Annotated in this window: 108 protein-coding genes and 3 tRNA genes (2 of these 111 cut by a window edge); 44 read left to right on the top strand and 67 right to left on the bottom strand. The window is 40.7% G+C overall.

Annotated features, from left to right (window positions below; genetic code table 11):
- Window positions 1-1,028 carry the end of a DNA mismatch repair protein MutS gene (gene mutS / locus QQK06_RS15145; RefSeq protein WP_284245600.1) on the top strand. Its footprint begins 1,540 nt before the window's first position, so only the last 1,028 of its 2,568 coding nucleotides appear in the window; the start codon falls outside the window, past its left edge; it ends in the stop codon at window positions 1,026-1,028.
- A gap of 78 nt (window positions 1,029-1,106) precedes the next feature.
- On the opposite strand, the gene rpoS is transcribed toward mutS, so the two are convergent.
- From rpoS to QQK06_RS15095, 10 genes are all read right to left on the bottom strand, one after another.
- Window positions 1,107-2,027, bottom strand: a complete 921-nt coding sequence (rpoS, locus tag QQK06_RS15140) for an RNA polymerase sigma factor RpoS (protein ID WP_284245599.1) — start codon at window positions 2,025-2,027, stop codon at window positions 1,107-1,109.
- Between the two features lie 77 nt (window positions 2,028-2,104).
- Window positions 2,105-2,812 (bottom strand): peptidoglycan DD-metalloendopeptidase family protein, encoded by a 708-nt coding sequence (locus tag QQK06_RS15135; RefSeq protein WP_284245598.1) that lies wholly within the window; start codon window positions 2,810-2,812, stop codon window positions 2,105-2,107.
- A 163-nt stretch (window positions 2,813-2,975) separates the two neighbouring features.
- Window positions 2,976-3,557 (bottom strand): YqaA family protein, encoded by a 582-nt coding sequence (locus QQK06_RS15130; protein WP_284245597.1) that lies wholly within the window; start codon window positions 3,555-3,557, stop codon window positions 2,976-2,978.
- Entirely contained in the window at window positions 3,554-4,216 is a 663-nt protein-coding gene (locus tag QQK06_RS15125) for a protein-L-isoaspartate(D-aspartate) O-methyltransferase (protein ID WP_284245596.1), read from the bottom strand. The genes QQK06_RS15130 and QQK06_RS15125 overlap by 4 nt, the downstream gene beginning before the upstream one ends.
- 10 nt (window positions 4,217-4,226) lie before the next feature.
- On the bottom strand, window positions 4,227-4,979 hold the full coding sequence (surE, locus tag QQK06_RS15120) for a 5'/3'-nucleotidase SurE (RefSeq protein WP_284245594.1): 753 nt from the start codon (window positions 4,977-4,979) through the stop codon (window positions 4,227-4,229).
- A 10-nt stretch (window positions 4,980-4,989) separates the two neighbouring features.
- Window positions 4,990-6,042, bottom strand: coding sequence for a tRNA pseudouridine(13) synthase TruD (gene truD / locus QQK06_RS15115; RefSeq protein ID WP_284245591.1), 1,053 nt, complete (start codon window positions 6,040-6,042; stop codon window positions 4,990-4,992).
- Window positions 6,032-6,514, bottom strand: a complete 483-nt coding sequence (ispF, locus tag QQK06_RS15110) for a 2-C-methyl-D-erythritol 2,4-cyclodiphosphate synthase (RefSeq protein ID WP_284245589.1) — start codon at window positions 6,512-6,514, stop codon at window positions 6,032-6,034. Before ispF ends, truD begins: the two co-directional genes overlap by 11 nt.
- Window positions 6,511-7,242 (bottom strand): 2-C-methyl-D-erythritol 4-phosphate cytidylyltransferase, encoded by a 732-nt coding sequence (gene ispD / locus QQK06_RS15105; RefSeq protein ID WP_284245587.1) that lies wholly within the window; start codon window positions 7,240-7,242, stop codon window positions 6,511-6,513. Before ispD ends, ispF begins: the two co-directional genes overlap by 4 nt.
- A gap of 9 nt (window positions 7,243-7,251) precedes the next feature.
- Window positions 7,252-7,542 carry a cell division protein FtsB gene (gene ftsB / locus QQK06_RS15100; RefSeq protein WP_284245585.1) on the bottom strand — a complete coding sequence of 97 codons (291 nt, stop codon included), beginning with the start codon at window positions 7,540-7,542 and terminating at the stop codon, window positions 7,252-7,254.
- A gap of 82 nt (window positions 7,543-7,624) precedes the next feature.
- The gene (locus QQK06_RS15095; protein WP_284245584.1) at window positions 7,625-8,254 is read right to left on the bottom strand and encodes a hypothetical protein; all 630 of its coding nucleotides are present in this window, start codon (window positions 8,252-8,254) and stop codon (window positions 7,625-7,627) included.
- A gap of 239 nt (window positions 8,255-8,493) precedes the next feature.
- On the opposite strand from QQK06_RS15095, the gene QQK06_RS15090 reads away from it, so the two are divergent.
- Window positions 8,494-9,006: a DUF6680 family protein gene (locus QQK06_RS15090; RefSeq protein ID WP_284245583.1), complete on the top strand. Its 513-nt coding sequence runs from the start codon at window positions 8,494-8,496 to the stop codon at window positions 9,004-9,006.
- 241 nt (window positions 9,007-9,247) lie between these two features.
- Here the strand turns inward: QQK06_RS15090 and eno are convergent, their stop codons facing one another.
- A complete protein-coding gene (eno, locus tag QQK06_RS15085; protein ID WP_284245582.1) occupies window positions 9,248-10,546 on the bottom strand; it encodes a phosphopyruvate hydratase in 1,299 nt (432 codons plus the stop codon).
- A gap of 132 nt (window positions 10,547-10,678) precedes the next feature.
- Window positions 10,679-12,316 (bottom strand): CTP synthase, encoded by a 1,638-nt coding sequence (gene pyrG, locus QQK06_RS15080; RefSeq protein ID WP_284245581.1) that lies wholly within the window; start codon window positions 12,314-12,316, stop codon window positions 10,679-10,681.
- Window positions 12,317-12,576: 260 nt separating this feature from the next.
- Here pyrG and QQK06_RS15075 point away from each other — a divergent pair, with 260 nt between their 5' ends.
- Both QQK06_RS15075 and QQK06_RS15070 read left to right on the top strand, forming a co-directional pair.
- Window positions 12,577-13,152 carry a DUF4202 domain-containing protein gene (locus tag QQK06_RS15075; protein ID WP_284245580.1) on the top strand — a complete coding sequence of 192 codons (576 nt, stop codon included), beginning with the start codon at window positions 12,577-12,579 and terminating at the stop codon, window positions 13,150-13,152.
- A gap of 447 nt (window positions 13,153-13,599) precedes the next feature.
- On the top strand, window positions 13,600-14,604 hold the full coding sequence (locus tag QQK06_RS15070) for a branched-chain amino acid aminotransferase (protein WP_284245579.1): 1,005 nt from the start codon (window positions 13,600-13,602) through the stop codon (window positions 14,602-14,604).
- Between the two features lie 91 nt (window positions 14,605-14,695).
- On the opposite strand, the gene QQK06_RS15065 is transcribed toward QQK06_RS15070, so the two are convergent.
- Together QQK06_RS15065 and QQK06_RS15060 are read right to left on the bottom strand one after the other, a co-directional pair.
- The gene (locus QQK06_RS15065; RefSeq protein WP_284245578.1) at window positions 14,696-15,700 is read right to left on the bottom strand and encodes an ABC transporter permease; all 1,005 of its coding nucleotides are present in this window, start codon (window positions 15,698-15,700) and stop codon (window positions 14,696-14,698) included.
- Window position 15,701: 1 nt separating this feature from the next.
- A complete protein-coding gene (locus QQK06_RS15060; RefSeq protein ID WP_284245577.1) occupies window positions 15,702-16,586 on the bottom strand; it encodes an ABC transporter ATP-binding protein in 885 nt (294 codons plus the stop codon).
- Between the two features lie 209 nt (window positions 16,587-16,795).
- Here QQK06_RS15060 and QQK06_RS15055 point away from each other — a divergent pair, with 209 nt between their 5' ends.
- Window positions 16,796-16,981: a hypothetical protein gene (locus tag QQK06_RS15055; protein ID WP_284245576.1), complete on the top strand. Its 186-nt coding sequence runs from the start codon at window positions 16,796-16,798 to the stop codon at window positions 16,979-16,981.
- Window positions 16,981-17,202 carry a hypothetical protein gene (locus tag QQK06_RS15050; protein WP_284245575.1) on the top strand — a complete coding sequence of 74 codons (222 nt, stop codon included), beginning with the start codon at window positions 16,981-16,983 and terminating at the stop codon, window positions 17,200-17,202. Before QQK06_RS15055 ends, QQK06_RS15050 begins: the two co-directional genes overlap by 1 nt.
- Window positions 17,203-17,264: 62 nt before the next feature.
- Here QQK06_RS15050 and QQK06_RS15045 read toward each other — a convergent pair whose 3' ends face one another.
- Complete coding sequence (locus QQK06_RS15045) at window positions 17,265-19,394, bottom strand: tRNA(Met) cytidine acetyltransferase TmcA domain-containing protein (protein ID WP_284245574.1); 2,130 nt, start codon at window positions 19,392-19,394, stop codon at window positions 17,265-17,267.
- Window positions 19,395-19,597: 203 nt separating this feature from the next.
- Between QQK06_RS15045 and napE the strand changes: the two genes are divergently transcribed.
- From napE to QQK06_RS15000, 9 genes are all read left to right on the top strand, one after another.
- Window positions 19,598-19,759 (top strand): periplasmic nitrate reductase, NapE protein, encoded by a 162-nt coding sequence (napE, locus tag QQK06_RS15040; RefSeq protein ID WP_284245573.1) that lies wholly within the window; start codon window positions 19,598-19,600, stop codon window positions 19,757-19,759.
- Window positions 19,760-19,791: 32 nt separating this feature from the next.
- On the top strand, window positions 19,792-20,325 hold the full coding sequence (napF, locus tag QQK06_RS15035) for a ferredoxin-type protein NapF (RefSeq protein WP_284245572.1): 534 nt from the start codon (window positions 19,792-19,794) through the stop codon (window positions 20,323-20,325).
- Complete coding sequence (locus QQK06_RS15030) at window positions 20,318-20,620, top strand: chaperone NapD (protein ID WP_284245570.1); 303 nt, start codon at window positions 20,318-20,320, stop codon at window positions 20,618-20,620. The genes napF and QQK06_RS15030 overlap by 8 nt, the downstream gene beginning before the upstream one ends.
- Window positions 20,617-23,115, top strand: coding sequence for a nitrate reductase catalytic subunit NapA (gene napA / locus QQK06_RS15025; protein ID WP_284245569.1), 2,499 nt, complete (start codon window positions 20,617-20,619; stop codon window positions 23,113-23,115). Before QQK06_RS15030 ends, napA begins: the two co-directional genes overlap by 4 nt.
- A 10-nt stretch (window positions 23,116-23,125) precedes the next feature.
- On the top strand, window positions 23,126-23,599 hold the full coding sequence (locus tag QQK06_RS15020; RefSeq protein ID WP_284245568.1) for a nitrate reductase cytochrome c-type subunit: 474 nt from the start codon (window positions 23,126-23,128) through the stop codon (window positions 23,597-23,599).
- 9 nt (window positions 23,600-23,608) lie between these two features.
- Window positions 23,609-24,199 (top strand): cytochrome c3 family protein, encoded by a 591-nt coding sequence (locus tag QQK06_RS15015; protein WP_284245567.1) that lies wholly within the window; start codon window positions 23,609-23,611, stop codon window positions 24,197-24,199.
- A 177-nt stretch (window positions 24,200-24,376) separates the two neighbouring features.
- Entirely contained in the window at window positions 24,377-24,550 is a 174-nt protein-coding gene (locus QQK06_RS15010; RefSeq protein WP_284245566.1) for a PA3496 family putative envelope integrity protein, read from the top strand.
- 106 nt (window positions 24,551-24,656) lie between these two features.
- The gene (gene pdxH, locus QQK06_RS15005) at window positions 24,657-25,310 is read left to right on the top strand and encodes a pyridoxamine 5'-phosphate oxidase (protein ID WP_284245565.1); all 654 of its coding nucleotides are present in this window, start codon (window positions 24,657-24,659) and stop codon (window positions 25,308-25,310) included.
- 85 nt (window positions 25,311-25,395) lie between these two features.
- A complete protein-coding gene (locus QQK06_RS15000; RefSeq protein ID WP_284245564.1) occupies window positions 25,396-26,142 on the top strand; it encodes a type 2 periplasmic-binding domain-containing protein in 747 nt (248 codons plus the stop codon).
- A 57-nt stretch (window positions 26,143-26,199) separates the two neighbouring features.
- On the opposite strand, the gene QQK06_RS14995 is transcribed toward QQK06_RS15000, so the two are convergent.
- The 9 genes from QQK06_RS14995 to QQK06_RS14955 all read right to left on the bottom strand — a co-directional run bounded on the left by QQK06_RS14995 (window position 26,200) and on the right by QQK06_RS14955 (window position 34,344).
- Window positions 26,200-27,330 (bottom strand): sodium ion-translocating decarboxylase subunit beta, encoded by a 1,131-nt coding sequence (locus tag QQK06_RS14995; RefSeq protein WP_284245563.1) that lies wholly within the window; start codon window positions 27,328-27,330, stop codon window positions 26,200-26,202.
- 8 nt (window positions 27,331-27,338) lie between these two features.
- The gene (gene oadA / locus QQK06_RS14990) at window positions 27,339-29,105 is read right to left on the bottom strand and encodes a sodium-extruding oxaloacetate decarboxylase subunit alpha (RefSeq protein ID WP_284245562.1); all 1,767 of its coding nucleotides are present in this window, start codon (window positions 29,103-29,105) and stop codon (window positions 27,339-27,341) included.
- 15 nt (window positions 29,106-29,120) lie between these two features.
- On the bottom strand, window positions 29,121-29,390 hold the full coding sequence (locus tag QQK06_RS14985; protein ID WP_284245561.1) for an OadG family protein: 270 nt from the start codon (window positions 29,388-29,390) through the stop codon (window positions 29,121-29,123).
- A gap of 617 nt (window positions 29,391-30,007) precedes the next feature.
- Window positions 30,008-30,084, bottom strand: a tRNA-Arg gene (locus tag QQK06_RS14980).
- A 70-nt stretch (window positions 30,085-30,154) separates the two neighbouring features.
- Window positions 30,155-30,231: transfer RNA gene (locus QQK06_RS14975), tRNA-Arg, on the bottom strand.
- A gap of 84 nt (window positions 30,232-30,315) precedes the next feature.
- Window positions 30,316-30,407, bottom strand: a tRNA-Ser gene (locus tag QQK06_RS14970).
- Between the two features lie 197 nt (window positions 30,408-30,604).
- Window positions 30,605-30,802, bottom strand: a complete 198-nt coding sequence (csrA, locus tag QQK06_RS14965) for a carbon storage regulator CsrA (protein WP_284245560.1) — start codon at window positions 30,800-30,802, stop codon at window positions 30,605-30,607.
- A gap of 411 nt (window positions 30,803-31,213) precedes the next feature.
- The gene (alaS, locus tag QQK06_RS14960) at window positions 31,214-33,838 is read right to left on the bottom strand and encodes an alanine--tRNA ligase (protein ID WP_284245559.1); all 2,625 of its coding nucleotides are present in this window, start codon (window positions 33,836-33,838) and stop codon (window positions 31,214-31,216) included.
- Between the two features lie 56 nt (window positions 33,839-33,894).
- Entirely contained in the window at window positions 33,895-34,344 is a 450-nt protein-coding gene (locus QQK06_RS14955; RefSeq protein WP_284245558.1) for a regulatory protein RecX, read from the bottom strand.
- Window positions 34,345-34,520: 176 nt separating this feature from the next.
- Between QQK06_RS14955 and QQK06_RS14950 the strand changes: the two genes are divergently transcribed.
- A complete protein-coding gene (locus tag QQK06_RS14950; protein ID WP_284245557.1) occupies window positions 34,521-38,063 on the top strand; it encodes a BACON domain-containing protein in 3,543 nt (1,180 codons plus the stop codon).
- 160 nt (window positions 38,064-38,223) lie between these two features.
- On the top strand, window positions 38,224-38,772 hold the full coding sequence (locus QQK06_RS14945; RefSeq protein WP_284245556.1) for a hypothetical protein: 549 nt from the start codon (window positions 38,224-38,226) through the stop codon (window positions 38,770-38,772).
- A 50-nt stretch (window positions 38,773-38,822) separates the two neighbouring features.
- Here QQK06_RS14945 and QQK06_RS14940 read toward each other — a convergent pair whose 3' ends face one another.
- Both QQK06_RS14940 and QQK06_RS14935 read right to left on the bottom strand, forming a co-directional pair.
- Window positions 38,823-40,124 (bottom strand): alpha/beta hydrolase-fold protein, encoded by a 1,302-nt coding sequence (locus QQK06_RS14940; RefSeq protein ID WP_284245555.1) that lies wholly within the window; start codon window positions 40,122-40,124, stop codon window positions 38,823-38,825.
- On the bottom strand, window positions 40,124-40,588 hold the full coding sequence (locus tag QQK06_RS14935; protein ID WP_284245554.1) for a hypothetical protein: 465 nt from the start codon (window positions 40,586-40,588) through the stop codon (window positions 40,124-40,126). The genes QQK06_RS14940 and QQK06_RS14935 overlap by 1 nt, the downstream gene beginning before the upstream one ends.
- 215 nt (window positions 40,589-40,803) lie before the next feature.
- Between QQK06_RS14935 and QQK06_RS14930 the strand changes: the two genes are divergently transcribed.
- Window positions 40,804-43,146: a winged helix-turn-helix domain-containing protein gene (locus QQK06_RS14930; RefSeq protein WP_284245553.1), complete on the top strand. Its 2,343-nt coding sequence runs from the start codon at window positions 40,804-40,806 to the stop codon at window positions 43,144-43,146.
- Between the two features lie 125 nt (window positions 43,147-43,271).
- Here QQK06_RS14930 and QQK06_RS14925 read toward each other — a convergent pair whose 3' ends face one another.
- Together QQK06_RS14925 and dinB are read right to left on the bottom strand one after the other, a co-directional pair.
- The gene (locus QQK06_RS14925; protein WP_284245552.1) at window positions 43,272-44,126 is read right to left on the bottom strand and encodes an MBL fold metallo-hydrolase; all 855 of its coding nucleotides are present in this window, start codon (window positions 44,124-44,126) and stop codon (window positions 43,272-43,274) included.
- A gap of 14 nt (window positions 44,127-44,140) precedes the next feature.
- The gene (gene dinB / locus QQK06_RS14920) at window positions 44,141-45,202 is read right to left on the bottom strand and encodes a DNA polymerase IV (RefSeq protein ID WP_284245551.1); all 1,062 of its coding nucleotides are present in this window, start codon (window positions 45,200-45,202) and stop codon (window positions 44,141-44,143) included.
- Between the two features lie 173 nt (window positions 45,203-45,375).
- On the opposite strand from dinB, the gene QQK06_RS14915 reads away from it, so the two are divergent.
- The 4 genes from QQK06_RS14915 to QQK06_RS14900 are packed head-to-tail and all read left to right on the top strand — an operon-like array spanning window position 45,376 to window position 47,953.
- Window positions 45,376-46,002, top strand: a complete 627-nt coding sequence (locus tag QQK06_RS14915) for a Crp/Fnr family transcriptional regulator (RefSeq protein ID WP_284245550.1) — start codon at window positions 45,376-45,378, stop codon at window positions 46,000-46,002.
- 59 nt (window positions 46,003-46,061) lie between these two features.
- The gene (locus QQK06_RS14910) at window positions 46,062-46,688 is read left to right on the top strand and encodes an NAD(P)H-dependent oxidoreductase (RefSeq protein ID WP_284245549.1); all 627 of its coding nucleotides are present in this window, start codon (window positions 46,062-46,064) and stop codon (window positions 46,686-46,688) included.
- Between the two features lies 1 nt (window position 46,689).
- Window positions 46,690-47,151 carry a DMT family transporter gene (locus QQK06_RS14905; protein ID WP_284245548.1) on the top strand — a complete coding sequence of 154 codons (462 nt, stop codon included), beginning with the start codon at window positions 46,690-46,692 and terminating at the stop codon, window positions 47,149-47,151.
- Entirely contained in the window at window positions 47,138-47,953 is an 816-nt protein-coding gene (locus QQK06_RS14900; RefSeq protein WP_284245547.1) for a GNAT family N-acetyltransferase, read from the top strand. The genes QQK06_RS14905 and QQK06_RS14900 overlap by 14 nt, the downstream gene beginning before the upstream one ends.
- Window positions 47,954-48,039: 86 nt before the next feature.
- Here the strand turns inward: QQK06_RS14900 and QQK06_RS14895 are convergent, their stop codons facing one another.
- The 17 genes from QQK06_RS14895 to QQK06_RS14815 form a co-directional block, all read right to left on the bottom strand.
- Window positions 48,040-49,656 (bottom strand): methyl-accepting chemotaxis protein, encoded by a 1,617-nt coding sequence (locus QQK06_RS14895; protein ID WP_284245546.1) that lies wholly within the window; start codon window positions 49,654-49,656, stop codon window positions 48,040-48,042.
- Window positions 49,657-49,749: 93 nt separating this feature from the next.
- A complete protein-coding gene (locus QQK06_RS14890; protein ID WP_284245545.1) occupies window positions 49,750-50,166 on the bottom strand; it encodes a type 2 periplasmic-binding domain-containing protein in 417 nt (138 codons plus the stop codon).
- A 12-nt stretch (window positions 50,167-50,178) separates the two neighbouring features.
- Window positions 50,179-51,231 carry a porin gene (locus tag QQK06_RS14885; RefSeq protein ID WP_431313663.1) on the bottom strand — a complete coding sequence of 351 codons (1,053 nt, stop codon included), beginning with the start codon at window positions 51,229-51,231 and terminating at the stop codon, window positions 50,179-50,181.
- 565 nt (window positions 51,232-51,796) lie between these two features.
- Complete coding sequence (nqrM, locus tag QQK06_RS14880) at window positions 51,797-52,015, bottom strand: (Na+)-NQR maturation NqrM (protein WP_284245544.1); 219 nt, start codon at window positions 52,013-52,015, stop codon at window positions 51,797-51,799.
- A 27-nt stretch (window positions 52,016-52,042) separates the two neighbouring features.
- The gene (locus tag QQK06_RS14875) at window positions 52,043-53,080 is read right to left on the bottom strand and encodes an FAD:protein FMN transferase (protein WP_284245543.1); all 1,038 of its coding nucleotides are present in this window, start codon (window positions 53,078-53,080) and stop codon (window positions 52,043-52,045) included.
- A 235-nt stretch (window positions 53,081-53,315) separates the two neighbouring features.
- Complete coding sequence (gene nqrF / locus QQK06_RS14870) at window positions 53,316-54,539, bottom strand: NADH:ubiquinone reductase (Na(+)-transporting) subunit F (protein ID WP_284245542.1); 1,224 nt, start codon at window positions 54,537-54,539, stop codon at window positions 53,316-53,318.
- Between the two features lie 61 nt (window positions 54,540-54,600).
- On the bottom strand, window positions 54,601-55,224 hold the full coding sequence (nqrE, locus tag QQK06_RS14865) for an NADH:ubiquinone reductase (Na(+)-transporting) subunit E (protein ID WP_284245541.1): 624 nt from the start codon (window positions 55,222-55,224) through the stop codon (window positions 54,601-54,603).
- Window positions 55,225-55,227: 3 nt separating this feature from the next.
- Window positions 55,228-55,851 carry an NADH:ubiquinone reductase (Na(+)-transporting) subunit D gene (locus tag QQK06_RS14860; protein WP_284245540.1) on the bottom strand — a complete coding sequence of 208 codons (624 nt, stop codon included), beginning with the start codon at window positions 55,849-55,851 and terminating at the stop codon, window positions 55,228-55,230.
- The gene (locus tag QQK06_RS14855; protein ID WP_284245539.1) at window positions 55,851-56,633 is read right to left on the bottom strand and encodes a Na(+)-translocating NADH-quinone reductase subunit C; all 783 of its coding nucleotides are present in this window, start codon (window positions 56,631-56,633) and stop codon (window positions 55,851-55,853) included. The genes QQK06_RS14860 and QQK06_RS14855 overlap by 1 nt, the downstream gene beginning before the upstream one ends.
- On the bottom strand, window positions 56,626-57,840 hold the full coding sequence (locus QQK06_RS14850; RefSeq protein ID WP_284245538.1) for an NADH:ubiquinone reductase (Na(+)-transporting) subunit B: 1,215 nt from the start codon (window positions 57,838-57,840) through the stop codon (window positions 56,626-56,628). The genes QQK06_RS14855 and QQK06_RS14850 overlap by 8 nt, the downstream gene beginning before the upstream one ends.
- 2 nt (window positions 57,841-57,842) lie before the next feature.
- The gene (locus QQK06_RS14845; protein WP_284245537.1) at window positions 57,843-59,183 is read right to left on the bottom strand and encodes a Na(+)-translocating NADH-quinone reductase subunit A; all 1,341 of its coding nucleotides are present in this window, start codon (window positions 59,181-59,183) and stop codon (window positions 57,843-57,845) included.
- 365 nt (window positions 59,184-59,548) lie between these two features.
- Window positions 59,549-60,742 (bottom strand): enoyl-ACP reductase FabV, encoded by a 1,194-nt coding sequence (gene fabV, locus QQK06_RS14840; RefSeq protein WP_284245536.1) that lies wholly within the window; start codon window positions 60,740-60,742, stop codon window positions 59,549-59,551.
- 160 nt (window positions 60,743-60,902) lie between these two features.
- On the bottom strand, window positions 60,903-61,997 hold the full coding sequence (locus tag QQK06_RS14835) for a TRAP transporter substrate-binding protein (RefSeq protein ID WP_284245535.1): 1,095 nt from the start codon (window positions 61,995-61,997) through the stop codon (window positions 60,903-60,905).
- Window positions 61,998-62,045: 48 nt separating this feature from the next.
- Window positions 62,046-63,431, bottom strand: a complete 1,386-nt coding sequence (locus QQK06_RS14830; protein ID WP_284245533.1) for a TRAP transporter large permease — start codon at window positions 63,429-63,431, stop codon at window positions 62,046-62,048.
- Window positions 63,431-63,973 (bottom strand): TRAP transporter small permease subunit, encoded by a 543-nt coding sequence (locus QQK06_RS14825; protein WP_284245531.1) that lies wholly within the window; start codon window positions 63,971-63,973, stop codon window positions 63,431-63,433. The genes QQK06_RS14830 and QQK06_RS14825 overlap by 1 nt, the downstream gene beginning before the upstream one ends.
- A gap of 152 nt (window positions 63,974-64,125) precedes the next feature.
- Window positions 64,126-64,449 carry a BolA family protein gene (locus QQK06_RS14820; RefSeq protein ID WP_284245530.1) on the bottom strand — a complete coding sequence of 108 codons (324 nt, stop codon included), beginning with the start codon at window positions 64,447-64,449 and terminating at the stop codon, window positions 64,126-64,128.
- A 305-nt stretch (window positions 64,450-64,754) separates the two neighbouring features.
- Window positions 64,755-65,300, bottom strand: a complete 546-nt coding sequence (locus QQK06_RS14815) for an alpha-ketoglutarate-dependent dioxygenase AlkB family protein (RefSeq protein ID WP_284245529.1) — start codon at window positions 65,298-65,300, stop codon at window positions 64,755-64,757.
- 114 nt (window positions 65,301-65,414) lie between these two features.
- Between QQK06_RS14815 and QQK06_RS14810 the strand changes: the two genes are divergently transcribed.
- The 5 genes from QQK06_RS14810 to QQK06_RS14790 all read left to right on the top strand — a co-directional run bounded on the left by QQK06_RS14810 (window position 65,415) and on the right by QQK06_RS14790 (window position 70,021).
- Entirely contained in the window at window positions 65,415-66,572 is a 1,158-nt protein-coding gene (locus QQK06_RS14810; protein WP_284245527.1) for a methyltransferase, read from the top strand.
- Window positions 66,569-67,162: a YajG family lipoprotein gene (locus QQK06_RS14805; protein ID WP_284245526.1), complete on the top strand. Its 594-nt coding sequence runs from the start codon at window positions 66,569-66,571 to the stop codon at window positions 67,160-67,162. Before QQK06_RS14810 ends, QQK06_RS14805 begins: the two co-directional genes overlap by 4 nt.
- A 22-nt stretch (window positions 67,163-67,184) precedes the next feature.
- Entirely contained in the window at window positions 67,185-67,769 is a 585-nt protein-coding gene (locus QQK06_RS14800; protein ID WP_284245525.1) for a peptidylprolyl isomerase, read from the top strand.
- Between the two features lie 227 nt (window positions 67,770-67,996).
- Window positions 67,997-68,326, top strand: coding sequence for a hypothetical protein (locus tag QQK06_RS14795; RefSeq protein WP_284245524.1), 330 nt, complete (start codon window positions 67,997-67,999; stop codon window positions 68,324-68,326).
- Between the two features lie 102 nt (window positions 68,327-68,428).
- Entirely contained in the window at window positions 68,429-70,021 is a 1,593-nt protein-coding gene (locus QQK06_RS14790; RefSeq protein ID WP_284245523.1) for an AmpG family muropeptide MFS transporter, read from the top strand.
- Between the two features lie 577 nt (window positions 70,022-70,598).
- On the opposite strand, the gene QQK06_RS14785 is transcribed toward QQK06_RS14790, so the two are convergent.
- The gene (locus QQK06_RS14785) at window positions 70,599-71,144 is read right to left on the bottom strand and encodes a YkvA family protein (RefSeq protein WP_284245522.1); all 546 of its coding nucleotides are present in this window, start codon (window positions 71,142-71,144) and stop codon (window positions 70,599-70,601) included.
- Window positions 71,145-71,323: 179 nt separating this feature from the next.
- Here QQK06_RS14785 and QQK06_RS14780 point away from each other — a divergent pair, with 179 nt between their 5' ends.
- Together QQK06_RS14780 and QQK06_RS14775 are read left to right on the top strand one after the other, a co-directional pair.
- A complete protein-coding gene (locus QQK06_RS14780) occupies window positions 71,324-72,541 on the top strand; it encodes a DUF3667 domain-containing protein (protein WP_284245521.1) in 1,218 nt (405 codons plus the stop codon).
- A 6-nt stretch (window positions 72,542-72,547) separates the two neighbouring features.
- Window positions 72,548-73,120 (top strand): hypothetical protein, encoded by a 573-nt coding sequence (locus tag QQK06_RS14775; protein ID WP_284245520.1) that lies wholly within the window; start codon window positions 72,548-72,550, stop codon window positions 73,118-73,120.
- A gap of 58 nt (window positions 73,121-73,178) precedes the next feature.
- Here QQK06_RS14775 and lysS read toward each other — a convergent pair whose 3' ends face one another.
- From lysS to dsbC, 4 genes are all read right to left on the bottom strand, one after another.
- Window positions 73,179-74,717, bottom strand: coding sequence for a lysine--tRNA ligase (gene lysS, locus QQK06_RS14770; RefSeq protein ID WP_284245519.1), 1,539 nt, complete (start codon window positions 74,715-74,717; stop codon window positions 73,179-73,181).
- A gap of 92 nt (window positions 74,718-74,809) precedes the next feature.
- A protein-coding gene (gene prfB / locus QQK06_RS14765; protein WP_284245518.1) for a peptide chain release factor 2 occupies window positions 74,810-75,908 on the bottom strand; the annotation gives its coding sequence in 2 pieces (ribosomal slippage) (window positions 74,810-75,832 and window positions 75,834-75,908; 1,098 coding nt in all).
- A 128-nt stretch (window positions 75,909-76,036) separates the two neighbouring features.
- Window positions 76,037-77,761 (bottom strand): single-stranded-DNA-specific exonuclease RecJ, encoded by a 1,725-nt coding sequence (recJ, locus tag QQK06_RS14760; protein WP_284245517.1) that lies wholly within the window; start codon window positions 77,759-77,761, stop codon window positions 76,037-76,039.
- A 36-nt stretch (window positions 77,762-77,797) separates the two neighbouring features.
- Window positions 77,798-78,562: a bifunctional protein-disulfide isomerase/oxidoreductase DsbC gene (dsbC, locus tag QQK06_RS14755; RefSeq protein ID WP_284245516.1), complete on the bottom strand. Its 765-nt coding sequence runs from the start codon at window positions 78,560-78,562 to the stop codon at window positions 77,798-77,800.
- Window positions 78,563-78,947: 385 nt separating this feature from the next.
- Between dsbC and fldB the strand changes: the two genes are divergently transcribed.
- From fldB to QQK06_RS14735, 4 genes are all read left to right on the top strand, one after another.
- A complete protein-coding gene (gene fldB, locus QQK06_RS14750; protein ID WP_284245515.1) occupies window positions 78,948-79,472 on the top strand; it encodes a flavodoxin FldB in 525 nt (174 codons plus the stop codon).
- Window positions 79,473-79,578: 106 nt separating this feature from the next.
- Entirely contained in the window at window positions 79,579-80,814 is a 1,236-nt protein-coding gene (gene srmB / locus QQK06_RS14745; protein WP_284245514.1) for an ATP-dependent RNA helicase SrmB, read from the top strand.
- A gap of 281 nt (window positions 80,815-81,095) precedes the next feature.
- The gene (locus QQK06_RS14740) at window positions 81,096-82,139 is read left to right on the top strand and encodes a FecR family protein (RefSeq protein WP_284245513.1); all 1,044 of its coding nucleotides are present in this window, start codon (window positions 81,096-81,098) and stop codon (window positions 82,137-82,139) included.
- 99 nt (window positions 82,140-82,238) lie between these two features.
- Window positions 82,239-85,118, top strand: a complete 2,880-nt coding sequence (locus QQK06_RS14735) for a TonB-dependent receptor plug domain-containing protein (RefSeq protein WP_284245512.1) — start codon at window positions 82,239-82,241, stop codon at window positions 85,116-85,118.
- A 15-nt stretch (window positions 85,119-85,133) separates the two neighbouring features.
- Here the strand turns inward: QQK06_RS14735 and yaaA are convergent, their stop codons facing one another.
- Window positions 85,134-85,910 (bottom strand): peroxide stress protein YaaA, encoded by a 777-nt coding sequence (gene yaaA / locus QQK06_RS14730; RefSeq protein WP_284245510.1) that lies wholly within the window; start codon window positions 85,908-85,910, stop codon window positions 85,134-85,136.
- Between the two features lie 287 nt (window positions 85,911-86,197).
- On the opposite strand from yaaA, the gene tal reads away from it, so the two are divergent.
- The 3 genes from tal to QQK06_RS14715 all read left to right on the top strand — a co-directional run bounded on the left by tal (window position 86,198) and on the right by QQK06_RS14715 (window position 88,081).
- On the top strand, window positions 86,198-87,151 hold the full coding sequence (gene tal / locus QQK06_RS14725) for a transaldolase (protein WP_284245508.1): 954 nt from the start codon (window positions 86,198-86,200) through the stop codon (window positions 87,149-87,151).
- Window positions 87,152-87,294: 143 nt separating this feature from the next.
- Window positions 87,295-87,468, top strand: coding sequence for a DUF3545 family protein (locus tag QQK06_RS14720; RefSeq protein ID WP_284245506.1), 174 nt, complete (start codon window positions 87,295-87,297; stop codon window positions 87,466-87,468).
- Window positions 87,469-87,556: 88 nt separating this feature from the next.
- Window positions 87,557-88,081: a DUF6942 family protein gene (locus QQK06_RS14715; RefSeq protein WP_284245505.1), complete on the top strand. Its 525-nt coding sequence runs from the start codon at window positions 87,557-87,559 to the stop codon at window positions 88,079-88,081.
- On the opposite strand, the gene QQK06_RS14710 is transcribed toward QQK06_RS14715, so the two are convergent.
- The 8 genes from QQK06_RS14710 to QQK06_RS14675 form a co-directional block, all read right to left on the bottom strand.
- Window positions 88,066-88,842, bottom strand: a complete 777-nt coding sequence (locus QQK06_RS14710; protein ID WP_284245504.1) for an EAL domain-containing protein — start codon at window positions 88,840-88,842, stop codon at window positions 88,066-88,068. The two genes, QQK06_RS14715 and QQK06_RS14710, sit on opposite strands and share 16 nt — an antisense overlap.
- Before the next feature lie 115 nt (window positions 88,843-88,957).
- Complete coding sequence (gene parC / locus QQK06_RS14705; protein WP_284245503.1) at window positions 88,958-91,261, bottom strand: DNA topoisomerase IV subunit A; 2,304 nt, start codon at window positions 91,259-91,261, stop codon at window positions 88,958-88,960.
- A 180-nt stretch (window positions 91,262-91,441) separates the two neighbouring features.
- Window positions 91,442-92,677, bottom strand: coding sequence for a GGDEF domain-containing protein (locus tag QQK06_RS14700; RefSeq protein WP_284245502.1), 1,236 nt, complete (start codon window positions 92,675-92,677; stop codon window positions 91,442-91,444).
- Complete coding sequence (locus tag QQK06_RS14695; RefSeq protein ID WP_284245501.1) at window positions 92,670-94,550, bottom strand: GGDEF domain-containing protein; 1,881 nt, start codon at window positions 94,548-94,550, stop codon at window positions 92,670-92,672. Before QQK06_RS14695 ends, QQK06_RS14700 begins: the two co-directional genes overlap by 8 nt.
- Before the next feature lie 194 nt (window positions 94,551-94,744).
- Window positions 94,745-95,152 (bottom strand): VOC family protein, encoded by a 408-nt coding sequence (locus tag QQK06_RS14690; protein ID WP_284245499.1) that lies wholly within the window; start codon window positions 95,150-95,152, stop codon window positions 94,745-94,747.
- A 33-nt stretch (window positions 95,153-95,185) separates the two neighbouring features.
- Window positions 95,186-96,397: an organoarsenical effux MFS transporter ArsJ gene (arsJ, locus tag QQK06_RS14685; protein WP_284245498.1), complete on the bottom strand. Its 1,212-nt coding sequence runs from the start codon at window positions 96,395-96,397 to the stop codon at window positions 95,186-95,188.
- 13 nt (window positions 96,398-96,410) lie between these two features.
- Complete coding sequence (locus tag QQK06_RS14680; protein ID WP_284245497.1) at window positions 96,411-97,418, bottom strand: ArsJ-associated glyceraldehyde-3-phosphate dehydrogenase; 1,008 nt, start codon at window positions 97,416-97,418, stop codon at window positions 96,411-96,413.
- Between the two features lie 13 nt (window positions 97,419-97,431).
- A complete protein-coding gene (locus tag QQK06_RS14675; RefSeq protein ID WP_284245494.1) occupies window positions 97,432-97,800 on the bottom strand; it encodes a metalloregulator ArsR/SmtB family transcription factor in 369 nt (122 codons plus the stop codon).
- Window positions 97,801-97,953: 153 nt separating this feature from the next.
- On the opposite strand from QQK06_RS14675, the gene QQK06_RS14670 reads away from it, so the two are divergent.
- Entirely contained in the window at window positions 97,954-98,364 is a 411-nt protein-coding gene (locus QQK06_RS14670) for a cupin domain-containing protein (RefSeq protein ID WP_284245493.1), read from the top strand.
- 62 nt (window positions 98,365-98,426) lie between these two features.
- Here the strand turns inward: QQK06_RS14670 and QQK06_RS14665 are convergent, their stop codons facing one another.
- The 6 genes from QQK06_RS14665 to QQK06_RS14640 form a co-directional block, all read right to left on the bottom strand.
- The gene (locus QQK06_RS14665) at window positions 98,427-98,897 is read right to left on the bottom strand and encodes a hypothetical protein (RefSeq protein ID WP_284245491.1); all 471 of its coding nucleotides are present in this window, start codon (window positions 98,895-98,897) and stop codon (window positions 98,427-98,429) included.
- Window positions 98,898-98,912: 15 nt separating this feature from the next.
- Window positions 98,913-100,802, bottom strand: a complete 1,890-nt coding sequence (gene parE / locus QQK06_RS14660; protein ID WP_284245490.1) for a DNA topoisomerase IV subunit B — start codon at window positions 100,800-100,802, stop codon at window positions 98,913-98,915.
- Between the two features lie 39 nt (window positions 100,803-100,841).
- Entirely contained in the window at window positions 100,842-101,429 is a 588-nt protein-coding gene (locus QQK06_RS14655) for a YqiA/YcfP family alpha/beta fold hydrolase (protein WP_284245489.1), read from the bottom strand.
- Between the two features lie 24 nt (window positions 101,430-101,453).
- Window positions 101,454-102,254, bottom strand: coding sequence for a metallophosphoesterase (locus tag QQK06_RS14650; RefSeq protein WP_284245488.1), 801 nt, complete (start codon window positions 102,252-102,254; stop codon window positions 101,454-101,456).
- Window positions 102,255-102,257: 3 nt separating this feature from the next.
- The gene (locus tag QQK06_RS14645) at window positions 102,258-102,638 is read right to left on the bottom strand and encodes a DUF1249 domain-containing protein (RefSeq protein ID WP_284245487.1); all 381 of its coding nucleotides are present in this window, start codon (window positions 102,636-102,638) and stop codon (window positions 102,258-102,260) included.
- Window positions 102,639-102,738: 100 nt separating this feature from the next.
- Window positions 102,739-103,362: an NUDIX domain-containing protein gene (locus tag QQK06_RS14640; protein ID WP_284245486.1), complete on the bottom strand. Its 624-nt coding sequence runs from the start codon at window positions 103,360-103,362 to the stop codon at window positions 102,739-102,741.
- A 211-nt stretch (window positions 103,363-103,573) separates the two neighbouring features.
- On the opposite strand from QQK06_RS14640, the gene tolC reads away from it, so the two are divergent.
- Window positions 103,574-104,911: an outer membrane channel protein TolC gene (tolC, locus tag QQK06_RS14635; RefSeq protein WP_284245485.1), complete on the top strand. Its 1,338-nt coding sequence runs from the start codon at window positions 103,574-103,576 to the stop codon at window positions 104,909-104,911.
- A gap of 87 nt (window positions 104,912-104,998) precedes the next feature.
- On the opposite strand, the gene hldE is transcribed toward tolC, so the two are convergent.
- Window positions 104,999-106,426, bottom strand: a complete 1,428-nt coding sequence (gene hldE / locus QQK06_RS14630) for a bifunctional D-glycero-beta-D-manno-heptose-7-phosphate kinase/D-glycero-beta-D-manno-heptose 1-phosphate adenylyltransferase HldE (protein ID WP_284245484.1) — start codon at window positions 106,424-106,426, stop codon at window positions 104,999-105,001.
- 68 nt (window positions 106,427-106,494) lie between these two features.
- Here hldE and lpxL point away from each other — a divergent pair, with 68 nt between their 5' ends.
- Both lpxL and QQK06_RS14620 read left to right on the top strand, forming a co-directional pair.
- Entirely contained in the window at window positions 106,495-107,433 is a 939-nt protein-coding gene (gene lpxL / locus QQK06_RS14625; protein WP_284245483.1) for an LpxL/LpxP family Kdo(2)-lipid IV(A) lauroyl/palmitoleoyl acyltransferase, read from the top strand.
- Window positions 107,434-107,494: 61 nt separating this feature from the next.
- A complete protein-coding gene (locus QQK06_RS14620) occupies window positions 107,495-108,160 on the top strand; it encodes a TcpQ domain-containing protein (RefSeq protein WP_284245482.1) in 666 nt (221 codons plus the stop codon).
- Here QQK06_RS14620 and glnE read toward each other — a convergent pair.
- Window positions 108,157-111,039, bottom strand: a complete 2,883-nt coding sequence (gene glnE, locus QQK06_RS14615) for a bifunctional [glutamate--ammonia ligase]-adenylyl-L-tyrosine phosphorylase/[glutamate--ammonia-ligase] adenylyltransferase (RefSeq protein WP_284245481.1) — start codon at window positions 111,037-111,039, stop codon at window positions 108,157-108,159. The two genes, QQK06_RS14620 and glnE, sit on opposite strands and share 4 nt — an antisense overlap.
- A 181-nt stretch (window positions 111,040-111,220) precedes the next feature.
- Between glnE and QQK06_RS14610 the strand changes: the two genes are divergently transcribed.
- From QQK06_RS14610 to QQK06_RS14595, 4 genes are all read left to right on the top strand, one after another.
- Complete coding sequence (locus tag QQK06_RS14610; protein WP_284246631.1) at window positions 111,221-112,201, top strand: hypothetical protein; 981 nt, start codon at window positions 111,221-111,223, stop codon at window positions 112,199-112,201.
- A gap of 23 nt (window positions 112,202-112,224) precedes the next feature.
- Window positions 112,225-113,127, top strand: coding sequence for a DUF350 domain-containing protein (locus QQK06_RS14605; protein ID WP_284245480.1), 903 nt, complete (start codon window positions 112,225-112,227; stop codon window positions 113,125-113,127).
- Window positions 113,128-113,161: 34 nt separating this feature from the next.
- Window positions 113,162-114,874 carry a polyamine aminopropyltransferase gene (locus tag QQK06_RS14600; RefSeq protein WP_284245479.1) on the top strand — a complete coding sequence of 571 codons (1,713 nt, stop codon included), beginning with the start codon at window positions 113,162-113,164 and terminating at the stop codon, window positions 114,872-114,874.
- A gap of 151 nt (window positions 114,875-115,025) precedes the next feature.
- Window positions 115,026-115,343, top strand: the 5' portion of a protein-coding gene (locus QQK06_RS14595; protein ID WP_284245478.1) for a YjfI family protein. It continues 96 nt past the right edge of the window; 318 of the gene's 414 nt are visible here — the first part of the coding sequence; its start codon is at window positions 115,026-115,028; its stop codon lies off the right edge, out of view.

The following is a 115,343-nucleotide window of genomic DNA, read 5'->3' as shown; positions in this document are numbered from 1 at the left end:
AAAAAGTGTTAAGTGCACAAAGCCGTTTTCTCGCATTGGAAAAGCGTCTTTATGAAGAGCTATTTGAGCTGATTTTACCCGATATCGAACAGTTACAGCAGCTATCTCAAGCTCTTGCCGAGCTAGACGTACTGACTACCTTTGCCGAACGGGCCGAAACACTCAATTATGTAAAACCGGAATTAGTGAAAACGCCGGGCATACATATTGAAGCAGGTCGTCACCCTGTAGTTGAGCAGATGACCGACGAGGCATTTATCGCCAATCCAGTTTTGCTTAATGAACAACGTAAAATGTTAATCATTACTGGTCCTAATATGGGGGGAAAATCCACCTATATGCGGCAAACGGCTTTAATTGTGCTATTAGCTCATATTGGCTGCTATGTACCCGCCGATGGAGCAAAAATAGGATTAGTCGATCGAATTTTCACTCGTATTGGCGCATCCGACGATTTAGCCAGCGGACGTTCAACCTTTATGGTTGAAATGACAGAAACTGCCAACATTTTACACAATGCAACTAACAGAAGTTTAGTACTATTAGATGAAATCGGCCGTGGCACCAGTACCTATGACGGGCTTTCGCTTGCCTGGGCTTGCGCTGAAATGTTGGCGGTGAAAACTAAGGCATTTACCCTGTTTGCAAGCCATTACTTTGAATTAACCTTGTTGGCCGAGCAAATAGACAGCCTAGCAAATGTTCATCTCGATGCGATGGAACACGGCGATGATATCATTTTCATGCATGCTGTACAGGAAGGAGCAGCAAGTAAAAGTTTTGGGTTACAGGTTGCGCAATTAGCTGGTGTACCTAAAGCAGTGATCCAGCGCGCTAAGCAACGATTAACTGAACTGGAAAACCAACAAGCCCCGTCGGTTATTGAAAACAGTCAACAGGTCTTTGAGCAACTTTCTCTGGTAGATTCCGAACATCCAGTAGTCAGCCAACTAAAAGCGCTGGACGCCAATGAACTCAACCCGAAACAAGCACTGGATTTATTGTTTCAATTAAAAAATCAGCTTTAACAGTGAATACTAATTAGCTTCAATTCAGCAAAAAACCAGCCGATTGGCTGGTTTTTTATGGTTAAGCTAAACGGAATATTAAGCTTGGAATAATGCTTCTATCGATAGATCCTGAGCACTTAAAATATCGCGTAAGCGTTTTAATGCTTCTACTTGAATTTGACGAACTCGCTCGCGAGTTAAACCAATTTCGACACCAACATCTTCTAATGTGGCTGCTTCATAGCCTAACAGACCGAAACGACGTGCTAACACTTCTCGCTGTTTAGAGTTAAGTTCATTCAGCCAGTGGACGATATTATCTTTAATATCATCATTTTGTAAATTTCCTTCAGGACCACGGGCTTTTTCATCGGGAATAACATCAAGTAAAACTTTATCAGACTCACCACCAAAAGGGGTGTCGACCGAGGCTATACGTTCATTAAGACGTAGCATTTTACTGACATCTTTAACTGGCACATCCAGTTCTTGGGCAATATCTTCGGCAGTAGGTTCATGATCTAGTTTTTGCACCAGCTCACGTGCAGTACGGAGATAAATATTAAGTTCTTTGACCACATGAATAGGTAAACGAATGGTACGGGTTTGATTCATGATGGCACGTTCTATTGTTTGACGTATCCACCAAGTCGCATAAGTAGAGAATCTAAAACCACGCTCAGGATCAAACTTTTCTACCGCTCGGATCAAGCCCAAATTACCTTCTTCGATCAGGTCTAATAAAGGTAAACCGCGGTTATTATATCGACGTGCAATTTTAACGACTAAACGTAAGTTGCTTTCAATCATACGTTTACGGGAAGGTTCATCGCCCTTAAGGGCCAGACGAGAAAAATAAACTTCTTCTTCTGCGGTTAATAGTGGAGAAAAACCAATCTCACCCAGATACAACTGAGTTGCATCTAAATTACTCGGTGCTTCATCCTGAACTTTGCTTAGAACTTCCTGTTCCTTACTATTAGATTCAATATTTTTTAATTCTTTTTCTATGCCCATGCCATTTCTCCCGTCACTAGCAAAGCTGAAATTACTGACTAAATATTCACATTAACTCCAATATTATTTCTCTATTATTATCTTCTCGGTAGGTATTTTAATGGATTTACAGATTTACCACGAAAGCGAACTTCAAAATGAAGCATGACTCTTTCCGCGTCAGTATCACCCATTTTTGCAATAACGTCTCCGGCTTTTACAACCTGCTGTTCCTTGACCAAAATGCGATCGTTATGAGCATAGGCACTTAAGTAATCATCGTTGTGTTTAACAATGATCAACTGACCGTATCCTCGTAACACATCACCAGCGTAAACTACCCTGCCATCAGCAGCTGCTTGTACCGAATCATTACGGTTACCCGCGATGTCAATTCCTTTATTACCTTGTTTTCTATTGGAAAACTTAGCTAAAAGCTTTCCTTTTGCCGGCCAGACCCAACGTCTGATTTTTTGTGAAAATGACCGGTTAGTACTCGAAGGCTTTTTGCTTATTTTTTGCCCTCTTACACTTTCACCATACTCCTGCTTTTTATTCGATGCAATAGCTTTTTTGACAACTTTTTGTTGCTTAACTGGTAAGCTTTCACTAGAGGGTTTATTTTTACTAGCCTTGGAAGAATTTTTCGCTAAAAAAATTTTTTGACCGGGAAATATTTGATATGGTGCAGAAATTTTATTCAATCGAGCCAGGGTATTAACGTCTAACCCCGCTCGCCATGAGATCGAATATAGTGTTTCACCTTTTTTAACTATATATTCACTTCCCCTGATACTGCTTTTCACTCGTTTACTTAATGGTACTTGTCCCTGAACATCGACCACAGGCGCTGGTGTCTGCCTTGATGAACAGCCAATAACTAGCAATAACACAAATGCAAAACTATATCTGAATAACACTCTTTACCTTAACTTTCTCTTACTCTGTGAGCAAACCTTCTCGATCTGCTTATTTTTGCAACATAAGATAAACGATAACAATTAGCACTACAATTAGCCAACCTATTACGTCAATCCACTTACGTAACCCTTGCTCCATTTTTTCACCACCCCAGTAAATAATGCCGGCAACTAAAAAGAAACGCATCCCTCTTCCTATTGCAGAGGCAAGCAAATAAGGTAAAAACGCCATTTGTAAAAAACCAGCACTTACGGTAAAAATTTTATAAGGTATAGGGGAAAAACCAGCAATAAATACGACCCACACTCCCCACTGATTAAACCAGGAAACCGCTTGATCAAATGTCTGCTGCTTGCCCCATTCTGTGATCAATGGCTGGATCCAGGGTTCAAACATATAGTAACCTAAGGCGTAACCAGCAATACCACCGATCACCGAAGCACAAGTCGTTAAGGTCGCGTAATGCCAAGCACGCTCGGGCTTAGCAAGTACCATAGGCGCGAGCAGCACATCAGGAGGAATAGGGAAAAACACTGATTCTGCAAAGGTTAATAAGGCGAGTACTTTCGGTGCTAATTTATGCTCTGACCATTTGAGCGTCCATTGATAAAGAGCAGAAAACAATTTCACTGAACAGCTCCTGGTACTAAAGGTACAAAGCGCACAGCTTCTACTTGTTGCTCGCTAAAATCATCGCCATGACGGGTGATCACTTTTAAAATTTGAGTGTCTTCACCTACCGGGATCACTAAACGTCCGCCATCGGCCAGTTGAGCCAATAATGCCTGTGGCACTTCTGATGGCGCAGCGGTGACAATTATCGCCTGAAACGGCGCTTTTGACTGCCAGCCTTTCCAGCCATCACCATGTTTCATCGAAATGTTGTGTAAATCCATTGATTGCAATTTTCGCTTCGCCTGAAACTGTAAGGATTTGATACGCTCAACCGAATACACTTTAGCCGTTAACTGTGCGAGAATCGACGTTTGATAACCTGAGCCTGTGCCTATTTCTAAAATGCTGTCCGGCATACCATCTTTTAGCAAGAGCTCTGACATTTTCGCTACGATATAGGGCTGCGAAATCGTTTGCCCCTGACCAATCGGCAGAGCGGTATTGTCATAAGCCTTATGAGCTAAAATTTCCGGAACAAAAATATGCCGTGGGCTGCGAGCAATAGCTTGTAAAACTCTCGGGTTAGTAATGCCCTCTTGTTGAAGCTTTTGTGCCAGTAATTCTCCACTTCGGCCTGATTTTCCGCCAATACGACTTCCTACTCTGACATTCATTTCATCTTTCTCATAACTTAAAATCACATATCCATTCTTGCATATTGGCCATACTCTTATAGGCCGTCATATCAACAGTTAACGGGGTAATCGACGCATAACCTTCACTAATCGCGTGAAAATCTGTGCCTTCCCCGGCATCTAACTCCGCCCCTAATGAACCATACCAATAGATATCTCTGTGCCAAGGATCTTTAGATGACTTCATCGTTTCCGCTTTATGGCGGTGACCAAGCCGGGTTACCTTAACACCTTTTAATTCACTTAACGGTACATTAGGGACATTAATATTAATAATTTGATCGGCGGGTAGTGGGTGTTGTTGCAAACGTTTAATAAACTTAGCGGCAACTTTAGCCGCCGTTATATAATGAGTTTCATCTTTACCAACTAAAGAGACCGCAACGGCAGGCATCCCCATATGACGCCCTTCAGTTGCTGCCGCAACCGTGCCTGAATACAAGGTATCATCTCCAAGATTAGCACCGTGATTAATGCCTGCGACCACAAGATCAGGCAAAGGCTTCATCAACTGACTGATACCAAGGTGCACGGAATCAGTTGGCGTGCCGTTAACCGAAATAAAACCATTATCCAAAGCCTGTGCCCTGAGCGGATTTAACAGCGTTAATGAATTGCTGGCACCGCTACAATTTCGATCCGGAGCAACCACCGTCACTTCAGCAAACTTTGCCAGTTCCTGGTATAACACTTTAATGCCTAATGCATGCACACCGTCATCATTACTTAATAAAATTCTCATGCTAGTTACCTTAATCAAATCGGGTCAAACTGAGATCGCGATAATCAAGCAGCTCTCGCAGCACTGAGGTTGCAAAGCACCCGGCCGGCAAAGAAAAGTGGAGTGTCACCATTTGCTGCTTTGCATCAATATCTATCTTGGCATCCGTTATCGACAAACGAATGCGCCGGCGCTCCTGCTTTAATCCAAACTTAGCCAGTCCCTGACAAATATCGGCATATTGCTCAGCAACCGCTTGCTCCAATGCTTGCGGCTGCTCCTGAGTCATAAGCTGACCAGCTCCCCACATTGAAGCTGTTATATCGAGATCTTTTTCAACAAAGCGCTGTTTAATATCGTCACTAAGTTTATCTAAGACAAACACCGACTGACTACCCGCAAGCATTAACACATCACCCACTTGCAATTGCTCGAACAGTTGCTGTTCAAGACGAGTAGAAATAATTTGATTAAACACTAATGAGCGCGCCGCCGATAAATAGATACTACGTTTTTTCTTATCTTTTACCTTTTGTCCAGCAAATAACGCTTTTGCCCGATCGATATTACCACCATCGCGGCCAAAGCGCTGCTCACCAAAGTAGTTCGGCACCCCATGTTGCGTTACCCCATGCCAGCGACGGTGTAAAGCATCAACATCTGACACATTTCTTAAGGTAATGGTAAAGTGATTACCGCTTAAGCTACCAATGCGCAATTTTTTGTGGTGACGCTGATAAGACAAAATATCAACGCCTGGTAAGGTAAAACTGGATAAATCGTATGATTGTTTACCAGGCAAATGAATGCCAAACCATTGCTCAGTAACAGCAAAACGATCTTTTAACCCGGCATAACTCACTAAGGCATCTTTAACGCCAAAATACTTTGCTAATTGCCGGGCAACCATCACCGTATTAGCATCCGCTTTTCTTATTTTGATCAGTAAGTGTTCACCTTCACCACTAGGCTCGAATGGCAACAACTCTTTAACTACAAAATCTTGAAGCTCACTTCTTAAATCACCGGTAATTTCGGGTTTTCCGTACAAATACGCCCCATCTGCTAACATGCTATGCTTCATCCTTTGCCATTAATAACACCACGGCATGCACGGCAATGCCCTCTTTTCGCCCGGCATAACCAAGCTTTTCAGTGGTCGTTGCTTTAACATTGACTTGATCAAGCTGACAATTTAGATCTTGTGCCAAGCATTCTCGCATCGCCAGTAAATGAGGGGAAATTTTCGGTGCCTGAGCAACGATAGTGATATCGGCATTACCGAGCTGATAACCCGCTTGTTCCATTAAGCCCACCACATGGCGTAACAAAATACGGCTCGAAATATTTTCATACTGGCCGTCGGTATCCGGAAAGTGATTACCGATGTCGGCCAAGCATAATGCCCCTAGTATTGCGTCACATAAGGCATGAATCGCGACATCGCCGTCAGAATGAGCAATAAAGCCATGCTCAAAAGGAATTTCAATTCCCGCTAAAACAATGGGTCCCTGGCCACCAAATTTATGGACATCAAAACCATGACCTATTCTCATATTTGCTCCTGCTGCTCACTACTGTCATTTATGCTTTGCTGCTTCGTTAAAATAAATTCCGCCAGCGCCAAATCATCCGGACGGGTGATCTTAATATTCTCACTGCTACCTTCTACCAGCTGACATTGTCCGCCAGCAAATTCTATTGCCGATGCTTCATCTGTGATCATAGCGCCGCTTGAGATCGCCTGTTCAATTGCCTGAATAAGTAGCTCACTTGGAAACATTTGCGGGGTTAAGGCATGCCATAAATTATCCCGCTCTACGGTTTCAGTTACCATACTATCTTCACTACGCTTCATGGTATCTCTTACTGGCAGTGCTAAAATTCCCCCTTGCTGTGCGTTTAAACAAGCATCAATAAGCTTTTCGATATCGCTTAAGGTGACACAAGGCCTGGCAGCATCATGCACTAACACCCAAGGGAAACGGCTGCTATCTATCGCCTTTAAACCCGCTAAAACAGAATCAACTCGCTCCTGGCCACCAGTTACAATACGTACATCAGTATGATTGGCTAATTGAGTATCAGGAAAATATTCATCCGCCTCTCCTAAAGCAATAATCACCTGAGTAATTCGCGGGTGCGATAATAATTTTAAAACGGTATGTTCTAAAATTGTCGACTGAGCTATTTTTAAATATTGTTTAGGACATGAGGTCTTCATGCGCTTACCCACTCCAGCTGCCGGTACAACCACAGCTAAAGGATTATTCACCTGCTTCATATAAGCACATTAACCTTTCGTTTGTTTATCGTTAGGAATAATACGAAAAAAGGTTTCCCCTTGTTTGATCATCCCCAACTCTTTGCGGGCACGCTCTTCAATCGCTTCCAATCCTGATTTTAAATCATCAGTATCAGCATAGAGTAACTTATTCCGCTGCCTGAGCTTGTCATTATCCAGTTGCTGGCGTACCACTTCATCTTTCAATGCAATATAGTCAGGCACACTATTTTTACCGAACCATAGTCGGTATTGCAGCAGCACCAAAAACACCAGCAAAATGCCGGACACTATTCGCATATTAGATTGATCAGTAAAATGAATATTATTAGCGTATTATAAGTGCGCATACAGCGCTGTAAACCTTTAGCGGCAATATCAGCTAAAAGATCACCGGTTGTTTAAAATTACGCCAATTTATTGCGCACGACAGTAAAAGTTCACGCAGAGAAGGGATCACCGGGTTCGTTTTATGATCATTCACCCAGCAATGTCCGGTACAGGCTGCCGTCATCACCCGCTTGTTCGGCTTCAATAAACGATAATTTGCGTTTACTTTCTTATCTTTTTGCTCGGTATCATTTAGATAAAACCAGCCATGAACATTGGTTCTAAATCTGTGATTTTGTTGATCAATGCGATCAATGGAGTCCAATACGATATGAGTAGTGGTAGCAACTGGCACCACTAAACCATGCGTTAACGTCTGTGCTAGATACCATTTATTAACCTCAGCAATTTCCTGTCCAGATAACGGCATGTGTGCCGCCTGTTTCGCCGACCAGCTAGCATTTTGCACATCTAAATCTAACGGCGTCTGTGTTTGCAACATTAAGTGCGCAGTGCGCTTAATATAATAAGGCAGACTTTTTAACCGCCCCTGAATTACCTGAGGCGACTGAATATCAGCGTTAGCCAGCTGAGCAATTTCCCGTTCATAAAGCGCACTACAAAGCTCAGCAAAATCTGCTGATTGAGTTTCGTCTTGCCACAGGGAGGTTTGCTCGGTCATGAATTGCTTGGTTACTTTTTACTACAACTTAGTTCAAGTAATAAGCATACGGCATTATTTAGTAAAATTCATTAGGGAAATTAATTATCTACATCTAGATGAAATAACGCATTACTCGCAATAAGTTACTTGGTGTGATAAAAATTCATATTATTTAATAATTCCCTAGTCCTCAGTTAAAAAGCACATAGTAGGCGATATTGAATTATTAGTTTTACAATCACACGCGGAGAGTATTTTTGACTATTTCAGATTGGGTAATGATTTTATCTGTATTTTCTGGGCCTATTGTTGCAGTTCAGTTAACTAAGTATTTAGATGCTAAAAAAGAAAAACGTCAGCGTAAATTGGATATATTTAAAACTTTAATGGCTACTAGATCTTACTCAACATCATGGGATCACGTAATGACATTGAACCGTATCGATTTAGAGTTTGAACTTTCACAACCTAAAGAAAAAGCTGTTATTGAAGCTTGGAAACAATACTTAGATTTACTAAATGATAAGACGATCAGCAGTGAGCAATGGGGCACAAAACGTATTGAGTTATTCGTTGATTTACTCCATAAAATGGCTTTAGTTTTGGGCTATGATTTTGATAAAACGCATATCAAAAATTCATCATATTCACCTATGGCGCATGGTAACATTGACAATCAACAAGCAAAAATACGTGAAGGTATTATAGAAATACTTGAAGGTAAACGTTTTGTGCCAATGAAAATAACTAACAGGCCAGAGCAAAGTTAATTCAAGACTCAATTGTCAATAACCATTTGTTCAAGGTGATAGAAACAACACTTTTAATGAAACGTATTTTCAAAATAAAAAAACCACTCAAGCGAGTGGTTTTTTATTAATCATCAAATGAAAAATAATCATTAATTTTGCAGCTAGTTACTTTTAGGACAAAGAAGTTGCGCGGAGTTGACGCTAGTCAATGAGCACAACTGATGCCGACATAAAAGCTAAATAGCAATAAAATTGCTGATTATTGGCCTTTCACTTCTGATAAGCCTTTGAAGATGGCTTTGTCGCCTAAGAACTCTTCAATACGTAACAATTGGTTGTACTTAGCAACACGGTCTGAACGACATAAAGAACCAGTTTTGATTTGACCAGCCGCGGTACCTACCGCTAAATCAGCAATAGTCGCGTCTTCTGTTTCACCTGAACGATGAGAGATAACCGCGGTGTAACCTGCTTCTTTCGCCATACGAATCGCCGCTAACGTTTCAGTTAATGAACCGATTTGGTTGAATTTGATCAAAATAGAGTTAGCGATGCCATTTTCAATACCGCGCTGTAAAATCTTAGTATTAGTGACAAATAAATCATCACCAACAATTTGTACTTTATCGCCAATTAATTTGGTTTGATAAGCAAAACCGTCCCAGTCAGACTCATCTAAACCGTCTTCAATTGACACGATTGGGTATTGGTCACATAAGCTTGCTAAGAAATCTGAAAATTCATTAGCTGTAAATTGCTTGCCTTCACCTTTAAGATCGTAAATACCTTTATCTGCGTCGTAAAATTCAGAAGCAGCACAGTCCATCGCTAACGTCACATCTTTACCTAAGACATAACCGGCAGCTTCTGTGGCTTCTTTAATCACCGCTAATGCATCAGCGTTTGATTCCAAATTCGGTGCAAAACCACCTTCATCACCAACCGCCGTATTCATGCCTTTGGCAGACAATACTTTTTTCAAAGAATGGAAGATTTCAGCGCCCATACGTAACGCTTCACTAAAATTAGCGGCACTGACTGGCTGGATCATAAACTCTTGAATATCGACGTTGTTATCCGCGTGTTCACCACCATTTAAGATATTCATCATCGGCAATGGTAAAGAGTACTGGCCTGATGTACCGTTTAAGTCGGCGATATGTTCAAACAATTGTACTTTCTTTTCCATCGCAGCCGCTTTAGCGTTAGCCAAAGACACAGCCAAAATGGCGTTAGCACCAAATTTTTCTTTATTTTCTGTACCATCTAAGTCGATCATTACCTGATCAATTTCTGCTTGTGCTAACGCATCTTTACCGATAAGCGCCGCTGCAATCTCGTTATTTACTGCTGCAACCGCTTTTAATACCCCTTTACCTAAATAACGGGCTTTATCACCGTCACGTAATTCCAATGCTTCACGTGAACCTGTTGATGCTCCAGATGGCGCAGCGGCACGTCCCCATGCGCCAGTTTCTAAATAAACATCCGCTTCAACGGTTGGGTTGCCACGTGAGTCCATGATTTCACGAGCGATAACTTTACTAATTTTAGCCATTATTTTTCCTCTGAAATACTCTCGATAAACGATGAGCCATTATTAAATTAACCACACACCTTGCTATTAAAACAAGGTAGTTAAAAACAGAAAACCGCAGCACTGGGCTACGGTTTATTTATCATGATTTGTTTAACTTGATTGCTGTTTTTGATGCTCAAATGTCGCAGCAATAAAGCTTTCAAATAGTGGGTGTCCATCTCTTGGCGTTGAGTTAAACTCAGGATGGAACTGCCCGGCAATAAACCATGGATGATCTGGAATTTCAATCACCTCAACTAATGTTTTGTCCGTAGAAAGTCCCGAAAACACTAAACCAGCCTTGCTGATTTGTTCACGGTAGTTATTATTTACCTCATAACGGTGACGGTGTCTTTCATAAATTGTTTCACTACCATATACGTCACAGACCTTGGTACCTTTCACCAAGTGGCACAATTGTGACCCTAAACGCATAGTACCACCAAGATCTGAATCTTCGTGTCGGTATTCCACTTGACCTGCTTCGTCTAGCCATTCATTGATTAAACCAACCACAGGATACGGCGTTTCTGGATTAAATTCAGTGCTGTGTGCGTCTGTCAAGCCAGCAACATTTCGGGCGTATTCAATTAACGCTACCTGCATCCCTAAACAAATGCCTAAATACGGTATTTTGTTTTCTCTAGCATATTGTGCAGCTAATATTTTACCTTCAACACCACGCTCACCAAAACCGCCTGGCACTAAAATAGCATCTAGGTTTGCTAATTTTTCGATACCTTTCGCTTCGATATCTTGAGAATCGACGTACTGAATTTTCACATTAACCTGATTTTTTAAACCGGCATGTTTTAATGCTTCATTCACTGATTTATAGGCATCTGGTAACTCAATGTACTTACCCACCATACCAATAACTACTTCACCTTTTGGATTCGCTTCCTGATACAGTACACGCTCCCATTCAGATAAATCCGCTTCAGGTAAATCTAAACCAAAACGCTTACAAACTAATTCATCTGTGCCTTGAGATTTTAATAATGCCGGAATTTTATAAATAGAATCAACATCACGCATCGCAACAACCGCACGTTCTGCAACATTAGTAAATAACGCAATTTTCGCTCGTTCATTTGCAGGAATAACCCCTTCGCTTCGACAAACAAGAATGTCAGGGAAAATACCGATAGAGCGTAACTCTTTCACTGAATGCTGGGTTGGCTTGGTTTTAATTTCACCCGATGCTGCTAAGTAAGGCACTAACGTTAAATGCATAAACATCGCACGTTCACGACCAAGCTCAGTACCTAATTGACGGATCGCTTCTAAAAACGGTTGTGACTCAATATCACCGACAGTGCCGCCGATTTCTACCATAGCGACATCATAACCTTCAGCCCCTTCAATCACCCGACGCTTAATATCGTTAGTAATATGAGGAATGACCTGAATGGTAGCACCTAAAAACTCCCCCCGACGCTCGCGAGCAAGAATATCTTGATAAATCAGTCCGGTAGTAAAGTTATTGCGCTTAGTCATTTTGGTACGAATAAAACGTTCATAATGGCCTAAGTCTAAGTCAGTTTCTGCCCCGTCTTCAGTGACAAACACTTCACCATGCTGAATAGGGCTCATAGTCCCTGGGTCTACATTAATATAAGGATCAAGCTTTAACATGGTTACTTTTAAACCACGCGCTTCTAATATTGCAGCTAATGATGCAGCAGCAATACCTTTACCAAGTGACGATACAACGCCGCCCGTAACAAAAATATATCTAGTTGTCATGCGATACCCAGAGTCAGGAAATTCAGAAATTAAAGTTTAACTTTTAGTGCTTTAAGCTATGTCAGGCAAGTCAGGTTTATGAAAAACAGACCCGCTCAACAAGACGGGAAAACATTATACCGAAAACCACCGAACACAACAATACAAAGCCCAAGCTAATCTATAGAAAATAGCTTATTTTTTTCATTTCTCTAATTTAATCCCTGATAAATCTCAGTTACTATGGGGATCGTCAAATATCTCAAGTAATGGATAAATAAATGAGCTGTCAGCAAGTACTGGATGCTATTGATCACATTAATCAACAAGATCCAAATACAACATTAGTGAATAATATCGAGCAACCGAAAGAGTTAGTCTACGGTCATTATATGAGTGCCTGTTTAGAAAAGTACTGGCCTGACGCAAATGAATTATTGCAAATTGCGGTGCGCGCACAGCATATTAAGCGCTGGCATATTGCTCGTAGTGAATACCCATCAGGTAAGCAAGGCTATTTAACCTGGCGTAAAGCGCTGGGAAAATTTCATGCCGAAACCACTAAAGAACTCATGATCAAACATGGTTATAGTGAGCAGGATGCAGAACAAACCTCAGCAATCATACGGAAAGAGCAATTAAAAAAGAACACTGATAGCCAAACCTTGGAAGATGTCGCCTGCTTAGTATTTTTACAACATTATTTTGAAGAGTTTGCCGCTAAACATAGCGAAGAAAAAATCATTCGAATTTTGCAGCTCACCTGGCGAAAAATGTCAGAGCGTGGGCATGAAATTGCGTTACGCTTACCATTACCCGCACATTTAGCTAAACTGGTTGAACAGGCACTTAACTAACTATTACCTTAAAGTTTAATACCAAACTGCATAATATTTGCTTAATCTTAATGTAGAACAACTATATTTTCACAAATTTTATTTGTTCTAATGACACTACTAGTGTCCTAAATGATTAAATGTTTATGTCGATTGATATAATAAGGTGATAGCTTGTAGAAATATCATCCGGCTATCACCTATTTCAATACGACTAGTTAATACAAATGGATTAGTTATTGCCTTAAGATAGAAATATCAACGACATCTAACTCAATCGCCTCCTGAAGACATAAACACTCGAATAGCGTATAAGCATTAGTTTGATGGAATTGAATGAAATTTATTCCTAGCAATTCCTTTTTCTTGTTAAAATGAATACAATTCTTAACTTTATTCAGTGTAAGCATGACGAGCTTGCTCCTGAACTCTTACAAAATAAATTTTCTGACTCTTTGAGGTAGTTTTATGTCTGCATTTGGTACCGTTTTTATGCCTGAAATGGCAATTTCCTGGTTTGATGGCTCTACATGGAGTGAGCATGAGATGGTCTCAAGCAATAGCATACAATTGCATCCGGGAGCACATGTTTTACATTATTCAAGCACTTGTTTTGAAGGCTTAAAAGCATTCCGTCATCAAGATGGCTCGATTAAAATTTTCCGCATGGATAAAAACTTAGCGCGCTTTGCTCAAAGTGCTCGTTTACTGGATCTACCAGCCATTGATCAAGAGGCTACCGCGCAAATGATCACATCAAGTGTTGCTCATTTTGCCGATGAAGTACCTGCGCCTCCTGGGTCAATGTATATTCGTCCAACCCACTTTGGTACTGAGCCTGCTATAGGTAAGGCCGCGGTACCTTCGATGACATCAGTACAATATATATTACTTTCTCCTGTTGGCGATTACTTTGCTGGTGGCGATACTTGTTTACGCGTGTTGGTCGATGAAAAAGGCATGCGCTGCGCGCCTCATAACGGCATGATCAAAAGTGGCGGTAATTATGCCAGCGCCCTACGCCCAATTATGGATGCCCGTGCTAAATATAAAGCCGATCAAGTGCTGTTCTGTCCAGGTGGTGATGTACAAGAAACGGGTGCAGCTAACTTTCTTTTAATTGACGGTGATGAGATCATTACTAAAGACCTTGATGAAAGCTTCTTACATGGTGTAACTCGAGATTCAATTCTGACCTTAGCACGAGATATGGGCTTAAAAGTTTCAGAACGTGCATTAACTGTTGAAGAGTTAATGGAAAGAGCTGCTAAACCGGGCTGTGAAGCAGCTTTGTCAGGTACCGCTGCGGTATTAACACCCGTTGGTACTTTGATCCATAATGACAAAGAATTCAAAGTAGGCAGTGGCGCAGTAGGCAACACTACCGTGATGTTGCGAAAAGCATTAAATGATATTCAATGGGGTAACAGTGAAGATAAGCACGGCTGGCTTACCGACGTAACCGCTAAATAAAACTTATTTACCATAAGAAAGGCAGCTTTCGCTGCCTTTTTTATGCCTGTTTGCTCAATATTCTCTTAGCAATAACACGAAAAAATGTGCGCTAGCGTTCTGCATTCCAATTAAAGAAATACGCCCCTAATGATAAAAATAACAACGACATTACCGCTAATACGCCTAGGTGGTAACTAATATCTGCCAATGTTGCTCCTTCAGTGATCACTTGTCGGGCTCCAGCAACTAAATGAGTTAACGGCAAAAATTCAGCAAATGTTTTTAATCCCTCAGGTGCTCCTTCTAAACTAAACCAGACACCAGATAAGATCATCATCGGCCAGGACGTTAAATTTAATAAGCCGCCGATAAGCTCCTCACTCTTACTTTTACACGCCACTAATAAACCAAGCGAAATCAGACTAAAGGCGCCAAGCACACCTACCAGAAATAAGTCGAGGTAACTGCCCAACATGTAGAAATCAAAAAAGAAGTTACAGCCGACATATACCAAGCTGCTGGTAAACATCACGATAAACATCCGTGAAAACAGCTGAGCGCTGACAAATTCAAATGCCGATAATGGTGTGGCTTTTAGCCGCTTTAATACTGCATTTTTTCGATAACGAACTATGACATAGCCAACGCCAAATAAGCAGCTGAACATCATATTCATACCAAGTACCCCCGGCAGAACCCAGTCGACATAACGAATTTTCTGCCCTTCAATTTTCAATGAAGTGAAATCAGGGTGCTGAGCTAAAAATAATTTTTCAACAAAGTAGCCCTTTGGCGAGTCCCGATTGACCCAATAATGCTGAGTGGAAAAATCAATCAACATATCGATATTATGCTGCGAAAGTTTGATCTTCGCTTTATCGACATCCTGATAACTAACAAAATCAATATATTTCGTTTCAAGAAATGGCGAGCTAATTTCTATTAACTGCATCACTCCCACTTTATAGGCTGACTTACCATTGCCGGAAAAAATAAAAGACATTGCAATAATAATCAGTACTGGAAATGCCAGACTCCAACCAAGTGATGATTTATCCCTGAAAAATTCTATATTACGTGCTTTTACTACCGCTAAAAATCGTTTCAAATTCATATTATTCTCTCAATGAATGCCCGGTCAACTTTAAAAACAAATCATCTAAATTAGCCGACTTTACATGCAAACCTTCTAGCGATACCTGCTCAGCAATTAATAAAGAGAGGGTTGCTTCGACATGCTGAGTCGCTATTTCCACCCGTTCACCAAGGATACGCCACTTATGCTGTTCAATTAACGCCACTGGTAATTGCGCTAACGGTAAATAAATAAAGACATCGGTAAAATGTTTATTCAGTAGTTGATGTGGTTGGCCGCTTTCAATAATTTTACCTCTGTCCATGATCACCACTTCATCACACAATTGCTCCGCTTCATCCATATAATGCGTGGTTAAAATAATGGTTTTATTATTAGCCTTAATGTTTTCAATGAGCTGCCAAAAATTTCGTCTGGCCTGTGGATCAAGCCCGGTTGTCGGTTCATCCAGAAAGACGATATCAGGATCGTTAATCAGTGCTAATGCCAATAATAAACGCTGTCGCTGGCCACCAGAGAGCAAACGATTATCCCGATCAAGAAAATCACCAAGATCGCATAATTCAATCAGCGTTTGATGTGGCAATGTTTTACTGTAAAAAGACGTAAATAAATCTAAGGTCTCTTTCACCGTTAAAAAATCTTGTAATGCCGTATGCTGGAACTGGATGCCGATCTGTTGGGCAATATCCGCCTGCGCTGGCTTGCCATAATAGTTAACCTGACCAGACGTTGGCAGAATAATGCCTTCCATAATTTCTATAGTGGTGGTTTTACCGGCGCCATTAGGCCCTAACAAGCCAAAACATTGGCCCTGCTTAATAGAAAAATTAATGCCGTCAACCGCTCTAACATCTTGATAAATCTTAGTTAAGTTTTCTACATCAATAACTGAACTGTGCAAAGTGTTATCCTTTATCCTTATTTCTCAACAAAATAGTACGTCATTGATGAGTGTTTTACACCCACTAGCCCGACAAAAAAATCGTTAAATTTTACCGACGAAGACAAAACAACCAAATGATAATGATTTTCATTTGCAAATACATGCATTTTTTTCTATATTGATCTTAATCAGCAATAACTCACAAGCAAAATTTAGAGGTCAATCACATGGATGCATATACCCGTAACGATCTACACGCAGACTTAGCGCAGGTTGGTATACCACAAAAACTGCTGGCACAACTGATCACACAAGGTCTTTTAACAAGTGATCAATGCCGCTGCTTAAACGGTATTGCCAAGCATACAATTTGGCAAACCTTACTCAATAATAGTGTTAAAATAGAGGGATAATGATGAGCTTAGGAACAGCACAACTGGCACCACTTAGTATTTTAGAGAACTGGTTAGAAATATTAATTAGCACCTACTGCCAGCACCCTAGTAAAGCGCTGGCAAAGGTAATTGATTACTACATCAGTCGCATTTTGGCTCAAGATGAATTAAGCGCGACACCATTACTAAAATGCCAATATATAAGCATGAAAAAATATTGGCGCTGGCAAAGCAAGTAGTAGCTTTTGATCTCTGCTGTATACAATTTTACTCAACACCATACACTAAAGATCAACCTGCCCTAACCCATTAACTGTTTAACCCCGCTTATTAATGCCTGATTAAACTGCTTTTTACCCGTAAAGCCAAGCCGTTGACAGATATCTGTCACCCGCTGCTTTTGTAAAATTCGGCTCACGAGTAAATCCAGCACCTGGGGCGCGATCTTGTCACGACTCTGATTCAATCTGGCAAGTAACCCCAAATGTAAGCTATAGGCACAATTATCATAAAGACTGCGTTGCTCAATAAAATTAGCGATAACTTGTTGATCATAAGTTGTTAACTGTGGTGCCAACGTTTCTGGGCACTGCTTTAATAACTGATACACCAATTGATACGGTAACCACTGAAACTGATCATTTAACAAAAAAGAAAATTGTCGGTAAAACTCTTGCTGTAACGGCTCAAATAACCCCCTTGCTGCTGAATTTAACGGCTGTAATAACAAGGCAGAGTGCTCACCACTAGCTTTATCACGACTAAACCCTATGCGCACTACTTGATAATTTGCCTTATGCCAAAATTGCAATAATGAATGATTCGCACCAAAACTAGTCCCTAATATGGCAATATCTTGTTGCTGCGCATACTGTTGCACTTGCGTTAATAAACCCAGCCCAATCCCCTGCTGCTGAAATTGCTCAACTACAGCAATACGCATTACTCTCAGGTATGAGTATTCAAATGCCTGTTGACAATTAGCATGTAAATATAATGATTGAGGTAGAAAGTGATTTTTCAGCCGCTTTTGTGATTGCGCAACTTGCTTAATTTCCGCATGCTCAACCACACCTTCGACCATAGCTAAGGCAACAGCAATGCACTGACTACCAGCAAAAGTAGCAAATATTCTCAAAGAATTATTATTAAGCAGTAGCTTTAAATCACTGGGAGTTGTCTGATAATGGGCTCTGACCAAAACATTAAAAACTTGCTGTAACAAGGCTTCATCGTTAAACAATTGCTGTTGAGATAACATCCGGCTCGTTAAATTGACTTGAGCTAAACTTTCATCTTGGTTATTCCCGTCATTCTGGTATCCCGCCAATAAAAAGCTGTTAAATATTAACTGTTCTAACGGATCATTTTGTTGCCAACGAATTGGCTGATGGAGGTGCAATTGTTTAAACTCAGGCGCTTTTTGTGCCAGCAATTGCTTAAACTTAACGCTAAAGCCCCGGCCTGCCCCTTCATAACCATGTACGGTTGAACAAAAGACAATACGATGATAGTTCTCGACAAACTGAGCCAATAAATAAACAGGAATACCCGCTGCCTCATCGACTAATAATAAGTGAGCACTTGGTAGCTGGTGCACTAGATTATCGACGGCAATAAACTGCACTTGATGCTGATGAAAACAAAAACTGCTGCCTGCAAGTGTCCCTAGTGGGCAAGAATGTTGTAACTGGGCAAAAAATACCTTAACTGCATCACTGTGCGGTGCCGTCACTAAAACCGTTAAGCCGCTATGTTCTTTCGTACTTTGCAGTAAATTCGCAACTGCTATCGCCAATGCGGAAGACTTACCACGTCCACGGTCAGCCGTTAATACCAACGGACGGTTTCGATGACCAGTAGCAACTTTTTCTATCGCCTGAACGGCGCTAAATTGCGCTGGTGTAGTACAATCATGGTGATGGTAATTAGGTTCGCTTAATTCAGCTACACCATTAAATAACAGCGCTAAATCAGGTAAACACTCATCCTGTTCATTTATCACTAACGTATTGTCATCAGCTGTCACTTGTTGCCAAATACGCTGAATAAACAAGTTATTTTGCTCTTTAATGAGCACCGGCGGACATAACCACAACATCACACCACCTGCTTTAATTGTACCACTTAATGCAGCAAACGCATCAGGATGAAAGTCGGCATCGGCAAAAAATACCAGATCATTTTCACTGCCAAGATGATGACGATAATTTGCTATCACTAACGCAGGTTCTGCAGTAAATTGCTTGCCATAAGCTATCGCCCGATTTGATAAACGCCCCTGTTGTTGCTCAGAACTGGTCAACAGCGGTTTTATCATTTGATTTGACCAACAAAGCTCACCATGTAACACGACCAGACAACGATGTTGTTGTATCACTAATCTTTGACGTAACGTATCAAGCCAGCGCTGAAAAGGTAAAGGATGCAAAATTACTCAATTTTAGAAAAACATTTTGCTCAGTTTAACAAGCAAACTTAAAAATCTAAACTAAACTTAGCAAAATTGAAAAGCGTATTTATCAGCATAAAGGTTTGTTTATTTACTTGATTTATAAAAAATTGATTTCAATCAATATCCCTTTTTTCTATCAGGTCACAATAATAACCCTAGTAATCAATAAGGATATACTAATGAGTGACAATAATAATCCTGAGCAAGTGAAAAAGTATGAAAAAAATACTTTTATCTTTCTTGCGGTGTTTCTAGCACCAATCCTATCAATCATTATTGTCGGTGGTTTTGGCTTTGCAGTTTGGATAAGCCAAATGCTTTTCGGCCCACCAACATCTTAAAAGCAAAGGACTAAAACTGAAAAGGATTAAAGATGAGCCAACAGCTCGAAAACCCTAGTAGACGCAGACTCTTTAGAGGTAAACTGGCTCCGCCAGCGCCTAAACTTCGTTTACCCTGGATCAAAAGCGAACAACACTTTACCGAACATTGCACCCAATGTGGTGACTGCCTAGCAGCCTGTGAAACTAAAATCTTAATCAAAGACGAAGCAGGTTTTCCAACCGTAGATTTTAATCTGGATGAATGTACCTTCTGTGGTCAGTGTCAAGTAAGTTGTCAGCAGCCCTTATTTATTGACAAACAGCAACAAGATAACGGCAAACAGTCTCCTTGGCTGGCAAAACTTACCATAGATAATCAATGCCTTGCGCAAAATAACATTCTTTGTCAAAGCTGTCAGGATGTTTGTGACACTAACGCCATCACCTTTGATTTTAGTCGTCGCAGTGTCCCAGCTCCTGAAGTGGACTTATCCGCCTGTAATCAATGTGGTGCCTGTATCAGTACCTGCCCACAACAAGCTATTGAACTTACACCAAAAACAGTAGAGGTCAATTATGCCTGAACAACGCTATGCAGAAACTGCTAACGAATATCATGTCGCCAGCTTTGTTGCTCACGCGCAACCTCAGTATATCAAGCAGCTAACAGCAGATATTAAAAACAGCGAAGGTGCAGAAATACATGCCATCAGCGATGAAGGAAAAATCGTATTCACTATCGAGGCACCGAGCCAGAAAAAAATCGCAATGTTAATCGATCAATTAAAACACCATATCGGGTTATTCAGCTTGTCACCGGTATACCATCAATTTTTAACAGAAGAACAATCAGCAGAAAGCAAAGAGGTGAACATATGACTATTAATCGCCGAGAATTTATCAAAGCAAATGCCGTCGCAGCCGCAGCGGCAGTAGCAGGAGTATCGGTTCCTGCAACCGCCTCTAACCTGATCACCAGCAGTGATATCACTAAGCTAAAATGGGATAAAGCCCCCTGTCGCTTCTGCGGTACCGGCTGTAGTGTTAATGTCGGTGTTATGGACGGAAAAGTAGTTGCCACTCACGGTGATATTAAATCACCAGTCAACAAAGGGCTTAACTGTATTAAAGGCTATTTTCTGTCGAAAATAATGTACGGCAAAGATCGACTGACCACGCCGCTGTTAAGAATGAAAGACGGCCAATATGATAAAAATGGCGATTTTACCCCTATTTCCTGGGATGCTGCTTTCGATATTATGGCAAAGAAAGCGAAAGAGACCTTAAAAGAAAAAGGCCCGACCGCTATCGGTATGTTTGGCTCAGGTCAATGGACCGTCATGGAAGGTTATGCCGCATCAAAACTAATGAAAGCAGGTTTTAGATCGAATAATATCGACCCCAATGCCCGTCATTGTATGGCATCAGCCGTAGGTGGTTTTATGCGCACTTTCGGTATCGATGAACCTATGGGCTGTTACGATGATATTGAAGCAACCGATGCCATGGTGCTTTGGGGCTCTAACATGGCGGAAATGCATCCGATCTTATGGACTCGCATTACCGATCGCCGTTTAAGTGCACCCCATGTCAAAGTAGCGGTCTTATCAACCTTTACGCATCGCAGCTGTGATCTTGCTGACAACAGCATGATCTTTACCCCACAAACCGATTTAGCGATTTTAAACTTTATTGCCAACTACATTATTCAAACTGACCGAGTTAATAAGGACTTCGTCAATAAACACACTAACTTCAGACTAGGTAATACGGATATTGGCTATGGTTTACGTCCGGAGCACCCACTGGAGCAAAGAGCAAAAAATAACGGTAAAACCCGAGGCGGCTCTTCACCAATTTCATTTAAAGAGTATGCAAAATTTGTCAGCAGCTATACCGCGGAATACACATCTAAACTATCAGGAGTGCCGGTTGACAATCTCAACGCATTAGCAGAATTATACGCGGACCCAAAAATAAAAGTCTGTTCATTTTGGACTATGGGTTTTAATCAGCATACTCGTGGCGTCTGGGCCAATAATCTGGTGTATAACATTCACTTATTAACCGGTAAAATTTCAACTCCGGGTAATAGCCCATTTTCATTAACCGGCCAACCATCTGCTTGTGGTACGGCACGAGAAGTCGGCACATTTGCCCATCGTTTACCGGCAGATATGGTAGTAAAAAATAAAAAACACCGGGATTTAGCTGAGCAGTTATGGAAAATCCCACGCGGCACTATTCCACCAAAGCCTGGCTTCCACGCGGTCTTACAAAACCGTAAATTAAAAGATGGTGAATTAAACTTTTATTGGGTGCAATGTAATAACAATATGCAGGCCGCAGCGAATATCAATGAAGAAGCTTATCCAGGTTACCGTAATCCGAAAAACTTTATTGTTTGCTCTGACCCTTATCCAACAGTCACCGCGCAAGCATCAGATCTGATCCTGCCAACCGCAATGTGGGTAGAAAAAGAAGGCGCCTATGGTAATGCTGAACGCCGCACTCAAGCCTGGTATCAAATGGTGGAAGCGCCCACAGGTGCAAAATCAGATTTATGGCAACTGGTTGAGTTTTCAAAACGTTTTCGCATTGAAGAGGTATGGCCGCAAGAATTGTTAGATAAAAATCCTGGCTATAAAGGGAAAACACTTTATCAAGTGTTATATAAAAATGGGCAGGTAGATAAATATTCTATCAACCTAGTACCGACAGACAGACTTAATGATGAAGCACGTCATTTTGGTTTTTATATCCAAAAAGGCCTGTTTGAAGAGTACGCCAGCTTTGGTCGCGGTCATGGCCATGACCTGGCTGATTATGATCGCTATCATCAAGAACGTGGCTTACGCTGGCCTGTAGTTGAAGGTAAAGAAACTTTATGGCGCTTTAAAGAAGGTTCAGATCCTTATGTCGAAAAAGGCAAAGACTTTCAGTTTTACGGCAAAAAAGATGGTCGCGCCATTATTTTCGCCCTGCCATATGAGCCACCGGCAGAAAGTCCGGATAACAAATATGATCTGTGGTTATCAACTGGTCGGGTGTTAGAGCACTGGCATTCAGGCTCTATGACACAAAGGGTACCAGAACTCTACAAAGCAATGCCTGATGCCCTGGTTTATATGCATCCAGATGACGCCAAAGAGCGTGACATGCGCCGTGGCGATCTGGTTAAACTGGTTTCACGCCGCGGAGAACTACAAACCCGGGTAGAAACACGTGGCAGAAATAAACCACCAAAAGGCCTAGTATTTATGCCTTGGTTTGATGCCAGCCGATTAGTTAACAAGTTGACCTTAGATGCAACAGATCCGTTATCAAAAGAAACTGACTATAAAAAATGTGCAGTTAAAGTGGTTAAGGTTTAGGAGAACTAATATGAAAAACTATATCGTGAAAAGACTCACCCAAACCTTAGTTATTGCGACATTGTTTTCTTCTGCTGTGTTTGCTGCTGAGACTAATGTTGCGACTTTACGAGGCCAAGCTTTGGATCAGCAAGATAAACCGGCAACGATTGCAAGAGTAATTAATAAGGACGTCAAACAGGCGCGTAATTATCCTATGCAGCCACCGGTGATCCCACACAAGATACGTAACTATGAGATTAATTTAAACTCAAACAAATGTATGTCGTGTCATAACCGCACCCGTACAGAGGAATCACAAGCCCCTATGGTCAGTGTCACTCATTACATGGATAGAGACGGTAACTTTTTAGCAGAAATATCACCAAGACGTTACTTTTGTAATCAGTGTCATGCCCCACAAACTGATGCTAAAACACTAGTTGAAAATGACTTCGTTGATATGCATAGCCTGATGAAAGCTAAACATGCTACTAAGAACTAGGAGAGTCGTATGAAAGAGATCATTAAAATAGGCTGGCAAACCTTAAAAAAACCAAGTGCCTATTTCAGCTTAGGTTTCTTAGTTATCGGTGGATTTATTGCCGGCGTTATCTTCTGGGGCGGATTTAACACTGCGCTTGAAGCAACCAACACAGAAGAGTTTTGTATTAGTTGTCATGAGATGGAAAATAACGTTTATGAAGAGTTAAAAACCACCATACATTTTTCCAACCGCTCTGGCGTCAGAGCCACTTGCCCTGATTGTCATGTACCTCATAAATGGACCGACAAAATTGCCCGTAAAATGCAGGCATCAAAAGAAGTTTGGGGGAAAATTTTCGGAACCATTAATACCCGGGAAAAATTTCTCGCACATCGTAAGCAACTGGCACAAAATGAGTGGACTCGTTTAAAAGCAAACGATTCATTAGAATGTCGTAACTGCCATAACTTCGACTATATGGACTTTACCGCGCAAAGTTCCAGAGCCGCAAATCAACATTCAACCTCGCTGGCAAGCGGTGATAAAACCTGTATCGATTGTCATAAAGGCATTGCTCACCAGTTACCGGATATGAAAGGGATTGAAGGCTGGCAATAGTTAAGTGTTCACCAACGCCACATTAATTTAAAGCCAGTGTTCTCACTGGCTTTTTTATTAAATTCATAAAATATTTCCGATAATTTTCATTTGAAAAATACTTTATTTATGCCTATGTTTTTCAATATATGAGGTATCAAAATGAACCACCTTGTTCATAGATAGCAGGTTAAGTATATGACATATGATGATAGCGATGCTCTCAATGACGGCGATATAGACAATGAGCTCGACGCAGACATTGATATCGATACAGTCGAGCAAAAAGATGCTAAAGTGCGCAAACGAATCGATGACTTGTTAGAGAGAAAACGCCTGCGAGAGTTACTCGACGATAGTGACGATTGGTAAAGATAAGTAATAAGTTGTGAATTTTTTACATTTCATCCGTAATCTTTATTCCTAAAAAACAGTAAGCTGTTAAAATACAGTTCTGTTTTATCCATACCCTAACAACATGACATTACTTGAAAAACTTCGATGCTTGTTCACTTTTGGTCAGGGAGTAGCCTTACCATTGCCAGCAATCTCCGAATCAACCTCCCCTTTTGAATTATTTCAGCTCTGGTTTGACGATGCGAATAAATCTGGCATTTTGTTACCAGAAGCTATGTCGGTCAGCACTAGTGATCACAATGGACAACCAAGCTCACGCATGGTGTTATTGAAATCTTTTGATGAGCAAGGCTTTGTTTTTTACACTAACTACGGCAGTCGCAAACATCAGGAGCTATCAGCCAATAATAAAGTAGCCTTGTTGTTTCACTGGAATGTATTACAACGTCAGGTACGCATCGAAGGCACAATAGAGAAAACTTCAACTGAACAATCCGCACAGTATTTCCATAGCCGGGATCGCGGTAGCCAGATTGGCGCTTGGGCATCAAAGCAAAGTAATAAAATCTGCGGCAGCAATGAACTAAAAGATAGAGTCGCCCACTTTGAAAAAAAATTCGCAGGACAAGAAGTACCTTTGCCTGATTTTTGGGGCGGCTTACGGGTCAAACCTCATTACATAGAGTTCTGGCAAGGGCGTGCCAGTCGTTTACATGATCGTGTCTGTTTTGAAAAACAAGGGGACAACTGGCAGCAGTTTAAATTGCATCCATAATGCCATGCATAGTACTCATTTACCGAAAATTTAAGTTATCTGCTCCCTATGTTAAAGTAAGATAAATTTGTTAGCTGTAGTAACTATGTCGCTCTTATTCATTTTCTTATCATTATTGTTCAGCATTACGACAAATGCTGAACAAGTTAATGTTGGGTTGGAGCCTTTTCCTCCACTGATTAACGAAGATAAAACCGGTGTATTGATTGAGGCATTAAACCAGATAGCACTCAACTCAGAGCTTAGCTTTAACTTTCAGCTAATGACCTATGCCCGAGCCAAAAAAGAATTAAAAAAAGGCAACTTGCAGCTAATAGGTTTAACCCCTCAGCATCAGGAAACGCCTGACTTTTACCAGTATGCACAAGAACTAAACTGGTCGATTGATACCACGTTAGATATCTTTTCTTTACAACCTTCGTTAAAAGAAATCACACAATTTGAGGACTTTACCATTGGTACCTTAATTGGTAACGCTGAGTTTTTCTCGCAAACGTTAACCATACCTCAGAAGAAATTTGTCGAGGTCAGTAGCCTGCCACAATTAGTTAAAATGCTAAGTAAAGGTCGGATAAAAGCGATTATTTTTGAACGCATCGCAACGATGACCACAATAGAGCAACTGCAGACTCAGGGAATTTACTACCAGAAAATCATTAACCTACCAGCAAGTATTGCGGTACAGAAAAATGAACTCGGTTTTAAGCTTAAAAAACAGTTAGATAAATTACTATCTCCATCACAGCTAATGACTGAGCACGTTATGCTGTCACGCTATTATGGACTACCAGATAGCGGACTAGTAGATAGTTCTCATCAAACAAAAAAATGATTACCCCGCAAAGTAATGAGGAAAAGTAACGCCTAAAGGTTACTTTTCCTGATACAGCTAGCCAACAAGAGCTAACAATATTCCGGCAGCAACGGCTGAGCCCAAAACACCAGCAACATTTGGCCCCATAGCATGCATTAATAAGAAGTTATGCGGATTTGCTTCTAAGCCCACTTTATTCGCTACTCGCGCCGCCATTGGTACAGCGGATACTCCAGCCGCACCAATTAACGGGTTTACTTTTTCTTTACTGACTTTATTCATTAACTTAGCCATTAACACACCGGATGCTGTACCAATTGAAAATGCCACCGCACCTAAAGCCAGTATGCCGAGTGTTTCAATATTTAAAAACTTGTCAGCACTAAGTTTAGAACCCACACCTAAGCCTAAAAAGATAGTGGTAATATTGATCAGTTCATTCTGCGCAGTACCACTTAAGCGATCGACCACACCACATTCACGCATTAAGTTACCTAGACAGAACATGCCGACTAACGGCGTTGCTGCTGGCAAGAAGAAAATCGTCATCATCAAGACACCAAGCGGAAAAACCACTTTTTCAATCTTGGTGACATGACGTAATTGCGCCATTTCTATTTTACGCTCTTCTTCTGTGGTGAACGCTTTCATAATTGGTGGTTGAATAATTGGCACTAACGCCATATAAGAATAAGCAGCTACCGCAATAGCCCCTAACAATTCAGGCGCCAATTTAGAGGCTAAAAAGATCGCTGTCGGACCATCAGCACCACCAATAATAGCGATTGCCGATGCATCTTTCATAGTAAACTCTATTCCAGGTATCGCATTTAATGCGATAGCACCAAATAAGGTAGAAAAAATACCAAACTGAGCAGCAGCTCCTAAAAATAAGGTTTTAGGATTGGCAATTAACGCACCAAAATCAGTCATCGCGCCAACTCCCATAAAAATGATCAGCGGAAAGATGCCTGTTTCTATGCCAGCATGGTAAATATAGTAAAGTAAGCCTCCAGCTTCTGAGAAGCCCGCAACAGGAATATTAGTCAAGATAGCACCAAACCCCATCGGCACTAATAACAAAGGCTCAAAGTCTTTAACTATCGCTAAAAACAGTAATAAACAGCCGACTAACATCATTATCACCTGACCTAGCTCAAAATTGGCCAAGCCTGTAGACATCCATAAAGTATTTAACGACTCCATTAGCTCACCTATGCCAGACTTAGTAAAGTATCGCCAACGGCAACTGAGTCGCCCTCTTTGACATTGACAGAGACAATTTGGCCACTAGTTACAGCTCTGACTTCGGTTTCCATTTTCATCGCTTCCATAATGATCACCACGTCACCGGCGGCTACCTGATCACCATCTGTTACTAGCACTTTAAAAATATTACCGGCTAATGGAGCATTTAATGTTTCTTCCGCACTCACCGAAGCGCTTTGCTTGATCGCTGCATCAGCAGCTGAAGTGACAGAACTAACTGAGCCACTTGGCCCAACGACCACATCATAGACTTTACCGTCCACACTGACTGAATAACTTTCCGTCGCTGCCTGATTAGCTGCTGGTGGCGTAGCGGCAACTTCTTTAGTCGGAACAGGTTCAAAAGCATCTGGATTATCACGATTTTCGAGAAACTTTAATCCGATTTGTGGGAACAATGCATAAGTTAATACGTCATCGATCACCTCATCCGCTAATCGAATATCTTTTTCTTGCGCTAAGGTTTCTAACTCTTGTGATAAGGCATCAATTTCTGGGGCAATTAAATCGGCTGGCCGACAAGTAATAGCTTCTTTACCATCTAATACTTTTGATTGTAGTTGTGCATCCACAGCTGACGCAGTCGCACCATACTCGCCTTTAAGTACACCGGCTGTCTCTTTAGTAATCGACTTATAACGTTCACCAGTCAGTACATTTAACACCGCTTGTGTCCCAACAATTTGTGACGTTGGCGTCACCAAAGGAATATTACCTAAGTCTTTACGCACACGCGGGATTTCTTTTAACACATCATCAAACTTGTCTGATGCTCCTTGCTCTCGCAACTGATTTTCCATATTCGTTAGCATGCCACCCGGCACTTGTGCTAATAAAATACGAGCATCTATCCCCTTTAAGCTACCTTCAAATTTTGCATATTTTTCCCTGACATCACGAAAATACGCCGCAACTTCAGCTAACTTTTCCATATCCAAGCCAGTATCACGCTCAGTACCTTCAACAATAGATACTATGGTTTCAGTCGGTGAATGCCCGTAAGTTTGGCTCATTGACGAAATTGACGTATCGATGACGTCAATGTCAGCATCAATTGCTTTCATATGAGTCGCAACACTCAAACCTGTTGTAGCATGGCAATGTAATGCAATTGGTAACGAAACCGTTTCTTTTAACCGCCCAATCAATTCAGCAGCATCATAAGGTTTTAACAGCCCCGACATGTCTTTAATACATAACGAATGCGCCCCCATATCTTCGAGCTGCTTCGCCATAGTGAGCCAACCTTCAAGTGTATGTACCGGACTTTCGGTATAACTTAAAGTACCCTGAGCATGAGCCCCAACTTTCACTGCGGCTTTAATAGCAGTTTGCAGATTACGAACATCATTCATCGCATCAAAAATACGAAAAACGTCAACCCCGTTAACATGCGCGCGCTCAACAAACTTCTCCACCACATCGTCAGCATAGTGTCGATAACCGAGAATGTTCTGACCACGAAATAACATTTGCTGTTTAGTGTTTGGCATCGCTTTTTTTAATGCCCGAATACGCTCCCATGGATCTTCTCCTAAGTAACGAATACAGGAATCAAATGTTGCGCCTCCCCATGACTCAATTGACCAGAAACCAATTTGATCAAGCACAGGGGCAATCGGCAACATATCTTCTAAACGAAGTCGAGTGGCTAACAAAGATTGGTGGCCATCTCTTAATACAACTTCTGTAATACCTAGAGGTGATGACATAACGAAATGCTCCTGTTATTTTTTTCTGTGTTGCTGGCGGTATTGGCTGACTGCAGAACTGATTGCTGCCACTATTGACGGTGATACCCCTTGCTGGCTCACCTTCGCATTATTGGCCCTAGCTGGCCTTTTAGATTGAATAATAGGATCAGGATAAGCATTCGCAAGCTTGAGCAGCACATTATTAATAAAAATAACCAGCAATCCCAAGAAAGCAAAAACAAACACCATACCTGTTAGCATTAATATACCGGCGTCGATAAATAACTGCGTTAAGTGCTCCATTTACTGTTCTCAATCTGTTCAATATTAGAATTAGAATAATCACTCCAATATCTAAAAATCAAATAAAATTTTGCTGTTTCATAAAAATAATATTCAGTCAATAGCAGCACATAGCATTTACCAGTCTATATTCAACTTTTTTTAATAAATATGCAGCAAAAAGTTATAAAACCACATATTGTATACAATAAAATCTACGATATTATTAGTAGCTAGCGATTAAATTTCATATTTTGTATACAAAATTTTTATCATATTTCATGAATACTATATGAATACTTGCCGACATTACCGCCGCTCTCTGTAACTATGATTGAAGCAAAATAGAGTAGTAATAAGACGTTTTTTTAACAAAAGTGGCGGACGCGGCAGGCGTCGAACCTGCGACCGATATGATTAGTTTTGTAGCCACTAACTGAAGAAGCGTGTCAAAGCATAAATTTCAGACGAAAAAAAACCAGTCAAGAGACTGGTTTTTTAACAAAAGTGGCGGACGCGGCAGGCGTCGAACCTGCGACTGATATGATTAGTTTTGTAGCCACTAAATTAAGAAGCGTATCAAAGCATAAATTTCAGACGAAAAAAAACCAGTCAAAAGACTGGTTTTTTAACAAAAGTGGCGGACGCGGCAGGAGTCGAACCTGCGACCGCCTGGTTCGTAGCCAGGTACTCTATCCAGCTGAGCTACGCGTCCGCGGTATATTAACTTCTTTTATCAGCCTTAATATTAGCTGCTCTTCATTATTTTACCACTTGAAGAAAAGTGGCGGACGCGGCAGGAGTCGAACCTGCGACCGCCTGGTTCGTAGCCAGGTACTCTATCCAGCTGAGCTACGCGTCCGCAATAAACTATGTTTTATATCTTAGTCTGAAGATAACGAACCTCGTTCGTAGTAACCTATATTTTAATCCTTGGTAAAAAGGATGGCGGTGAGCGAGAGATTCGAACTCTCGATCGGGTTTAACGCCGATACTCCCTTAGCAGGGGAGCGCCTTCAGCCACTCGGCCAGCTCACCAGTGGGTGCGAATATTAATGGATAAAAAAAATATGTCAAACGATTTTTTAGCTTTTATTTTTGTTTGCTGAGATTTCAGTCAACACGGCGATAAATCAGCCATTTTTTTGCTAAAAATATAGCAAGTGTCTAGAAATGCAAAAGTGTAATATACAAAAAAGTCGGCTTAGGCCGACTTTTTGTTTGAGTGCTTAATTTTAGAAATTATTGCCCGAAGGTTCACCGTCACCTTTTTCAGACTGAATTCGCATATAAATTTCTTCACGATGGACAGAAACTTCTTTAGGTGCATTCACACCTATACGAACCTGATTTCCCTTTACACCTAAAACTGTTACCGTGACATCGTCACCGATCATCAAGGTTTCTCCAACTCGACGTGTTAGTATTAACATTCCAAATTTCCTTTATTTTTAACTACGGGTCCACTAAATATTAATAAGCTAGTAATAAATTTAGTCTAGAATTGGCATTTAGCACAGCTATTTGTGTAAATATTTATGAAAAAATAACTACTTACTCAAACAACAGCTTAAGTAAAATAATCAAAAAAAGCAAAAAGCTAGTAAATTTGCCTATTCGATCATTTTACCTACCAATTGCTGATATTTTAGCAAGCTTCTACGTGTGATACACAGAAAATTACCATTTTGTTACGATAAATCAGAAAATCAATCTTTACCTAAAACAATATTAACCTTTTATTTACATTTAAAACGAGGGCAACCCCCCTCAGTTAATTGATCACAAAAAAAAGGAAACTCAATCGAGCTTCCCTTTACAAACTTATGATATAAAAATTAAGATCAGCTCAATTTATCACTTAACCAGCCTTCTACGCTTGCTAAGGCCGTCGCAATGCTTTCTGGCTGGCTACCACCCGCCTGTGCCATATCGGGGCGGCCACCGCCTTTACCACCGACTTGCTGAGCAACCATATTCACTAACTCTCCAGCTTTCACTTGACCAGTTAGATCTTTCGTTACCCCGGCAATTAAACCAACCTTACCGTCATTTGCTGTCGCCAGCATAATAATACCGGAACCCAATTTAACTTTTAACTCATCAACCATACCGCGTAAGTCTTTTGACGCAACACCATCAAGCTCTGCAATTAAGGCTTTAACGCCATTAATTTCAGTCGCCTGACTGATCAGGTCTGAGCCAGCTTGTGCCGCCAACTGCTGTTTTAATTGTGCCGCTTCTTTTTCAAGTTGCTTATTCTTAGCAAGTAATTGCTCAACTTTTTCTACCGCATTAGTAACATCCGATTTGACTAAACTGGCAATTTTCGCAAGAGTCTCTGTCTGATTATCAACAAAGGCTAACGCCCCTTCACCAGAAACAGCCTCGATACGGCGTACACCAGCAGCAATACCTGATTCAGAAACAATTTTAACTAAGCCTATATCACCGGTGCGATCAACATGAACACCACCACACAACTCAGTAGAAAAATCGCCTAAAGTCACAACACGAACTTCATCGTCGTACTTCTCACCAAACAAAGCCATAGCCCCTTTTGCTTTAGCTTCATCAATTTGCATTAATTGCGTTTCGCGAGCATGGTTGCGTCTGATTTCCTGATTGACTAAATTTTCAACTTCCGCTAATTCAGCTGCGGTCACCCCCTCAAAATGAGAAAAGTCAAAACGTAATTTTTCAGCATCACATAACGAGCCTTTCTGGGTAACATGCTCACCTAAGACTTTTCTTAACGCTGCATGTAATAGGTGAGTAGCACTGTGATTTTTAGTAATCGCAGTTCGACGCGCAATGTCTATTTCCGCTTTCACTCTAGCATTCAATTGAATATCAGTTTTAGCTGTGCCTTTATGAACAAAGGCGTTACCTACTTTTATCGTATCTACAACTTCAAATACGCCATGTTCAGTAACAATAAAACCGCTATCACCTACCTGGCCGCCAGATTCCGCATAAAATGGCGTGTTATCAAGGATCACAACACCTTGCTCTCCCTCTTTTAACACCTTGACTGAACCTTCGCTATTAAACAGCTCTACCACAGTCGCAGAAAAATTATGGTTAGTGTAGCCTTTAAAATTAGTGTGCTTATCAGTTTTTAATTGTTCATTGTAGTTGGTGCCAAACTGACTAGCTTGCTGCGCACGTTCTCGCTGTAAGCCCATTGCAACATCAAAGCCATTTTGATCTATCTTTAATTGACGTTCGCGTGCTATATCAGCAGTTAAATCGGCTGGAAAACCATAAGTATCATAGAGTTTAAAAACATCTTCACCACTGACTGTATCGCCATTAAGGTTCGATAAAATATCTTCCAATAACATCATGCCGCGATCTAAAGTACGGCCAAACTGCTCTTCTTCAATGCGTAATATTTTTTCTATTACTGCTTGTTGCTGCGCCAGTTCAGGATAAGCTTGTCCCATTTGTTCAATTAACGGTGCCACCAATTTATGAAAGAAATGCCCCTTTGCTTCTAATTTATGACCGTGACGAATTGCGCGACGAATAATACGACGTAAAACATACCCACGACCTTCGTTTGATGGCATCACACCATCAACAATTAAGAAACTACAAGAACGAATATGATCGGCAATCACCCGCAACGACTTATGCTCAAGATCATTACAATGTAATAATTGTGCCGTCGCTTTGATCAAATTCTGGAAAATATCAATTTCATAGTTGCTATGGACATTTTGCATAATTGCAGAAATACGCTCTAAGCCCATACCTGTATCAACTGAAGGCTTAGGTAATGGTTCCATAGTACCGTCTTGATGACGGTTAAACTGCATAAATACTAAATTCCAGATTTCAATAAAGCGATCACCATCTTCTTCAGGAGAGCCTGGAGGACCGCCCCAAATATGTTCACCATGATCGTAAAATATTTCACTACAAGGGCCGCAAGGTCCAGTATCACCCATCGACCAGAAATTATCAGACTCATACTTTTTACCGGCAGTTTTATCACCGATACGGATGATTTTTTCAGCCGGCACACCTATCTGCTTAGCCCAGATATCGAACGCTTCATCATCAGTTTCATAAATGGTGACTAGCAGCTTTTCTTTCGGTAATTGCAGTACGTCAGTTAAAAACTCCCAAGCATATTTGATAGCATCTTCTTTGAAATAATCACCAAAGCTAAAATTACCTAACATTTCAAAGAAGGTATGATGACGAGCAGTATAGCCGACATTCTCTAAATCATTATGTTTACCACCGGCACGAACACAACGCTGTGATGATACCGCTCGGGTATAACTGCGTTGCTCAGCGCCAAGAAATACATCTTTAAATTGCACCATACCGGCATTGGTAAATAATAAGGTGGCATCATTACCTGGAACGAGTGAACTACTGCTAACAACCTGATGTTGCTTAGACGCGTAAAAATCTAAAAATGCCTGTCTCAAATCAGCACTGGTTTTTATCATGGGAATATCCAAATTATTTCTGTTAAATCTATAATCTATTCTGTAATGAACAACACTTAATCTAAGTACTCATCCATATTAATCGCCGCAAAAATTTCATCTGTTGAAAAACCGCGGTATTGTAAAAATCGAATGCGTTTCGCCTTGTCTTTCTCATCTTTAATTGCTGAGCTACCAAACTTTTTATGATAACTCTGCTGGGCAAGTTCATACCAGTCTATAGCTGCATGCTCTTCTGTTTCTGAGATGAGTGCAGATGCCAGTCCTTTTTGCTTGAGCTCATTTTCAATATAGCGCTTACCATAGCCTTTGTTGATCCGGCTACGAAATACGCTTTCAGCAAACCTTTGCTCACATAAATAATTATTACTTAGCAAATATTCGATAACTTGCTCTATTTCTTCTTGCGCATACGCACGCTGTCGTAATTTATTGACGATTTCTTTTACTGAGTGTTCTCGTCGTGATAACAAGTCAATAGCAGTATGTAATATCGTTTTATTCAATCTTTCTCGTCCAGCCCCAGCAAGATAACGCAAATTAGTGTAACTATTCTACCTTTTGCAGAAGAAAAAGTCTTAAATGATGATTAAAATATGATAAGTTTTTACATTAGCGAAAGAATCACGCAAAATATTATAAAATGCTACCCGATATGCTGTTAATAACAATAGGGAACTGTATGAAGGAATATCTTAACCAATTTTGCCGCATGATGTTAATGTTAACCCTGGCTGCTATTTTGCAGGCTTGTGGTGGTTCAAGCGACAAATCGGCCAAATACACTATTTCTGCCAATACCTCGACGATAACCTTTAGTAATGAATTTCTTCAAATTTCTGATGATAGCTATCAGGTTGATGTCACATTTGATGGGAATGGCTTATTAGTTGGCTTTGCCCCCGACAGTGAACCTGTTGGTTGGCTCAATTTCCATACCGAAAATGTCACCACTAATTCAGCCACGCTAATCGTTAATGTGGTCAATGCTGAAAACATTATTGCAAATAATTACCATAGCAAACTTCGTCTCTCTACTGGTGACGTTGATAAAGTAAACCTCGTTCATCATGATATCGATGTTTCTTTATTAATTTGGCAGCTACTTACAGATAAAGAACGGCTCAGCTATCATGCCACTTTTGGTGAAGCCAGCGTTGCCAGCCAAACTTTAACTATTAGTAGCGAAGAAAATCAATGGAAGGCACAAACCGACAGCGAGTGGTTAGCCCTAGATATTAGCGAAGGTACAGGTAACGGCGTGCTCACGGTAACTCCCAACCTTAGCGCGTTTAACGCTGCTGGCCTGTACCAGGCCAATATCACCTTAACCGAAGTGACCACAGGCGATAGCAAGGTGATTCCGGTAGAGCTTGGTCTTGATCGTCATTACCTTTATAGCAATCATTCCAGCATCAGTTTAAGCCAGTTATCGGATATTAATGCCACCACGGCAACTGTCACTATTAATAGTAACAGTCCAACACCACTTAAATGGCAAGCAAGTAGTAATGTTGACTGGTTAAGCTTAACCCCAAATGCCGAGAGCAATGAGCTCACAGTCAGTGTTGATAAGGGGCATAGCTTTGTTCAAGCATTGAATCAGGCAAAAATCACCGTTAATGCAATCGATAATGAAAATCATGTTATTGAAACGGTTGAGCCAGAACTTATCAATGTTGCGTTTTATCACGTCAGTGAACTAAGCGAAAATCACACCATTGAAGATATTACTATTAATAATCAGGCGCTTATTGCATCCCCAGCACTGCCTTACGTTTATCTTGGCGAAGCAAATCAGTTAAAGGTCTTTCATCAATACACAGGAGAATTACTGTCGATCCTTGAGGTGGCACCAGAGAATAGCTTATTAGAAAGTTTTATTATTCACCCAGACGGTGAATTATTAATTGCTAAAGCGGATGAAACGATCGTTAATGAAGATGAAACCGAATCGACAGTGACTCACAGATATCAAATTAATTTAACTGATTTAACTGTTAATGAGCTTAGCGAGACTACCATTGAATATGAACCGCTACGTTATATCAGTCTTGGTGGCCGTCATTTTATAATTACCCAAGCATTAGAAATCGCTGATGATAATTTGCAACGCCAGTATTGGGACCAAGCCAATGCCTTTTTTACCAACAACATAGATCAGGCTAGCCAGAGTGAAGCCATTTATGCACTGGATTTAAGCGACTCCTCGTTTAAACGATTGACTGCGTTAGTTAACGACTTTACCACTGAACCGGTAGTGCTCAGCCAAACCCATCACTATCGTCCTGAGCGATTAGCAGAAGATCAAATCATCCGGGATTTTATCGTCAACGATAACGACAGCGGCATTTATGCCATCAGTCCAACCAGTGAATGGATCAGCTTTGATGGTGAAAACTTTAGCGACCAAGGCTTACTGGCACAAGACGAAAACAGCACCACATTATTATTAACAAAGTCGAATAACAGCCGGGCTCATTATCTACGCTTTGAGCCAACGCAGGGTTTTATTGTTGATATTTATAACGAAACCCTACAACGAGTCAACAGTATTAATACCCAAGGGCAACAGCCAACAGATGTTGCTCTTGCTCACGATGGTAAACGTATTGCGATTAATGCCGGCAACGCGAAGCAACTGGAATTAATTAATATCGAGCAAATCGCCGTATCAAACCAAGCACTGGCATTTAATACAACCTTTGGTAATGCGTCTATTGTTGCTCAAGAATTCATTATCAATGGCGTAAGCGACCAGTGGCAAATCAGCTCCGACAGCGAGTGGCTGAAAGTAATAACAACCGATAGCGAAGATGGCATAAAGGTTACTGCCACAATCGATAGCAGCAGCATTGCTGGCTGGGGATTATTTACCGGTCACATTACGGTATTTGATCCGGCAAGTAATAGCAGCTCTATTGTCACTGTTACCTTGGCAGTTGATGAAATCAGATTATATGGTCACACCCCATCGCTTGCCTTTAATCAGCAGTTTGATAAGAGTTATTTAACACAAACCATTAATATTTTAACTAATAGCGAAAACGCTATTGCCTGGCAAGCAAGCACAGAAGCTAACTGGTTAACCCTCAGCAGCGATACGGTTAATAATACCTTAACGGTGACGGCAGATCCGAGCAAGCTAACCAGCGATGGACAATTTAACGCTGAAATTACGCTATCACCACAAACCGCTGGAGCCAGTGTCGATGGCGTCATTAACGTCAGCTTAACTAAAGGTAATTTTGATACCAGTGACTTTTCCGAATTAGTCATTGATGCGGTTACCCCCAATAGCTCAGGCGTAGTTTTAGACCCTATCCGTCCTTACCTCTACGTTGCGCAAAGTGATGCGATTGATGTTTATAACATCATTGATGGTACTATGGTCACTCGCATGGTCTCACCAGTAGCGGAAACGGATTTAACTAACCTGGTGATTCATCCGGATGGCTCCGTGCTCCTAACTTCAAATGTTGAAACTTATCTTGATGAGAATGAACAACAGCAAACCCGCACTAACTATTATCGGGTTGATTTATCCACACGGACCTTTGAGCAATTAGCTAGTGACGGTATCGATATCGAATATGCACCTGCTAAAATCATTATAATATCAGGCAAAGCTGTGGTGGTGACGGAAGCCTTAGAACTTGCAGATCTCAACCTACACAGACAATATTGGGATAGCGAAAATGCCTATTTAAGCTCAATATTAACAGGAGTGACCGGCAGCAATACCCTGATCGCCCTAGATGCCGCTAATGCTAATCTGCGACATCATACAATGATTTATAACGCATTTGCTGATAGCAAAGTAGAAATTAGTGCAACGCAGGACTATATCAATAATGCCTATAGTAATGGCGTTCTAGCGCTTGCAACCAGTAAAGATGGTCAAGATATCTATACCGCTAACACAGCATCTGAATGGTCAAGTTTTGATAGCGAAAATTTCAATGACCAAGGCTTATTAGATGGCAATCCGTTTACCTCGCCTGTCTCTGTGAGCACAGATAATATGGATAACAGTTATTTCTATCGCTTTGATTTAACTATTGGTTACTTTACCTTAAGCAAATACGACGAAAATCAAGTCAATCTCTGGGCCTCGGCCTATAGCGCAGGCTCGACTGACATCTATATATCAGCGGAGTATCAGCGTCTGATCCATTACAACAGCGACGAGCAAAAACTGGTGATTGACTATATTGCAGATTAGTTTTTATGCACGGCATTTACCCTAAATGCCGTGCTAATTTCCAATACAAGACGATTAAGCAAATAATAGCCGCTAGTTGCAGCTCACTAATTCGTTATTCTAACCAAACATTTTTACAACTTATTGTTCCGTTAGCGACCTACCAGAGCATGGAGTGCAAATGAAAAACATATCGATTACTATAGCCCTGTCGTCAATATTCTTGTTTTCTTGTGGTGGTGGTTCAGAGTCTGGAGGAGATACTGCTACAAAAACATCAAAAAAAGATCCAACAGTAAATTTATCGAATACCGCTTGGAAAAAAGCATGTTCGCCATACAATAAATTATCCACTGACGATTCAGCAACTTCATGGAACGTCGAGATTAGCTTACGTATAGATTCATCTCTGAAAGCGACATATAAAGCAAGGTATTTTCGCCCAACCGATACAACATGTGAGTCAATGATGTTTGATACACTTGATATTTCAAAGTTTGAAATTAAAGGTAAAGTTACCAGTGAAGAAAGTGTTGTAGCCTATGGACTCAATGAGACGTTTATTTATAGTTCAGAAAATAACAATCCCCCGACGAATTACACTTTAATTTATATTGATAGTGAAAAATTATATTTTGGTCAAAAATCTGGTTCAAACCTTGGAGAAACATCTCAAACAAGGCATTCTTCCATCTCTCTTAATGATTATTTTACTCAAGTGATAAACTAGCGCAGTAATCGACGTCTTGACGATTACTGCCAATGGGTTCTTTTAATTAGTTAACCAGCAACACTAGCAAGCAACGCTTTAATGTCTTTGATTTCATTATCAGCTTTGGCAAGTTGTAGCGCTTTTTCAAGCATTGTTTTAGCACCTGACTTTTTACCCTGCGCTAATTGAATTTTAGCCGAATACAGCATTGCAGAGACATCGTCAGGTAAATAATACTGCCACCTTTTTGCCACTGTTAACGCCTGTTGAAACTCCTTGTTTTCATATAACATTCTCGTGATATATCGCAAGCAATTCACACTGTTCCAGCGATCTGCATTTGGGTAAATTTGGTAGCCGTATTGCTTAGATAACACTTGGTAATAGTCCTCGATATTTTGCAATGCATCACCGGGCGCTTTAATTAATTCACGATATTTCGGTGCCCATAATGATTCGGGATAGACTTTATCAATAAAGGACAGCATGCCTTTTAACAGCGCATCGTAATGTCGTTCATTACTGATGGTCTCAACAACCAAGTGCTTAGCCGGTTGCTTTTGTGCCACATAGCCTTTTTTAAGCTCAGCCAGATTGTGCTGATACTCAGGATCATCTTCAATATCATCATCTGCATCGACAAAGTAAACAAGTCCTGCTCTTTTTTCGCTGTTTGGCTGTTTGTCGTTTTTGTGTTTAAACGCCTGCAGAATATCGCTATAGATAGTAGATGTTTTACTAAACCCCATGCCTATCATGTCGCTGGCCGCAAGAAACATATAATCTTCAAACAGTTTAGGCTTGTTCGCCAACGCGTATAACGGAAAAAGCGAGCTACCTGATATCCCGATGATTTGTCGATAATCATTGGCGTTATAATGTTTGCGCAAATACGGAAAGAGTTCTTGTTGCAAATGTTTGATATAGCGATTTATATCGCCGTAAGCATTTAAAGTAGAAGCTCTCCACATGCCATTGGTTTGCACTTGTGGAAAATGCCCGCTGTTATTTAGGCTGACGACTAAAGTGTCTGGCATACGATCAACCGAGGTTAAATGTTTAACCATACCGGTTATTTGATGGAAAAACTGATCGCCATGACTGCCATTGACAAATAATACCGGAAAGGTTTGATAATGCTTGCTCTGCTGAAATGATGCGGGCAAGTAAATATTGAGCGCTATTTGTTCTTGCAAAATTGATGAATCAAATGTCAGTTTCTGTCCTAGATTGATTGCTGAAGACTCGGCCACTGTCAGCCCAAAGCCTGACTGACTTTCGAGTGTCGACTCTGCAACAGCGCTGCCGATGATAAAAAACGTACATAGCGTTAAGATCCGTAATGTTATGAAGGTATGCAACTGACTCATTACCAATACTCCACTATTCTTTTCACTTTTAGTCCGTCAAATTCAAAAACGGTGAAATGATATTCATTGTTAGGGTTCCAGTGATTAGGGTGCTGTAACCGGCGAAGTGCAACGGCTTTACGGCCGGGTATCAGCTCTACTATGGTGTAACGATCTCTTTTAAAGATATATTTACCCGCTTTCATAAACTTAATGGTATTGCGATATAAATGTTCTTTTGTATATTCACTGCCATATTGCTCGTGCACATAAACAAAATCGTCACTGAACAAATCGAATAAGGCTTTGGCATCCGCCTCAGTAGAGCCATCCAGTAACACTTTATTTTGCAAATCGTTTACCTTGTACGCCTGCAAAATCAATTGCTCTTGGGTTGCAATAAATTCTTCAGCGTCTTCAGCAATCGAAAAGCCGCTCAGCATTAGCAACGTCGCAGCAATTATAACCTTTATTATTTTCATCATATTCCTCCTTAGGTGTTGCCTGCAGCATAACGTTTGCACAGATAATTCCTTGAAATTTAGCTTAAAAAAAGCTGATTTTTTGCTGAAATTTGCCTAACTGATAATGGCAAGGTAATCTGACTGACAAAGATGAAAGCGGAACGCGCTGCCACAAGTTGACGGTTTTGTGGTAGGGTAAGCGTGAAGATTTATGCACTATTGAGAATAATAAAAAAATGAAGCGACAGTTTCATATAAACAATTACTTTATCGAAGTAGACAAAAACCAAATCACAAACACTGAATGCGATACGCAAGATGCCTTAGTTAATGTCCCACCAAAGTCACTTGAAGTGTTACTGGTATTAATTGAAAACACGCCAAGTGTTGTCAGCGTCGAAACCATTATGGATAAAGTCTGGGGAAATACCGTTGTCTCTCCTAATTCGGTTCAACGCTGTATTGCTCAGCTTCGCAAAGCCATGGGTGACAACAGCAAACTACAGACCATCATTAAAACCCACGCCAAAAAGGGCTATAGTTTAGAAGCCAATGTCCGCTTAGCCAAAGAGCCGCAAGAAAATTCAAATACGGAAGAACGAAAACAGCCACTAATCAATCGCGCAGGCTCAAGCTCAACATTTGAAGCATCCAACATACAGCATGAGAAAAGCAATGCTTCAGAAAACCTTCAAAATAGTGATAAAACAACAATTAACGAACGAATATCACCTACAGTATTAAACAAAACTGAACAACTCAAAGAAAACAAAAGTCGTTGGCATCAACGGCTGATAAATCTAAAAGCAATTATCATCATATTAATAGTGTTCATGCTGGTAATAAGTAGTTTTCATTTACTGCCTTCCTCCACTAGAAATCTTGAGTTAAATTCACTAACGCCTATTTTAGTCAGTGATGCGAAAGAAACTAACGCAAGTTATAGTCCAGACGGCAATGCCATTGTTTTTCATCGTTTTGATGGTTTTTGCGCCAATAATATTTGGCTTTATGACTTAACGGATAACCAAGAACATCAGCTAACATTAAGTACAGGCTTTTATGGCAGTCATCAGTTTACACCCGATGGTAAAAAACTCGCCTTTATGGCAAAAGAAACGTGTTCAAGCACCAATGCAGCAAATAAAGACATTACAAATACCGACCATGATATTGTATTGCGCCAGTGCTGGAACTTGATGACATTAGACATTGAGCAAGCATTAACCTCTGCCATGGAACCTGAAGTTGCCGTCAGTTGTCATGATGGAGAATTATCCAATCCTGTTTGGCTAGACAATGGCAACATCGCGGTATTAAAGAAAAAAAATGACCGCTGGCACGTCGTTAAATATATGCCAGATGCAACAATTGAAAAAACGCTATACGCGCCAGGTAAGCTTAATATTTATCATTTAGGCCATCTGCCTGAAAACAATGAGCTGTATGTTATTGGCATAAACGATAAAAGCGAACATTTACTGCAACGTATAGATACTCAAGGCAATGTCATCACAAGCCATCCTATTGAACGCAAAGATGGATTACTCCCTTACCGGTTGATCTACCCATTTGAAGATCCCTTTACTCATCAACTTGCCTTTACTACAGGAAAACGCTTGTTCTCACTGTCATTTGACGGCAAGGTAAGTAAGCTCTCTCAGCTCCCATACAACGATTTAAGCAGACACTCTTTTCATCCCGATGGCCGAAGTATCATAGCGACTCAGGGAAAAGTTGATCTTGATATTTCAAAAACTTCATTTGATGCATTAGCTTCAAAGCTTGAACCGGAATTTAATCAGCTAGCGCACTTTAATGCCGTCCATCAACCATACAAAAGTTTAACTCGCTCTGCACATGCAGAATTTGATGCGCATTTTCAGCCAAATGGTGAGTTAATTGCTTTTATCAGTGACCGCAGTGGGCAAGAACAAATTTGGTTAAAACGTGGTCAGCAAATTAGCCAGCTTACACAATTTCCAACTGACACCGTGATAGAAAGTTTTGCTTGGAGCCCTCAAGGCAATAGCCTAATCGCTGCAGTAAATGGCCAACTTATTGAAATAGACATAGACAAAACACAACAGGTAATTGACTTGCCTTACCCTATTACCGAAGTATACCAATGGCTAAGCGATGATAATTTACTGCTCAAAGTACGGATCCAAGGCGTGCTCAAGGTGGCGACATACAACATCGCAACAAAAGATTTGACCCCACTGACGACGACACAAGTTAAATGGGCGCAAATATCTGACACCGCCGGATTAATTTATCAGGATGAATTTAATCAATATTGGCAACAAAGCGACTCTGGCGCTGTTCATCTTGCAACACTTAATAATCAAAGTGCATCCACAAGGTTTATTTTGCGAGCCGATAACATTTGGTCATTCAATCAGGATTATCGACTATGGCAGTACCATATTAAGCAGCAAACTTTGGATTTTATCGGCCATGTTAGTTCACAGATTGCGTATTTTAGCGATGTAAAAGGCGAGCAATTATTACTTACCCAGATCATTTCGGCGCGCAAAGACATAGTTAAACTTAAACACACGCCTTTGGTAGAGTGATTTTTACATGACAAAGAATTAGCATCACCAACAGGGAAGTTGGTGATGTAGTGCCAAGGAACAATGCTACATATAGCTTGTTTACCTAACAATTACTATCAAGAGCATAGCCAAGGGATTAATTACTACTTCAAATCTCTAACTAAAGTTTTCAACCAACGCTCTTCACTGATAAATGCCCATGCTTGATCTTGATATTTTTCCCCTATGCCAAGTGCCAAAATATCCTGCTGTGATTTTCCTTCATTTAACGCCTTAGTGACTCGGTTAATGCTAAATTCTATCATTTCAGCATATGCGATATAGGCGGCCTTATTGGTGAGTTTACCGTGGCCTGGAATAATCACCACATCGTCCGGCATTTGACTAATCAGCTGCTTAACATTGGTCAGATAACCTTTCACGCTACCACCACTATCGAGATCGATATAGGGAAAACCAAGTTCAAAAAATAAATCGCCGGTATGAAGCACATTCGCCTGCTTAAAATAGACCACAGTATCGCCATCGGTATGACCAGCAGGAAGATGAAGCAACTGAACTTCTTCATTATCCAGATAGATGGTCGCGCCCTCCTGATAAGTTACGACAGGTAAACGATAGATATCTGAATCTTCTTCGGCTTTTAAGCGTGCCCTGACATTCTTATGGGCAAAAATCGGTGCCTGACGAGCAAAGTAACTATTACTGCCGGTATGATCACCATGAAAATGCGTATTAACCACATATTTTAATTCGTTATTGTTAATCTCCTGCATTGCCGCTTCTATTTTCTCCGCAAGCGGCTGAAACTGATCATCAACCAATAATAATCCTTTTTCCGTCACCAGCAGACCAATATTGCCACCAGCGCCAGTTAACATATAAACATTAGCGCCCGCTTTGGTTGCCAGTAACTTAACATCGTCCATTTCCCCAGCACTTAATGGTCCGGTAGCGGCCACAACGCAAAGTAAGGTGGCTAATAACTTTTTAAACATTTTATTATCCTTTTTTATGTAATTGGCAGGGTTAGTTGCCCACTGTCAACTAACACTTTTTGCTGACTGTCAAACCCTAGTGACACCCCCACCAAGCGAATTTCTCGATTATCAGCCCTTAACATCGCCTTGGCAAATAACGCCTTAAATATACTGGCGTCTATCTCACCACTTTGCTGTTCAACCGTGGTTTGATTAAAATCGGCAAATTTAAGTTTCACTCCTTGTTTGACAATGCCCTTATCTTGACAGGCTAAATAACGATTATTTAATTTCTCCAGCAAACTATCTGCGACCGCGAGTACCTGCTCAAGCGTGTTAATATTGTGGACAACCGTAGTTTCCACACCGAGCGATTTACGCTCTCTATGGGTTTCCACTGGACGTTCATCCTTGCCAAAGCTTCGATGATATAAGCTGACCGCCTGCTTGCCGGCCACCAACTGCAACTTGGCAATCGAACTTTTCCTGATATCCCGGCAAGTCAAAAAACCATGTTGAGCCAAGCGCTCGGCAGTTTTTGGCCCAACACCAGGAATTTTTCTTAACGATAAATCTGCAACAAATTCCGATACCTGATCAGGGCTGATCACACATTGGCCATTGGGTTTATTTTCATCACTGGCGATTTTTGCCAAAAACTTATTCGGCGCAACTCCTGCAGAAGCGGTAAGTCCTAATTCATTGTAAATATCGGCTCGAATTTGCTGAGCAATTAAGGTCGCACTACCGTAGTGCAGTTGACAATCACTGACATCTAAATAAGCTTCATCCAAACTAAGTGGTTCTATCACTGAGGTATAACGTTGAAAAATTGCTCGGATCTGCTTGGATACTTGCTGATAGACCGCCATCCGGCCATTGACTATCAATAAATCAGGGCATAGTTTTTTTGCCTGATGATTTGGCATAGCAGAACGCACACCATATTCTCTGGCAATATAATTACAGGTACAGAGCACACCACGGGCGCTGTTACCGCCAACAGCTATAGGGATCTCACGGTAAGCCGGATTATCACGCATTTCAACCGCGGCATAAAAACAGTCCATATCGATATGTATGATTTTGCGCATAACCCTGACACAAACAACTGTAAATAAAAACAGTATACTTATTCAAAAATAAAAATCAAATTTTGCGTGAGCCCAAATTGCTAGTAGCCACCTATTAGCCCTCCGTGATAATTTTTTAGCAAAACTCACCATATTCGCTTTTTTAAAAAAGCGTATTAGCAGATAATCAAGTAATGAAACAAGATAAACTGACAATAAAAGAACAACAGATATACCAAACACTTAGACATTCGATGGAAAGTTATGCGCCGCTGTCTGATAGCACCTGGCAGGCGTTTTGCGCAATCACCCAAATCAAGTTATTACCAAAAGCGAGTGTTATCGTAGGACTTGGCGACATTCCTAAGAGTTACTACTATATCTACCGAGGCCTAGTGCGTGGCTACACCAGCAATGAAAAAGGCGATCAGTACAATAAAAATTTTTTTAGTGAAGGTATGTTTCCAGGTACGATGACTGCGCTGTTAACTAATACACCATCAAGATTTGCTTTGGAAACCATTGAGGAAACAGAGTTAGTTGATATCAACTTCAAGGAATTTCGCCAGCTATTATTAGAAAAAGACGATTTAAAACTGTTTCAAATTCACTATTTAGAACAAAACTGGTTATTGGATAAAGATCAAAGAGAAATTGAAATCGTCCAACAAGACGCCGCTATGCGCTATCACAAGTTTATTAAACAACACTCAGAGCTAATCGATCGTATTCCTCAATACCATATTGCCGCTCACCTCGGGATCACCCCGACCCAATTAAGCCGCATCCGAAAAAAGTGTTCAATCGATCAACCTATGTAAATGAAAGCCATCGTTATTCATTTTAACCTTGCGCAAAATTTAACTAAAGGACGATAACGATGAACTTACTTAGCGCTCTTAACTGGCGATACGCCGTGAGAAAATTTTCAGCACAAAAGGTTCCACAAGATAAAATCACCACGCTGATGGAAGCAACACGGTTAAGCGCCTCGTCATATGGCCTACAACCTTATAAAGTTTTAGTGATAAAATCTCACAGCATTCGCCAACAACTGCTCGCTCACTCTTTTGGCCAGGATAAAGTAGTAAACTGTTCTCATTTGATTGTGATTGCCAGCCAGACAAACATTGGCGACCACACTGTAGATAGTTATCTCGACAGATACCTGGCAACAACTAAGCAGCCAGCGGAGAGTATTACTGGTTATAGCAACCACATGAAAAGCTCGCTAGAAAAAATGACTAAGCAGCAACAACAGGAGTGGGCACACCAGCAAAGTTATATCGCTCTGGGTAATTTACTAACCTCAGCCGCACTGTTACAAATTGATAGCTGTCCTATGACCGGCTTTGATCGTGACGGTTATGACCAAGTGCTTAACCTCAAACAGCAAGCATTAACAGCATCGATCATTTGTGCCTTGGGTTATCGAGATGCTCAGGATTTAGCTGCGAGCAGAACCAAGGTCAGGTTAGATTATCAAGAAATGGTCATGGAGCTCTAAGATGAATCTATTATCATTATTGGCACTGGCTGCTGGCGGCGCTATTGCCATCCAGGCGGCAATGAATGCCAAACTTGGTTTACTGGTAAAAAATGTCCTCTTGGGCTCGAGTATCGCATTTTTTATTGCCTGCTTGTCTTCATTGTTAGTGATTGCTTTTACTGCCAGCCAGTTACCACGATTAGACGATATACGCGCCGTACCTCTGTATTTATGGTTTACTGGCGGTATGTTGGCAGCGTTTGGTGTTGGTACTTTTTATTACCTTATTCCAAAACTTGGCGTTGGCGCCATGATGTCTTATGCCCTGGCAGGACAAATCATCATGGCGAACATCATCAGTCACTTTGGTTGGTTTAACCTGCCACAAAAAACTATCGATATTAAGTTATCTATTGGCATTTTGTTATTCATCGCCGGCATTATATTAATTAACGGAGGGTTCTCTCATGGCAATCGTTAAGTTAAACAAAGAACAGATTAATCAAGCTAATCTGGCAAACTTAATTGCGCTGTGGCAATGCTATGGCGCGAACCAATTCAATGCAGTTAAACAATACCAACTCACGCAAAACAACGACTGGCCAAACCGTGTTTGGTTTGATAAAGCACAGGATGCAGCTCATTACCCGTCGGAACCGATATCCCATAGTCAACTGAGCAATTTACTCAGCCAGCTGCGCCCTGGCAGCATATTTCCTACCTGGCCAGCCAATATCATAAAAGCGCTAGATGCCAGCGCTCAAGCAACACAGCAAACCATTAACCACTACCTTAGTGAACATAGCAAACACTGGACGCTAAGCTTTCAGCAAACCGCAATGTATCTGCCATTAAGCGATAACCTACAATTGCCTACCAGCAAGAAAACGCTATACATTACCCCCATATCGAGTGATAAAGATATCAAGCATTGGGTTACGGTTGGTAGCAAGGCATTTGGCTATCAAATCAATTATCAAGTGATCCAGCAGCTCAGCCTAAATTCAGATATTCAGTTATTGCTCGCCTGGCAAGATCAAATCCCAGTTGCCTGCGGTTTACTTTATCAAACCGGTAAGATTGTCGGTATTCATCAAGTTGGTATAGTGCCAGAATTTCAAGGACAAGGCTTAGCGAAACCATTGATGATAGAGATGATTAAACGTGGTCTTGATTTAGGGGGAGATTACGCAGTATTACAAGCATCTAGTGCTGGCAAACCGCTTTATCAAAAATTAAGCTTTAATGAGCAGTTTGTTATTGATAACTATCAAAAACTGTAACGTCCTCAAATGCATTGAGGCTCAATTTAAAGAGCCTCAATGCAGTTAAATTTTTGGCTTAACTTTAGCTTTATACAAAGCAGAGACTAAATAATAAACTTCGACGTCGCGCTTCGTATTTGACTTGCATTGCCGTCAAGCTGATTAGCCACTTCCCCAATTTCCTCAACCGCTAAAGTTGTTGATGAAAAACTGTTATACATTTCTTCAATATTATTCACTACAGTTTCAGCGACACTGGATTGCTCTTCTGTTGCTGTAGCAATTTGACTATTCATGGTGCTAATAAGGCCAATTTGTTCTTTAATGTTGGTTAAAGACTGATCAACTTCCCTTGAAATGCTTTCATTATTGTCAGCCTTACCTTTTGCGAGATCCATTGAGTTAACCGACTGTTCCGCAGCAGAGATCAGCTTATCTAATAGCTCTCTAATTTCAGTAGTCGACAAAGCTGTGCGTGACGCTAAACTTCTCACTTCATCGGCAACAACCGCAAAGCCACGCCCCTGTTCGCCTGCCCTTGCCGCTTCTATCGCAGCATTTAACGCCAATAAGTTTGTTTGTTCTGCAATACCATTAATCACATCCAAAATTTGATTCATGTTTTGCGAGTCTTGCGCCAGTTGATTAATCACACTCGCAGCACTGGTAATTTCTTCGGTCAACTCACCAGAAACCGATAAAGAACGTTGTACGTTGCTCATACCTTGATTTACTTCAACTTCACCTGTTTCAGCAGCACTTGCTGCTTCAGCTGCCGATTTCGCAATATCGGTAACACTATGCTGCATCTCTATCATCGACTGCTTAGTGACTTCGGCAACTTCCGACTGACTTTTCACATTCTCATCAACTTGATGCACTTTTTCAGCAAGCTGCTCCGCACTTTGACTTAAAGGCATCACGACATCGACCACTTCCTTAACTATTCCTCTAAGCATTTGTGTAAATATATTAAAGTGTTTAACCACACTTCCGAGTTCATCCTGGCTTTCAACAGACAGCTGATTGGTAAGATCTCCACCACCTTCGGCTAATTCTCGTAAAGAATCATTTACTGAAGTCACTGATTGACTGATAGAGCGTGCTATTACCACACTTAAAACCGTCATCAACGCTAATAACGAAATACCAACTAAAATACTTAAATCGCGAGAGTCACTCGAGTTTTCAACCGTTTGCTCGACCAACTGATTAAACAAACTGGCTGCATTCGTTTTATCCTTTTGTAATGCTTCATTCACCTGCTCAAATAATTGTGATTTTATATTTATTTTGCCTTGAGCCGCCTGAAAATCAATCTCTTCATTAATAAAGCCGGTTGATATTTCATTCGCAATACTGTGATATTGATTAGCTTGGCTGATTAATTTATCAATTAATGAGAACGAGGGATCGAGCGACTTCACCCGTTTCAAATTAGTAATAATCTTCTCTAATGATTCATTCGCAGCAGTGATCAAATCTTCATCACCAAAGGAGACGCTTTGTGTATAAAACTCATCGGTTCTCTGCCATGCCGTTACATTTTCACTGGTTAGATTAACCAAATGAATCGCCGTATCTTGCATCGACTTTAACAACTGTTGGTTTTTGGATATTGCGCTGACATTGATCACTAAGTTAACAACAAAACTTAAAATTGCGACCGCTAGAATAGCGAGAATTTTATGGAATATCTTTAATCGACTAAAAAATTGCATCTTCACCTCAGCACACATATAAAATGTAGCTTCTACCTGAAAGCACTAATGAGCAATCAGGTAGAAGTAACTAACTTATTTACTTCACTCACATTAAAATGTCGCCACGACTTTCACATCGCCAGTGACGGCGCTACTGTCCACAAACCCTATTGCACCAGCATCAGATTTGACTGCGTTGATCATTTCATTGGCATTCGATAATTCTTTAGGAGGTGTTCCTTTCCCGGTAAAAGCACGTTTAGCCCAATAAGACTTATACTGGCTATTCGATTTATTCAATGCATTTTGACGAAATAAATCAGTTCCTTTCGCATCGTCATTTAAGGTTAATACCGTAATTTTATTACCACTGGGAAAAGATTTCGCTTTGCCTAAATATATTTGTTTAATCAACTTTTGATTAATAGTGTCGCCATTACTGCTATTAACAATTACTGAAACTTCAGCAAAACAACTAAAAGTTGTAACTGTAACGCTGGCTATAAATAATTTTTTAAATAGTTTCATATCTGTCACACCTTAAAACACAACGTCAACACCAAAAGATAATGCCCTGCTATCACCAGCAACGGCTAAATCAAACGATTTATCTTCAATTTTGTCATACTGAACCTTAAATACGGCTGAGCTATGAAAGTCCCAGCGTAGTCCTATAGACGTCGTATTGTGTTCTTCACCTCCATCTTCGTCTTGATCAAACTCAGAATAAGCAATAAAAGGTGTCAACTCATTTAATCGATAACCAAAGGTAACCATTCGTGTATCATAATTATCATCTAGATCTAGACGACTCATTTCTGTTAATACAAACCAATCGCCTAAATCGAAGTTAAACGCACCACCGTAAAAGGTACCGTCGCGATGATCTTTGCCATCCCACATCACACGTTCACCATCGATATAACGTTCGTTAGTGTATTCCATAATAGTAAAACGAGCTTCGAACCAGTCTTTACTTAGATTAATTACACCGCCGAAAATATCTTTCCAAATTTCTCGGGTTTCAGAGCCCCCAAAGAAGAAGTCACCTAATAACTTATTGTCTTTGTCATCTTCTTTACCAGTATAGAGATTAGCGACAACTGACCAGTCACCAATATCTTTCGAATACAGTACATTGAGGCCTGTATAGTTAAAGATCTGCCATGTATAATTATCTGCCGGTGCTCGCATCCATACATAAGCATAGCCAACATCATAAAAGTCTGAATAATAAAATAGCGGCAAGCGCTTTTTACCTGCCTGAATGGTGAATTCATCATTGAGTTCATAAGAAATATAAGCCCACTCAAATTCAGGATCCCACTCATTAGCGCCCCGAGCAACTACTTGAGCAGTTGCAGATATCCCATGAGATAAATCAGCACTAATTTGCACACCAAATAAACTTTCAGGATCAAAATCCCATTCTTCCTTATAGGCCGACACTATTGGGTAATCAGCCAGAAAAGTAGGTGGCACATCAAATTGCGGGACACCATCCCCACTCAATACTTTACCAGCATTAATACTGGCAAACCCCGATAGATTAACTTCTGCATACGCCCCAGTACACGCTAGCATAGACGACATTAACACTAGACTAGGTGCAAACTTTTTCACTCTCATCACGGTTCTCCGAAATAGATTAGACATTGCTCACTTTAAAACCCAAAATCGCACTTAAGTGATACGGCTCAAATTCAGTGACGCATAAAGTTTTACTAATACTTTTAACAAGTGAAGTTATAAATGAGTACTTAGCAAAGCACTACAGTGACAACATATATTCGCTTTATTGACAAAGATAAGCCTAATTTAAGAAGACTAATAAACCGGTACCTTCAGTAAAATAATGAAACTTATTATTATGTTACGTATTGTCACTTGTTTAAATTAAGTAATAGTACAAATCTATTCGATAGCAAGTTTTAAATGCGTTAAATTTACAGATAAATACTTATTTGTCCTCGCTTTTATCGGAATTCATCCGCATGATATCTGCCTATTTTTTAGGAAAATGAGAATTAAAATGTGTCAGGGTATATTAGAGAATTGAACAATAGGTATATTAGCGCTTAAAGCAGAACGCAAAACGCAAAACGCCCAATGAAAATCATCAGGCGTTTGGATATGTTGAACTCGTTGAGAAGCCAGCTTAAATATTTTTAATATCAATCGCTTGTTGCTGTGCTGCCTTGCGTTCACGCTCTTTACGCTTTTCACAAGGGTTATCACAGTTACAGGCTTTTTCAATGCCAATACTACCTAAGCCACCACAACTGCCTGCCAAGGTTTTTTGCTGAAAAATATAACCGACAGCCATCGCGACAACAACAACGAGAAAAAAGCCGAAAGTAATAAAAAAAATCGTCATCGATTTAACCTTAAGTTAATAAAGCAGCTACTTGAGATACTGCATGAATTTTACTGTACTTTGCTCAATAAAGCCATCATCGGTTTTGATGATCAAGTAAGCTGCAAGCTCATTTTGCTCAGCAAACGCTAGTGCCTTTTGCTCTCCCATCAACATCAAAGCTGTCGATAAACCATCGGCGGTCATTGATGACGGATGAATAACAGTGGCGGAAACCAGTTTATGGTCAATTGGCTTACCGGTATGTGGATCAATAATATGAGAAAAACGCTGACCATTTTCTTCAAAATACTTACGATAATCACCAGAAGTTGCCACAGCGTTATCTTTCGGCACAATATACTGCTGCACAGCTCGTTCTTCAGAAATTGGCTTTTCTATCGCAACAACCCATAATTCGCCGGTATGTTTAAAACCTTTTGCCCTTAATTCACCTCCTATTTCCACTAAATAATCATTAAAGCCTTGTTGCTCTAAATATTCCGCAACTAAGTCAACTGCGTAGCCTTTAGCAATGGTAGATAAGTCTACGTAAAGCTCTGGAATGGCTTTTGACATTTTATTCTCAACCAGTGTCAAATGGTCAATACCAACACGTGCCTTCGCCTGGGTAATTTCTTCATCCGTCGGCTGTTTTTCAGGACGGCTTTCCGGACCAAAGCCCCATAGATTTACCAAAGGGCCAACCGTAACATCTAGCTTACCACCACTTAAATGGCCTAAACGAATAGATTCAGCTACCACACGGCGTAAACCTTCAGAAATCTCAACCGGCTCTAACGTTGTCGCACTATTAAACTTTGACAATTCAGAATCAGGGATCCAGGTCGACATATCCTGATTCAGTTGCTTTAAGATAGCTTCCACCCCCTGATGCATATCGACACTTTGCTTATCAATATCAACGCTCCCCTTAGGATCGGCGACATATTTAATATGATAAGCAACGGTCCCCATAGTAATGCCTTGTAGCAATATCTCTCGTTTTTCCAAATCATTACTTGGAAAACACCCAGTTAATAACAAAGCGATAAATAAATATGCAATTGATTTCATAGTATTCATAACAATTATCCTAATAATTTATTTATCTAAATCACCTTTATGTCGCCCTCTTAAACCGACCAAAGTCACTTAGATAAATAAAAGGTGACCTAAGTCACCTTTTATTCATATATTCCATAACATTTTATTTTGAGCCGTATTTTGGCTGCTAATCAAGGCAGAAGCACGGAGCCTAGTTTACTAGGTGAGTACTTCTAACGCCGAGTAGCAGTCAAAAGGTCATCAAAATCAGATGTTATCCGCCGAAGTCGTCAAGCAAGATGTTTTCGTCTTCAACGCCTAATTCTTTTAACATATGAATTACAGCAGCGTTCATCATTGGTGGCCCACACATATAGTATTCACAATCTTCTGGCGCTTCATGATCTTTCAAATAGTTTTCATAAAGTACGTTATGAATAAAGCCAGTCATACCGTCCCAGTTATCTTCAGGTTGAGGATCAGATAACGCAACATGCCACTCAAAGTTATCATTTTCCGCCGCCAGCATATTGTAATCATCTTCATAGAACATTTCACGAAGTGAACGTGCACCATACCAGAATGACATCTTACGCTTAGAGTTAAGACGCTTAAGTTGATCGAAGATATGTGAACGCATTGGCGCCATACCAGCACCACCACCGATAAATACCATTTCAGCGTCAGTATCTTTAGCGAAGAATTCACCAAATGGACCAGAAATTGTGACTTTATCACCTGGTTTTAAGCTAAAGATGTATGACGACATTTTACCTGCAGGTAAATGTAATTTACCTGGTGGTGGTGTCGCAATACGAACATTCAGCATAATGATGCCTTCTTCTTCCGGGTAGTTCGCCATTGAATAAGCACGCAATGTAGGCTCATCAACTTTCGACTCTACATCAAAGAAACCAAAATGGTTCCAGTCGCCACGATATTGCTCATCGATATCAAAATCTGAATACTTAACGTGATAGGCAGGGGCTTCAATTTGAATGTAACCACCGGCTCTAAACGGTACAGACTCTCCATCAGGAATTTTCAACTTCAATTCTTTAATGAAAGTTGCTTTGTTATCATTAGAGATAACTTCACATTCCCATTGCTGAACACCGAAGATCTCATCTTCTAATTCAATATCCATGTCTTGCTTCACAGCAACCTGACAGGATAAACGACAGCCTTCTTTCGCTTCGCGTTTAGTTATATGGCCCATTTCTGTTGGCAAAATATCACCGCCACCAGAATGGACGTGTACACGACATTGTCCACAAGTACCACCACCACCACAGGCAGAAGGTACGAAAATACCTTGATCTGCAAGGGCTCCTAATAGCTTACCACCTGCAGTAGTTGTTACTGCCTTTTCAGGGTCACCATTAATTGAAATAGTCACGTCACCTTCAGCAACCAACTTTGATTTAGCGAATAAGATCACTAGAACCAAAGCGATAACGATTGCAGTGAACATGCCTACGCCGAGAATAATTTCCATCGACTTTTCCTTTACACTTCTCTAGGAGAAAGTGCTTACAGCACTTTCTACGTTAATCTTATTATAACGAAATACCACCGAAAGAAAGAAAGCCAAACGCCATCAATCCTGCAGTAATAAACGTAATCCCCAAACCTTTAAGGCCAGCTGGTACATCAGAATATTTCATCTTCTCACGGATACCCGCAAGTAACACAATCGCTAATGCCCAACCAATGCCTGAGCCAATACCATAAACCACTGACTCGCCTAACGTGTAGTTACGAGCAACCATAAATGATACTGCACCAAAAATCGCACAGTTCACCGTGATCAACGGTAAGAAGATCCCTAATGCCTGATAAAGCGCCGGGAAATACTTATCCAGCACCATCTCAAGGATTTGTACTAATGCTGCAATAACACCGATAAAGGTAATAAACGATAAGAAGCTTAAATCAATAGATTCTTTAGGATCAGTAATACCTAACACGCTATCTAACGCACCAGGCGCTAAAATGGCCTGATAAATGATTTGGTTAGCGGGTACCGCAATACCTAGTACCACAATAACAGCAACACCTAGACCAATCGCGGTACTGACTTTCTTAGAAACCGCTAAGAAAGTACACATACCTAAGAAAAATGATAACGCGATGTTTTCAATAAAAATCGTTTTAACTAATAAACTAATATAATGTTCCATCGGTTAGTCCTTCTCAACTTGCTCTGGTTTCCATTGGCGAATTGCCCAGATGATCAAACCAATGATGAAGAATGAGCTAAATGGTAAAACCAATAAGCCATTTGCCTGATACCAACCGTCGTTTTGAATCAATGGTAAAATTTCAATACCAAATAAGGTACCAAAACCAAATAATTCGCGGAAGAAAGCAACAGTCATTAAGATAAAACCATAACCTAAGCCGTTACCGATACCATCCATAAAACTTACGCCTGGTTTTTCTTTCATCGCAAACGCTTCTGCACGACCCATAACGATACAGTTAGTAATAATCAAACCAATATATACCGATAACTCTTGTGAGAGCTGATATGAAAAAGCCTTTAATATCTGATCAACCACAATTACCAATGAGGCAATAATTGCCATCTGTACGATAATACGCACACTTGATGGGATCTGATTACGAATCGCCGAAATAAACAAGTTAGAAAACGCTGTAACTAAAGTTACCGCTAACGTCATTACTAAGGCGTTTGCCATTGAACTGGTAACCGCCAGCGCCGAACAAATACCCAGTACTTGCAAGGCAATCGGGTTATTATCAACAATAGGTTTTGTTAATACTTTATTTGCTTCTGAAGACATTAGATTAAGCCTCCTTCACGATACTTAGTAATAAAAGGTAAGTAACCTTCTTTACCAAACCAAAAATGTAAGGTACGGGTTACACCATTACTGGTTAATGTCGCACCCGATAAGGCATCAACACCATGTATATCACCAGCTTTCGCGCCACCTTTAACCAATTTAATTTTTAACGCACCAGATTCATCGTAGATTTTCTTACCCGGCCATAATGCTTTCCACTTAGGGTTAAGTACTTCAGCACCTAAGCCCGGAGTTTCTTTAAAATCTGCGGTATAAATTAAATTTTTAACGGTATTTAAATCAGCTTCCATACCAACAAAGCCATACATTAAGTCCCAAAGACCTGAACCAACAATTGGAAATACAACTGTTTCAACTACGCCAGCACCATTGCGAACAATATAAATAACAGCGTCATGTGAACGACGGTTAATACCAGCAATATCATTTTCCGGTTTTTCTGACTTAGTGGCATCGCGTGAGTTACGACGCTCATCAAATAACAAAGGATCGCCATCGATAAACTCACCTGAGTCAAGATCGATCATTTTCGCTTCAACAAACTTGCCATAAGTTTCTTTAATCGAAAATGAGGTGCCATCCGTCATTCCCAGTAAACCTGATGCTTCTAAAATTTTTGTTTGCTGATCAAGTAACTTATTCTCAACCTGCTTATCTTTTAAACCAGAAGCAGCAATAGACACTAATGCAGCACAAACAATACAGACTGCAAGGACAAAACCAATCGTTCTGCCGAAAGATTCTTTATTACTAGACATTGCGAGCAAGCCTCCGTTTTACGTTTGATTGCACAACAAAGTAATCAAACAATGGCGCAAACAAGTTAGCAAATAAAATTGCTAGCATCATACCTTCAGGGAATGCCGGGTTAACAACACGCACCAACACCACCATGACACCAACTAAGGCACCAAACCAGTATTTACCCGTATTAGTGAATGACGCAGAAACAGGATCTGTTGCCATAAACATCATACCGAAAGCAAAACCACCTACTACTAAGTGCCAATGCCATGGCATCGCAAACATTGCGTTGGTGTCACTACCAATCGTATTGAATAAGAAAGAAGTCACAACCATACCGCCAAACACACCTAATACGATGCGCCAAGAAGCAATACCTTTATATAGAATATAAGCACCACCTAATAGGATAGCCGCCGTTGACACTTCACCAACAGAACCAGGAATAAAGCCCCAGAAAGCATCCCACCAAGCTTGTGTACCGAGCGAATAGTCGATTGCGCCAACTTCAGCAGCCGCCCCCGCTGCTAAGGCAGTAGCACCAGAGAAACCATCAACAGCAACCCAAACCGCGTCACCTGAAATTTCACTTGGATAAGCAAAGAATAAAAATGCACGACCTGCTAACGCTGGGTTTAAGAAGTTCTTACCTGTACCACCAAAGATTTCTTTCGCGATAACCACACCAAAAGTAATACCGATAGCCACTTGCCATAATGGAATGGTTGCCGGCACAATTAAGGCGAATAAAATAGAACTGACGAAGAAACCTTCATTAACTTCATGCTTACGTACTGCAGCAAACATTACTTCCCAAAAACCACCAACAATAAAGGTGACGGCATAGATAGGTAAGAAGAACATCGCGCCATAAAGCATCATGCTAAACCAGCCTGAGTCTGTGGTTAAGCTACCACCGATAAGCTCAAACAAGCCAACTTGCCATGTTTCAGGTAAAGCATAACCAGCCGCTAATGCTTCTGTTGCTTGGTAGCCAATATTGTACATACCAAAAAACATTGCCGGGAATACCGCTAACCAAACTGTGATCATGATACGCTTAAGATCGATACTATCGCGCACATGTGTTTTACCCTTGTTAACATAACCTGGGGTAAATAAACCAGTAGCTATTGCTTCATATAAAGCAAACCACTTTTCATGTTTGCCGCCTTTTTCAAAATGCGGCTCAATATCTTCAATAAACTTTTTCAAGCCCATGACTAACCTTCCTTCTCAATTGTGGTTAGGCATTCACGAAGAAGCACACCGTAATCTGTTTTACCTGGGCAAACAAATGTACACAATGCTAAATCTTCTTCATCCAGCTCTAAGGCACCTAATTGTTGTGCACTGTCAGTATCGCCAGCAGCCAAATCACGTAACAACATAGTAGGCAAAATATCTAATGGCATCACTCGCTCATAGTTACCAATTGGTACCATGGCACGTGCACTACCGTTAGTCGTTGTTGTCATGTTGAACAACTTATTCGGGAAGAAATGCGACATATAAGCACGCGTCACTGAGAACTTATTCGGGCCAGGATACATATAGCCGATAAATTCTTTATCGCGACCTTCTTTTAACGCACATAACTGCACGTGATAACGACCAAGATATGCATGCACACCTTTTGCTTCTGAACCAAGTAAAACTGAGCCAGAAATTACGCGTATTTCATCACCATTGTTAATTTCGCTAGCGACAAGATCTTGTGTGCTAGCACCTAAAGTGGTGCGAATTAAGCGAGGGTTCTTCACTTCAGGACCCGCTAATGAAATGACGCGGCTGTTATTTAACTCACCTGTAGTAAATAACTGTCCAAAAGCAATCACATCTTGATAACCCAGATGCCAAACAAACTTCTCAGAATGAACTGGTGCTAAAAAGTGGATATGGGTACCCACTAAACCTGCAGGATGCTTACCAGCAAATTCATTCACTTCTACAGTCGAAGTAGTTGGAATATCGGCCCCTGGTGCTTTCGATACGAAAACTTTACCTTCGGTTAAGCGTGATAAAATAGTTAAACCATTTTTAAACGCTTGCGCCTGTTCCTTAATCACGACTTCAGGGTTAGCTGCTAACGGATTAGTATCCATAGCGCTAACAAAAATCGCAGCGGGCGTGCTATCAATTGCAGGAATTTTACTATAAGGACGAGTACGTAAAGCCGTCCATAAACCTGAATTGACCAAATTAGCAACTACATCTTCGCGAGCAATATTAGCTAATTCATTTTCAGGATAGCTGGTAAAAGTCTCTTGCTCATCGCCATCGATGTCGATAACAACAGATTGCAAAATACGTTTTTCACCACGGTTAATTTCAGATACAACACCTGCGGCTTGAGCTGTGAATTTAACGCCTGGGTTCTTTTTATCTTCAAAAAGTACCTGGCCTTTTTTAACGCGATCGCCCACTTTAACGTACATGGTCGGTCGCATTCCCACAAACTCTTCACCTAATGTTGCAACGGTTTTGATGGGCGAACCATCATGGATTACTTGCTGGGGAGCACCTGCTACAGGAACATCCAGACCTTTTTTTATTGTAATCATAAACACTTGCACTACTTTGACGGGAGTATAAAAACCATTTATTTCCTCACCTAAATACTTTTAAATCAAATAATTAAAAATACCCAAGTGAAAAAACAGCCGGTTTCAGTGTATTTCAGTAGAACATCATTTTATTAATTCACACTAATAAAATGCATCTACCGGCTCTAAGTTAAAAATATTCTGGGGCGAATTTTAGCACAAAATTTCATAATTGCGCTATTAGCCATTACGACTTTTCTTGACAAATTCTCACTCTTTGATTGTTTTTTAAACTAATATCTTTGTATTAGCATTTTGTCGTGAAAAAAAAGGGCAAAGTTTTAAAAACATTGCCCTTTTATCACAGTAAAATTTAACAAAAACTAGTCAATCATATGATTAATTTCTGCTAATGGACTAACATCAGCATCATAATCGACAGAATCGATACCAAAACCGAATAACCGTAAAAATTCATTGTGATAACTGACATAATCTGTCAACTCATCGATGGTGTCACTATCAACATTATCCCAGATTTCTTGCACTCGCTCTTGTACGCTGTCTTCAAGTTCTTTGTAGTTCTGGCTAATGTGGCCGTCTGCATCAAAACGAGGTGAGCCACTATACAAACTTTCTTTGAATAACCCTTGAATTTGTTCGATACAACCTTCGTAAGTACCATCTGCTTTCATCACTTTAAACATCGACGAAATATACAGTGGCATAATAGGAATTGCCGAACTCGCTTGTGTCACTACCGCATTTAATGACGCGACATAAGCTTTACCATTTAATGCGGCTGATTTGTCATTAATAGCCTGCGCTGCGCGATCAAGATCTTGTTTAGCTCGACCAATAGTGGCATGTCCGTATAATGGCCAGGTTAATTTTTTACCGATATAAGTATAAGTAACCGTGGTAAAGTCATTCGCTAATACATCCGCATCAGATAACGCCTTAATCCACAACTCCCAGTCAGCTCCCCCCATAACATCGATAGTGCCTTGAATTTCTTCTTCTGTCGCTGCTTCAACTGAAGCCTGCTCAATAACACGCTTAGAAGTATTTAAGTTTTTAGTAGTTATGCTCTCACCAATTGGCTTTAACGTTGAGCTGTACACTTCGCCAGTATCAGGATCAGTACGGCGTGGTGATGCCAGGCTATAAATAACTAAATCAATCTTACCTAAGTCTTGCTTAATCACATCAATGGCTTTGGCTTTCAATTCATGAGAAAACGCATCACCATTAATATTTTTCGACCATAAACCTGCTTCATCAGCCGCTTGTTGAAATGCTGCGGTATTATACCAACCCGCTGATGCCGTTTTCTTTTCTGTAGGAGGCTTTTCAAAGAAAATACCTAAGGTTTTAGCACCATTGCCAAATGCTGCTGTAATACGAGACGCCAAGCCATAACCAGTAGATGCGCCGATCACTAAAACATTTTTCGGCTTATTATCCGCCTGAGTTTGACTTTTCACATATTCTATTTGCTCATTTACATGAGCTGCACAACCGACCGGGTGAGCATTCGTACAAATAAAACCACGAATTTTAGGTTTGATGACCATAAGATCGCCTTCTTAACATCATTGTCGTTAATAAATTGCCGCATAGTTTACTCCGCTGAGCGAAATAAGAGGTACGAGCAGTTAAAAAGAGCATACGATATTGCTCTTTTTAGGTGTAAATTACCGTGCAAATGTGTATTAACACATAGCTATCTATTTATTATCTATTTTCAAAATAAGCTTTTAACGTTAAATCATTATACTGGCGCATAGACTGTAAGAATTCACTATAAGATTGCCAGATTTTTGCAAATGTCGGATCAGCAGCTACTTGCTCTGCTATCACTTCTTGAGTATAACCTTTCAACGCGACTAACACGTCCTTTGGAAATTCTCGCACTTGCACTTGGTGTTGATTAATTAGCGTTTGTAAAGCCTGATTATTACGGGCATTGTATTCATCCAGCATATCTTCATTGACCGCTTTTGCCGCTACTTCAACGATTTTTTGCAAATCTTTGGGTAGCTCATTTAGTGCTTTTTCATTAATAATAAATTCTAAATTTGTGCCGGTTTCGTGCCAAACAGAAGAATAATAATAATCTGCCGCCTGATAAAAACCAAATGCTAGATCATTGTATGGACCAACCCATTCAGACGCATCAATAGCCCCACTTTGCAAAGATGAAAAAATTTCCCCTCCCGTTAAGGTCACCGGAATCGCGCCAGCACGTTTTAATACTTCCCCACCTAAACCAGGAATTCGCATTTTTAACCCTTTGAGATCGTCAATGCTGTTAATTTCTTTTTTAAACCAACCAGCAAATTGCGCCCCCGAATTACCGCCAGCCATAGGTACAACACCAAACGGTTTATAGAGCTCCTGCCACAACGCCAGACCTCCACCATAATGCAGCCAGGCATTAAATTCTGTCGCGGTCATACCAAACGGAATAGCACTAAAAATCGGTGCGGCCGGCATTTTTCCTTTCCAGTAATAAGCGCCGCTGTGCCCCATTTGTACTGTGCCTTGCGATATCGCATCAAACACTTCAAAGCCAGGTACCAACTCACCAGCGCCATAAACCTTTATCGTTAACCGCCCGGCACTCATTTCATTAACGTATTGAGCGAATTTTTCCGGCCCTAAACCTAGGCCAGGGAAGTTTTTCGGCCATGAGGTTACGAGTTTCCACTGGAATGTTTTCACTGGTTGCGCACTAATGCTGGCTGTAGCCTGATCTTTACCACAGGCGGTCAACAACAGTGTCAAACAACTGAGTGCTGCCAATAACTGAATCAATGAACGTTTCATATTTTTATCCATTTAAAGTGTTTTATTGTTCTAAATAGCTTGGTATAGCTAACCGTAAATCATTTCAGGCAACCAGGTTACCAGTCTCGGCCATTGTGCTAACGCCAATAATAACAATAATTGAATGATAATAAAGGGCACTACGCCACGATATATCGAAGATGTTTTCACTGACTTATCAGCGACTCCCCGCAAATAAAACAGCGCAAAACCAAATGGTGGTGTTAAAAACGAGGTCTGTAAATTTATCGCGATCATAATACCTAGCCAGATTGGATCTAAGCCCATCGCCAATAAAATAGGCGCAACAATCGGCACAACAACAAAAGTGATCTCAATAAAGTCTAAAATAAAACCCAATAAAAAAATAACTAACATAACAACTAAAGTTGCACCAATTACACCGCCTGGCATTTGATGGAAGAAACCCTGCACTAATTCTTCGCCGCCAAAACCACGAAACACTAAAGAAAATAAGCTGGCACCGATCAAAATTAAAAACACCATGGCAGTAATTTTAACTGTGCTATCCATCACCGCAGTCAGGTTTTCTCTAGATAACGCTCCCTGATACAAAGCCAGTAAGGTAGCTCCCATAGCACCAACCCCAGCGGCTTCCGTCGGCGTAGCAAAGCCTAACAAAATAGCCCCTAACACTACCAATATCAGCAGTAACGGCGGTACTAATGCACTAAACATCAAACTCAGTTTCGAACGGCCTTGCTGAATCTGATTGATATCAGCTTGCGTTAAACTCGGCACCTGCTCAGGTTTGAACATCGCATATAACAAACAATAAGTAGTATATAAGGCGACTAATACTAATCCAGGTATTACCGCGCCAGCAAACAGATCGCCAACGGATACGGTTTCTGGATTAAAAAGCCCCATTTGCAGCTGTGCTTTTTGATAAGCACTCGATAGCACATCACCTAATAATACCAGCGCGATAGAAGGTGGAATTATTTGCCCTAAGGTACCAGTAGCGCAGATAATACCAGTTGAAAATTGCGGGTTATAACCGCGTTTTAACATGGTCGGTAAGGAAAGCAATCCCATAGTGACAACTGTCGCACCAACAATTCCGGTGCTTGCCGCCAGTAGCATCCCCACTAAAGTGACAGAAATACCTAAGCCTCCACGAAAGCGCCCGAGTAAAATTGACATCGCATTAAGCAAATTTTCAGCGATTTTTGAACGTTCCAGCATAGCGCCCATAAAAACAAATAATGGTACCGCTAATAAGGTTTGATTATTGATCACGCCATAGATTCTACTGGGCAAGGCATTTAAAAAGCTCGGCTCAAAAATACCAAAAACGCTACCAACACCAGCAAATAATAATGCCGTGCCAGCTAGCGTTAGCGCTACCGGATACCCCAACAATAACACGCCACAAACAACGACAAACATTAATAACGCAAGATATTCCATTATCTCTGCCCCCCAGCGATGGAATTAGCATCGCCAATATTAAGCCGTAGAATATTACGGCATATTTCAGCGATTCCCTGCAGAGTTAACGTGACAGCTAATAATAAAATAAGTGATTTATTGATATAGACAAATGGCAAGCCACCAGCCTCCGCCGATTGCTCCATAATACGCCAGGAGGTCATAACATAATCAAAACTGATGATAAAAATACTGATACACACAGGTAACAACATAAAGATACCACCAAATATATTCACCAGTGCTTGTTGTTTTAAAGAAAACTTGTGATAAAAAATATCGACCCGAACATGACCATCGGCTTTTAAAGTGTATGCGGCACCAAGCATAAACACCATGCCATGAAAATAAAGCACGGATTCCTGCATCGCGACCCAACCAAGATTAAAACCATAACGTAAAACCACAATAGCAAAGCTAAGCAACACCATAGCCAACGTCAGCCATGCGATTAATTTACCAGTGTGTTCAGTGAATTTATCTATTGCGGAAATGGTCAAAGTTAACCATTGAGTGAACATCTAACATCCCAATTTATTATTTTTGTCGTTAAGAGCTAGATCAATAACAGAATATCTTTGACAAAGAAACGGTTATCGCAAAAAATCTTCTACTATGAGCGCCACAGGCAAGCACCAAACGAATTGGCTTACCCGTGAGCATATTGCGCTAATTAAGCGCTTTTTCTACTGCCACCTAAGCATTTAGGCGATAAAGGAGTGTTGTCTTCATAGTAATCATGCCACTCTTTTTCTGTATAGGTATGTAACGCAAGCGCATGAATTTTTTGAGATAATTCTTCAGAAAGTGTTGCATTGACCGCACGATGACGCTTGATCAAACGTTCACCTTCGAAATCTTTAGAAACTATAATCACTTTAAAGTGTGATTCACTACCAGGTGCTACATTATGTTGATGGCTTTCATTAATCACATCCAAGTGTAATGGCGAAAATGCAGATAATAATTTTTGTTCAATAGCAGCTTCTATACTCATTGGTTATTCCCTAGTAAGTGTTCTTCATGTTCGTGAGAGCGTGTTGAACTTTTAAGTTTATTTTTGCAACAATTTATTTGGTATTTATACAAAGCATCGTTTGTGCCGTGTAGTTATTCTACTCAAATCAAGCGATAATACAGTAGAAATGCCAAACATATGCTACCCAAAGGGTTTAAGCTAAACAGTAAAGTTCAACACGCTCTTATATAAGCTTAGTAATTTTGCTTTAATCTGCCATCTGTCTAGACGTCTATTTTACCTAATTTGGTGCTAAACCTATGGCTGAAATACTAAAATAAATTTCAATAAATTTTACGAAACGTCAGGTTAATACGCATCGCGGTTTGACGTTTAGTTTTCAAAATAGCATGTTGCCATTGGTGTTGGGTTTGACCAGCCATCACTAATAAGCTGCCGGATTGTAAAGGTATTTTACATTTTTCACCAGTAGCTTTGTGCTTTAAATGAAAGACCCGCTCAGCGCCGAACGACAACGAGGCAATCATAGGTTCAGGGCCCAGTTCAGGCTCATCATCGCTATGCCAAGCAACAGAATCATTGTGATCGCGATAACAATTTGCCAATACACTATTAAAACCATGCTGACAAAATGTACGCAACTGATTATTTAACTTTGTTAAACCTGGGGTTAACGGCAAGGCAGCTAACGCTAATTTTGAATAACTATAACTTTGCGCATCTTTAGCATACCAAGCTTGTAAACGAGGCACATTAACATATTTGCCAAACATCAATAACTGATCTTCTCGCCAGCTCAGTTCGGTAAATAACTGCCGTGCCAGCACTAAACTTTCACTGTAAGGAATAAAATTAGGATAATACTGCACATCCGCATCGGCTAACTGAATATTAATAGCAACTCCTTAAATGACTAGTGTCCAGATATTAATTTTGGCACAATAGCGCCCTATCATCTAGCTATCAAATAGACTCAACACACTATGCTCAGCCCTTTTCTGGTTCACGATAAAAATCTCTACCTTGAGCGTTACCCTACTTATCAGGTTAACCGTAGTTTGCAGGCATGGGATGCGGCCGATGAATACCTGGTCAATTATTTATCTGAACAAGCATTACTTAACAGCAAGCTAACGATCTTGGTCTTTAATGATAACTTTGGCGCTCTGAGCCTCAATTTGACCGAGCATAGGGTATTTGCAATTTCCGATTCTTTTATCAGCCACCAAGGGCTTAAGCATAATGCCGAGCAAAATCATTTATCACTCGACGAAGTTAAGCTACTAAGCAGTTTAGATAAACTACCAGCTGAACCCGATTTGGTGCTTTATAAAATACCGAAAAGCAATAGCTTATTAAAAGAACAATTAGCTCAGCTTCGGCAAGTTGTCAGCGCTAACACTATTTTTATTGCCGCAGATAAAGCGAAAAATATTCAAAGCTCAACCCTTAAAGTTTTTGCAAGCTATCTCGGCACAACCACTACCTCGCTAGCAGTGAAAAAAGCGCGACTGGTCTTTTGCCAGCTTGATAATAAAGTTCAAGCCGCTAACGAGCAGCAATTTAGTCAAACCAAACACTGGTTACTCGAGCAAAACTCACTCGATATTACTAACTATGCCAATGTCTTTGCCAGGGATAAACTCGACATTGGTGCCCGAGTATTTATTGATCACCTGCCAACACTCAGCGCGGACTCATCAAAAAAGATCATCGATCTGGGTTGTGGCAACGGTGTTATCGGTTTATCTGTGCTTAACACTGCGCCACAATGCCAGATACATTTTGTTGATGAATCCTATATGGCAGTGCAATCAGCCAAAGAAAACGTAGAACACAATTTCCCAGACAGTTTTAAACATTGTCAGTTTAGCGTTGATGATTGCCTTACCAATATCGAAGAAAATAACGTCGATATAGTGTTATGCAACCCGCCGTTTCATCAGCAAAACGCAACGACCGACCATATTGCCTGGCAAATGTTTAACGATAGCTTTAAGGTGTTAAAAAAAGGCGGTGAATTACGTATTGTTGGCAACCGCCAACTTGGCTACCATATCAAACTTAAACGTATCTTTGGCAATTGCAAACTCATTGCCAGTAACAAAAAATTTGTCATACTTTCGGCGATAAAACGATGAAATTAAATGTTAAATATTTACTACCCGCTAATTCACTGGTCTTTAGCCTGTTATTAACCACTAGTTTAATCACTGGTTGCGCCAGTGCTCCGAAACAAATGGTACTTGCCCCTCAGTTAATGCTCAATAAAAGTAACTTACTTGCTAACAAATTAGCGCAAGTTAGCGTTAACGATCTGCGTAATAAAATTCATATCATTGAAATCCTGCAACCGGACGCTGCTGCCCAACTAATTAATAGTGCCAGTAATATCAGCCAAGTTGTTAACCAGCATTTTAGTGAGGCGTTAACTCAGCACGGCCTCACTATCAGCCCAGCAACCGATAATCACATCACCCTGATTATTAACAATGCAGAAATTACCGTACAACAAGCTCTACTCAAATACACTACCAAGGGACAAATTACGCTAACGGCAAAGGTCCAGTCTGGCGATCAAGTGTTAACAAAAACTTATAATAGTAAGATGAATAGTGAAGGTCCATTAAAAGCCGATCTCGCAGTATTAGAGCGCGATTTTAATCAACAACTAGCCAAGTTATTGGTACAAATTGCCAGCGATTCACAAATCAAACAGTTTTTACGATAACTAGAGACTTTAAGGAGCAAGGATGAAATTCATTAGTGTGCTGTTGAGCCTATGCTTAACAATGTCTGCGTTGGCAGAAAATACCACGATAGATCCAGACAACCTATACCCTCAGGTAAAATTAGAAACATCAATGGGGGTGATCATTGTAGAACTGGATAAAGTCAAAGCCCCGCTCACGGTAGATAATTTTCTCACCTACGTAGTTAATGGTGAGTATAACAACACTATTTTTCATCGCATCATTCAAAACTTTATAGTTCAAGGGGGCGGCTATGATGCTGACTTTACAATGAAAAAAGTCAATGAAGATATAGTTAATGAATCCGGTAATGGTTTAAAAAACGAATTTGGCACCATTGCCATGGCCAAAGAGCGCCATCCCCACAGTGCTAATCGTCAATTCTTTTTTAACGTCAATGACAACAGTAATTTAGACCCGGGAAGAAACTGGGGTTACGCGGTATTTGGTTCGGTTATTGAAGGAGAAGAAGTATTAGAAGCGATGGCAAAGGTAAAAACCGATTACAGTGATGTAATGGGTTGGGAAGACGTACCACTTGAACCTGTGCTGTTAGTTAAAGCCACTTTATTACCCGCGCCCTAGTTCATCTCCCCTACTGGTAATCGATCACCAATAAGAGGTTGCTTTAATTTTCAATTACTTTACATAAGCTTACAGAAAAAAACATTTATCGCTTTGACAAAATAACATTTATCTACGATAAGTAAGGTAGTGCAGCAAACGCGTAGAATAATACTCATCAGACATTGCTCACCGAGATCTTATCTAGATCCTTTTTCTCTTTTATGGCGTTAATTTGGGGTAAGTAAATGATAATTGAGCAGTTTATCAATGAGAAAATTTTGCAAACCAGCGCGTATATTAAAGCGGTGTTAAATAAAGCCCTCCATTACACTGAACTCGACCAATTTGTTAGCAACACTATGGAAGAGTGGACCTTACTCAATGTTATTGATGAAACTCCTGGCAGTGCGAAAGAACGAGTATTTTGGCATGTCATGCATGAACTTAGTTTACACGGCAGTCAATCACTTAACTCAAATCTGTACTTTCGTACCGAGATCACCACCTGCCTCGACTTTTTTAACGGTATAGGCAGCTACCCTATCGATTGTATTGGCTGGCGGCCTATTGCCTGATCCTAAAGCCAAAGGCATAAACCAATAAAAGACTTCTTTAGCAGGGATGACTCTGATAACCTAACGCGATTAACTCTTTGTTCAAAAACGACTAATAATTAAATGTCAGCACGCCATACATTCACACAAACCCTTAGCTACTTTAAAGATAAACGCCTGCTCACCATTTTCTTTTTTGGTGTTGCCAGTGGTTTTCCTTGGGTGATGATCGGCTCAGCAATGACAGGATGGCTCAAAGACGATGGTCTGAGCCGTTCAAGTATTGGGTTATTTGGTCTGATCTTTGTCGCCTATAGCATTAACTTTCTGTGGTCACCGCTTGCCGATCGGGTCAAAATCGCATTTATTACTCAACGTATAGGGCTAAGACGCAGCTGGATTTTAGTCACACAAACCATCATAGTCGTCACGGCTTTTCAATTGAGTTTACTAGACGCTTCCTTGCAGCTTAGTGCCATGGCCGCACTTGGATTAATTATCGCACTAAGTGGTGCTACCCAAGATATTGCCATTGATGCCTATCGTATCGACTCATTAAGCGGCAAGGATAATAATATTATGGCGGCAGGCTCCGCGATGGCAACTGCTGGCTGGTGGACAGGTTATGCTGGTTTAGGCAGCATCCCATTTATTTTAGTTAGTCAACCTAACTGGCAATGGTCAGAAGTTTATCTGGTGCTTTCAATGATAATGGCTGTATTAATGATCACGGTCTTTGTTGTGCCCGAGCCCAAAAGTACAAGGGATGTTACCCTTAATGCTATCGAAAAAAATTATCTTAGCGTATTACCACACTTTGGTGCGCGCTCAATAACCATATTAGTCATACTGCCGATAATTTTTGTCAGTATTATTTATGCCAATATTGGCTACCCTGGCTGGCCACACGAATTAATTTCGGCTAACTATCAGTTTACTGTGATCACAGTATTTGTTGCCACATTGTTAGTGCTATTTAGCCAACAACTTTCTCGATTAAATCGCTATATTAATCAACATGACGGACCTAAAATCCAGCGAAGCAATTCTAACCTAGAAAAATTGGTGGCGTGGTTATTAACGACCTTAGTAGCGCCAATTCAGGAGTTTTTTGATCGAAATGGTACCCGCTTAGCCATTTCAATCTTAATGTTTATTTTCCTATTCAAACTCGGCGAAGCGTATTTAGGCCGCATGTCGATCGTTTTTTACCGAGAAGTAGGGTTTTCCAACGAAGACATTGCTTATTATTCCAAAATGATCCATTGGGCAACCACGATCGTATTTTCTTTAATTGGTAGCGTTTTTACTATCCACTACGGCATACTAAAAGGCTTGTTTATCGGCGGCATTGCCATGTCGGCCAGTAACTTGCTATTTTCTGTTATGGCAATTGTTGGCCCCAATAAATTGCTTTTTGCCTGTACGGTCTTTGTCGATGGATTCACATCTGCTTGGGGTTCGGTTGCCTTTGTTGCATTACTTTCAGTACTGTGTAATAAAAGCTTTACCGCCAGTCAGTATGCATTAATGGCGTCTTTAGGTACCTTTGGTCGAGTAATGTTAGGCTCATATTCTGGCATTATCGTAGACTGGCTTGACGGAAACTGGGCACTGTTTTTTGTTCTAACATCCGTGATGGTGATCCCAAGTTTGCTGTTTTTATATTCGATCAGAAAACCGCTCAATGCCTTAATCGAACAGCAAAGCAACTAACACCGTCAAGTAGTTGGACAGAAGCTTTCAAATTGCTGTAACTCTGCTCTTGGGCATTCATTGGCCGACTGTAATAATCCCCCTGAAAAGCCTGACAACAGTTATTGGTTAATAAATCTATTTGTGCTTTCGTTTCAGCATTAATCGCCAAGTTTATCGCGGCACTTTAAATAAACCACCATGGACGTGATCTAATGTTGAGCGAATTGCAGCATGTGATATGTTCTCAAGCAAATAAGCTTAATGATTATTTTTTAACTGCTTTTTTTGAGTAACATTTAGTACTAGCAGTTCCAGAAAATCTAATCTATGATATTGAAACAGTTAATATTATTGTATTCTTATGATCCGATTCTTCTTTCTTATGCCTATATTAATGTGTGGGATTTGGTGGTGGTACCTTGATAGTAAAGGTTTTAACCTCAGCGATGGCCTCAAAGGATTTATTTATATTTTAGCATTTAATGCCATCATCATTGCATTCTTTGTCCTTATGCTATTTGTTACTCATTAAAAAGCCAGCAACAAAAATCACTGGCTTTTTCATAACTAAATAACCTTAGGTTAAATAATTAAATTAAAAAATCGATCTGAATGATGAGCCACTACGACGGCTGCTTCTGCGGTTGCGCATACGGCTATGCAGTTCACGACGCTTAGCGCCTAACCACTCATCACGGGTAATAGTGGCATCGCCGGCACGGCCTTCTTCTCGCTCTCGATAGGCACAAAACTCGCTAAAAGCTTCGATATCATCTTTTAATTCTTCCGCCACTAATTCAATCATAATAGCATCATCTAAAAAGCCTAATACCGGAATATGATCTGGTACCAGATCCTGTGGATCGCTAAAATAAGCTAAAGCACTTAACACATCTGAACGTTCCTCATCAGGTATCTGCCACTCACTGTCTTCTATCATTGCCACTAAGGTATTCAACTTTTCAATACGTTCACTGACAAAGGCAGGCACTTCAACTTTAATGTCTTTACTTAAGTTTTTAGCGTTAGCTAAAATTTCTTGTTCACTTAACTTTTCTGCACCAGATTGCGCTTTTCGCATCACATCACGAAAATGTTCCAAATCGGATTCTTTTAATTCAAAGGTAACTTCAAATGCCATTATTATTCTCCTAGAATTGGCTTGCATAATGCTCACTGTTAAATTTAACAGAACATTCTCAAGACAACACTATTGTTAAGCACATTTTTATCATATTATTTAAATTATTAATGTCAGTTAACCTGTATTGCACTGTTATATTGTAATTTATAAGAAAAACTAAGGTAGCTTTTGCCAATATGAGCAATAAACTCTCCCCCCGTAATAACACTGAACCACATCAACCGATAAAATCAGAAAACAGTGATAAAAAAACTTGTGAAAACTGTTATGCCGAAGTCACTGGCGCGTATTGTGCGCAATGTGGGCAGGAAGTTGAATCAACCTTAAAATATTTTTGGACTGTGGTATTACACCTACTTGATGATATTTTCAGTTTTGATTCTCGTGCCAGTCGTACCTTAGTACCACTGTTATCTAAACCTGGTTTTTTAACTCAACAATATTTTTTAGGACATAGAGTCCAATACGTACCACCACTTAGGCTGTACTTATTTGTCAGCATCATTTTCTTCTTATCGTTAAAACTATTTACAAACGTTGGCTCACAAAACCTGGTTAATGCCAAAGTTCATCACCAGACCCAACAAGCACTAGAGAATAAAATCAAAGCGTTATCAACCGATCCAGCAGCGGTAACAAAAAATCAACTTGTTATCGAAAAATTAGAAACACTGCTGGCAGATTTAACCGTCAGTAATAAATACATGGTGCGCGATTTAACCAACCAGCTCGCCGAGTTAACATTAAAAGAGCTGGAACAAAATGCAACATTAAACGACGTAGATTATCAAAAAGTCGAAGCACTTAAAGCGCAACTGGAAAAAGCGAAATCAGGTGTTAATATCGATGCGGAATTAACGGATTTTAGCATCAGCAATAGTATAGAAGGTAAGATGTCTTTGCCATTTTTATCACCTGAAGCTAATAAAAAATTCGACCAATATGCAAAAACCTTCGAGAGCAAAGTCAGAAATCAACTGGTAGAAGACCCTAAAAAGTTATTAACTCTAGCGCTAGATAAAGCGCCGCAATTAATGTTCGTACTCTTGCCTGTGTTTGCACTGCTATTAAAAATACTCTATCTATTTTCCAATCGCCTATATTTAGAACATCTGACAGTAGCCCTGCACAGCCACAGCTTTATTTTCTTATCGATTCTTATTATCGAATTGCTATCAGTATTAAGCGAAAAAGTAAATTTCTATGCTCTGGAATATATCAATGTAGGACTGATGATCTGGCTGCCAGCTTACTTATACCTGATGCAAAAGCGTATATATCAGCAAAGTCATTTGGTAACTGTAGTGAAATATTTAATCACCAGCTCACTGTATTTACTCCTTATTGTATTTACCGGATTAATTGCTTTTGTCTGGGGTGCAATGACGCTATAACACATAATGAATGAACCGATAGATAAAATTAACTGCCAACAAAAGAAAGATGGCAAAGCGTTTAGCATTATCGCTATCTTCTTAGTATTATTTTTACTCCTAAGCTTCACCGGTTCAGGCAGTACATCAAGTGGTCTATGGCTGGCACGCGGTTTCTTCTTAGTCTTTATCCTGTTATTTTTCGTTTTGGCAAATAGCCATCATAAAAAACATCAGGCACTAGGTGATACACCTCTTTATCTAAACACTAAAAGGCCTATTATTGGTCAAATACTTAGCGGAAAAATCAAAGTCCCTCAACAACACTTCACAAAAGTTAAGCAATTAACACTGAACAACATTTACTACGATGGTCGAAGCAAAAGAAAAAAATGGAAAAGAATCCGTCAATTAACGACGACTTGTCTCCCGAGCTATGAAGAAGAATGCACCTGGCTTAATTTTGAATTCACCGTTCCCGAAGATTCCAAAGCCAGTGAAAATAAAGGAGATAGGCACTTCTATTGGGAAGTTGAAATGGTATTTACCGAAAAGCTTACACAGGTAAAACGTAACTGGCGCGTCACTATCGATAAATAATCGCATGCGCCAGCCAAAAAAAAGGCCGATATGCTCGGCCTTTTCAAATCAATCGCACTTATTCCGCCAATGGTCGCATATGCGGAAATAAGATCACATCTTTAATCGTTGGTGAATCGGTAAATAACATGACCAAACGGTCGATACCTATGCCCTCACCAGCCGTTGGTGGTAAGCCATGCTCTAATGCACGAATGTAATCTTCGTCAAAATGCATTGCTTCATCATCACCGGCATCTTTTTCTTCCACTTGCTTACGAAAACGCGCAGCCTGATCTTCAGCATCGTTAAGCTCGGAGAAACCATTGGCTAATTCACGGCCACCGACGAAAAATTCAAAGCGGTCGGTGATAAACGGGTTGTCATCATTACGACGTGCAAGTGGTGACACTTCCCACGGATACTCCGTGATAAAAGTTGGTTGATCTAACTTGTGTTCAGCCACTTCTTCAAAGATTTCACAGATATATTTACCTGGCCCCCATACCTTTGACGCATCCCCTTCTTTTACACCAACTTGTTTTGCCATGGCTTTAATGGCATCAAAGTTGGCTTCAGGATCGCGCAGCGGCGCTTCATCTAAATGCGGGGCATGTTTTAAAATCGCATCGACCATAGATAAACGCTCAAACGGCTTGCCAAAATCATAGTACTTTTCTTCTAACACTTCGCCTTCTGCGTTTTTCACTGTATTGCGGATCACCGGTGTACCCATTACATCTTCAGCCAAAGTGCGCAGCATATCTTCGGTCAGATTCATCAAATCATGATAATCAGCGTAGGCCTGATAGAACTCGATCATAGTAAATTCAGGGTTATGACGGGTCGATAAGCCTTCGTTACGGAAGTTACGATTAATCTCAAACACTCGCTCGAAACCACCAACAACCAGACGCTTTAAATATAGCTCAGGTGCAATACGCATAAACATTTCAATATCTAATGCGTTATGAAACGTGGTAAAAGGTTTTGCCGTTGCCCCACCAGGAATGGTTTGCAACATTGGCGTTTCCACTTCCATAAAGTCACGTTCAGTCAAAAATTTGCGGATACCATCAACAATTTTTGAACGTATTTTAAAGGTATTACGAGTTTCTTCATTAATGATCAAATCAACATAACGCTGACGATACTTAGTTTCAGTATCTTGCAAGCCGTGGAATTTTTCTGGCAATGGACGTAATGATTTAGTCAATAACTGATAATCTTCCATGTTGACATATAAATCGCCTTTCCCAGATTTATGTAAGGTACCTGTAACACCTATAATGTCACCGATATCTAATACTCCCCAACGAGCCTTAATGTCTTTTTGTACATCTTTTGCCGCATAGGCTTGGATACGACCACTCATATCCTGTAGCACTAGAAATGGCCCACGCTTTGCCATAACACGGCCAGCAACGCTGTATTGTTCGGTTTCAGCTTCTAACGTTTCTTTATCTTTTTCACCATGAGCAGCTTGTAAATCAGCCGCATAGTGTTTTCGATCAAACTTGTTTGGGTGGCCGTTTGCCGGACAGTTTTCTCGAATTTGCGCTAATTTGCCGCGACGTTCGGCAATCAATTTGTTTTCGTCTTGTGCTTGCTCGCTCATGTTATCTATTATCTCAATAAATTAATGTTAACTAGTCATTGCTAACCAGCATAACGTTTCACTATTTAAGTTAGGTGTTAACCTGTTAAGTTTTATAGCCCAGATTTTAATGATGCTTCGATAAATTTATCCAAATCACCATCTAATACCGCCTGGGTATTGCGGTTTTCAACGCCGGTACGTAAGTCTTTAATACGACTGTCATCTAAGACATACGAACGGATCTGGCTGCCCCAGCCAATATCTGATTTACCATCTTCTAATTGTTGCTTACTTTCGTTTTGCTTTTGAATTTCCATCTCATAAAGCTTAGCCTTTAACAGCTTCATTGCCGTTGCACGATTCTTATGTTGCGAACGATCAGCCTGACAGGCAACCACTGCACCACTGGGCACATGGGTAATACGAATAGCAGAATCGGTTTTATTAACGTGCTGACCACCAGCGCCCGAGGCACGGAAGGTATCAATACGTAAATCTGCCGGGTTAATGTCTATCTCAATATTGTCATCAATTTCCGGGTATATAAATGCCGAGGCAAAAGATGTATGACGACGACCACTTGAATCAAATGGCGATTTACGCACTAAACGATGAACACCTGTTTCAGTGCGTAACCAGCCATAAGCATAATCACCAGAGTATTTGATAGTACAGCCTTTAATACCGGCAACATCACCATCACTGACTTCAATGACTTCGGTTTTAAAACCATGCGCTTCGCCCCAGCGTAAGTACATACGCATCAGCATTTCAGCCCAATCTTGTGCTTCGGTGCCGCCAGAGCCAGATTGAATATCGAGATAGCAATCTGCGCTATCTTGCTCGCCAGAAAACATCCGACGAAATTCCAGTTTTTCCAGACTTTGTTCTAATGCCGCCACTTCTACCTGTGCGTCATTAAAGGTTTCTTCGTCTTGTTCTTCAACCGCCAACTCCACTAAGCCGTCAATATCATCACAACCGGCTTCTAAGGTCTGAATAGTCTCGACAACCGCTTCTAAGTTAGCTCTTTCTTTTCCTAATGCCTGTGCCCGCTCTGGTTCATTCCAAATTTCTGGGACTTCCAGTTCACGAATAACTTCAACTAAACGCTCTGCTTTTTGCTCGTAGTCAAAGATACCCCCGAAGCAACTGAGCCCGTTCGCGAATTTCTTTAACTTTAAATAACACAGGATTAACTTCAAACATTAGTAATTAAATGCCTTTAACAGATGAAAATGAAAGAAAATTAGTCGCGCATTGTAGCTTAATTACCGGCGCAAATAAATGCTCGACGTTCGCTATTTTATGCGCAAAATATATAGGATATGTTTTTGCTAGCTTAGCTGGAGATTTTCCACTATCAATTGCAAGCTCTGCTTACCGCGAAATTCGTTAATATCAAGCCGATATGCTAGATGAACCTTGGTCGCCTGACTGTTTGGCCACTGCTTAATATCAACATTAAAAGCAATAGCATCAAATACTTGCCCCTGTTTTTGCACCACCATTTTTAAATGTTTTTCTCCCACCAACCGCTGTTGAATTAATTCAAATTCATCATCAAATAATGGCTCAGCAAAGTTTTGTCCCCATGGACCGCTGGCCCTTAACAATTCAGCGAATGCTAAATTCATTTCAGATAGTGCTAAAGCGCCATCAGAAAAACATTTGCCTTCAAGCAGTTCACTATCAAGCCACTGCTCGGCATAATACTCAAAATGCTGCTGAAACTGTTTGAAGTCATCCGGCGTTATCGACAACCCTGCCGCCATAGCATGACCGCCAAACTTAATGATCAACCCTGGGTGTTGACTGGCGATATGTTCGAGTAAATCGCGAATATGCAAGCCGGGAATTGAGCGCGCAGAGCCTTTTAGTTCATCCCCCGCTTCATTGGCCGCAAAAACCACACAAGGACGATGAAACTTTTCTTTTAATCGGCCAGCGACAATCCCTATCACCCCTTGATGCCATTGTCGATGATATAAAGCAAGCCCATAAGGTAAACTGGTTTCAGACACTGTCAACTGCTTCATCACAAGCTCAGCCTCTTGCTGCATCCCTTGTTCAATCTCACGACGAGTTTTATTTAGGCTATCTAATTCTGCCGCCATTACCCGGGCAGTCATTAAATCCCCCGCCAATAAACAGTTGATACCATAGGCCATATCATCTAATCGCCCGGCCGCGTTAATTCGGGGACCGAGAGAAAAGCCAAAATCAGCAGCGGTTAATCTTTGCTGATTTTTGCCCGCCACTTCAATTAATGCCTGGATCCCTGGACGGGTATGGCCAGCGCGAATACGCTTAAGCCCCTGCTCAACTAAAATTCGGTTATTGGCATCTAGAGACACCACATCAGCTACCGTACCTAAGGCAACTAAATCTAACAATTGCGCAATGTTTGGCTCCGGTAATTGCTGTTGCTCAAACCACTGTTGGTCTCGCATATGTTTACGCATCGCCAGCATAAAATAAAACGCTACACCGACACCTGCTAATGCTTTGCTGGGAAAATAACAATCAGGTTGATTAGGATTAACAATGGCATCGGCAGGCGGTAACTCCTCACCCGGTAAGTGATGATCAGTAACGATCACAGTTAAACCAAGTTCTTTAGCTTTTTTCACCCCGGCTATGCAGCTAATACCATTATCAACGGTAATTAATAGCTCCGCGCCCTGTTTTGCCGCAATTTCGACAATTTCAGATGTCAGGCCATAGCCGTATTCAAAACGATTAGGCACTAAGAATTGATGGTTTCGACTGCCCAAACTCGATAATGCGCTGATCATCAGCGCAGTACTGGTGGCACCATCGGCATCAAAATCACCGATGATAAAAATTGATTGTTGTTTGACTATTGCTTGATAGAGTATCTGACAAGCACGGTCTAAGCCTTTTAAACAGCTGACATCGAGCAGCTGACTAACACTGAGCTCAAGTTCCTGCTCAGCTTTAACACCTCGGGTAGCATAAATTTGTCGGATCACAGGATGTAACGAATCCGGCAAATAACTATCATCTAGCGGTTCACGACGAACAATCACTTTATCCATGTTCAGCTAAATCTTGTTCAACTAATGCTCAAAAGCTTAGCTATTCGCTTCCAGGTTTTTGATGATGGCTAAGATCGCATCCGGGTCTTTGTATCCTGGTAACATAAAGCCGTTATCAAATATAATTGCCGGCGTACCACTGACACCTATTTGACGACCAAAATTAAACTCTGCTTCAATCGGCTTATCGCAAATACGCTGGGCAACCGTTGAACCTAATTTTGCTTTCGTTAGCGCTTCATTAGGCTGTTCGTTACACCAGATAGAACGCAAGTCTTTAAATCCTTTTGAATACTGACCAAACTGGTCTTTAACCCCTGCACGAGGATATGCCAGATAACGCACGGTAATACCATGCTCATTTAACTTATCCATTTCTTTATGTAACTTACGACAATACCCACATGTAATATCAGTAAAGACAGTAATTACATATTTTTCTTCACTGGCAGGGTAAACAATCATATCTTTTTCAAACTGTTTCATACCATCGACGCGCACCTGAGCCAAACTTTCTTCGGTATGATTAACAACATTGTCGCCAGCTAAACCATATAACTTACCATTGACTAAAAATTTACCATCAGCACTGGCATAAAACATTCCCTGATTAGTCACCACCTCAATTAATGCCGGAAATGGCGAAGCTTTAACAGTAATGATTTCTAACCCTAAACTATCAGATAAACGGGTCATTAACTGCTTTTTCACTTGCGCAGATAACTCAGTTTTTTCACTGGCATACGCCGAAGACACCGTTAAAAGAACAATAAAAAAGCCAGCAATAAAATTTTTAAACATGTAAATACCTAGTCACTCAGTGGGATTATTAAAATAAACCGTTATTTGATAAAGAAGACCTCATTAATGGCGACAAAATTACAGGTAAACAATTAAAAAAGCAATGTTACTAACCTATCTCTCTAGGGGCTGTTGATCTTTCAAGTTTGTTTTTGCAGTAATTTATTTGCTATTTATACAAGGCAGCACTTGCCAAGTGTAGTTATTTTACTCAAATCAAGCGATAACACAGTAAAAATGCCAAATAGCTGCTGCCCTATGGGTTCAACTAAATTAAAACAGCAAAGATCAACTGTCCCTAGATCAATCACTGGCTAAACAAGCGCGATTTCTGCTAAACTTGCGCCAATTTTTCACCCCAAATTGATTTACTTAGGTTAACTAAATGAAAATTGGCCTATTTTACGGCTCAACCACCTGTTATACCGAAATTGCCGCAGAAAAAATTCAGGCACACTTTGATTGCGATGTCGTTCAGTTACATAATATTAAAGACGTAGCACTTGAGCAATGTCAGCAATTTGATTTACTTATTTTGGGTATCTCGACCTGGGACTATGGCGAACTTCAAGAAGACTGGGAAAGCCACTGGGCAGAGATCAGTGACTTAAATCTTGAAGGCAAAGTCGTTGCTCTATATGGTATGGGAGATCAAATTGGCTATAGCGAATGGTTTCAAGATGCCCTAGGCATGCTGCATCAGCAAGTGATAGCGCAAGGTGGTTATGTTATTGGCTATTGGCCCATTCAAGGTTATGAATTCGCAGCATCGAAAGCACTAACCGATGATAAATCCCATTTTGTTGGCTTGGCCCTTGATGAAGATAATCAATATGACTTAAGCGATCAGCGTATCACGAACTGGTGTCAACAACTTCAGCAAGAAATTGCTGAGTTATTAGAACATTAAACAGACAATTTTTTACTTTTTTCGTGTAGCTTTTTTCATGCAGCTCTAGGTAATTCACCACTTTAGCTCTATAATCTGCACACCTTTAATTCGAGCAACCATCACTATGTTTGAGCAGTTTGATCTAGATTCAGCCCTTCTTGGCGGCATTAATAATATCGGTTTTAAAAAACCAACTTCAATCCAGTCATTAGTCATACCTGAAGCCATGGCAGGTAAAGACGTATTAGCTTCTGCTCCAACAGGTACCGGAAAAACCGCTGCATTTTTGTTACCGGCAGCTCAGCATTTGCTCGATTATCCTCGCACTAAGCCGGGATTCCCTCGAGTATTGGTTTTATCTCCAACCCGCGAGCTAGCACTGCAAATCAGTGAACAAAGTGAAAAGCTCACTGAGCTTACTAATATCAAAACCGGCGTGATCACCGGTGGCGTTAATTACGGCAGTCACAAAGAGATCTTAACCGAAACCACCGATATGCTGATCGCCACACCAGGACGCTTACTCGAATATATTGAAAATGAACAGTTTGATGCCAGAGAAATAGAAATACTGGTACTCGATGAAGCAGATCGTATGTTGGATATGGGATTTGCCGAAACCATCAATCGCATCATTGGCGAAGCTAGGTGGCGCAAACAAACCTTATTATTTTCTGCTACGTTAGAAGGTTCACATGTATTAAAATTTGCTAAGGAGATTTTAAACGAACCTATTTATTTGGAAGCGAATCCATCACGTAAAGAGAAAGCTAAAATTCACCAATGGATCCATTTAGCCGACGATAAAGATCATAAATTTAAATTACTGGCGCATTTACTTAAGCAAGATGATGTCAAACGGGCGGTAGTATTTGCCAACAAACGCGAAACGGTACAATACCTTTCAGGCAAGCTATACGCTGAAGAACTTCCTTGTGCCTGGCTTGAAGGCAATATGCCACAAGATAAACGTAATAGTGCCGTAGACAGATTACGCAAAGCTGATGTTAATGTCTTAGTAGCAACAGATGTCGCAGCAAGAGGGCTCGACATCGACGATATCACTCACGTCATTAATTTTGATATGCCGCGAAAAGCCGATATTTATATACACCGCATTGGTCGAACGGGTCGTGCCGGCAACAAAGGTACCGCTATTTCTCTAGTTGAAGCCCACGATATGGCTGTGATAGGAAAAATAGAACGCTATATGACTGAGCGTTTACCACGTCGTATCATTGAAGAACTTCGCCCGAAATATAAAGAAGCACGAATCGCATTGAAAAAGCCGAAGGTGAAAAAATCCACCGCACAGAAAAAAGCAAAAGCGAAAAAACAGGCGAAAAGAAAGAAAAAATAACAAGCTCACTATCGTAATAAAAACGCCTGAATGCTCGCATGTTCAGGCGTTTAGCTATTCCACCACGATTATTCTTTAGCTTAAATTAGTTACCGCAATTTTTACCCGATAAATTTGCACATTTTGACAAAATTTCTTGCGTCACCAACGCTGATCGGTGAAAATTACACCGAAATGAAGTAATTCCGCAGTAAATATCCAATACATTAGTTGTAATTCAATCTAGCCTTCGCTAGATTAGTAATTGTATTTTGCAATATTTAAGGATGATTTAAGCAAATATGTCAGAGCAATTGATAACTGAGCAAATTAAAAAACAAGCTCGCCACTGGGTTTGCTGTTTAAACCGTGGCTTACATCATGAAGAAAAACCACAACTTATTGCTTGGGTCAATCAAAGTCCAGCACATCATCAAGCCATCTATAAAATGGCTACTTTCTTCGATAACATCAGTGAGTTAAAAACTCTTAACGGTGTTTTTCCCTTGGCACAGCAACCGAGCATAATTAGTGGGAAAGATTTCAAATGGTTACTTGCTATATTAGTGAGCATATTGCTCATTTTTATTTCATTGCCATTAAAAACCATGCTATTTGATTCAAATAGTCAATCGTTCCCCGTCCAAACTTATACCACTAATATCGGTGAAATCATCAGTGTCGAGTTAACGGACGGCAGTAAAATCACATTAAATACTCACTCTCAAGTGCGTGTAAGCTACACAGATAACCACCGTAATATTAATTTACTCTACGGCGAAGCCCAGTTTGATGTTGCCAAAGATTCTTCTAGACCATTTACCGTTACGTCAGGAAGTAAAGCCTTTACCGCATTAGGTACAATTTTTAATGTTCAAAAAAATAACGAATCTGATATGGAATTGATCGTCAATGAAGGTCAGGTACTGGTCAGTAACAGCCAGTTAACTAATCACCAACTGCAGACTTTGATATCAGAGGAGATCGATAAGTTTGAGTCGTCAAAAATCATTACTGATAACGAAAAATCGGTGATCAGCAATAATGTCCAACAACCTACTAATTCGCTGAGTAAAAAACAAAGTGCCAATGAATTAGCCTGGCAGCAAGGAATGTTAGTATTTAATGGTGAAACCTTAGCTCAGGCGCTGAACGAAGTGAGTCGCTATAGCAAGGTACAATTTGAAATTACCGACAGTAGCATCAACGATGTTAAAATAGCCGGCTACTTTAAAGCCGGAGATATAGACGGTTTACTAGCAGCACTATCTTATAACTTTGGCATCAAATCAAAATTTAACGCCACCAACTCAGTACAATTAAGTCAACAACCGACAAAAAGCTGATCCCGCTAACAATAGCACTTTAGCTAAACCGAGCTTCATACTATACTGAAGACATCAAACTCTTTTGATAATAATAATTTAGGGTCTGTTGTTTAACCAATGTCTTTGCTTTTATCTAGCACATCAAATAGCCAGCTTTCAATACGCTTAGCAACTTGCTTATGGCAAAACATAGCAGCCTTGCTAGCTGTTATGTTGCTGCCGCTCAGTTTTCAAGTTAAAGCAGACAAATTATATTATTTTGATATTAAATCACTCCCAGCCGATCAGGCACTGATCGCTTTTGCTAAACATTCTCAGCGCACCATTATTTTTTCTTACGAGCTCACTAAACACTATCAGGCAAACGAGCTTAACGGCTATTTTACAATTGCTCATGGCCTTAATAGATTACTGCGCCATACCGAACTTGAAGCCCATATCAATAGCAACGACGAAATACGCATTCAGCTCCGTCAACCAGCACATAAGCAAGACTCAATAACAAGGTCAACATCCAAAGCTCTTATTGCTAAGCAAGAAGAGAGTAATAATAGGATTGAAAAAATTGCCATTGTTGGCACAAGAAATATTGCACGTAGTATTCAGGAGCTCCCCGTCCCCGTTGATGTATTATCTGAAACCATGTTGGCAAATACTGGGCAGTTCGAAAATGGCCGCAAACTACAGACAATCGCTCCTTCGTTTAACTTTGCCAGTTCATCCATCAGTGATGGCACTGATGTACTCAAACCTGCTACCTTAAGAGGCTTAGGGCCAGATCAAACCTTACTCTTAGTCAATGGCAAACGTCGCCACCATTCCAGCCTTGTTCATATTAATACCTCCGTTGGCCGTGGTACATCAGGCGTTGGCATTAACGCAATTCCATTTAGTGCCATAAAACGTATCGAAATACTACGTGATGGCGCTGCTGCACAATATGGCTCAGATGCCATTGCCGGCGTGATAAATATTGTCTTAAAAGACTCGACTAGCAAAGGACATATCACCACTAGCTATGGTCAATATGGTAAAGGAGACGGTCAAAGTGCAGAGCTCAATATCAATAAAGGTTTCTCATTCAAGAATAACGGCTTTTTTAATGCCACGATAAATGTCCAAGATCACCAAGCAACAGATCGTTCAGGTCAACATGGCAGCTGCCAGTTTCCAGGTTGTGTCCGGTTAGCACCTGAGCAATTTTTAGCAAAAGATCCACGGGAATTTAGTGCTAAACGCGATACCTTTGACATTGGCGATCCCGCTTATCAGCAATTTTCACTGGCTTATAATAGCCAATATAATTTGACTGACGGCAAGCTTTATAGCTTTGCTATTTATTCAAAACGTGAGAATGACGCTGCCGCATTTTTCCGCGACAACCTTAATCAACAAGCGAATCCAATGTTACAAGACGGTGAGCCATTAGTTCCTGGTGGCTATCTACCTTTTATTCATTCAGATATTGCTGATGCATCATTTAGCCTTGGTTATAAAACCGAACTCAATCCAGATATATTAATGGATATCTCCTACAGTTACGGCGTTAACAGTATTGACTATACCACTAAAAATTCTGTTAATGCCTCGTACGCAATCATGCTTGAGCAACAGGGCATCACTGCTCAACAAATAAGAGAGCAGATGCCGAATTCAGCGGACGCATATGGTCTTAAATTATCGCTACAAACCATTAATTTAGATATCCAGAAGTTTTTTAGTTATGCCACACTAGCACTTGGACTGGAATTAAGAAAAGACCGTTATCAGGTTATAGCAGGCAACCAATATAGTTATTTTGATTACCATTCACCTGCTCCTCCAAGCGGCCCAAATAAGGTACTGGCAGGAATTCAGGGGTTTCCAGGGATAGCGCCTAATGCCGAAGTTGACGAGCAAAGGGATATAGCCTCAATCTATGTCGAAGTGAACAGTGAATTAAGTGAGTATTTCAATTACAGCGCTGCCCTACGTTATGATGATTATCAGGACTTTGGCTCAACCTCTAATATCAAGTTAGCAGCAAATTGGCGACCATTTGAACACTTTAATTTACGAAGCTCCATCAGCACAGGGTTCAGAGCCCCTTCTATGCAGCAACTATATTTTAATAACACCAGTACGCAATTTATCGTCAATCAAGAAAATCAATTGAGCTCAGAGCAAGTCGGCACCTTTAGAAATGACAGCCAGCTTGCGCAAATAATAGGGCTCCCACAGTTAACCGAGGAACAATCTAAAAACTTTTCCCTTGGTGCGGTATTTAATTTCACAGAGCAGTTTAATGTCACTATTGATTACTATGCGATTAATATTGATGATCGCATTGTTATCAGTAATAAATTATCGGCTGAACAATCGCCATCACTTGCACAGGCAATCAAACATACAGGTGTAGACAAGGCGCAGGTATTTCTTAACGGCGCCGATACTCAAACCCAGGGGCTCGATATCATCTCGACCTGGCACTCCCAACTGTTTAGTGGCCAACATACACTGACATTAGCAGCAAACTTCACCGACACTGATGTCACCCGGCTTTATTCACCGAAAAATAGCGCGTTATCACCATTAGATAACGAGCAAGTTTTCGCCCGTCAGGACATTTCAATTATTGAACAGTGGCAACCAAAAGACAGAATTAGCTTAACTTCACTGTATCAGCAACAAAGCTGGTCATTGAATCTGGCATTAAATCGCTACGGCAAATACACCATAATCGATGGTGAACAACAAACCTATGGTGCAAAAACCTTAACCGATATCCGTTTTCAGCATGACCTTAGTAACAACTTTTCCTGGTATCTGGGGGTAAATAATCTATTTGATGTCACCCCGGACAAGAACACTATCGGCAACTCACACGCAGGTACTATAGTTGATCAACAAGGCAATACTATTGTTAGCAGCCTTGGCGTCTTTAAATACTCTCGTCGCTCAGCCCCATTTGGTTTTAATGGTAGTTATTTTTACTTAGGTGTTAACTACCATTTTTAATAATAGCTCTGGCAACTATTGTGCAATTTTACGCGTAAAAACCCAGTCATTGCCTTTAGATAGCTCGTTACTATATTGATAACCAGCAACGTCAAAGTTTTTCAATTGTTCTAGTGAATTAATTTGGTTTTCAATAATATAGCGCGCCATTAAACCACGTGCTTTTTTCGCAAAAAAGCTGATCATTTTATATTGACCATTTTTCCAGTCTTTAAACGCTGGGGTAATGATTTCCGCCTGCAATGATTTCTTTTTCACCGACTTAAAGTACTCATTAGATGCAAGGTTGATCAGTACGTTATCACCTTGTGCCTCTATAGCTTGATTGAGCTTTTCTGTAATGATTTCCCCCCAGAATTGATAGAGGTTTGCTCCTCGTTCATTGGCCAACTTAGTGCCCATTTCCAGGCGATATGCTTGCATCAGATCTAAAGGTTTTAACAAACCATATAATCCAGATAATATCCGCATATGCTGCTGCGCATAGGCAAAGTCTTTTTCCGATAACGTAGCAGCATCAATACCGGTATAAACATCACCGTTAAATGCCAGAATTGCCGCTCTAGCGTTTTCTGGCGTAAAAGGCTGAGACCACTGACCAAAGCGTGCCGCATTTAAACCAGCTAATTTATCACTGATACCCATTAGCGATGATAAGTCTGCTGGTGACAAGGTTTTACATTGTTCGACAAGTATTTGGCTATGTGACAGTAACTCCGGTTGCGAATATTGCTCCGTCGCTAACGGAGAATCATAATCAAGATTTTTTGCTGGCGAAACAACCAATAGCATAAGATACCTATTCCTTGTTAAGTAAAATTTCTGTGTAAAATTTTTTCCGCCCACTATAGCATATTTCCTAACTTGAAGGAGTTAAAAGTCTTTTTCCCATTTAGCTATATAAAATAATGAATAAATCAATAAAGCTACTTGCTAATTTACTAGAATTTGATACAAATTAGCGTTCGTGCTCAATTAAGGTAAGCTTGGGCATTAACGGAGTTACACCAAAAATAAGCATCTTGTCTCAACGCTTAATCGGTACACTTTTTAATTTCATCAAAAACAAGGCAGATGTTATGACTGATCAATTAACACAATTAAAAGCAATGACCACTGTGGTTGCTGACACCGGCGATATTGAAGCCATCGCTAAATTTCACCCACAAGACGCCACCACTAACCCATCACTATTACTAAAAGCTGCGTCATTAAGTAATTATCAACACTTACTCTCTCAAGCCGTTGAATGGGCAAAAGTACAATCAAATGACGCTGAACAACAGGTAATTGATGCAGCTGATAAGCTCTCAGTATTAATCGGTATTGAAATATTAAAAATCATCCCAGGCAGAATTTCTACCGAAGTCGATGCTCGTTTATCTTTTGATACCCAAGCTTCTATCGACAAGGCCCATAAACTTATCGCCATGTATAATGAAGCGGGCATTAGCAACGACAGAATTTTGATAAAACTTGCCTCTACTTGGGAAGGAATTAAAGCAGCTGAGCAATTAGAACAAGCTGGCATTAACTGTAATCTAACGCTGTTATTTAGTTTTGCTCAAGCACAGGCGTGCGCTGAAGCAGGTACCTTTCTGATTTCCCCTTTCGTTGGCCGCATACTTGACTGGTATAAAAAGGATACCGGAAAAACTGAATACCCGGCAGCAGAAGATCCTGGGGTGTTATCAGTGACTAAAATATATAACTATTATAAAGCAATGGACTATAGCACTATTGTTATGGGCGCTAGCTTTAGAAATAGTGGTGAAATTTTAGCATTGGCAGGTTGTGATCGCTTGACCATTAGTCCGCAATTATTAGAAGAATTAGCGACTTCAAATGAGCCAGTTGAGCAGAAGTTGGTTGCAGAGCAAGCCAAAGCAGAGCGCCCGGAAAAGTTAACTGAAAGTAAATTCCGCTGGTTAATGAACCAAGATGCGATGGCAACAGAAAAACTTGCTGAAGGTATTCGTAACTTTGCCATTGATCAGGTCAAATTGGAAAAGCAGTTAGCGGAACTGTTGTGAACCTTAAGTCACACTAACGTTTTATAGAAGCTAAGAAAACAGATTAGCTTTCAATTACTTATAAAAAAAGTTTAAAAAGATGTTCATTTCTGCAACAGAGTATGATAAAAAAATCATGCAGTTGTAGAAAAAAGGAGCATTCCATGAATAAACTCGAAGAAGTATTGGGCTCACTTGGTAAACAACCCAAAACGACAACAAGTAATAACAAAAAACGAAAATGGCGTGAAATAGAACAACTGAAAGATAAGTTCCAACTAGAAAAAGATTTAAAGGCATATGATGACTCGCTAGAGTACATGTTGGACGAGTTTTAAGCTAATTAAAACACCTCACTAAAAACCCAGTAACAACTGGGTTTTTTATTGCCTCTTCATTTATCACATCAATTGAAAACATGCAGCTATGACCAATAGACAAAATATCGCATTAGGTGACTCAGCAGCCAATATCCGGGTTTTTATCGCTAATCGGCCACCACTTACACCATATCAGCAATTATGTCATTTCAGGCCGATACAGCACGGTGAAATTAAAAATATCGCCGAACAAACAGGTAATCATTGGCGAAAGATATTCAACGTCTATGCTAAATTCATCTTTGAACTCAAAACCCCAGCGTTTAATAGCTGGCAACACTACCGTGATCGACAATTGCTTACGAAGGACAGTAACACCGCACTGATTTTTTCAAAACCTAAATTAACAACAACCAATATGAAAGAGCCCGTTATCAATATTGTTCTTGGTAAAACTTATGCCACCGAACTTGGGCTGGCCGAGCAATGTCAGTGGATATCACCAGACTTTGCCATTAATCACAGCCTAGGATTAATTATCAGCCCTTATTTTGACTACCGTCAGCTGAGCAATATAAAAATCACCCAACTGTGTCAGCTAGTGAAGCAATTAGTTCAAGATAATGCCTGAATGCTATAGAGATTTTCATGTTCGAGCCATTTTGGATAGCTGCGTAACGGCTCTTTGCTTGGTTTTGCAAGATAATAGCCTTGAGCATAGGTCATACCGAGTTGACGCAACAACTCAAACTCCTGAAAACACTCGATCCCTTCTACTACAACCTTGGCCTGCGCCGACTCTGCCAGTTCAAAAATCGCAGTTAAGAATTTACGTTTAAAACTATCTTGATGACAATTTTCGACAAAATAGCGATCAACCTTAACAATATTGGGCCGTAACTGGCTCCATAATTTTAAACCAGAATAACCGGCACCGAGATCATCAATCGCCACTTTGAAACCAAATTCCCGGTATTTAGCTAATGCCTGACTTAACATTTGCTCATTCGGATTAGGGTATTTCTCACTCAGTTCGATCACAATTTGCTGACAATCTAAACCGGCACGTTCAACAAAGCGCATGGTTTCTCCCTGAGGGTGCGCTTTATCTAACAACACTAATGGACTGATATTAAGAAAGAGTTTGCCTTTGAGCCCTAAGCGTACAAATTGTTTAATTGCACTGTCACGGCACAATATTTCCAGCTCGGAAAGCAAACCACATTCAGTGGCGTCATGAAACAACAGATCTGGATAATAATAACGGCTACCTTCTGGCCCCCGAGTTAAGGCTTCATAGCCTAAAATACTTTGCTGATTAACATCAAAGATCGCTTGGAATACAGTGGTTACGTTTTTCTCTTTTACAATATTTTCTATAGCTCTATACACTAGTCTACTCTCTCTTTACCCTTAGTTAGTGTAAATGGCCTAAATGACAGTTTTATGACAAAAAAGGCTTATCCAGTGAAAACACCAGATAAGCCTTTTGAAAACAAAATAAGAGTTATTCTGTTGGTAGAGTGTCGTCAGCTACTTCATGCTCTTCAGCGGCAACAGCAGTTTCCACTTCAATTCTATCGACTCGCTGTAAACCACGAGGAAGCTTATTACCCCGACGCCCCCGTTCACCGCGGTAATGCTCAATGTCTTTTGCTTTAAGCATTAGTTTACGCTTTCCAGCATGCAAGGTAACTGAATCTTCTGCATTAAGCACAGTCAGTAAGGTCACAAACTCTTCCCTCGCTTTTGCTCTGGCGGATGAAATATTAATGATTTTATTGCCTTTACCTTTACTCAATGCCGGTAGATCTTTTACTGGAAAAACCAGCATTCGCCCTTCTGAAGTAATCGATAAGACCAGCGCCGCTTCTAAATCATTAATTGCTTGTGGCGTCATTACTTTCGCATTTGCCGGTAGACTCAACAGCGCCTTACCGTTTTTATTACGGCTGACCATATCGGCAAACTTACCGATAAAACCGTAACCGGCATCACTACTTAATAAAAAGTTCGCCTCATCATCTGCCATTATTGTTTGCTCAAAGTTTTCTCCGGCAGTGAGACTAAAGCGTCCGGTTAACGGCTCGCCTTGACTTCTCGCTGTCGGTAAACTGTGTGCATCCGTGGTATACGCTCTCCCCCCGGAGTCAATAAATACCACAGGGCGGTTACTGCGCCCCCGCGCCGAGCATAGATATTCATCACCTGCTTTATAACTTAATGCTTTCGGATCGATATCATGGCCTTTAGCACAACGCGCCCAACCTTTTTGTGACACCACTACCGTTACTGGCTCACTCGGCACGAGATCTTTTTCCGACAGGGCTTTTGCTTCGCCACGCTCAACGATTTTCGAACGTCGATCATCACCATATTTTTCTGCCGCTTCCAGCAGCTCTTTTTTCATTAAGGTGTTCATCCGCGCTTTCGAATTCAGCGTTTTTTCTAAGTAATCACGCTCTTTATTCAATTCGTCTTGCTCAGTACGGATTTTGATCTCTTCTAACTTAGCCAGTTGGCGTAACTTGATCTCTAATATCGCTTCCGCCTGAATTTTTGATAAATTAAAGCGCGATATCAATTCCGCTTTCGCATCATCATAATTACGAATAATTTCGATCACTTCGTCAATATTAAGATAAGCAATGAGTAAGCCATCTAAAATATGTAAGCGCGCCAACACTTTATCTAAACGGTATTGTAACCGTCGACGTACCGTTTCACGACGAAACTCCAGCCATTCAACCAACATGGTACGTAAATCTTTAACCGCCGGCTTATTATCCAGCCCTATCATGTTTAAATTAACACGATAGTTTTTCTCCAGATCTGTGGTCGCAAATAAATGCTGCATTAACTGCTCAACATCCACCCGGTTCGACCTTGGCACTACCACCAGTCGAGTGGGGTTTTCATGATCCGATTCATCCCGTAAATCGACCACCATAGGCAATTTCTTTGCGGTCATCTGATTGGCAATTTGTTCTAGAATCTTGCCTCCGGATGCCTGATGCGGCAAGGCTGTGATCACTATATCGCCCTGCTCAACTTCATAAACAGCGCGCATTTTTATACTGCCACGTCCGGTTTGATAAATTTTCTCTATATCTGCCTTAGCTGTGATAATTTCCGCATCAGTTGGATAATCAGGACCTTTAACGTGCGTTAACAACTCAGCCAGTTCGGTTTTTGGCGATTCTATTAACTGGACACAGGCATTAGCAACTTCTCTGACATTATGTGGCGGAATGTCCGTAGCCATACCAACCGCGATCCCGGTAATACCGTTTAACAAGATATGAGGTAAACGCGCCGGTAAGGTTTGCGGCTCTTTCATGGTACCATCAAAGTTAGGGATCCAGTCTACAGTCCCCTGTCCTAACTCAGATAATAACACTTCGCTAAAACGTGATAATCTTGCTTCGGTATAACGCATCGCAGCAAATGATTTAGGATCATCCGGTGCCCCCCAGTTGCCCTGACCATCCACTAATGGATAGCGATAGGAAAATGGTTGCGCCATCAACACCATAGCTTCATAACAAGCGGAATCACCATGAGGGTGAAATTTACCAAGCACATCACCAACCGTACGAGCCGACTTTTTATACTTAGCAACAGCTGATAATCCCAGCTCCGACATTGCATAAACGATACGACGTTGGACTGGCTTTAAACCATCACCGATATGCGGCAACGCCCTATCCATGATGACGTACATCGAATAATTAAGGTAGGCTTCTTCTGTAAATTGGCGTAAAGGCCGTTGTTCAATACCGTCGAGACTATAATCTAGCGCATCTGACATCAAATGTTTTCCCGATTAAAACTATTATTATCATTATGTTAATTAGCTATCTAACACTGAGTTAATGAGTTTTTATTATGTGGTTAGCTCTGCTAGCACTTCATAGCCCTAGCTTATATGATTATTCTGTTAGAAAAAATAGTCGTTCGCAAGAAATTTGCGCTGACTCAAACTTAATAGTTACCCTTGATAACAACACACCTGATTACGACCGGCAGCTTTTGCCTGATACATAGCCTGATCTGCAGCATGTAATAAATCATCAAAATTAGCCGCTGTATCGACAATATTAGCAACTCCAGCACTAATAGTGACCATCTGCTCAATATCCGGCATATAAACCTGTTCAACTTTTTCTCTAAACCGTTCAGCAATCGCTTTTGCTTCTTCTAACTGCGTTGCCGGCAGAACAACAGCAAATTCTTCACCACCAAGTCGGGCGAAAACATCACGGGTACGTATTGTTTCCCGACCAAGTGTCGCCACTTTATTGATCACCTGATCACCTTTATCATGACCATAATCATCATTGACCTGTTTAAAATAATCAATATCCAACATAATAACGCTTAAAGTCTTCCCTTCGTCTGCATATTGCTTAACAAAATGTTCTCCCTGTTCGAACAGAGTTCGACGGTTATATAGCCCGGTTAAACTATCGGTATTAGATAATGACCTTAAAATTGAACGTACACGAAATTGTCGGATTAATAGCACTAAAAATACGATAGCGGTAATGATAAAAATTAAGCTATTTCGTTGCTGGATCTGCGTACTTTTCTCAGTTTCTTTTAACTGTAATGCCTTGAGTTCATGCTGACTTTTCAGTAGCTCATTCGCTTTAACTTTCAGATCTGTTTCATATTTTTTATTTAGCTTGGTTAACCGCTGTTCACGTAACTGGTCGCGATAATCTTGGTATTTTTCGATATAGATCTCTTTTTGCTGATACGCTTTATCATAATCGCTTGCTTTAACATAAAGCTCTGCCAATATTAGATGAATCTTTGCAAAATCAGGGGTCACTAACTGACTTTTTGCCATTCTGTCTTCCATTGCAATCGCAGATAGTAACTCATTAACATGATGCTCAAGGCGAGAATCATCTGTCAGTAAAAGTGCATTAATAATACTCATTAAATAACGTTCGGCACGATTAAAATTATCACTAATAGCGATGATTTTCGGCTGAATTTCTCTTGCTTGCTCTGGCGATGATTCACTCAGCGCTAACAAAGACAAAATGCGAGCATTTACAGGTAATGGCTGATCATTCGATAATAAAGTTTTATCACCGCTTTCTTGGGCTACAATAAATGGAAAGACACTGTGCTTATATTGCTCTGCGGCTGCAACACTGTAGATACTGCCAATTAAAGAGAACAATAAAATGAATGCCAATAATTGCTTACTCACTGCTACAGACCTTATTTTTTCCCTGGCGCTTTGCCTGATACATCAGGCGATCAGCTCTTTGTAACAATTGATCAAAACCGTGAATTTCTGAGCTGACAGTCGATGCGATACCGACACTGACGGTCACCTTTTCTATCTCATTATGTGCCCACTGCATCCGGCTGATAGTCAGGCGTAATAATTCTGCGAGCTCAATAGCTGACGCTATAGTGGTTACTGGTAATAAGACAATAAATTCTTCACCGCCTAATCGACCAAACACTCCTTTATCGCCAACAAGCTGCTGACCTACTTGTGCTACTTGCTGTAAGGTCTGATCACCAACTTTATGCCCTAGACTATCATTAATTTCTTTAAAATCATCAATATCCAATACTATTAAACTAAAAGGCTGCTTGTTAAGCCATGCACGCTTAACAAATTTTTCCCCCAGCTCAATTAAGCGGCGACGATTAGTCACCCCTGTTAACTCATCCGTTCGACTAGCGATCAACAGTTTTTTTTGTCCTTTTAGCGTTTTAACCAGCAACCAAGCCAGTACTAAAACAACAATAGCAAAAGTGGTACTGAAAAGTTGCCGGTTTTCCGCATCACTTTTTGCCTCTGATAATTTCAGTGTCTGTACGGATTCCTGATGCTCTAATATTTTCTTTTCAATATCCGCTTGTTCGCTTTCATAGCGCATACGTAAATCTTCAACTTCTTCAAAGTTGCTTTTTTCTGGTAACGCTAAGGCAATCGTTAAAAATTGTTCTTGTGCTAAATATGCTTGTTTATGCTCTTTCAGTTGATGATATAGTTCCGCTTTCAAATATAAAACATTAAGTTGAGAAATAGTCGACACCATTTTTTGTTTATGGTTGTTGTATTGCTTTAATAACTGTTCAGCTTTTAGCATACTTTCAAGTGCTTCCTGCGTTTTTCCAAGCTCTTTAAACAAATAACCTTTATCCAAGGCATGGGCTATTGGAAAATCCGCTTGTTGGGCATTTTCCGCATATTGACTGGCAAGCAGCATATAATGATAGGAAGCTTCAGGATCGCTGTCTTTTTGTTTAGCTTGTGCCCAAGCCATACCTGAATACGCAGAAGAAATCAGTTCGTCATTGCCGATTTGTTCGGCATGATCTATCACTTCCTTGAATAAAGGGATCGCCTCTTCATAGCGTTCACTAGCCGCATGGTTACTAGCCATATTGCTTAACGTATTATAGGCGTAGAAAGTTTTACCTGCTTTTAAATAATGCTCATATGATTTTTGATAATAAATTAGCGATTTATCTTCTTGAGAAATTAAACTGTATAAAATGCCAAGTTCAGAATAAACAAAACCTGATAGCTCATCATCATTCAGTTTTTTCGCGATAGCCAGCGCATCATTGAACATGGTCAGTGAATGTTCAAATTGCTCTGTAAGATAATCCAGTGCACCAAGGTTGGTGAGCCCCATAGCCACTATTTTTTTATCGTTTAATGAATCCGCTATCTCAATACCATTAAGGTAGTCTTGTCGCGCGGCTTGGTAATTACCTAAACTTTCAACGGCAAAACCACGAGCATATAATAGCTCAGCGGTAACAATGTCAGAGCTTGCTAACGTCATCGCTAGGCTTATCCCTTGCGTAGCGACTTCTTTACTTTTTTGATATTGCGCCTGTTCAACATAAACTTCAGCCAACAAGCGGTAAAAAATTAATTGATTTTTGACTGATAAATTAGCCAGCTGTGAGCGCTGAGCATCTAACTTAAGGAAAGCTTGGTTTAAATTCTGGCCTTGTAACTTTTCAACATTAGCAACAAACTGGCTAAAATTACCATTGTTAATGGCAGTATTATTGGCTTGCTCTGCATAAACTTTACAAGATATTAACAAAAAAACAGCTAGAACTAGACTAGGGATCAATTTAAACAAATTGAACAGACCTAAAGACAAATTCGCTTCCTTATTATGCTAGCTATTAGAATTATTATGCATTTTCAAATCGAAAACCGCCCCAGTATAAAACGAAATAATCTAAATGATAAAGCCTATTTTATTATTTCTGTTGCAAAATATTGCTTAGCTGGTTAAGCATTTTCCTGATGCCAGTAGCTTGCTTCAATTTTGTTACCATCTAAATCAATAACGAAACAGCCATAATAGGGTTCGCCATACTCTTTTCTTGGTCCAGGCGCGCCATTATCTTTTGCTCCTAACGTCATTGCAACGCGATAAAATTCATCGACTTCTTGCGGAGAAGTTGCAACAAAACCAAAGTGTACACCGTTACCCACAGACGCGGTTTGTTTATCAAACGGAATTTGCAACCAAAACTCCGGATAGCCTTTGCCAAACGCTACAGCATGTGGATAATCACAAACGAGATAAATCCCCAGAGTAGCCAATAAAGGCTGATAAAATGATTTAGCCTTTGCTACGTCATTTGTGCCAAGTGAGGCATGGCAAATAGCGCGTAAATTACGATGTGATATCATAAAAGTAATTATCCAAATAAAATATCCAATAAATTAAATTCGACGAATGAAATATCCGGACATCAACGCCAGTAAACTGGAAATCATTAAACACGTCGCCAATCCGTAGGCCTGATATATATAACCAGAAAGTACAGTACCGAGTAAACGTCCCATAGCATTAGCCATATAATAAAAACCAACATCCATCGACACGCCATCTTCTTTTGCCATAGCAACGACTAAATAACTATGCAAAGAAGAATTTATCGCAAAAACAGCGCCAAAAACCAATAAGCCAATGATTACCATATAGTAGACAGAGAAATTACCATAGATAGCGACTGCAATAACGAAGGTTAACAACGCCAAAGCAAATACCCAAACGCTGAGTAGCTGACCGGAAATTTTTTGATCACCTAACCAGGCTAACAACCGTGGTGCTTTTGCTTGCACAGCACCGTAAGCTATCACCCAAATCGCCATAAAACCGCCGACAAACTGATGTGACCAGGCAAACTTAGTGATCAAAAACAAAGGTAAGGCAACAACAAACCAGACATCTCGCGCGGCAAACAAACAAAGCCGAGCAGCTGAAAGATAATTCAGTGCCGCACTTTTAGAAAACACTTCACTAAATTTAGGCTTAGCTTTTGCTTTACCTAAATCCTGTTCAAGTAAGCAAATGCTGGCAATAGTGATAACCAATAGTATCAGCGCCATGCTCAATAAGGCATACTGAAAGCCAACTAGCGCTAATAACGCACCACCTAAGAAAAAACCAGCGCCTTTCAACGCGTTTTTTGAACCGGTTAATATCGCTACCCATTTAAATAATGGCGAGTCATTTTGCTGGCTGTCATTTTTTACTAAAGATTTCACACTGCTTTTAGCGCTCATCTTATTGAGATCTTTAGCGATCCCGGATAAGGCTTGCGCTAACATCACCCAATACATGGTTAGCATTTCCTGCGGCAATGCCAACATTAATAATGCGCCAACCTGCAAAGCAAGGCCAATATTCATGGTTTTATTTAAGCCGATACGCGCGCCTAGCCAGCCACCGACTAAGTTAGTGATCACACCAAAAATTTCATAAAACAGAAACAACATCGCAATAGCAAGCGGCTGATAGCCCAGTTGGTAAAAATACAGCACCACTAACATCCGCAATGCGCCATCAGTTAGTGTAAAGAACCAATAATTGCCAGTAATGATCAAGTACTGTTGAATATTTTTCGGTAACGCCTGAATTTTGCTAAACATGACTTACTATCACTTAGCTTAAACTGAGTGCTACTTTTTTCACTAATTCGGCGGTGCGGTTAGCATAGCCCCACTCATTATCATACCAAAGGTACATTTTTAACTGAGTGTCGTTCACCACCATAGTCGATAAGGCATCAACAATAGATGAACGAGGGTCGGTCTTATAATCTACCGACACTAAGGGCTTTTCTTCATAGCCTAAAATACCTTTCAACTCACCATCTGCCGCATGACTCATTAACTGATTAATTTCTTCGACAGTGACCGAGCGTGACATTTCAAAAACACAATCTGTGATCGACGCATTCGCTAGCGGCACCCTTACTGCGTGACCATTTAATCGGCCTTTTAATTCAGGAAAAATATGAGTAATAGCAGTTGCCGAGCCGGTAGTGGTAGGGATCAAACTTTGACCACAAGCTCTTGCACGACGCAGATCTTTATGAGGGGCATCTAATATGGTTTGGGTATTCGTAATATCGTGAATCGTGGTCATACTACCATGCTTAATACCGATACTGTTTTGCAATACTTTGACCACTGGCGCTAAACAATTAGTAGTGCAAGATGCCGCCGTCACTAAACTGTGTTTCGACGCATCATAAAGCTCGTCATTTACCCCCATGACGATATTAAGCACCCCTTCCTCTTTTACCGGTGCAGTTACCACCACTTTTTGCACACCTTGCACTAAATACTGCTTCAGTAAACTGCTAGTCTTCATCTTGCCAGATGCTTCAACCACTATGTCACAGCCTGACCAGTCAGTTTCATCAATTTTCGTATTATTGGAGACTTTTATATTTTTATCGTCAATCAATATATGCTCAGCCGTTGCCGTTGCCGTTCCTGACCAAATGCCATGCACTGAATCATAATTGAGCAAATGCGCTAAGGTATTTGCATCACCTGCCGGATCATTGATCTGAATAAATTCAATTTCTGGCCAGTGCCACGCTGCTCTTAATACCAAGCGCCCCATACGGCCAAAACCATTGATTCCTACTTTTATCGTCATTCTATTTCTCACTCTAGTTATTACAGCAACTGGCTGCTTTTTCCGGACGCCCAGCCATTTGATTCATTCGCGCTAAAGCATGCTCACAGCTTAGTTGATTATTTGATTGTGCTAATTCGATAATCTGTTGTTGCCACAGAGGTAATTGCGGCGCTAGCTGATAAAACACCCATTTCCCTGACTTGCGACAGCTTAATAAACCTTTGGTTCTTAATAATGCCAAGTGACGAGATATTTTTGGCTGACTTAACGCTAACCCCTGCGTTAATTCACAGACACAAAGTTCCTGTTCCTGAGTTAGTAACATTAAAATGAGCAGTCTGGTTGGTTCCGCTAAACACTGAAAAAAATCAGGACTATCTGCCTCTCGCTGTAAGGTCACTCTATCTCCCCTAATTAAAATCACATTATCATATACGATTTTCCATATATGTAGAATAGAAGAATGATTGATAAATAATTATCTGCTGCTACCTGACAATAAACACCTTTTTCTGTTATAAAATCAGTATCAACTCTAAAAAGAAGCACTCGAATGAAACACCAACAGCTCAATAAAATTTATGCCATCATACTAATGTTCGCCTTTATGCCTGTTACCCTAGCCGCACAAAATTTAAATAAGATTTCAGCACCCAATAATTTAGAGAATATCCACCTAGTGCCGTTAGGTAGTAGTGATAGCGCGTCAGAATTTTTAATCTTTATTAAAAAAGAAGTGAAAGCACATTATCATCAAACGCATACTGAACTGGTATATGTACTTGCCGGAGAAGCGGATTTTTGGTTAGGGGAAAACAAACAAAAAATTAGCACTGGTGATTTTATCCGTATCAACCAAGGTATGGTGCATAAAGTAGTAGTCACCTCAAAGCAACCACTAAAAATACTTTCTATTCAAACGCCCAAATTCAACGGCAAAGACCGAGTGTATACCGAACAATAAAAACTACGCTGCGCAATTAATCGCTCAATTAAAGCGTAATATTTATCCTCTGCAGTCATTTTTTAGTGCGCTAAATTTTGCCAACGAGGATCGGCAAAATATTGAGGATAATTTTTTAATGCCTGAATAATTAATACCGCGCCCGGTTTACCGTTATCGCTATGCTTCATTTGAGCTACTCCTTGCATAATGTCAGCGAGCAAAATATGCAGTTGGGCATCAGCTTGTGGGGCTAGCTGACAGTTTTCAAATAGAAAACTAAGGTGTTTTTCTAACCCTAACGCTAAGCCTTGATATTGCTTAGCGGTGAATTTTTGCTGATGAATTAGCGCTAAGTTAGCACTAATATCATTTTTGATATTAGTCATGCCAATATGCAAACTTTCATCAATTGACCACTTTTCCCCGTGATTAAGCGCTAACTCAGCGGTTTGCTGTTGATGGTGGTGCTGATGTTCTTCGGCAAACAGTGAAAAATTCCCGATAAGGGCCATTAAACTAAATAAAATAGAAATATAGTTTTTATTACTCAAAACAATGACCTCTAATTAAATCACTTCGACCATATCGCCTTTCGCTTGCAACCAGTCTTTACGATCTCCGGCGCGCTTTTTCGACAGCAACATATCCATCATTTCAATCGTTTCAGCATGCTCATCAACCGTCAGCTGCACTAAGCGACGGGTATTAGGATCCATGGTAGTTTCACGCAGTTGCAATGGGTTCATTTCACCCAAACCTTTAAAACGCTGAACATTAACTTTACCGCGTTTTTTCTCCGCTTCGATACGATCTAAAATGCCATCTTTTTCTTCTTCGTCTAAGGCATAAAACACTTCTTTACCCACATCAATCCGATACAGTGGCGGCATAGCAACATAAACATGTCCTGCCTGCACTAACGGCAGAAAGTGTTGAGTGAATAGGGCACAAAGCAGTGTCGCAATATGTAATCCATCTGAGTCGGCATCCGCTAAAATACACACCTTACCATAGCGCAGGCCGGATAAGTCTTCACTGTCAGGATCGATTCCTAAAGCAACAGAAATATCATGAACCTCCTGAGAAGCTAAAATCTGGTTCGATTCCACTTCCCAAGTATTTAAGATCTTACCGCGTAACGGCATAATCGCCTGATTTTCACGATCACGAGCTTGTTTCGCACTGCCGCCCGCTGAATCACCCTCGACTAAAAATAACTCAGTGCGCGTAATATCCTGACTGCCACAATCGGTTAACTTGCCAGGCAATGCAGGGCCCTGAGTGATTTTTTTACGAATGATCTTTTTACTGGCACGTAGACGACGCTGGGCATTGGAAATACAAAACTCCGCTAACGCTTCTGCAATTTCAGTGTGCTCATTGAGCCATAAGCTAAAAGCATCTTTTACCACGCCAGTAACAAAGGCAGCACATTGACGCGACGATAAGCGTTCTTTGGTTTGACCGGCAAACTGTGGATCTTCCATTTTCACCGATAAGATATAAGAACACTTATCCCAAATATCGTCCGGCGTTAATTTTACCCCTCTCGGTACTAGGTTACGAAATTCGCAAAACTCTCGCATCGATTCGAGCAGTCCCTGACGCAATCCGTTCACATGGGTACCGCCTTGAACCGTCGGAATCAGATTGACATAACTCTCACCGGTAGACTCACCGCCTTCAGGCAACCAGGTCACCGCCCAGTCTGCCGCTTCATTATGAGAACTAAAAGCGCCGACAAACGGTTGCTCCGGCAAGCTGACATAATCTTTAACGGATTCTTTTAAGTAATCACACAAGCCGTCCTGATAACACCACTGATATTTCTTATCTTCGTTTTTATCATGAAATTTTATCGTTAAGCCTGGGCATAACACGGCTTTCGCTTTTAATAAGTGAATTAGGCGTTTTGCTGAAAACTTTGGCGAGTCAAAGTAACCGGCATCCGGCCAAAACTTAACTCGGGTACCTGTATTACGGCGTCCGACAGTACCGGTTTCTCGTAATTCCTCAACCTTTTCACCGTTTTCAAATGCCATTTCGTAAACTTTACTGTCACGACGCACCGCAACATCAACTCGGGTTGATAAGGCATTAACCACGGAAATACCAACACCATGCAAACCACCGGAGAACTGATAATTTTTATTAGAGAATTTACCGCCGGCATGAAGTTTACAGAAGATCAGTTCAACCCCTGAAACCCCTTCTTCTTTGTGAATATCAATTGGCATGCCGCGACCGTCATCGATGACTTCCAGTGACTGATCTTTATCGAGAATTACCGAGATATTTTGCGCATAACCTGCTAACGCTTCATCAACTGAGTTATCGATAACCTCTTGTCCTAAATGATTTGGACGATTAGTGTCGGTATACATACCGGGACGATGACGTACCGGATCGAGTCCGCTCAGTACTTCAATGGATTCTGAATTATATTGTTCGCTCATAACTCTATTCTAATAATTATTATAATGTTGATATTTACATTAATCGTGCGCTGGCAGCCCGAAAAACGCCATGATATCTGGTAGCATGGTTTGATAGTTTATAAAACTATGATCGCCGCCAGATTGGACAATCACTTGGCTGTCCTGATATTTATCAACTGCCTGCTGATAATCTAACACTTCATCCCCTGTTTGTACCATCACCAGATAGCGATTTTTTGATATTTTTTCATTATATAGCGCCTGCAACACCTGCATATATTGTTCAGTAACCATATAAATTTCACCAGTATAAGGGTTTTGCTGTCGACCGATATAATCCGTTAACAGCTCAAACGGTCTTATTGCCGGGTTAATCAATGCTGCCTTTAACTGATATTTTTCCGCAAGATACGTTGAGAAGTAACCACCGAGTGATGACCCCATCAGACACCAGTTTTGTTCACTATTACCTGTTAATAATTGCTCTAGCTGCTTAATTGCAGCTTGCGGTGAAGCCCCAATTTGCGGACAATAAAATGTCACTCCTGGGTAATATTTAGCCAAATATTGCTCGGTTAGTTGCGCTTTTAATGACTGCGGTGATGAATTAAAACCATGAAGGTATAAAATACTAAGGTTATTCATCTTATTCCCTAATGCTCACTTTACTTACTCGGCCAAAAATATCGCCTTACTTTGCACTTCGCCAGAAGCAAATAAGGTAAAATGTCGGTAACCAGGTCCAAGCTGAGCGTTCGCAACACCATCAACCGTTTGATCAAACTGTATTGAAGTAGCCGGACAAGTCAATAACGGCAAATGCTTGCTTGCAGTAGTTATCGTCAGCTCCAGTGCATTATGAACATGACCACAAGCCACCGCTTTAACCTGAGTGATCTTATCCAGCATGGCATAAAATGCTGTTTTGTTGTGCAAACCATGACGATCGATAAAATAATTAACATCCACCGGGTGGTGATGCATCAGCAATAACTGATACTTATTTTGCTCAACATTGGCCATCACTCTTTGTTGTTCCTCGACTGAAACTACACCAGATGGTGATTCACTTTTACTGTTAACTAATTGCAACTGCCAATGGGAAAAGTCGATCGTTTTTTTACTACCGCCTTGAAAGCCGGAAAAGGCATCAGTTAATAGTTGCAGATCATCATGATTACCTGGGGTATAGTAAATTGGCAAGTTTATTTCATTTACCGTCAACGCGTCGATAAAGTGTTGATAGGATAGCTCACTGTGATCTTGGCTAAGGTCACCAGTAAAAATAATACAGCTAAGATGTTTATTCGCACGAATATCCTCTAAAACACGACACAAATTGTGATAAACATTAGCATCATAGTGCATTGCTTCTTTATCTTGATACAAATGACAATCGCTAATTTGCACAAATTCAATAGTATCAACAGCCGTATCTATATCACTAATGGTTCGTTTTACTTTCGACATCTATTAGGCAAATTCCACTTTGCTTTGCCCAAGTTGTAAACTGAGCTGCAACCACTCTTTTAAAAATTCATTGATCTGCTGTTTTTCATCCGGCAGATGCATCGCCTGATTTGGATAATCATACCTCGGCTTAATCGCCCAGACATCCTGGTTACTGACGACTTCTGCCAGTCGGGCATCATGATATAAACGAATAACCATTTTCGGAGAAAAGTAATCAGACAGGTGTTGGTTACCGATACTGGCATCTTGTTTCATAGTAATTAACGAAGTATAGCGAGTGACTTCATTGACCCTGATAGAATAAGATAAAAAATCAGAAATAAAAAAACAGCGAATTTCACCAACCTGTTCTTTATCTGCCAACAGACGCAGCAGCATCATATAATTCACCTCACACAGGTTCATTAAATTGGACAGACGGGGACGATAAATCGCCATAACAACACACCTATATTTATTCGCTAACTAAATAAGTACTGAACTAGCTCGATTGAAACGCTTGATAATTTAATGCTAACCATTGTAACCCAATTACCGTCGCAGCATTAGCTATTTTTCCCTGTTTTAATAATTCCAGTGCCTGCTGACGTTTAACAACATGTACCAGAATATCTTCTCCTTCTTCATCTAAACCATGTACTCCTCCTGCGGTACTGCTATCTATCAATGCAAGATAAACATACATAGCTTCACTCATGCCACCAGGGCTGGAAAGGTATTTCATCACGTTAGAGACGCTTGCTGGGGCAATCGTTAAATTAGCTTCTTCTTTTGCCTCACGAATAGCAACCTCAACCGGAGATTCTCCTTGCTTAAACATGCCAGCAATAAATTCTAGCATCCACGGGGTATCCCCTGCACGAATGGCGCCAGGACGAAATTGTTCAATAAGTACAACACTATCAGAAACCGGATCATAAGGGATCAAAACCACGGCATCATCACGTTCAAAGACTTCCCGGGTAAGCACCTCGCTCTCACTACCATCAAAGCGCTTGTGAGTAACTTTATATTGATCAAGTTTGAAAAAGCCTTGATAGCGAGTGTTTTTTTCCAGCAATTGAAAATCTTGATGGCCATACCGAAGTATACGTGTTTGAGTCATAAATCAGCTCTAAATATTTAAAAATGTAAATAAAAGTATCTAAAGTTTACATCCGCAATAGATTTACATATTTTGTTACACTAGAATGCTTAGGTAAACAACTATTATAGTTAGCTTATTCGTCTATCCATAGTAGGATAACCAGATAATAAAAATAAATAATTTAAAAAATAATACAGAGAAAATAGCAAACTCAAGGAATTGCTTACCCATGAAAAAAACAATTACCTCTCTACTTATTGGTCTTGCCTGCGCAACCAGCAGCACAATGACATTTGCTGAAGATTTACTTTCAGTCTATCAGCAAGCCAAAGCAAATGACCCGGTAGTATTAAAAGCGCAGGCGCAATTTCAAGCGTCGCAAGAAGATATCGTTCAAGCTCGAGCCTCCCTATTACCACAAATCAGTGCCTCCGCTTCATATAAAGAATACGAAAAGGACTATGATGATAACCTCAGCGGTGACTACCAATTCGAAGATGTAGAGTACGGTGCTAACCTCAGCATGCAGCTTTATCATCACGATACTTGGTTACGTTTAGATAATGCAAAAAAATCAGCGCACCAAAGTGATATCTTTTATCAATCAGCCAAACAAGACTTAATTATTCGAGTCACAGAAGCCTACTTTAACGTGCTTAGTGCCAAAGATGATTTAGAATTTGCTGAAGCTGAAAAAGCCGCAATTGAGCGCCAACTGGAACAAACCAAGCAAAGATATTCCGTTGGTTTAACTGCAGTAACCGCAGTACATGAAGCGCAAGCGCAATATGATAATGCTGTTACGGAAGTAATTCGCGCTGAAAACGGTGTTTTTAACGCAGAAGAAGCGCTACGGGTTATCACCAATGTTTATCCTCGTGATTTAAATGTACTAAATACTAAACGTTTTAGCGCCTCACGTCCTATTCCTGACAGCGCCAACGAATGGCAGCAAACGGCAGAAGCAAAGAACTTGGATTTAATTGCACAGAAAATCAGTGTTGACCTTGCCAAAGAAAACATCAATATTGCTCGCTCTGGTCATTATCCAACCTTAGATTTAAATGGTAATTACAGTACAACCGACAGTGACAATGTACTCAATAACCCAACAACTAACAGAGAAAGCGATAGCCAATCGATAGGTATAACTCTTACTGTACCAATTTATTCTGGTGGCGCTACCACAAGTGCCGTTCGTCAGGCTCAAAGTAATTATGTAGCAGCGAGTCAGGATTTAGCGCGAGTACATCGAGATGTGGTTCGTAACGCCCGTAACTCATATAACACAGTAATTGCCGCAGTTTCTGGCATTAAAGCATTAGAGCAGTCTGTGATTTCTGCAGAAAGTGCCCTAAAAGCAACAGAAGCAGGTTTTGAAGTAGGTACTCGTACCATAGTTGATGTCTTGGACAGCACACGAAACTTGTATAATGCTAAACGTAATTTGTCTTCGACCCGTTACAGCTATATTCAATCAATACTAGCGCTTAAACGTGCCGGCGGTACTATTTCCGAGAAAGATGTGGCCAGTATCAACCAAGGGTTAAGCGCGGCAACTAAATAGTTCAGCAAAGCCAACTAAGCCTTATAAACTAGGCAATAAAAAAGGTGTCATTTGACACCTTTTTTATTATTCCGATAATACAACAGACTAATCTTCTAACCGTATGGTATTTATGATTTCGGTAGTGGAGATACCTTGCTCAAAATTAAGTACCTTAACCTGTCCACCGTTAGTAAGTACTTCTTCACCGCCAGCTATTTCTTCCACTTTATAATCACCACCTTTAACTAAGGTGTCCGGCAAAATATTAGCGATCAAACGCTGCGGCGTATCTTCACTAAAGCTCACCAGCCAGTCAACAGCGCCTAAACCTGCCAGCACGGCCATACGACGATCTACGGCATTAACCGGACGTCCCGCCCCTTTTAAGCGCTTGACCGAATCATCATCATTAACCGCAACAATCAGGCGGTCACCTAACTTAGCGGCATTTTCCAAATAAGAAACATGACCGGCATGTAAAATATCAAAGCAGCCATTAGTCATCACTATTTTTTCACCACGCGCTTTTGCCATTTCAACCGCTATTTTCAGTTGCTGCTCCGACATCACACCAAAACCACTTTCCTGTCCGTTATGCATCGCATTTAACAGCTCAGCCTCGCTGACGGTCGATGTGCCCAGTTTACCGACAACAATTCCAGCCGCAATATTAGCCAAAGCACTCGCTTGCGGATAATCTGCCTCAGCTGCAACCGCTAATGCCAAGGTAGCAATCACCGTATCACCAGCACCTGTGACGTCATAGACTTCTTTTGCCTGCGTTGGTAAATGAAATTCTTCATGGTCACGGCGCAATAATGTCATCCCATGCTCACTGCGGGTCACTAATATCGCTGCCAAATCTAATTCAGTGAGTAATGTTTGTCCTTTCGCAACAATTTCAGCTTCGTCACGACAGGCACCAACAATCGTTTCAAATTCAGACATATTAGGTGTCAGAATATCTGCGCCAGCATATTTTGCAAAATCGCTACCTTTAGGATCAACTAACACCGGCACCTGATGTTTTTTCGCCGCTTGGATCAACGCCTGAACATCCGACAAAGTCCCCTTGTCGTAATCAGAAAGTAATATCACATCATGCTGCGCAATTAATGGTTCAACGATATTGAGTAAACTGGATTTTTCCACTTCGGCTAATGACTGTTCAAAGTCCAAACGAATTAACTGCTGATTACGACTCATTACTCTAAGTTTAGTAATCGTTGGCACATCCTTTTGACGGGCGAACTGACAGTTAATCTTCATCGCCTGTAAATGCGTAGCTAAAGTAGATGCGGCTTCGTCATCTCCGGTAATGCCCGCTAACGTTACTTGCCCCCCCATAGAAGCAATATTCAGTGCAACATTGGCAGCTCCTCCTGGTCGGTCCTCATCTTGATTAATTTTAACTACCGGTACTGGCGCTTCCGGTGAAATGCGCTGTGTCGGGCCATACCAGTAGCGATCGAGCATAATATCACCAACCACTAACACACTTGCTTGATTAAAAGCGGGAATATCTACTTTCATCCTGAGTCTCTATACAGATATAATAGTGCAAGTGTACCACATCAAATTCAATGAGTTGAAATCCTCCCGTGAGTAAAAATAAAGTTTTACAGCCAAATTTTAAAATATCCTTTTTATTACCTAAGTACTGGCTCACCTGGCTTGGGGTATTTATTCTCTATAGCATTTCCTGGCTACCTTATAAGTTTCAGCTATTCCTTGGTCGTCAAATAGGCAAATTACTATTCTCTATCGGTGGTAAACGCAAAAGAGTTGCCGAACGTAATCTAGCGTTGTGTTTTCCTGAAATGCCAGTGAACGAACGTCAGCGTATCTTAAAAAAGAACTTTGAGAATACCGGAATTGCCTTATTAGAAACTGGCATGGGCTGGTGGTGGCCTGAATGGCGAGTAAAAAGAAAATGTAAAGTTGTCGGACTTGAGCATTTAGAACAGGCCCATAAAGAAGGCAAAGGCGTATTATTACTAGCTATGCACTATTTGAGTGCCGAAATTAATTGTCGTGGTATCGGCACCGGTCATCCTATGGTGGTATTTTATCGACCACACAACAACCCGTTAATGGAATATTTTCAATACCGAGGACGTGGCCGTTCCAATAAATACATGTTAGGTAAAAAAGACGTTAAAGGGCTATTAAAAGCATTGAATGACGGTGAAACGTGTATTTATTTGCCAGATCAGGATTATGGTAGAAACCGCAGTTTATTCGTACCGTTTTTTGCTGTACCCGACGCTGCTACCACTACCGGCACCTTGATTTTTGCCCGTAATAAAAATACCTATTCACATATGTTAGTGCCGACTCGCAATGACGATGGCAGCGGCTATACCTTAGAAATCAAACCAAGGCTGGAAAACTTCCCTACTGGCGACGACGAAGCGGATGTTATTCGGATTAACCAGGAGCTAGAACAGGCAATTTTATATAAACCTGAGCAATACATGTGGTTACATCGCCGTTTTAAAACCCGGCCGAATAAGGACGACCCGTCATTGTATAAATAGCAAGATTTCAGTATGGTATATAATTAGTTATATATTTGACTGGATATCAGAGTGTTAGCTTATGCTGTTTTGGATTAAAAATATTCTCTTTCTCATTGTGCTCATCGCGTTAGCTTATTACCTGATAGCCAATGAAAAAGAATTATTTGCTCCCAGCACTCAAGAACAAGTCATTGAAGCTCCGCTGGAAGAAGGAGCCGTTGCCACCACAGGTACCCAACCAGCAGTTAAAATTAATCAAAAAAATAAAGCGGCAGAAGGCTTGTCACGCTTTTACGCCAATTTACACGGTGTGGAAAATGAAAAAGGCCCAAGAGTCAGAAATAACATTGTCTATTTAGATGAGCCAAAAGGTGATCTGGCAGAAATTCTGGAAGCGAAAAGATTAACCACCCGACCGTTACGTCGTAACTGGAAAGGCAGTAAAGAAAACCGCCCATTTAGACGAGGCCAGACCCTGCACCAAAAACTGTATGAATATGCCAAAAATGATGGCCTGGAAGTGATTTGGTGGTTAGATCGCGATTTTATGGTTAAAGACCCGTTTCGTATCGATAAAGATATAATTGCCACCGCCTATCAGGTAGGCCAGGCAATTGGCGGCCACTTTCAAGATGGCCTGTCGACTTATTTTTGCTACCAGCAAAGAGCGATAGTGCTGATAGAGAAAGACTTGCCCTATTTAGATGAAGAATGTCTGCTACTACCAATTAGCAAACGTCACTAAGCTAAAAATGACGCCAGAATTTCTCTGACAGCCACACCATGTTCTTCAAAATCCCGCACAGGCATTTTCGCTGATTGCGCCTGTAAACTTTGGTGATGACCAAAATCTCGTAATCGGCAATAATGGCTAATCAATGTTTTCTTCTGTTCAATAGTGATCACATCTGCCTTTGCTAAAGCATTAAATAAGCGGATGTTATCGGAATAATGGCTAATTTCAGGATAGCGAGCACTGTAATTCAAAGTTAAAAACTGCGCCAGAAACTCAATATCGACTAAGCCCCCAGCTCCTTGTTTAATATCACTAAAATCTGCTGAAGATGAATCTAAATGCTGACGCATTTTATCCCGCATCTCAATCACCTGCTGGCGTAGTGCAGCTTCATCCCGATTTATTGTTAAGATCTGCTGGCGAATTGTATTAAACGACTGTACTAACGACATGCTACCATAAACGGCCCGAGCACGAACTAATGCCTGATGTTCCCAGGTCCAGGCTTCTTGCTTTTGATATTGTTCAAACGTATTAATGTTAACCACCAGCACGCCCGAATTCCCCGAGGGGCGTAAGCGCATATCCAGTTCATATAATATCCCACTACTCATATTTGTGTTAAAAATATGCATAATACGCTGTGCCAGCTTGGCATAAAACTGACTGACAGGTACTGATTTATCACCATTAGTGACGTCATTAATAGCGCAATTATGAATGAAAACCAAATCCAGATCTGAGCTATACCCCAGTTCAAAACCACCCGTTTTACCATAACCTATCACCGCAAAACCTTTATCATCACTTTCAGCAAGCGAGCATGGCACACCAAAACGGTCAACAACTTGCTGCCACGCCATATTAACCACTTCAGCGATAATAGCTTCAGCCAGTGCCGTTAAGTGATCACTGACTTTGGTCACAGGTAAGACCCCTACAATATCGGCCGCTGCAATTCTCAGTTGTTGCGCTTGTTTAAATTGGCGTAACACATCCATCTGCGCTTCCAGGTCATCCTCAGGAATACGCAACAATGCCTGCCTTAATTCATCTTTGTAGCTAGATAATGCCGGCGGATTACGTAATAACTTAGGGTCAATCAATTCATCCAGTAATATCGGATACTTAGCAATATATTCCGCTACCCAGATACTTTGCTGGCATAAACTAACCAAGTGCTTTAATGCCCCCTGGTTTTCATACAATAATTCTAGGTATGCAGTGCGAGTAACAATTTTAGCAATCACCCACATCACCCGCTCTAGCGTTAACTCATTGCCCTGACTATTGGCTATCTCAGTCAGCAGTAACGGCATCAGCTTACCAAGTACTATCTGACCACGATTACCTAACGCCCGTTTGGTCAATTCCGTTTGAAAATCTTGTAGTAAGCGCCACACTTTTTCCGTCTGCCACTGCGGCTGATATTTAGCGATCCATTGACACGCTTCCTCATCATTCCAATCGCTGTCCCATAAAGTGATCCAATGCTGCTCTTGCAGATCATGTTGTGGGCTTTCTTCCCCGATCAACACAATAAATTCCTGATGAACCGCCTGCGTTAATGAATCTAAATAGCTTAAAAACTCAGACCAGTCACTGAACGGATGTTTGGCTAACGCCGTTAACAGCCGAGCTTGATCCAATCCATTTTCCGGTAAGGTTTGTGTTTGTTTATCATCTAATGCCTGAATAATATTTTCCACCCGACGCAGAAAACGATAAGCCGTTTCCAGCACTTGCTTACTTTGAGGAGAAATCTCTTGGTGCTCGACTAATATGGGCAAAACAGTTAATAAGTTGCGTTGCTGCAATGCTTTGATGCGACCACCACGAATTAACTGAAACACCTGAACGATAAATTCAATTTCGCGAATACCGCCAGCACCTAACTTAATATTGCCAATAAGTCGCTTACGACGAACCTCCTGCGCGATCATCGACTTCATGCGTCGTAGACTATCAATGACGCTAAAATCAATATAGCGCCGATAAACAAATGGTCGTAGCATCTCGGTAAGTCGACCATGGTATTGCCCTTCACCAATTAAGCGCGCCTTTAACATCGCGTAACGCTCCCAATCGCGCCCTTGCTCCTGGTAGTAATCTTCCATCGCATTAAACGTCAGTACCAAAGGTCCACTATCACCAAACGGACGTAAACGCATATCAACCCGATAAACAAAACCGTCATGGGTGTTTTGATGTAGTGCGGCAATCAGCTTTTGCCCTAAGCGGGTAAAAAATACCTGATTATCTAGACTACGGCGAGCTCCATGGGTTTCACCAGACTCGGGATAGACAAAAATCAGATCAATATCTGAAGAAAAATTAAGCTCCCTGCCGCCAAGTTTTCCCATACCATAGACTAATAATGGCTGAGTTTTACCTTGCTTATTTTTGGGTACGCCCCACTTGGCATAGCAAAGCTGAGTTAACCAAGCTAATGCCCCTAATATCAAAGCATCGGCTAATGCAGACAATCGTTCTAATGAGTCATCCAAGCTAATATCTTCTATCAGATCGGCAAATGCAATTTGTACCATCTGTTGCAAACGAAACAGCCGTAATTCCCGGAATAACTGCTCTTCGGTTTCGCATTCTGCCAAACGTTCTTGCAACAGCTTTGAATAAGTTGGTGTGCTCTTTTGGTAAATCGTACCGTCTAAAAATAGTGCAATGATCCTTTGCGGTTCCTGCAAGCTCGCTCTAAGAATAAAATCGCTTAAAGTAATTGCTCGCTGAAAACCCACTAATACATGTGGCTGAGCTTGCTGAGCAAATGATTGGCTGATTTCAGGATATTGTTCAGCAAACTGCTGCCAACTTTTACTATGTTGTGCCTGTAACGTCAGACAAGAGAAAATTTTTGACGAATTATCCACATCAGCCTCAATAAATTAAATACACTAAAAACATTGAATTCCGTTACAATAACAGGATAACAAGTACTTAGCCTCAATGTGTTCAACTTGACATCACACATGCTCAGGCAAAAAACAGGCTAGACATAATATGTCATCGATGTTATTAATAGATGATAACCATAGCATTTTTGAGGGAAATATGGCAGGAATGCAATACCTTAAATCGTTATTTTTCACGCTTTTATTGATGTTATCTGCATGTTCAGATCCCATTTTAGAGCAAGTTGAAAAACAAACGCCGATCACCGTCCAACGAGTGGAGCAGCTTGCTAGTGCCTTGGAAAAAGGACAAGTACGTAATGCCAAGTTGATTAACGTTTATGCGAATAAATTACGCCAGACTAAGCCGGAGTTATCAGTATTAATTGATGAATTTGCCAAAGATGCCACTACACAAGGGCCTATGTATCAGGCGTTGCTCGACCGGCTTAATACCGTAAAAACTCAACCACAAATGTTTAGTAGTAGCCAGGCGATTTTTGATGAGTTACTCAATATTTATCAGGCAGCGGATCCAGTACTTTACTCAGACGCATTAAGCGATCCACTCAACGTCTTGGCAGACATGTCTGACGGGCAATTGCCGAGAGTGAATGCCTTATCAAAAGCACAGAGCGCGCAAGCAAACAATGCTCAGGACTTTGGTGTGGGTGAACAGCTTATCGGTAACCCCAATTATGGCCACTGGCAAACCAACAGTAGTGGCATGTCATTTTGGGCCTGGTATGGCATGTATTCAATGATGGATAACTTATTCGGATCCCGCAATCGTGTTTATTACGATCAATGGGGGCGTTATCGCAACTACAGCTATTACAATGACTATGGTCGCACCCGCTATAGTTCGCCGACTCAACTGCGTAAGCAAACCCAACTTGATACCCGAACAAGAAAATCATTCGCCAGCCGTGGCCAGAAATTTACCAGTGCTTATAGTAAAAACCGTACGGGTTCTTCGAGCCTGTCTGGCCAAAGTAAAAGTGCACAAACCAGTGCGAAACGCTTTGCTTCAAAAGCAACGAATAAAAGCACATTTGCTAAAAAATCATCCTACTCAAAAAATGCCAGTTTTAGAAATAGCGCCAGTACCACATCGCGTAGCTTTAGACGTGGAAAATAAAAGGACGATCGCAAGGAATTATTATGAATACATTATTTGAAATTACCGGTTTAAACCTTGATTTACTCATCTTTCTCGCTATTGATATCAGCATCGCGATTTTATTATTAGGTGCAATGAAATTTGTCTCTGGCGTATCAGCTAAGGTCAATGCCACCAATGAGTTAGCCAAAGAAGACAATTTCGCCTTTGGTATTAGTGTTGCCGGAAGCATCGCCGCATTAGGCATTGTTTTAACTGGGGCTATCACAGGTGAAAACGCGCAAAGCTACCAATTAGAAATTATCGGTATGCTCTCATACGGGTTACTGGGATTAGTATTAATCAAGGTTGGCCGCATTTTACACGATCGTCTGGCGCTACAAGAAATAGATAAAACCGAACAAATCAAAGCGCGTAACATTACCGTGGGCTTAGTCGATGCGGCAGGTGCTATTGCTACGGCAATAATCATCCGAGCGGTACTGCTTTGGGTCCATGGACTAACCATAAGTACCTTCTTTGCTATTATTGCCGGTTTCCTGGTGGCACAGACTATGTTGATTTTAGTGACCCGTTTAAAAGAACGTCAGTATGCCAATAATAACCAAGATGACAGCATGCAGGAAGCATTTGCCAATGGCCAAGTTGCGTTGGCAATCCACTACTCCGGACAAGTGATCAGTACCGCGTTAGCAGTGACAGCAGCCAGTCATTTTTTAATATATAGTCCAGAAACCTTAGCCGTCAATCTGCTCGGTTGGTTGGTGATCAGCGTTATTATGACCATTTTAGTAGCCCTACTAACAGCACTCGCAAAACGTATCGTGCTTTGGGGTATTAATTTGTCAGAAGAAGTCGATCAACAACATAATATCGGTGTTGCCAGTGTTGAAATGGCGATCAGTATTTCTATTGGTTTGATCTTAACGGCACTCATGGCATAAACCTGAGATCAATAATTATTGAATCATTTCTTTAGTGATTAAGCGCACCAAACAGCAGCTGTTCTGGCACGATCTGCTGCTGATCATCACCATGGCAGTACTGGCCGGTTGCGGCCTGATTTACGAGTACCTGCTGTCACATTACGCCGGACGTGTCTTGGGTGTCATGGAAAGTGCCATCTATACCATGATAGGTTTAATGATAGTCGCTATGGGCTTAGGTGCATTTGCCGCGCGTAAAATACGCTGTGCCTTTAATGGCTTCGTCTGGCTCGAATTAACCATCGCGTTTTTAGGTAGCAGTGCCATTTTATTAATCGCACTACTTATTGCTGCGACACAAACACTGCCACAGCTAATGGCGGAAACTTTTACCTTACCTCCTGATGCCTTACCCCGTGGCGGCTATTTTAAACAATTAACCCTGCTTGCCTTTAACAGTCCTTATTTCTTCGGCTTACTGCTCGGTTTTTTTATCGGTATGGAAATCCCGTTAATTGCCAAGATACGCGAGCAAATCCACCAAAAGCATCTGGCGAATAATCTCGGCACTATTTACGGCGCTGATTACATTGGCGCTGGGTTTGGCGCTGCTATCTGGGTCATTTTTTTACTGACAATTGATATTAGTAAAGCCAGTGCATTAACCGCAGCATTAAACTTGGCCGCCGGAGTGATCTTTATCATTTACTACTGGTCAAGATTGAACTGGCGTAAAACCCTGCTCAGCTTACATGCTCTGTTACTAATACTGATCGTCATTGTATATCATCAAGGTAATGACTGGCTTAATCGGCTTAATAACCTGCTCTATTTAGACAAAGTCGTCTATAGTGATAAAACCCGTTATCAACAGCTGACTTTCACCGAGCGGGCGCTGGGTGTTGAACAAGCGCCGATTATCAATTTTTACTTAAATGGCCGCTTACAATTTTCTTCAGCAGATGAACATATTTATCATAGTTATCTGGTAACCCCTGCACTGGCTGGTTCAGCTCGACAAGATAACATTTTAATCATTGGCGGCGGAGATGGACTCGCACTCAGAGACGTCCTAGCCTGGCAACCTCAGCAAGTGACATTAATCGATCTCGACCACGAGCTCATTGAGCTATTTAAATCACCAGCTGAGCGACTGCCACAGCCACTGGCAACGCGCATTGCCCAATTGAATCAAAGCGCTCTATCAAAAGATAATGTCAAACTTATCTACAGTGACGCTTTCATTGCCATCAATGAATTAATCAAGCAACAGCAAAGCTTTGACGCCATCATTGTTGATTTACCCGACCCAAGCCATCCAGATTTAAATAAACTCTATTCCGTTAATTTTTACGCGCGACTAAAACAATTATTGGCAGGAGATGGCTTAATTGCGATTCAATCAACTAGCCCCTATCACGCCAAAGATGCTTTTATAGCCATCGGCAAAACGGTAAAATCCGCTGAATTTAGCCATGTTGAGCAGTATCATGACAATGTTCCAAGCTTTGGCGAATGGGGTTGGACCATTGCCGCAAAGATGGGCAATAGCCCGAGACAACGACTACAACAGCTGACAAGTTTTCCGGTAAAACAACATTGGTTAACTCTGCCGATGTTACTGGGCAGTTTTGAATTTCCTAATGATTTTTATCACAATAAACAAAATGTGCCAGTCAACTATCTCGGCAGCCATAAGCTCTATCAGTTGCATCAACAGGCTTGGCAACAGCAACAAGGGTTAAATAATGCCTATAGCCAATAAAAAACAAAAAAATATGCTTTAATAGAAAAATTATTAAAATAGTTTCTTGACATATTATGTCATAGTGGTAAATTGAATTTATCGACATAATATGTCGCCAGGTTGAAACTAACAGTTACGCTCAACCGTTTAGAATAAGATGAGGAATCACATGAATATTCACAAAATTGCGAACCACTTGAATGCACTCGCGGATAACTCAGAAACAGGCATGGTGTTTGATTGCCAACCTATTTCAGGGGAAGTCGATGTATTACAAATTACCGTTATCGGACGTGAAGAGTTACCTATATTTGTTTCGGTTACCGACGATCAAATACTCTGTATCAGCTACCTATGGGGCAGCAACGAAGTCAAAGAGGAATGTCTAACTGAAATGCATCAGGTAATGTTGGAAATGAACATTCCTATGCCGTTATCATCATTTTCAAAAATTGGTGATAAATATGTGATTTTTGGCGCTTTATCT

This window comes from Thalassotalea insulae, from assembly GCF_030161395.1.
Taxonomy (GTDB): domain Bacteria; phylum Pseudomonadota; class Gammaproteobacteria; order Enterobacterales; family Alteromonadaceae; genus Thalassotalea_E; species Thalassotalea_E insulae.
This window is presented reverse-complemented; position numbering and strand designations above follow the sequence as displayed.

Excerpts from the sequence above, each read along its gene's own strand:
- rpoS (WP_284245599.1), bottom strand. The coding sequence starts at position 2,027 with ATGGGCATAGAAAAAGAATTAAAAAATATTGAATCTAATAGTAAGGAA.
- QQK06_RS15125 (WP_284245596.1), bottom strand. The coding sequence starts at position 4,216 with ATGAATGTCAGAGTAGGAAGTCGTATTGGCGGAAAATCAGGCCGAAGT.
- surE (WP_284245594.1), bottom strand. The coding sequence starts at position 4,979 with ATGAGAATTTTATTAAGTAATGATGACGGTGTGCATGCATTAGGCATT.
- truD (WP_284245591.1), bottom strand. The coding sequence starts at position 6,042 with ATGAAGCATAGCATGTTAGCAGATGGGGCGTATTTGTACGGAAAACCC.
- ispF (WP_284245589.1), bottom strand. The coding sequence starts at position 6,514 with ATGAGAATAGGTCATGGTTTTGATGTCCATAAATTTGGTGGCCAGGGA.
- ispD (WP_284245587.1), bottom strand. The coding sequence starts at position 7,242 with ATGAAGCAGGTGAATAATCCTTTAGCTGTGGTTGTACCGGCAGCTGGA.
- ftsB (WP_284245585.1), bottom strand. The coding sequence starts at position 7,542 with ATGCGAATAGTGTCCGGCATTTTGCTGGTGTTTTTGGTGCTGCTGCAA.
- QQK06_RS15095 (WP_284245584.1), bottom strand. The coding sequence starts at position 8,254 with ATGACCGAGCAAACCTCCCTGTGGCAAGACGAAACTCAATCAGCAGAT.
- eno (WP_284245582.1), bottom strand. The coding sequence starts at position 10,546 with ATGGCTAAAATTAGTAAAGTTATCGCTCGTGAAATCATGGACTCACGT.
- pyrG (WP_284245581.1), bottom strand. The coding sequence starts at position 12,316 with ATGACAACTAGATATATTTTTGTTACGGGCGGCGTTGTATCGTCACTT.
- QQK06_RS15075 (WP_284245580.1), top strand. The coding sequence starts at position 12,577 with ATGAGCTGTCAGCAAGTACTGGATGCTATTGATCACATTAATCAACAA.
- QQK06_RS15070 (WP_284245579.1), top strand. The coding sequence starts at position 13,600 with ATGTCTGCATTTGGTACCGTTTTTATGCCTGAAATGGCAATTTCCTGG.
- QQK06_RS15065 (WP_284245578.1), bottom strand. The coding sequence starts at position 15,700 with ATGAATTTGAAACGATTTTTAGCGGTAGTAAAAGCACGTAATATAGAA.
- QQK06_RS15055 (WP_284245576.1), top strand. The coding sequence starts at position 16,796 with ATGGATGCATATACCCGTAACGATCTACACGCAGACTTAGCGCAGGTT.
- QQK06_RS15050 (WP_284245575.1), top strand. The coding sequence starts at position 16,981 with ATGATGAGCTTAGGAACAGCACAACTGGCACCACTTAGTATTTTAGAG.
- napE (WP_284245573.1), top strand. The coding sequence starts at position 19,598 with ATGAGTGACAATAATAATCCTGAGCAAGTGAAAAAGTATGAAAAAAAT.
- napF (WP_284245572.1), top strand. The coding sequence starts at position 19,792 with ATGAGCCAACAGCTCGAAAACCCTAGTAGACGCAGACTCTTTAGAGGT.
- QQK06_RS15030 (WP_284245570.1), top strand. The coding sequence starts at position 20,318 with ATGCCTGAACAACGCTATGCAGAAACTGCTAACGAATATCATGTCGCC.
- napA (WP_284245569.1), top strand. The coding sequence starts at position 20,617 with ATGACTATTAATCGCCGAGAATTTATCAAAGCAAATGCCGTCGCAGCC.
- QQK06_RS15020 (WP_284245568.1), top strand. The coding sequence starts at position 23,126 with ATGAAAAACTATATCGTGAAAAGACTCACCCAAACCTTAGTTATTGCG.
- QQK06_RS15015 (WP_284245567.1), top strand. The coding sequence starts at position 23,609 with ATGAAAGAGATCATTAAAATAGGCTGGCAAACCTTAAAAAAACCAAGT.
- QQK06_RS15010 (WP_284245566.1), top strand. The coding sequence starts at position 24,377 with ATGACATATGATGATAGCGATGCTCTCAATGACGGCGATATAGACAAT.
- pdxH (WP_284245565.1), top strand. The coding sequence starts at position 24,657 with ATGACATTACTTGAAAAACTTCGATGCTTGTTCACTTTTGGTCAGGGA.
- QQK06_RS15000 (WP_284245564.1), top strand. The coding sequence starts at position 25,396 with ATGTCGCTCTTATTCATTTTCTTATCATTATTGTTCAGCATTACGACA.
- QQK06_RS14995 (WP_284245563.1), bottom strand. The coding sequence starts at position 27,330 with ATGGAGTCGTTAAATACTTTATGGATGTCTACAGGCTTGGCCAATTTT.
- oadA (WP_284245562.1), bottom strand. The coding sequence starts at position 29,105 with ATGTCATCACCTCTAGGTATTACAGAAGTTGTATTAAGAGATGGCCAC.
- QQK06_RS14985 (WP_284245561.1), bottom strand. The coding sequence starts at position 29,390 with ATGGAGCACTTAACGCAGTTATTTATCGACGCCGGTATATTAATGCTA.
- csrA (WP_284245560.1), bottom strand. The coding sequence starts at position 30,802 with ATGTTAATACTAACACGTCGAGTTGGAGAAACCTTGATGATCGGTGAC.
- alaS (WP_284245559.1), bottom strand. The coding sequence starts at position 33,838 with ATGATAAAAACCAGTGCTGATTTGAGACAGGCATTTTTAGATTTTTAC.
- QQK06_RS14950 (WP_284245557.1), top strand. The coding sequence starts at position 34,521 with ATGAAGGAATATCTTAACCAATTTTGCCGCATGATGTTAATGTTAACC.
- QQK06_RS14945 (WP_284245556.1), top strand. The coding sequence starts at position 38,224 with ATGAAAAACATATCGATTACTATAGCCCTGTCGTCAATATTCTTGTTT.
- QQK06_RS14940 (WP_284245555.1), bottom strand. The coding sequence starts at position 40,124 with ATGAGTCAGTTGCATACCTTCATAACATTACGGATCTTAACGCTATGT.
- QQK06_RS14935 (WP_284245554.1), bottom strand. The coding sequence starts at position 40,588 with ATGATGAAAATAATAAAGGTTATAATTGCTGCGACGTTGCTAATGCTG.
- QQK06_RS14930 (WP_284245553.1), top strand. The coding sequence starts at position 40,804 with ATGAAGCGACAGTTTCATATAAACAATTACTTTATCGAAGTAGACAAA.
- QQK06_RS14925 (WP_284245552.1), bottom strand. The coding sequence starts at position 44,126 with ATGTTTAAAAAGTTATTAGCCACCTTACTTTGCGTTGTGGCCGCTACC.
- dinB (WP_284245551.1), bottom strand. The coding sequence starts at position 45,202 with ATGCGCAAAATCATACATATCGATATGGACTGTTTTTATGCCGCGGTT.
- QQK06_RS14915 (WP_284245550.1), top strand. The coding sequence starts at position 45,376 with ATGAAACAAGATAAACTGACAATAAAAGAACAACAGATATACCAAACA.
- QQK06_RS14910 (WP_284245549.1), top strand. The coding sequence starts at position 46,062 with ATGAACTTACTTAGCGCTCTTAACTGGCGATACGCCGTGAGAAAATTT.
- QQK06_RS14905 (WP_284245548.1), top strand. The coding sequence starts at position 46,690 with ATGAATCTATTATCATTATTGGCACTGGCTGCTGGCGGCGCTATTGCC.
- QQK06_RS14900 (WP_284245547.1), top strand. The coding sequence starts at position 47,138 with ATGGCAATCGTTAAGTTAAACAAAGAACAGATTAATCAAGCTAATCTG.
- QQK06_RS14895 (WP_284245546.1), bottom strand. The coding sequence starts at position 49,656 with ATGCAATTTTTTAGTCGATTAAAGATATTCCATAAAATTCTCGCTATT.
- QQK06_RS14890 (WP_284245545.1), bottom strand. The coding sequence starts at position 50,166 with ATGAAACTATTTAAAAAATTATTTATAGCCAGCGTTACAGTTACAACT.
- QQK06_RS14885 (WP_431313663.1), bottom strand. The coding sequence starts at position 51,231 with ATGTCGTCTATGCTAGCGTGTACTGGGGCGTATGCAGAAGTTAATCTA.
- nqrM (WP_284245544.1), bottom strand. The coding sequence starts at position 52,015 with ATGACGATTTTTTTTATTACTTTCGGCTTTTTTCTCGTTGTTGTTGTC.
- QQK06_RS14875 (WP_284245543.1), bottom strand. The coding sequence starts at position 53,080 with ATGAATACTATGAAATCAATTGCATATTTATTTATCGCTTTGTTATTA.
- nqrF (WP_284245542.1), bottom strand. The coding sequence starts at position 54,539 with ATGGAAATTATTCTCGGCGTAGGCATGTTCACTGCAATCGTTATCGCT.
- nqrE (WP_284245541.1), bottom strand. The coding sequence starts at position 55,224 with ATGGAACATTATATTAGTTTATTAGTTAAAACGATTTTTATTGAAAAC.
- QQK06_RS14860 (WP_284245540.1), bottom strand. The coding sequence starts at position 55,851 with ATGTCTTCAGAAGCAAATAAAGTATTAACAAAACCTATTGTTGATAAT.
- QQK06_RS14855 (WP_284245539.1), bottom strand. The coding sequence starts at position 56,633 with ATGTCTAGTAATAAAGAATCTTTCGGCAGAACGATTGGTTTTGTCCTT.
- QQK06_RS14850 (WP_284245538.1), bottom strand. The coding sequence starts at position 57,840 with ATGGGCTTGAAAAAGTTTATTGAAGATATTGAGCCGCATTTTGAAAAA.
- QQK06_RS14845 (WP_284245537.1), bottom strand. The coding sequence starts at position 59,183 with ATGATTACAATAAAAAAAGGTCTGGATGTTCCTGTAGCAGGTGCTCCC.
- fabV (WP_284245536.1), bottom strand. The coding sequence starts at position 60,742 with ATGGTCATCAAACCTAAAATTCGTGGTTTTATTTGTACGAATGCTCAC.
- QQK06_RS14835 (WP_284245535.1), bottom strand. The coding sequence starts at position 61,997 with ATGAAACGTTCATTGATTCAGTTATTGGCAGCACTCAGTTGTTTGACA.
- QQK06_RS14830 (WP_284245533.1), bottom strand. The coding sequence starts at position 63,431 with ATGGAATATCTTGCGTTATTAATGTTTGTCGTTGTTTGTGGCGTGTTA.
- QQK06_RS14825 (WP_284245531.1), bottom strand. The coding sequence starts at position 63,973 with ATGTTCACTCAATGGTTAACTTTGACCATTTCCGCAATAGATAAATTC.
- QQK06_RS14820 (WP_284245530.1), bottom strand. The coding sequence starts at position 64,449 with ATGAGTATAGAAGCTGCTATTGAACAAAAATTATTATCTGCATTTTCG.
- QQK06_RS14810 (WP_284245527.1), top strand. The coding sequence starts at position 65,415 with ATGCTCAGCCCTTTTCTGGTTCACGATAAAAATCTCTACCTTGAGCGT.
- QQK06_RS14805 (WP_284245526.1), top strand. The coding sequence starts at position 66,569 with ATGAAATTAAATGTTAAATATTTACTACCCGCTAATTCACTGGTCTTT.
- QQK06_RS14800 (WP_284245525.1), top strand. The coding sequence starts at position 67,185 with ATGAAATTCATTAGTGTGCTGTTGAGCCTATGCTTAACAATGTCTGCG.
- QQK06_RS14795 (WP_284245524.1), top strand. The coding sequence starts at position 67,997 with ATGATAATTGAGCAGTTTATCAATGAGAAAATTTTGCAAACCAGCGCG.
- QQK06_RS14790 (WP_284245523.1), top strand. The coding sequence starts at position 68,429 with ATGTCAGCACGCCATACATTCACACAAACCCTTAGCTACTTTAAAGAT.
- QQK06_RS14785 (WP_284245522.1), bottom strand. The coding sequence starts at position 71,144 with ATGGCATTTGAAGTTACCTTTGAATTAAAAGAATCCGATTTGGAACAT.
- QQK06_RS14780 (WP_284245521.1), top strand. The coding sequence starts at position 71,324 with ATGAGCAATAAACTCTCCCCCCGTAATAACACTGAACCACATCAACCG.
- QQK06_RS14775 (WP_284245520.1), top strand. The coding sequence starts at position 72,548 with ATGAATGAACCGATAGATAAAATTAACTGCCAACAAAAGAAAGATGGC.
- lysS (WP_284245519.1), bottom strand. The coding sequence starts at position 74,717 with ATGAGCGAGCAAGCACAAGACGAAAACAAATTGATTGCCGAACGTCGC.
- recJ (WP_284245517.1), bottom strand. The coding sequence starts at position 77,761 with ATGGATAAAGTGATTGTTCGTCGTGAACCGCTAGATGATAGTTATTTG.
- dsbC (WP_284245516.1), bottom strand. The coding sequence starts at position 78,562 with ATGTTTAAAAATTTTATTGCTGGCTTTTTTATTGTTCTTTTAACGGTG.
- fldB (WP_284245515.1), top strand. The coding sequence starts at position 78,948 with ATGAAAATTGGCCTATTTTACGGCTCAACCACCTGTTATACCGAAATT.
- srmB (WP_284245514.1), top strand. The coding sequence starts at position 79,579 with ATGTTTGAGCAGTTTGATCTAGATTCAGCCCTTCTTGGCGGCATTAAT.
- QQK06_RS14740 (WP_284245513.1), top strand. The coding sequence starts at position 81,096 with ATGTCAGAGCAATTGATAACTGAGCAAATTAAAAAACAAGCTCGCCAC.
- QQK06_RS14735 (WP_284245512.1), top strand. The coding sequence starts at position 82,239 with ATGTCTTTGCTTTTATCTAGCACATCAAATAGCCAGCTTTCAATACGC.
- yaaA (WP_284245510.1), bottom strand. The coding sequence starts at position 85,910 with ATGCTATTGGTTGTTTCGCCAGCAAAAAATCTTGATTATGATTCTCCG.
- tal (WP_284245508.1), top strand. The coding sequence starts at position 86,198 with ATGACTGATCAATTAACACAATTAAAAGCAATGACCACTGTGGTTGCT.
- QQK06_RS14720 (WP_284245506.1), top strand. The coding sequence starts at position 87,295 with ATGAATAAACTCGAAGAAGTATTGGGCTCACTTGGTAAACAACCCAAA.
- QQK06_RS14715 (WP_284245505.1), top strand. The coding sequence starts at position 87,557 with ATGACCAATAGACAAAATATCGCATTAGGTGACTCAGCAGCCAATATC.
- parC (WP_284245503.1), bottom strand. The coding sequence starts at position 91,261 with ATGTCAGATGCGCTAGATTATAGTCTCGACGGTATTGAACAACGGCCT.
- QQK06_RS14690 (WP_284245499.1), bottom strand. The coding sequence starts at position 95,152 with ATGATATCACATCGTAATTTACGCGCTATTTGCCATGCCTCACTTGGC.
- arsJ (WP_284245498.1), bottom strand. The coding sequence starts at position 96,397 with ATGTTTAGCAAAATTCAGGCGTTACCGAAAAATATTCAACAGTACTTG.
- QQK06_RS14680 (WP_284245497.1), bottom strand. The coding sequence starts at position 97,418 with ATGACGATAAAAGTAGGAATCAATGGTTTTGGCCGTATGGGGCGCTTG.
- QQK06_RS14670 (WP_284245493.1), top strand. The coding sequence starts at position 97,954 with ATGAAACACCAACAGCTCAATAAAATTTATGCCATCATACTAATGTTC.
- parE (WP_284245490.1), bottom strand. The coding sequence starts at position 100,802 with ATGAGCGAACAATATAATTCAGAATCCATTGAAGTACTGAGCGGACTC.
- QQK06_RS14655 (WP_284245489.1), bottom strand. The coding sequence starts at position 101,429 with ATGAATAACCTTAGTATTTTATACCTTCATGGTTTTAATTCATCACCG.
- QQK06_RS14650 (WP_284245488.1), bottom strand. The coding sequence starts at position 102,254 with ATGTCGAAAGTAAAACGAACCATTAGTGATATAGATACGGCTGTTGAT.
- QQK06_RS14645 (WP_284245487.1), bottom strand. The coding sequence starts at position 102,638 with ATGATGCTGCTGCGTCTGTTGGCAGATAAAGAACAGGTTGGTGAAATT.
- QQK06_RS14640 (WP_284245486.1), bottom strand. The coding sequence starts at position 103,362 with ATGACTCAAACACGTATACTTCGGTATGGCCATCAAGATTTTCAATTG.
- tolC (WP_284245485.1), top strand. The coding sequence starts at position 103,574 with ATGAAAAAAACAATTACCTCTCTACTTATTGGTCTTGCCTGCGCAACC.
- hldE (WP_284245484.1), bottom strand. The coding sequence starts at position 106,426 with ATGAAAGTAGATATTCCCGCTTTTAATCAAGCAAGTGTGTTAGTGGTT.
- QQK06_RS14620 (WP_284245482.1), top strand. The coding sequence starts at position 107,495 with ATGCTGTTTTGGATTAAAAATATTCTCTTTCTCATTGTGCTCATCGCG.
- QQK06_RS14610 (WP_284246631.1), top strand. The coding sequence starts at position 111,221 with ATGGCAGGAATGCAATACCTTAAATCGTTATTTTTCACGCTTTTATTG.
- QQK06_RS14605 (WP_284245480.1), top strand. The coding sequence starts at position 112,225 with ATGAATACATTATTTGAAATTACCGGTTTAAACCTTGATTTACTCATC.